This window comes from Pseudomonas sp. W15Feb34 (genome assembly GCF_023127765.1).
GTDB classification, from domain to species: Bacteria; Pseudomonadota; Gammaproteobacteria; order Pseudomonadales; family Pseudomonadaceae; genus Aquipseudomonas; species Aquipseudomonas synxantha_A.
This window is the reverse complement of the sequence record NZ_SPKN01000053.1, coordinates 152,413-264,704: the sequence shown is the minus strand read 5'-3', so window position 1 is coordinate 264,704 and position 112,292 is coordinate 152,413. Positions and strand designations below refer to the sequence as shown.

Below are 112,292 nucleotides of genomic sequence, written 5' to 3'. Positions count from 1 at the left end.
AAGCGCAGGCCCTGGACGTGGGCAGTTGCGATCCACAGGAAGTGCTGCCACGCCTGGCAGAAGCCAATATTCTGAAAATCGGTGTGCCCACCCAACTGGGCGGGCTGGGCGGTGATGTGGCGGGTGCCGTCGAGGCCATCGCCAATGTGGCCAGCCATTCCCTGGCGGCGGCATTTGTGTGCTGGGGCCAGCGCTCGTTTATCGAGTACTTGTTGCAGAGCCCCAATCAGCGCCTGCGCGAACACCTGATGCCGGACCTGCTCAGCGGCAAGTTGGCCGGAGCCACCGGGCTGTCGAATGCGATGAAGTTCATATCGGGTATCGAGTCGTTGCAGATCAGCGCCGAGCCCAACGAGCATGGCTGGACGCTCAACGGTCGTCTGCATTGGGTGACCAACCTGCGCAAGAATGGTTTTGTCGCCGCAGCTGCTATCGAACATGCGGGCGGTGGTACGCCGTTTATCCTGGCGATCCCGGATTCAGTGGCGGGCTTGCAGCGCTCCCGCGATCTGGAGCTGCTTGGGTTGCAATCGAGCAACACCGCTGCCCTTGGCCTGGAAGGCGTGGAGCTGAGCCGTGACTGGTTGCTGCACGAGGACGCGCGCAAGTTCCTGCCGGCAGTGCGCCCGGCGTTCCTTGGTTTGCAGTGCGGCATGTCGATTGGCCTGGCCCGCCGCTCCCTGGCCGAGGTGGCCAATCATCTGGGGGCCAGCCGTACGGTGTTGCGCGAAGAGCTGGAAGCCTTGCGGGCGACGCTGGACCATCTGGTCAGCGAGCTCAAGAGCGGGTTGCTGGCTGGGCGTTTTGCTGCCGAGTCGATCCCCTTGTTCAAGCTGCGCATTGCCCTGGCAGAAACCGCCGCCAGCGCCGTGCAGCTTGAACTGCAGGCCAGTGGCGGCAAAGCCTACCTCACCGCCCACGGTAGTGGCTTTGCGCGGCGCTGGCGCGAGTCGGCATTTGTGCCGATTGTGACGCCCAGCCTGGTGCAACTGCGCACTGAGTTGCAGCGCCAGGCCAACCTATGAGCCAGGCGGTCATGACGGCCCAGGGGATTTGCCTGGGGTATGCCAGCGGCCCGGTACTGCAAGGGTTTGACTTACAGTTGCAGGCGGGCGAAGTGGTGTCGATCCTGGGGCCCAGCGGCGTGGGCAAATCCAGCCTGCTGCGTGTGCTTGCCGGCTTGCAGCTACCCCAGGCCGGTCGTGTGCATGTGTTGGGCGAACCCTTGAGCGGTCCGCACCCACGGGTGGCGGTGGCCTTTCAAGACCCCAGCCTGTTGCCCTGGTTGAACCTGGAAAAAAACGTCGCCTTCGGCCTGGACTTCGCCCGCCAGCCGCACCTGAGTGTTGAAGAGCGCCGCCGTCGTGTCGACCACGCCATCGCGGCGGTAGGCCTGGAACATGCGCGCCAGCAGTTCCCGGCGCAACTGTCCGGCGGCATGGCCCAGCGCACCGCGCTGGCCCGCTGCCTGGCCCGCCAGCCTCAAGTGCTGCTGCTGGATGAGCCCTTCGGCGCGCTGGACGAAGTGACCCGCGCCGACATGCAGCACCTGCTGCTCAAGGTCAACCGTGAGCAAGGTTCGGCGGCGGTATTGATCACCCATGACATTGACGAAGCGCTACTGCTGTCCGACCGCATCCTGCTACTGGGTAACCGCCCGGCGCGGACGTTGGGTGAATGGCATATCGACTTGCCGCAACCTCGGGACGAACAGGTCGAGGCCATCGGCGCGCTGCGTATCGATATTCTGAAAACCTTACGGCAGGCGAGCCGCCCTCAACCCAACCCCCTTGAACAACAGGAGCTTAGCCATGTGTCTGGATGACCTGACCCACTCGCGCCGTGACTTTCTCAAACTCTCGGCGGTGCTCAGTGCCGCCGGCGCCTTGCCGCTGTTGAGCAGCCTGCAGGCGCGCGCCGCCAATGAGCCCGACGCGCCGGTGCGTATCGGTTATCTGCCGATCACCGACGCTACGCCGTTGCTGGTTGCCCACAACAACGGCCTGTTCGAAGCCGAAGGCATCAAGGCCGAACGTCCGGTGCTGTTGCGCAGTTGGGCTCAGGTGATCGAGGCGTTCATCTCAGGGCAGGTCAACGTGATTCATCTGCTGTCACCGATGACCGTGTGGGCGCGCTACGGCAGCAAGGTGCCGGCCAAAGTCGTGGCCTGGAACCATGTGGGTGGCTCGGGCCTGACCGTATCGCCAGGCATAACCGATGTGAAGCAACTGGGCGGCAAGTCGGTGGCGATTCCGTTCTGGTACTCGATCCATAACGTGGTGGTGCAGCAACTGTTCCGCGACAACGGCCTCACGCCGGTGACGCGTGCGACCGGCAGTTCGATTGCCGCCAATGAAGTCAACCTGATCGTATTACCGCCGTCGGACATGCCGCCCGCACTGGCCAGCAAGCGCATCGACGGCTATATCGTCGCCGAGCCGTTCAACGCGCTGGCCGAGAACCTCAAGGTCGGCCGCGTGCAGCGCTTTACCGGTGATGTATGGCGCAACCACGCGTGCTGCGTGGTGTTCATGCACGAGCACGACCTGACCAACCGCCCGGAGTGGTCGCAGAAGGTGGTGAACGCCATCGTCAAGGCCCAGGTGTGGACCCGCGACAACCGCGAAGAGGCGGTGAAACTCTTGTCCAAGGATGGCCCGAACCGTTACACGCCACACGCCGAGCCGGTGTTGAGCAAGGTCCTGGCTCCGGCTGCCAGCGACCGTGCCGGCTATGTGAAAGACGGCGCGATCCAGCACGCCAATTGGGACGAGCACCGCATCGACTTTCAGCCTTATCCCTTCCCCAGTTACACCGAAGAACTGGTGCGCCGCCTCAAAGACACGCTGATCGAAGGCGACAAGAAGTTTCTTGCCGATCTCGATCCGGCATTCGTCGCGAAGGACCTGGTGGACGACCGTTTCGTGCGTCAAGCGATCGAAGCGGTGGGCGGCATGAAAACCTTCGGCTTGCCGGACGGCTATGAGCGGCATGAGGAGATTGGCGTTTGAACAACGGTAGAATCCTGGGCTGGTCGCTGGGGTTGAGCGGCTTGGCAGGTTTGATGTTGCTGTGGTGGCTGGGTGTGAAAGTGTTCGGCGAGGCCGATGGCCTGTCGGCGCGCTTTTCGCTGGCGGCCACCGCAAGCAGCCTGTGGGAATTGCTTGGCCGCAGTGAGCTGTACCTGCACATCGCCGTGAGCCTCAAGCGTATCTTTGTCGGGCTGTTTCTTGCGCTGTTGATCGGGGTGCCACTGGGTCTGCTGGTGGGCAGTTCGCGCAATCTGGAGGCGGCGACTACGCCGGCCTTCCAGTTTCTGCGGATGATCTCGCCCCTGTCCTGGATGCCTATCGTGGTGATGCTGATGGGGGTAGGGGACCAGCCTATCTATTTCCTTCTGGCCTTCGCCGCGGTGTGGCCGATCATGCTCAACACTGCTGCCGGCGTGCGTCAACTCGACCCGCGTTGGTTGCAGTTGAGCAAGAGCCTGAGTGCCACGCGCTGGGAGACGTTGCGTCGAGTCATCATTCCTGGTGTGGTCGGGCATGTGCTGACCGGCGTACGCCTGGCCATCGGTATCCTATGGATCGTGCTGGTGCCGTGCGAGATGCTCGGGGTCAGTGCAGGGCTGGGCTATTACATCCTCGATACCCGTGATCGCCTGGCGTATTCGGAGTTGATGGCGATGGTGGTGGTGATCGGGCTGTTGGGGTTCGCGCTGGATGCGCTGGCACGTGGGCTGCACCAGCGCTGGGTGCAGCGGGGATAAACACGCACATTCGAGCGACACACTGTCGCTCGAAGCGCAGGGCAGGGTTAAACCTGAATAACCAGGTCCCCTGGCAAGTTATCGGCTGAGAGCGGGTTTTGCAGGTTGGGCGAGGGTTTGTCGAAGACCCCAATACTGATACTGCCTGTCATCTCGGCCAGGCCTGGAACACCCTCTGTGGTGTTCATGTGTGAATGGCCGACCAAGGCAAGCCATTTTTCCGTTCCAGAGTTGGCCTGGATCACTTCGGACGCGTAGTAATTGAACTCTTCGAGGCGTTGCCTGGAGCCGAACCCTGTCTCCGTACGGCCTAGTTTTGCGTCTTTATGCCGGGTCAAATAGTAGTGATCCAGCGGCAGTACTTCGATGCCGTGCAACTCGAACTTGGCTTTGAGCTCGTCAAAGGTCGGTTGGGTACGAGGGAGGTTAGGATTGGCAAGGTTGCCGATGCCATCATCCACAATACCCTTGGGCGGTAAGTCGATGACGCCTTCGAAATAGATCTTCTTCACCCCCTCCTGTTTGAATTTCTCAACGTTGTCGAAGAGCAACTTAAAGCTGGCCATCTCTTTATGGGACTCTCCGAACACGATGCCATTGGAAACTTTCAGTGCCTCTGTGATCACTTCGGCTGCGGGCGCGGTCTTGGAGATTTTCGGCGCCACTATGCGTGGTGGCAGGGCGCCCTCTTTGATGGCGTCATAGGTCTCGTACATTTCCTCGATGAATTTTTTCAGGGTTTCATCTTTGCCGTCACCGCGCAGGAAGTGCCCTGGCTCCAGTTTCCCTTTCATGCTTTCTACATAGCTGCCTTTGGGCAGCTCCTTTCTTGTGACTTTGCTGCTGATCCTGGGACGTGTAGGTCGACCTATCGGGTCGAATCGATGCGCTTGCGGATGACTCGGGGCGTATGCCACAGGCATGTAAGTATGCGTCGGAACGAACCCCTCGAGAGGCGGGCCGTAAGGCTCCCGGGTGCTCGCATCCACGGCGTACCATTTGCCCTCATGTAGAACGGCAGAGGCTTCCAGGTTTTTGTCACCACGCTTGAACAGGCCGATAGCGACATCATCGAAGGCCGCGCCTGCCTCGATCAGGTCGCTGCCCCTGGCCATGCCTCGCAGACGCTGTATGCCGTCACCGGCTGCGCCAGCACCTGCCAGAGCCAGCTTGCCGGCGCCCACCGCCGCATCGCCTAAACCACCCAGCGGATTGAAAGCGCTCAAGACGTCGGCGCCGATTATTCGGGTGGCGCGCGCCAGTTTGCTGATGGCGTTGCCGGTTTTATGCGCGCCCTTGAGCAGTTTTGACACGGTGCCCACGCCGGCAGTGAGAAAACCGAAGACGTCAAATGCCAGATCGACAGCCGCATCTTTATAGTTGCCGTTACGCCAATTGACGATGGCCGTTCTCAGCGGAATCAGATCGAGGATAAATTCGCCGATGGTATTGAGGGTGTCACGGTTCCTCTCCGTAGACGTCCTACCTTCTGCTTGCCGCCTGACGGCGTCACTGTCGATGCCCTGCGCGTTGACTATCATCTGGGCGATGTCGTGGATGCGTGGGTTTTTGAATGTATTGACAGGGGGTGCTTCTCGGGTCTTTTCGATACCCAGATTACTCAGGTTCTTGCTGAGTGGGAGCGCTTCGATCTTGGTGACTTCATTGGCTATGTATTCATCCGCTGCGATGCGTCCCGAAGAAGCTTTTTGGATAGTCGCGGTGACCGGGTCGAATTCGTAAACGTGTTTCTCGCCCTTGAGCTCTGCTTGCATCAAAATTCTTGGGCTGGTGTGGAACAGTTTGTTTGGCCAAAACGGAATAGGCGAGCTGCGGTAGGTGTTCTCTTGATAAAAACTAAGCTTTGCGTTGTTTAAAATGTCTCGATCTGCGACAGGCAACTGGGTAATGGCATTCATCCACGTGTAATGGTGGATTTTTTTACAATGGGTCGTTACTTCGGCGAATTGTTTATCAAATTCCTGGGGGACGTTGAAGTGTGGGCTGTGGGTGAAAAGAGCGACGGCACCCAGGTTGACGCCCTTGGTGTTATTGCGGATCACCCAGTCGTTGGTGTTGATTTTCAGCCCTTGCATGGTGAGCTCGCGCAGCGAGTAGAGAGGGCCGAAGCGTTGGCCCTTGAGCCCCATCTTGTGATAATTCAGACAAAAGAGTTTGTCATCCAGAGGAAAGTCATCACCCAAGTGCTGCTGGATTCGTTCTTGTGCCATTCTTTCTCGATTCGGCAAGGGCTTGTCGAGCAAAGCGGACGCCTCTTTCAACGCTTCATGTTGAGCATTGAAAGCTGTGCGGGCGTACTCGAAATCCTCCGCGGTGTAGTGTGCGTCGTCGAAGCGGTAAATCACGTCGTTGGCCACACACCAGTCAATCAGTGCATTTTTCTTTGCCGCTTCACTGGCTGGGTATTGCGACGGGGCTGCGCACATCACTTCGGCGAAGCTCATGTTCATCGTCCTGCCGGGCGTGTGGGCTTCGATACCGGCCACCGCGATACATAAGTTTGCCCACGCCTGGCTGTGGCAACGTACTGACGCTGGAATGTCTTTGATCAAAAACTGGGGGGCGACCCGCATCAGCAGCAACCGGGCTGCCAGCGCGGCGGTAGCAGGGGAGGTACGGCCAGTGCTGCTCAGGTGATTGGCAAGGGCCTCAACCACGGAGGCGGGCGATGAGTCCCTGTGGATTTCGACGCCCAAATCAAAGCCGGCCACTATGTTTCGATTGGATGTTTGATCCAGCGCTTCAGGGTCGAGGCTCAAATGGATGGTCGCCAGCACATAGTCATTGGCGCTGCTGCTTGTGGCAATCCCGCCCACACTGGCTTGAACCGCGGCGCCTAGCGCTGCGGCTCGCGGTGAGTCGAGCAGTTTCTCCAGCGCGGCAGCAGGGTCTTGCATCAGTTGTGGAGACAGGGTGACGGCGTTGGCAAGGTAGTCCAGGGCGCCGACGCCAGGCTTGGGCAGTGGCAAGCCTGGCAGATTCGCGCTATTCGACGCGATGACATTGTAGGCCGTGCGCTGATGTTCAATGCTCAATGGCAGCGTCCAGGCCAGAGCACCACTCAAGTTGCCCAATGGGTGCTTCTGGACGTGCTCGCAGAGGTTCTGGGCAAGCTCCTGCAGCTCTACTCGGGTCTTGGGATAGTAAGGGCTTGCTGCTTTGATGAGCGATTCGAGGCTGGCGGTGCGTGGGGACGCATCGGCGGACGCAAGCGTGAGATGGGTGGACAGGAAATACGCGGCCATGGCCTCTGGCGTTGCGTCTTCGGGCAGTTTCTCCAGCGCCGTATCGAGGGCCTTGGCAAGGTTATGCAGCTCCTGGCGGTCGCTTAATTTTTTTCTCAGTGTCTGGCGTCCATCCGGCAGCGCTGGCTCAGCGGTGGCGGTGGTATCGCCCACCTGAGCGTCAACATCTGGCGGTGTTTGAGGAAGGTCGGTAGATAGCGGCGAAAGTCGCAAATTACGAAGTGGGGCAGCATGTTGAATGTTCACAGTCACTCACCTTTCAGGCATGGAAACGTCAACGCTCCAAAAGGCTACATACCTGTAGCCTGAGCGCACTGATTCGTGTGCGCTCTGGGCATTACGGTTCCCGCATGGCTACCTGTGGTGTGTGAGAAATCAAGTCAGCAAGACGCGAGAAGATTGCCCTCTCAATGATTAAAACCGACGGCCCGTGTGAGCGCCGAACAAGCCAAAATTTTTGATCGCCTGTAACATGAGACGCAGCCGACCCGGTTCGTCCCGATTTTCGGGTATGTGCGGCGAAACACAGCGGATACATTCTTTAAGGTTCAGGAACTTCGTCATGACCCAAAAGCAACGCTTGAAATACTCGATTCTGATCGCCCTGGCCGTGCTGGCCTCGATGTTCGGCCTGTCCTACCTGCAGAACATTGGCGTGATCAGCGAAAAGACCTTCCAGTACCTGGCCATTGCGATTGCCGTGGTGGTAGTGGTGATCAACGGCATCATGCGTCGCAAGGTCAAGCCGCACTTCTGATCAGCGCGGCGTGACTCAGGCGCGACCTTCGAGCACTTTGGCAGCCTCTTCATGGAGGCTGTAGCTTTTATCGGCATTGAGGGTGATCACGCCCTCGCTGCACAGACGCTTGAGCACCTCACGCACACTGAGAAACGACAACGGGATGCCCAGCTCCAGCAAGTGGCTGTGCACGCCCCGCACCCCCAGGGTGCGCTGATTGTCGGCGGCGTTGAGGAGGGCGTCGATGACCTTCAGCCGAATCAGGCTGGTGCGCAGACCGAAACACTTGAGCAAATGGCGAATGCGCTGGTTGCCCTGCTGTTCGGGCGCCTTGCCAAAGCCTTGTGAACCGTTGCCATAGTTGGCCTCGGCTGTCGGTGAATGTCCATCCGTGGGCACTTGCGGGTTGTACATGCAAAAACTCCTTATCAGAGCCTGATCAGGAAAATGATGGTGCTCTTATTCAATAAGACGAACGAGAGAGCAAAATCATGAAGTGCCGAATGTAGAAAATTTGTCGGTATCAGGTTTGTCACACTGTCGCCGGCCTGGATAAGCCCCGTTCGTGGCTAAATTCTTCCCGGTTAATTGCGTCCTTACGGTGGGGTAGTTGTATCTACCGAGGGTATTCAATTTGACTGCGGGGTCTGCGTGATTATTTCCAACGGGTTGTTCAGGGGCTGCGTGGCAGGGGTGTTGCTGGGGCTGAGCTTTGCGGCCTCGGCGCGCGAGCATGTGGCTCAGGCGTCGGCCGATATTCGCCGTACCACTTACGGCGTGCCACATATCCGCGCCAATGACGAGCGCGGCCTGGGCTTTGGCATCGGTTACGCGTATGCCCAGGACAACCTGTGCCTGCTGGCCAATGAAGTGGTCACGGTGAACGGCGAGCGCGCGCGCTATTTCGGCCCCGAGCAGGCAACCCTGGAGGAACGCAACAACCTTGCCAGCGATGTGTTCTTTACCTGGCTCAATACACCCGGCGCGGTGCAGGCATTCTGGCGTGCGCAGACCCCGCAGATCCGCCAGCGTATCGAAGGCTACGTGGCCGGCTATAACCGCTATTTGAAGGAGCAGGGCGCGCCCGCACAATGCCAGGCGGCGTGGGTACGACCGCTGGTTAAAGAGGATCTGGTCAAACTGACGCGCCGGTTGCTGGTAGAAGGTGGCGTTGGCCAGTTCGCCGAAGCCTTGGTGGGCGCCACGCCGCCCCAAGCCATCGCCGGTGTGCAACCCGGCGCGCAGGCATTTGCACAGGCCGCCGCGCATCAGCAACGCTTCAGCCTCGACCGGGGCAGTAATGCCGTCGCGGTGGGGCGTGATCGTTCTTTCAATGGCCGTGGGATGTTGCTGGCCAACCCGCATTTCCCATGGGTGGGTGGCATGCGTTTCTACGAAATGCACCTGACCATCCCTGGCCAACTGGATGTAATGGGTGCCGCACTGCCAGGTTTACCCGTGGTGAATATCGGCTTCAACCAGCACGTGGCGTGGACGCATACAGTGGACACCTCCAAGCATTTCACCCTGTACCGACTGACCCTGGACCCCAAGGATTCCACGCGCTATATGCTTGACGGCAAGTCCGTTGCCCTGGATAAAACCACGCTGACCGTGCAGGTCAAACAGGCCGATGGCAGCCTCAAGGACGTTGCCCACACCGTCTACAGTTCGCAGTTCGGCCCCGTGGTGCAATGGCCCGGCAAGCTGGACTGGGACAACAAATACGCCTTCAGCCTGCGCGACGCGAACCTGGGCAACGACCGCGTACTGCAACAGTGGCATGCCATGAACCGTGCGGGCAGCATCACTGAGCTGCAAACTGCGGTGCACTCCCTTCAGGGCATCCCATGGGTCAACACCCTGGCTGCCGATGATCAGGGGCAGAGCCTGTACATGAACCTGTCGGTAGTACCCAACGTCAGCGCCGCCAAACTGGCGCAATGCAGCGACCCACGGGCCGGCCTGCAAATGATCATGCTCGACGGCAGCCGCAGCGCCTGCGCCTGGGACATCGACCCCAAGGCTGCGCAAGCAGGGATCTTCCCGGCGGCGCAGTTGCCGCAGTTGCAACGCACCGACTATGTACAGCACTCCAACGACTCTGCCTGGATGGCTAACCCCGAGGCGCCGCTGAGCGGGTTCTCGCCGGTGATCAGCCAGGACAATATTGGCCTGAGTCCACGCGCACGTTTCGCCCTGCAACGCCTGCAATCCCTGGACAAACAGCCGATCAGCGTCAGCGACCTGCAAAACATGGTCATGGACAACGAGGTGTACCTGGCGGGCCAAGTCATGCCGGACCTGCTCGATTTTTGCGCCAAGCAACTTGGCACCGACGCCGCCGCGCTCCAGCCACTGTGCACCAGCTTGAAAACCTGGGATCGGCGCGCCAACCTCGACAGCGGCATCGGCCTGGTGCACTTCATCAACCTGATGCAGCACCTGCAGCAAACTCCCGATGCCTGGCGTGTCGCCTTCGACCCGGCCCACCCCCTGACCACGCCCCGCGGCCTCGCCATCGATCGCGCGCCGGTGGCCGCCGCGCTGCGTGAAGCCATGCTGGCGTCCAGCGCAGACGTCAACCAACTCGGCCTGAGCCGTTGGGGTGAGATCCAGGTCAGCGGCCAAACCCCCATCCACGGCGGCCCGCAAGAACTGGGTGTCTACAACGCCATGCAAACCGTGCCCCGCGAAGATGGCAAACGCGAGGTCGTCAGCGGCACCAGTTACCTGCAAATCGTCACCTTTGATAACAACGGCCCCAACGCAGTCGGCGTGCTGGCGTTCTCCGAATCCAGCAACCCGGCGTCCCCTTACTCAAAGGACCAGACCCAGGCCTTCTCCGAGAAAAAACTGCGCCCGTTGCCGTTCACCGACGCTCAGATCAAGGCCGATCCGCAGTACCAACTCCACACCGTGAAGGAGTAGGGCAGGCCCGCAACCCCTTGATGCCAGAGCAGAATATTTTTTGAAATCAAGGGGTTGCAGGCATAGGCAAATGAGTACATAATGGCGCCCATCGAACGCAATGAAGCATTAAAAACTTCAATGTATTCAATGAGTTAGAGTATAGGCAAGCTTCACATAGCCCACTCAAGTTTGTATGCGGTGAATGTCAGCGACAAGGACATTGATCGTTTGAGGCCGAGTAGCAAAATGGTTATGCAGCGGATTGCAAATCCGCCTACGCCGGTTCGATTCCGACCTCGGCCTCCACTCTTAGAAACCCCGTAGATTAACGTCTACGGGGTTTTTTATTGCCTGTGATTTGAGAAGTGTTCCGCAACCCTACTCATTGTTGATCGCAATGAGGGGGCAGAACAATGCCAGGGGATGGTGTGGTTGGCCTTTTGCTCCAGCAGATTGATCCATGTCGAAAGCAGCCTCCAACTCCCCCCAGCCCTGCATACAACGGAGGGGAAAGAGAGAAAGTTCGGTTCTCATGCAGGCCAGCGCTTCGTTTGCTCAGATGGAACTCGACCGTAGTCTGAAGTTAGTCTGAGATGACCGCTGGCTGAGTTACGACAGGTCGGCGTCTTTCTGCCTCGTCGACGATCAGTGCGATGGTTTTTCTGGCGATGGGTGACAACGTGCGGCCGGCATGAAACACGATGGTTTCCGGGATATAGCGCAGATGTGTGGGGATCGCGGGCTGGATTTTTTGGATTAGATCAATCAGCACCCCACTCCCCAGATCAGGCGCTAGCCAAGATTGCCAAGTGAGCAGTAGGGCGTCGCTAGTCAGCGTGGCCTGACGCAGGCAGTTCAGCTCATTGCACACCAATGTCCACGGCAGCAGTGTCGTCGAGGGCATTCCGAACAGCGCCCGGGCGTGCACGTCGTCCGTGGTCACGGCAGCCCACGGGTAGGCGAGTAGCTGCTGATACGTCACTGGCTCGACCTGTCGAGCCAGTGGGTGCTCATGGCGACAGAAGATAGAGGCCGGTTGTGGCGGCAAACTCCGAACGTCAAAGCGTGGGTCCACCCCCTGTTCGACCCGCACGCTCGCTACGACAAACTCGATGTCTTCCCGTGCCAGTTGGTTGGCCAGGTGATGCCAGTAATTGACCTCAGGGGTCACCACCAGCTTGGGCGAACTCTTGCGCAAGGCCAGCAGCACGTTGGGAAGGGTGGTGTTGGCGGTCATCATGCCGACGCCGAAGTTGAGTTCACCTCCCTGCCCCCCGGCGATGTCGCTGGCCTCCGCGACCAGCTTGTCGGCGCACGCCAGCATCTCGCGTGCCCGAGCAATGAGCTGGTGACCGGCGAATGTCAGCGTCACTGAACGGGTGTCCCGATCAAACAGGCGTACCCTCAGGTCTTTTTCCAGCGACTGGATGCTACGGCTGAACGCCGTCTGCGAAAGATGGGCTCGCTCTGCGGCCCGGGAGAAGTGTAGTTCCTCTCCAAGCAAGACCAGGTGACGAATTCGCTTCAAGTCAATTAAGTCGCTCAATGCATCAATCACTCTTCATATTTGCATTGGACGGTTGTACCTCACTCCCAGAAACTTCGCCAGAGTTTGCGCTTGGTTGGCAGCCTGTCCGTTTGCGTTTCGATGTCCTGAAACGATGACGGCCGGCTCAACTTTAAAAAAGAGTGAGACCTTCTCGAAGATCTTCAAAGGCATTCACGATCTGCAATTGAGTACAGAGCTCCGTGGTGATCTTGCGGCCTTAGGCCTAATTGGTTGCCGTGAATGGAAAAGGCCTGCCGGCCACCCGATTGCGACGCAATCCGAGTAATCAAGCGTGCGAAGGAGACAAACATGCAAGTGAAAAAAGACGCTCTGCAAACCTTGCTGGGCAGCGCGACCCTGTCATGTTCCCAGGCTCAGGCTGACGTCCAGCCGCAGTTCCTCAGTGCCGACGCCAGCGATCCACAGGTCATAGGCTGGATGCAAGGTTCACCGCCGGCGCCGGAAAAGGTCGTGGGGTTCAGCAGCATCCTGCAGTTCCCGCAGACGCGCTGGTCGTTCTCGCATCTGCGCGAGCTGTTGCCAAGCGTGCAGGTCGCGCGTGGAAAGGGAGCAGCCAGCCCGTTACCTCGCGCCGAACGCGAAGACATCGACGCCCTGGTCTTCACTCCACTGGGCAGCGACCGCACTATGACCTGGGAACAGTCATTGAAGGCCAACTACACCGATGGGATCCTGGTACTGCACCGTGGGCAGGTGGTCTATGAACGCTACTTCGGCGCGTTGACTGATCAGGGCCAGCACATTGCGATGTCGGTCACCAAATCTTTTATCGGCACCTTGGGGGCGATGCTGGTCGAGGAAGGTAGTATCGACCCACAGGCGAAGGTCAGCCACTACGTTCTGGAGTTGAAGGACAGTGCATTTGGCGATGCCACGGTACGCCAGGTAATGGATATGACAGTCGGTGTTCGCTACTCGGAAGACTACGCCGACCCCAAAGCGGAAATCTGGGAGTACTTGCGAGCCGCCCATATGACGCCGCGGCCGGAGGGGTACGCCGGCGCTACCACGGTGACCGAATACCTGATGAAACTGCGCAAAGAGGGCGAGCACGGTCAGGCCTTTGCTTACAAGACGGTCAATACTGACGTTTTGTCTTGGGTGATCCAGCGCGCAACGGGGAAACCCATCGCGGTCAATCTACAAGAGCGCATCTGGAGCAAGCTGGGCGCCGAGCAGGACGCCTACTTGATCGTCGATGAAGTGGGTACCGCGTTTACCGGTGGCGGTTTCAACACCTCGTTGCGCGACTTGGCCCGTTTCAGCGAGATGATGCGCCTGGGCGGCAAGTTTAACGGCCAGCAGATCGTGCCCAAGAGCGTGATCGCGGATATTCGCGGGGGCGCCAGCCAGCAAGACTTCGCGAAGGCGGGCTATGAGCTACTGCCAAACTGGAGTTATCGCGACATGTGGTGGGTGTCCCACGACACTCATGGCGTCTACTCGGCGCGTGGGCTTCACGGACAAAGCATGTATATCGACCCCAAGGCGAAAATGGTCATTGTGCGTTATGCCTCGCATCCCCTGGCTCGCAGTTTGAACTTCGATCCGACTACCTTGCCCGCCTATCGAGCGGTGGCCAATCACTTGATGGCCAACTCACTATAGTGCGATGAAAAGCGGTAATAGCAGGCATTGGAGAGTGGGCGGCAGTGTTCCGCGATGTACCGTTCGCCAATGCTGACTCGTTGATCAGCGCAGGTCTGAACGATTACTTATTTAACTTTTATATTTATACTGGGTGATACTGTGGGCTCGCTAACTAATCCTCAAAAGCCTAGTTTTAGAAGTCGCGCACTGATAGCCTATCTTTTGTTGATCAGGCGAAAATCAGTTTATGGCTCCTTGGACAAAGTGCTCAAGAGTTTTCGAAAATCACGAGAGCAGGGTCCTGCAAGACCAACTATTAAAATGCACAAAAAAATCTCTATCGAACTCCAGATAGTTGATGGTATCGAAGTCTACAGGCTAGCCCCTAAAAATGACCAAGCAAACTCAAAACATATTTTCTATCTTCATGGTGGTGCTTACGTTTGGCCTATCACATTTTTGCACTGGCGCTTCCTTCAAACGTTAGTCGAAAGATATGGCTATATTATCATAGTGCCGCTTTATCCTCTTGCACCAGAGACTAAATGTAAAATCGTTATTTTTCGCATGTTGTCTATATATAAGCTTGCTTGCTTTAACGCTCGATGTCACGCAATGAATGTAATGGGCGATTCAGCTGGCGGCGGCCTTGCAGTTGCCCTCTGCTACGCGTTGACGGACATCGGATGTATTCAACCTACAAAACTAGTATTGATCTGCCCATGGATGGATGTCACTTTGAGTAACGAGTTGATATCAAGAACGGAGAAGTCAGATCCAATGCTCTGCGCGAGAGGTTTAAGAGCGGCCGGCATGATGTATGCGGGAGGTCTCGGCACGGACCACGACTACGTAAGCCCGATTAACGGAGATCCAGAAAATCTACCTCCGATCCTTATTTTCGCTGGCACGCGCGACATTGCTCACCACGATGCAATCAATTTCTCTGAGAAAACGTTGGCACTCGGAGGTGAGGTTCAGTTGCATATAGGGCGAGGAATGATTCACGTATGGCCAATCTTCCCGATACCTGAAGCGAAACAAGCCTTGGATAAAATAGCTTGTTTCCTTTAGCGTTAGTGCGAATGCCAACTGTCGGTTAAATTTGGCGTTCATGCAGGAGGTGGGAAAGTACACGTGAAAAAGTTCATTTTATCGCGGCGTGAGTTTGGCGCTTTAATGGCGCCCGTGTAGATCGGGTTTTCACCAATCGCTGTACAGCTTCCACATGGAATACCTTATAAGATGATGACTATTCATCGTGCATCGCCGGCACCAATTTGGCAGCAATCAAAGAACGCACAGGCATTGTTCGCGTTGCCGATAAGCTTGCCTTTGAGATGCAAAGAGTGAGCGCTTTTAATAAATATCCCCCTGGCTAAATAGCTTTATTTAGACACTAAGATCTCGCGGCTAACGACGGCATTGAAATTGCGATGCTGACTTCATGCTGCAGAGCGAACGGAGGGCGGTTCTTCGTAACGTAAAGCACGGTAATTGTAATATATGGTAGGTATCCCAAGCGCGGTAGGTTCGTCATGCGATTAGCGGCGGTGATGTTGTCGTGCTATGTCTGCGTGAGCGTTCTTTCACCATGCGCATCTGCGGACAATGTAATGCTGAAAAATGGTGACCATATCAGCGGAGACATTATTTTGATGGAGGGCGCAAATCTTGTTCTAAGTACGAGTTACGGAGGCGATATAACGATCAGTAAGGATCAGATTCAGACTTTGGAAAGCAAGCAGCCGCTCATGGTAAGGCAAGTGGGCCAGTTGCAAGGATCGGTTGAATCGATTCGGGCCGGTCCGCGAGGTAATGTGCAGCCTGCTGTAGGCGTTGGTTTGAATTTCGTCGACCTTAATAATATCGATCAGATTATGAAACCCCAACCCAACCTCAAGGCTGCAATCTGGAAGGGGAATATTGACCTTGCGCTTCATGCTGAAAAGGTTAAGACAGAGAAGGATAATGTTAACCTGGCAGCACAAACAAGTTTTGTCAGTGGCCCTTGGCGCCATAGCGCGATTGCTCACGTCCGCGAAGACGACGATGAGGTTGCAAGTACGGCAAACTGGAGTGCCGAGTACTCTGTGATTCGTTTCCTCACCGATAGATGGCTTTGGGAAGGCGGCTTGAGTTACAAAAAAGACCAGATCGAAAACCTACAAACTAGGCGAAAAATTGGCACCGGTCCCGGCTACCAATTCTGGGACGATCAATTAGGCAATCTTACCGTTGTTGCACTGCTAAATCGTATGCGATTCGGGTACTCAGGCGGTGGCAGTAATACGTTTTACTTCACATCTGCCCGCTGGGACTTCAAACGATATCTAGTCGGAAGAAAGTTTGAATTTTTCACATCGGGTGAGCTGGGAAGGCCGCTCAGTGATATAGCATACTATGCTTATGACTCTGAGCTAGGTTTGCGCTACAGCGTCACAGAATGGGCTTCCTTAAATTTGAAGTACGAACACGCGGTAGTCGCGGGTAAGTCCGATAATAGCAACTTGGACAGTGCTAGATATACAGCCGGTTTTGGTGTGAACTGGTGATGTATATTTTGGCTGCATCCACGATGCTGAGGCCGGGCGTACTATTTCCTAGCGGCTTAGATACAAAAATTTAGATCCGCCTATGCAGGCGAGCGATGCCTGTCCATTTCAATATCGGGAGATGAAGCGTGAGTCGTAGCAAAAAAATGTTGGGCTGTGCATTTGTTATTGCAGTGGTGGCAGGGGCGCTCTGGGGGGCATGGAAATTTTCATCACCCTCGGTTCAACCCTTTGCTTCGCTAAGACCGCAAGGCGGTCAAGGATCTCCGGACTTGACGGTGCGTTTTCTGGGGGCTGGCACATTGAGCTTCGATGATGGGGAGACAGCAATCATGGAGGACGGTTTTTTCTCACGGCCCAGTATTTTTTCGGTGCTACTGACGCCTATACAGCCTAATGAGCAGCGCATCGATGCGAGTTTGCGCAGCGCTGGCATTTCCAAGCTTGCAGCGATATTCGTCGCGCACTCGCATTACGACCATGTCCTGGACAGTGGCTTGGTGGCTCTCAAAACAGGCGCTACCGTATTGGGTACAAAATCGACTGCCAACGCCGTTCTGGGTGCCGGATTACCTCCTGAGCGTATCAAGGTGATCAAAGACGGAGATTCTTTTTTGTTTGGTCAATTTCAAATCAAAGCCTTCGAGACCCCGCATTCACCACATCCCACCTCCCCAGGCTTCATAGATCATCCGCTGCACACCCCTGTCCCGGAGGGGGATTTCAAAGTTGGCGAAAACTTCTCATACCTGATCACTCATGGCAGCCGCCGTCTTCTGGTGATCGCCAGTGGTAATTACAGTCCAGGCAAGTTCAAGGATGTCAGGGCAGATGTGGTGTTTCTCGGCATCGGAACTTTAGGTAAACAAACCCCGGAGTTTGTCGCTCAATATTGGCAAGAGACGGTTGTCCAGACGGGCGCTAAAATCGTGATCCCGATCCATTGGGATAATTTTTTTGAGCCCTTGGACCAACCGTTGACCGCTATGCCGCGCATACTGGACGCTTTCGATCAGAGCATGGCCATGTTGCTCCCCCTGGCACAACGGGACGCTGTGAAGGTGCAACTGCCTGTCGCTTTCGCCCCTATCGATCTAGATGCCCGGTAGACATCGAATAGGCCCGCCACACGGTTGGCCTACGGAAGCCACCGCCAAATTATGAGAACGCAAGGACCTAATTTTCCTGGAGAAATACGGGGGCGTCCAAAAAATAGCCCTATGTGCTCGCCCTTGTGTCGGTTGCAGGCAGCAGTAATCAGCCGATGCCGAGTTGTGGGAGAAACCCGGCGCCAGTCACCAGGATGTTGTTGCGTCCATGTTGGCGTGTGGTGAAAAGAATGGCTCCGGCGTTGATCCCAAGGCCAGCTTCCAAGAGATGGCCCAGCGATTTGTATGTATGAAGCGTGCGGGCTATACCCGGCGTGACGGTTTTGACATCTGTGCATTGCACCCCAAGGAGCCGTTGAAGGCCTGTGAGTCGGCGCAATGAGGCCACGGATTTTTATTGCCTGTGATTTGGCAGCGCTTCCAGCGCCCTTATTCAGTGCGTATGGTGGCAAGCGCAGGACTATGTCCGTACTTATCAAAGCTGACCGAGACAACCATGAAACAGAACATTCTTCTTGCAGCCGTTTGCGCTGCACTGATCCAGGGCTGTGCCTCCACCTCCCAAAGCCATGAGGATTCGCCCTCCATGCTCACGACTACCTCGGCTGCTGTAGCCCAGCCGGCTTTACCCGCCTATTACTGGAACCTGGTTTCGGCCAATGATGCCGCGGGTAAACCCCTCATCGCTCTGAGCAAAGGCATCGAGCGCAAGCTGCGCGTTTCCTTCGGTGACAAGAATCTGAATATCAGCGGTGGCTGCAACGGCCAGTTCGGCGGCTATCAGTATCAGGATGGGGTGTTGAAAGTGCAGTCACTGGCTTCAACGCTTATGGCTTGCGACAAGAGCCTGATGGACCTTGACGCAGAGGTCGCTCGACTGTTCAAGGGCGACCTGCGCGCCGTCATCACCGGCGACAACACGGCGCCGATGCTGCAACTGACTACCGCCAACGGCTCGGTGCTCAAGCTGCAGGGCGAGGCTACGCCGCAGACGCGTTACGGGAGCAAGGGTGAGGTCAAATTCCTGGAGGTGGCCGCCAAGACCGTCAAGTGCAGTCACCCGATGATTCCTGACTATCAGTGCCTTCAAGTGCGCGAGCGACGCTATGACGACGCCGGCCTGCAACTTGCGACCCAGGATGCGTGGCATCCGCTGTATCAGTCTATCGAAGGCTTCGAGCATCATGACGGCGTGCGCACTGTACTGCGGGTCAAGCAATACGAATGGAAGAATCCGCCCGCAGACGCGCCTTCGAAGGTCTACGTACTGGATATGGTGGTCGAGCAGGACGCTTCCGGGACTAGTCAGTAACCGAGACCTAAAGCCAGTGACGTTCGGGAAAATGGCCGGTTTTCGACGAGTGACAGGTCTAGATCAACGGTTCCAGCTCGGTTGGGGTTGTCACGTGTGTGTTTGCCAACTACCCTGAAAATGTTTGAATTATTACAAATAATTTCGGTTTGGCTTTTTTCGGTCAAACGACTTCAGGATGAGGGACGAAAAAATGTTTTCACACGAAGGCACCGCAATAGAGCTGTTGACCCTGGTTTTCGCCGTGACGGGCGTGCTGTTGATTGCCTGGTTTATTCACCATCAATACGAGCTCAGGTCACGCAAGCGTGTAAAAAAACAACAAGGTGGTAATCAGCAGCCTTCCGCTCAAAACCGCTGATTGAGCATAAATCCGGGCCAGCCATTCGCGCCGGTTTTAGTTCGATGCTCCGAGGCTCGGCGTCAGCCACTGGCCTCGGATCTATTGATTCTCTGGGCCTTGACTTCACTTGCGTAGGCTTCAAGCCTTTGCTGCTGAGCTGTGAGTAGCGCGCAGACTTTCGTTAACGTCGCTACGTTATTGGATGCGCCGCCAGCTGCCAATGCCGTCAGTTGCACCACCGACCAGCCGATAACCGCGCTGGCGTCTTCAAGGTCGTAGAACAGTTCCTGTTGCGCTGTCCTGGGGCCGTCGAGGTCGTCTATCAAAAGCGTGCACTCTGTGTGGGGTAAAAAGCTTAAGCGTGTACGACAGGGTAGTCATACCGGTACACAAGGGAAATTACAGACAAAGAAAAGCCCGCGATGGGGGGCGGGCTAAAGGGGATGTTTTCAGGAGCTGTAGGCACAATAGGCGCACGTCTGTGAAAGCTTTGTGAAACGCGCTCCTGAATTGAAATGCGTCTACACCGGCGAAATAGTCGCCAGCATCCCGATACCAATGGTCAGCACCAAAAAGCCGAACAGGAAAATTGCCATCTTGGTCATAAGGCCTCCGAAGGGAAGGGGGGACGACAGGAATGTCGGGATGGGGCTATTGTCCGCCTGGAGCGGTTTTCAATACAGGCGCAGATAGAAAAGAAAAAACCGTATCAGATTGCCCGTTAGCGCCTGCGCCGGGGCTTTTCAAGCCAACAGTTTTTATAAAGATCAGTGCCGCCCCCTGAGACAGCCACCGCATTTGCCCCTAAGATAGCGCCCACTGCATCAACAATAAGAGTGGGTCCACCCTCGATGGAAAGACGCCAGTTCAGCGGTGGCATGCAAGGCAAGAACCTGCGCTACCTCAACGATCCCTCCCGGCAAGCAGCGTTGGTGACCCGCGTCGGTTTCCTGCTACTTGAACACTTCTCTCTGCCCGCTTTCACCCAGACCCTGGACACGCTGGTGACCGCCAATCTGTTGCGCCCCGAGCTATTTGCTTCGCGCACCTTCGGTTGGGGCGAAGGCGACGTCATCAGTGACCTGGGCCTGGTCATCCGCCCCGATGCGAGCCTGGAACCTGCGGTCTTGCCGGACTTGGACCTGCTGGTCATCTGCGGGGGCTTTCGCACCGAACTCAAGGCCAGCGAACCCTTTATCCAGCTGTTGCGCAGCGCGGCCGAGGCGGGTGTCAGCCTGGCGGGTCTGTGGAACGGCTCGTGGTTTCTCGGTCGCGCCGGCCTGTTGCAGGGCTATCGTTGCGCCATTCACCCCGAGCACCGTCCGGCGCTGGCGGAAGTATCCAAAGGCGCCCAGGTCACCAGCGAGCCCTATGTGATCGACCGTGATCGCCTCACTGCGTCCAGCCCCTCCGGTGCTTTCCACATGGCGCTGGACTGGATCAAGAGCCTGCATGGCAAAGCATTGGTCGAAGGTATCGAAGATATCCTGGCGTTCGAAGAGTCGCGCTATCGCCGTATCAAACCCACCGAAAACGTCTGTGTCAGCGCACCGCTGCGTGAAGTGGTGAAGTTGATGGACGCCAACCTCGAAGAACCCCTGGAACTCGACCAACTCGCCGTCTATGCCGGTCGCTCCCGCCGCCAACTGGAGCGCCTGTTCAAGGAGCAACTGGGAACTACGCCACAACGCTACTACATGGAACTGCGTGTGACCGAAGCGCGGCGCCTGTTGCAGCATACGGAGCTGTCACAGGTGGATGTGCTGGTGGCTTGCGGGTTTGTCTCGCCGAGCCATTTCAGCAAGTGCTACAGCGCGTATTTCGGATATCGCCCCTCCAAGGAGAAGCGGTTGGTCAGGTAACGTGGCAGGAGTTGAAGCGCCTTCTGAAGGAATGTAAATGGTCATAACGCTTATGGATCGTTATCGCGGCAGCTTGCTTGGGCTGGCGTGCGGCGACGCAGTAGGAACCACGGTTGAATTCATGCCCCGCGGCAGCTTTTCTCCCGTCACAGATATGCTTGGAGGCGGGCCGTTCAATCTCAAGCCTGGCCAATGGACGGACGACACGTCCATGGCGCTGTGTCTGGCCGAAAGCTTGTTGCACAAGGGCGGCTTCGATGCGAACGACCAGATGGGACGTTATCTGAATTGGTGGAAGTGCGGGTATCTGAGCTCTACCGGTGAGTCTTTCGATATCGGGATGACGATTCGCGATGCGTTGGCGATGTTTCAGCAAACTGGCGACGGTTTTTCGGGCTCAACGAATCCCTATTCCGCCGGTAATGGATCAATGATGCGCCTTGCGCCTGTGGTGTTGTTCTATTTCCCAGACTTGGAGAACATCCGCCGTTTCACTGCGCAAAGCTCACGCACAACCCATGCTGCCCAGGAAGCCATCGAGTGTTGCCAACTGCTGGCAGAAGCCATCGGTAACGCACTGAGCGGTGTTTCGAAAGGTGAAGTGCTGAGCTTCTCAAACACCTCTTTGTCAGCTCCAAAGGTCACGGCTATCGCACGCGGCGAATACCGCGATAAAACGCACACCGAAATCGTCGGCTCAGGTTACGCGGTGGCTTCCCTGGAGGCCGCATTCTGGTGCTTCGATCACACTGCCAGTTTCGCTGAGGCTGTGCTTGCTGCCGCAAATCTGGGGGATGACGCTGACACCACCGCCGCAATCGTAGGTCAATTGGCAGGTGCATATTATGGTGTGCACGCTATCCCTATCGGTTGGCTGGACAAGCTATGGATGCACGATGAAATCCAAGACACCGCTGATGCCTTATACAGTGCCTCGCTCATGCAGCGACAAGGCTTAGAACCGCTCCAATCGATAGGGCCGTAACTCAGCCACCCGCTCTCCCGTCGCGAGTTGCCCAACCCTTTCGGCGGTCACCGCCGCCTGTGTCAGCCCCAAATGCTGGTGCCCGAACGCAAGCAGTACTTTGCCGTCGCACACCCGGTCGATGATCGGCAGCGAGTCGGGCAGGGACGGCCGAAACCCCATCCACGGCGTGGCGCCACGGTCGCTGAGGTCGTGACGAAACAGTCCTTTGCTCAAGCGATGCAGCTGCCAGGCCCGTTGCATATTGGCCGGGCGGTCGAGGCCGGCGAATTCGACTGTGCCGGCCAGGCGCAAACCGTCGGACAGGGGGGTCATGATGAACTTGCGCTCCAGCGAGGTGACGGCAAAGGGCAGGCGCTGATGCTCGTGGGGCAGCATCAGGTGATAACCGCGCTCGGTGTCCAGCGGCACCTGTTTGCCGGTCAGTGCGGTGGTGAGTTTGGCCGAGTGCGCACCGCAGGCGATGAGTACTTGGCGCGCTGTCAGTACACCTTGGTCGGTCATCAATGAAACGCCGTTGCCCTCCAGGCGTCCATCCAACACGCGCTGCTTCAGAAATTGCACACCCTCGGCCTTGGCCGCGTTTACCAGTTCGCCCACCACGGTGTACGGGTCGAGAAAGTGCCCGGTAGTGGGGAAGAACAATCCGCCTTGTATCGCGTCGCTCAGTTGTGGCGCGGCCTTGCGCACCGCATCGCCGCTCCAGAAGTTCACCGCTACGCCTTGCTGAGTCATGCGCTGCTGCAACGCATCGATGGCAGCGCGGGATTCGGCGCGCTCAAACACCAGCAGTGAACCGTCTTCACGCAACAAATGCGCTTGCCCAATGGAGTGCAGCAAGCGCTGCCACGCACCCAGGCTGCCTTCGTTCAATGCACGCAGGCCGGCCACGGTGCGCTGGTAGCTTGCCGGTCGCAGATTCAACAATAGGCGAATAAACCAGGGCAGGGCGCGGGGCAGGTAGGTCCAGTCCAGGCGCAGTGGGCCCATGGGGTCCAGCAGCATGGCCGGCAAGCGCTTGAGGATCGACAGGTCAGCAATGGGAAATACCTGCTCTGTCGCCAGGTGACCGGCATTGCCGTAGGAGGCGCCCATGCCCGGCGCCTGCGTGTCGACCACCAGCACTTGGCGGCCCTGGCGCGCCAGCTGCAAGGCACAGGCGACGCCGATGATGCCGGCGCCCACCACCACAATGTCTGCTTGATTGGGCTGGGCCATGGCTACGCCTCTCTCTGGCCGTCAAGCAGGCGCCGCAGCCCTAGCGGGTTGTCGTGCCCGAGCGCAGCGGGCAGCAGCGCATCCGGGAAATCCTGATAGCACACCGGCCGCAGGAACCTTTGGATCGCCGCCGTGCCCACCGAGGTGCTGCGCGCATCCGAGGTCGCCGGGAACGGCCCGCCATGCACCATCGCATCGCAGACTTCCACGCCGGTCGGCCAGCCGTTGACCAACAGGCGCCCGGCCTTGCGTTCCAGTACCGGCAGCAGTGCGCGGGCCTGGGGCAAATCCGGCTCATCCAAGTGCAAGGTCGCGGTGAGTTGACCTTCCAGGTGTTCGGATACCTGGCGCACTTGCTCGACATCGCGGCATTCCACCACCAGCGAGGCGGCGCCAAAGACCTCGGCTTGCAGATGTTCGTTGTTCAGGAATGCCCGGGCCTGAGTTACGAACAGATGGGCCTGGCCTTGGTTCGGCCCAGCTCCCGCCAGGCCCTTGGCGGCGACTTGGGCGTGCCGGGCCAATGCACTCACGCCGGTTTCGTAGGCGCTGAAAATGCCCGGTGTGAGCATGGTCTGCGCCGGGCAACGTGCAAGCAGATCACTGGCGACCTTGATAAATCGGTCCAGGGCGCTGCCTTTCACGGCGATTACCAAGCCAGGGTTGGTGCAGAACTGGCCGGCACCTTGGGTCAGTGACGCGACGAAACCTTCGGCCAATGCCTCGGCCCGTGCTTCAAGCGCGGCAGGAAACAGGTACACAGGGTTGATCGAACTCATTTCCGCATACACCGGGATCGGCTCCGGGCGTGCCTGGGCAGCCTGGCACAGCGCGACACCACCACTGCGCGAACCGGTAAAGCCTACGGCCTTGATGCGCGGGTCGGTCACCAGTGCGATACCCACCTCGTTACCCGCGCCATAGAGCAGTGAAAATACCCCTTCGGGCAAACCACACTGTTTGACCGCCTGGGCAACGGCGCGGCCCACCAGTTCGCTGGTGCCGGGGTGGGCGCTGTGGGCCTTGACCACCACCGGGCAACCGGCTGCCAGTGCCGATGCGGTATCGCCGCCCGCCACGGAGAAGGCCAGGGGAAAGTTGCTTGCCCCAAACACTGCGACCGGGCCCAGGGCGATATGTCGCTGGCGCAGGTCGGCGCGGGGCAGCGGTTGGCGCTGGGGTTGCGCGGTATCGACTCGTACGTCGAGCCATTCACCCAGGCGTACAGTGCGGGCAAAGGCGCGCAGTTGCCCGCAGGTACGACCGCGTTCACCTTGAATGCGTGCGCGGGGCAGGCCGGTTTCGGCGCTGGCGCGTTCGATCAATTCATCGCCCAGGGCTTCGATGTTATCGGCAATGGTTTCAAGAAACCCGGCGCGGTCTGCCAAGGTGGTTTCGCGGTAAGTATCGAACGCGGCCCATGCCAGTGCGCAGGCCTGCTCGACCTGCTCGCCATCGCCGCCGGCATAGGCGGGTTCCAGTGGCGTGTCGGTGGCGGGGTTGATAGCGCGGATCGCATCGCGATGGCCGCAAAGGGATTGCTGACCAATCAGCATCTTGCCTGTCAGAGTCATTGGGCATCCTGAAAAACAGAGGGGTGTTGTAGGAGCGAGCAAGCTCGCTCCTACAGAAAATCAAGCGACGTTCTGTTCCGCCGACCAGTTGGCATACCACTGGCGGAACAGCGCGTACTGCTGCTCGGCATAGCGGCGCTGGGCAGCGCTGAGCACATCGGTTTCGTTGAAGTGCAGGGCGTACTCCTGGTCACCGTTGAGCACCATCAGGTGCTTGTAATACAGCACCAGGTCGCAGCCTTCGTCGAACGACGACAGCACCGCCAGCGCGGCTTCCAGCTCGCGCGCCTGGCGACGGGCCTTGGCATCGCCCTTGGCGGCTTTTTTGCTCAGGGCCACCAGTTGCAGGACTTCCCGTGGCAGCGCGTTGCCGATGCCGGTGATCGCGCCGGTGGCGTTGCAGTTGACGAAACCGTGCACCACCTGGGTGTCGACACCGACCATCAGGGTCACGTCATCGTCCTGGGAGGTGATGTTTTCTGCGGCGTAGCGCAGGTCGGCAGCGCCGCCGAACTCCTTGAAGCCGATCAGGTTCGGGTGCTCGCGGCGCAGTTCGAAGAACAGATCGGCGCGGGTGGCGAAGCCGTAGTAGGGACTGTTGTAGATCACCGCCGGCAGGTTGGGCGCAGCGTTGAGGATCGCCGCGAAGTGGGCCTTTTGCGCGGTGACCGAAGCCCCACGGGACAGCACGCGGGGAATCACCATCAAGCCATGGGCGCCGACCTTGGCGGCATGGGCCGCGTGGGCCACCGCCTCACGGCTGTTCACCGCGCCGGTGCCGACGATGGTCGGCACGCCGGCCGCGACCAGACGCGCCACGCCTTCCTGACGCTGAGCCTCGGTGAGCAGCGGCCAATCGCCCATGGATCCGCAATACACCACCGCACTCATGCCGATATCAATCAGCTCGCGGCCTTTGGCGACCAGTGCGTCAAAGTCCGGTTGGCGCTCGGCGGTGCAGGGGGTCATCAGGGCGGGCATGCAGCCGGTGAAGATGTTGTCGCTCATGGTGCTAACTCCATTCAGGTTAATAAATAAAAGGCTCAGATGCCCCAGGCAAACGGGTCCTGCTCGTCGATCAGCAAGGTGCTGTCGGCAGTCATGTACGCGCGGCCGGTGATGAAGGGACGCACGCGTTCGCCGTCCCATTCATAGCGGCCCTGGAACTGACTGCCGGTGATGCTGGCTTGTACCCAGGTCTGCCCCGCAGCGAGTTTTCCATCGGCGGCCAGGCACGCGAGCTTGGCGCTGGTGCCGGTGCCGCAGGGGGAGCGGTCATAGGCTTTGCCGGGGCACATCACGAAGTTGCGGCTGTCGGCGTGGGCGTCGTCGGCGAACAGTTCGACATGGTCGATCAACGCGCCGTCTGCGCCGTGAATACCTTGGGCCTCAAGGGCCTTGAGCATCGCCCAGGTGTAGTCGGTCAAGACGTCAACGTTGCTCATCTGCAGGGCCTGGCCGTGGTCCGACACCAGAAAAAACCAATTGCCGCCCCAGGCAATGTCGCCCAGCACCACGCCATACCCAGGCACCTGCACCGGTACCTGCTGGCGGTAGCGGTAGGCGGGCACGTTGCGCAGGGTTACGCCACCGTCTTCGTGCAGCGTGGCTGCCACCGGGCCTACCGGGGTGTCGATGGTGTGGACACCTGGCGCGATAAGGCCGAGGTAATGCAGGGAGGCGACCAGGCCGATAGTGCCGTGGCCGCACATGCCGAGGTAGCCGGCATTGTTGAAGAAAATCACTCCACAGGTGGCGCCCGGCGTGACCGGCGCGCAGTACAGTGCACCGACCAGCACATCGTTGCCCCGTGGCTCCAGCAGGCAGGCGCGACGCCATTGATCGTGATGAGTGCGCAGATCTTCAAGCTGCTCGGCGACGGTGGTGCCCGCCAAAGCCGGGAAGCCGTTCATGATCAGGCGCGTGGGTTCGCCACCGGTGTGGGAATCGATTACATGCAGTCGCTTCATGGAAGGTTCCATCAGTGAGTGGCCGCCGGGAGGGGAGTGTCGTAGTGGCTGTCAGTGACCGCTTCGCTTTCATCGTCTTCGGTCTCCAGGCGTACCAGGTGGGCCGGCACACCGGTGGCGGCGCCCCAGTAGTAGATGCCCAGGGCGCAGGCCGCTACGACCAGCGTGTCAAACGGGTGGCTGATCACGCCGATACCGCCAAAGCTGCCGAGCTTGGAGAGCAAAATGGTCACGGCGTAGAAGCCGATCAACCAGGCCGAGGAGCGTACTTGCTGCTTGAGATTGAGGTGCGCGGTCGGTACCCAGCGTGCACACAGCAGGTACACCACAAACATCAGGATTTGCAGGCCCAACAGCCATGACACCGTGTTCCAGCCTGACCAGTACACGATCAGCGCGGCGATGATGAATGACAGCGGGCCCAATACCGCCATGCCCTTGACCCGGAACGGCCGCGCCATGTCCGGTGCATTGCGGCGCAGAGCGGCGACGGTCACCGGGGCCACGGCGTAGCTCAGGATCAACGCGGCGGATACCACGTTGATCAGCGCTTCCCAGGAAGGGAACGGCAGGGTCCAGAACACCGACAGGCCAAAGGTCAGCCACAGCGCCGGGCGCGGGATGCCGGACTTTTCATCGATGCGCGTGAAGATCTTGAAAAAGGTGCCGGTCTGCGCCCAGCCATACACCACGCGCGGGGTGGCATTCATGTAGATATTCCCGCATCCGCTGGGGGAGATCACCGCATCGGCCACCACCAGATAAGCCAGCCAACCTACACCCAGCGCCAGAGCGATATCGCGATACGGCAGGGCCAGCTCCTTGCTGATGCCGGCCCAGCCATTGGCGAGCATTTCGGTGGGCACACCGCCGAGGAACGCGGTTTGCAGCAGCACATAGATGGCAGTCGACAACAGTACGGAGAGGATCAACGCGATGGGAATGGTGCGCTGCGGGTTTTTGACTTCGCTGGCCACCGAAATGATCGGCGTCAGCCCCAGGTAAGCGAAGATCACCCCGCCTGCCGACACCGCCATCTCAATGCCCGAGAGGCCGAACGGTGCAAAACCATGCATCTGGAAGTTCGCCGGTTTGAAGAAGGTGAACAGCACGCCGATCACCAGCAACGGCACGATGAACTTGAACACGCTCACCAGGTTATTGGCGATGGCGAACGTCTTGACGCTGCGGTAGTTGAGGATAAAGAACAGGCATAGCAGCGCGAACTGCACCAGCCAGCCCAGGGTGGTCGGGTCGCTGGAACCAGCCTTGGTCAACTCCGGAAACCACGCTGCGGCGTATTGGCGCGAGGCAACCACTTCAATCGCCACCAGGCTGGAAAACGCGATCAGCGTAATAAAGCCCATCAGGTAGCCCAGCAACGGGCCATGGGAGTACACCGGGTAACGCACTACGCCACCGGCGCGGGGCAGGGCGGCGCCGAGTTCGCAATAGACAATGCCCAGCAACAGCACGGCGAACCCACCCAGCAACCAGGAAAAAATCCCCGCCGGGCCGGCGATGGCCGACACATGACTGGCGGCGAATAACCAACCCGAACCGAAGATGGCTCCCAGCCCGATAAAGGTGAGGTCCATCAGTGACAACTGTTTCTTGAACTTGCCTTGGCCTGACATAGCGGCGCCTTCTTGTGAGTTATTGGATAGGCATGCAGTGGCGCTATCGTGAACCCGCCAGCCCGGCGGCGATTGATGTTTTACGTGGGGATGAATGACGAATTCAGCACAATTTCCCGCACTCGACAGCGCCCGGCACATGGCGCAATCTGCTGGCCGTCGATCAATAAAAGGGCGGTGAAAGTCATGTTGCACAGCGCGTTTGCGAGCCTTCTCCACGGCAGCCGCCCCGACAGCATCGAGCAGCTATTGAACGGGGTAGAGCAGTTATTACCGATGTTCGACGTGCTGCCCAACGCCGCGATTTTTATCAAGGACATCGACGCCCGCTACGTGCTCGCCAACCGCACCCTGGTGCAGCGCTGCGGCCTGAGGCAGTTGCAACCGCTGCTGGGCAAGACCAGCGCCGAGGTGTTCCCTGCGCAACTGGGGCCGGGCTATACCGAGCAGGATCGGCGTGTGCTCGAACGGGGGCAGGTGTTGGAAGACCAGCTTGAATTACACCTCTACGGCACCCGCGAACCCGGCTGGTGCCTCACGCACAAATGGCCGCTGTACAACCGGCTCGGTGCAATCATTGGCTTGGCCGGGATTTCGGTAGACCTGCAATCGGCCAGCGAAACCCATCCGGCTTATCAACGCCTGGCGGCGGTGGATGAACACATCCGCACCCACTTCAACCGCCGCGTCACCTTGGGTGAGTTGACCCGTATCGCCGGGATTTCCGTGGCGCAGCTGGAGCGTTACTGCAAGCGTGTTTTCCACCTGACACCCCGGCAGATGATCCAGAAGGTACGCCTGGAACATGCCCGGCGGTTGTTGCATAGCGAGCTGCCGATTACCGAGGTGGCGCTGCAATGCGGGTACACCGACCACAGCGCGTTTACCCGCCAGTTCAAGGCATCGACCGGGTTCACCCCCAGGCAGTATCGGCAGACAACGCCAAGAGACAAGACAGACGAAAATCCAGTGTGGGAGGGGCGGTGCGACGATTCGACTTGCTCCCGATAGCTGTGGGTCAGATAAACATATGCTGACTGACACACCGCTATCCACATTTTAGATTGCTGCCGGCCCTGGCTCTATTTCAATGCAACGAATGGCGCGCAGGCCCCTCATATGCTTACGAGTAACCTTTAACGACCACAGGTACCGAGCTTATGACCGCGGCGAACAACGATCATGTGAACTGGCTGGTGCAACAATCGATGCTGCACGCGGCGCGGCAGCGAGCCAAGCTCTACTCCGGGCAAGGGCGCTTGTGGCAGCAGCCCTACGCGCATACCCGGCCGCGTGATGCGTCAGCCTTGTCGTCAGTGTGGTTCACCGCCTACCCGGCGTCGATTGTCACCCGCGAAGGCGGCACGGTGCTCGAAGCGCTGGGGGATGAAACCCTCTGGCATGCCTTGTCGAAAATTGGCATTCAAGGCATTCACAACGGCCCATTGAAAAAGTCCGGTGGCTTGGCTGGCACCGAACATACCCCGACCATCGACGGCAATTTCGACCGCATCAGCTTCGACATCGACCCGCAACTGGGCACCGAGGCGCAGTTGCAGGCGTTGACGCGCATGGCCGCCGCGCACAATGCGGTGATCATCGACGATGTAATCCCATCCCACACCGGCAAGGGCGCAGACTTTCGCCTCGCGGAGATGGCCTACGAGGACTACCCCGGGCTGTACCACATGGTGGAAATCCGTGAGGAAGATTGGCCGTTGCTGCCGGACGTGGTCGAGGGCCGTGATGCGCAGAACCTCAGCCCGGTGCAGGTGGACGCACTGCGCGACAAGCACTACATCGTTGGCCAGTTGCAGCGGGTGATCTTCTTCGAACCCGGGGTAAAGGAAACCGACTGGAGCGCCACGCCAGAGGTGGTCGGCGTGGATGGCAAACCACGGCGATGGGTGTACCTGCATTACTTCAAGGAAGGCCAGCCGTCGCTCAATTGGCTGGACCCCTCGTTCGCCGCGCAGCAGATGATCATCGGTGATGCGTTGCACGCCATTGATGTGATGGGCGCGAAGATCCTGCGCCTGGACGCCAACGGTTTTCTCGGCGTGGAGCGCAAGCTGGACGGTACGGCCTGGTCGGAAAGCCATCCGCTGTCGATCACCGGCAACCAGTTGCTCGGCGGCGCAATTCGCAAGGCCGGTGGTTTCAGCTTCCAGGAACTCAACCTGACTGTGGATGACATTGCCTCCATGTCCCACGGCGGCGCCGACCTGTCATACGACTTCATCACCCGGCCAGCCTACCAGCACGCGTTGCTGATGGGCGACACTGAATTCCTGCGCCTGATGCTGCGCCAGATGCACACATTGGGCATCGACCCGGGTTCGTTGATCCACGCGCTGCAGAACCACGACGAACTGACTCTGGAGTTGGTGCACTTCTGGACGCTGCACGCCCATGACACCTTCCTGTTCCAGGGCCAGACCTTTCCCGGCAACATCCTGCGCGAGCATATCCGCGAGCAGATGTACGAACGACTGACCGGTGAACATGCGCCGTACAACCTCAAGTTCGTCACCAATGGCGTGTCCTGCACCACGGTCAGCATCATCACTGCTGCCCTGGGCATTCGTGACCTTGAGGCGATTACCGCTGCGGATATCCAGCAGATTCGCCAGATCCATTTGCTGCTGGTGATGTATAACGCCATGCAGCCTGGGGTGTTCGCGTTATCCGGCTGGGACCTGGTGGGCGCGCTGCCGTTGGCGGCCGAAGACGTGGCGCACCTGATGGCCGATGGTGATACCCGCTGGATACATCGCGGCGCTTACGATCTGGTCGACCTGAATCCCGAGGCCGAGCTGTCGGCCGGGCAGATGCCGCGTTCCAAAAGCCTGTACGGCAGCCTGAACCACCAGTTGCAGGACCCGGACTCATTCGCTTCGCAATTGCAGAAAATCCTCAGCGTACGCCGCGCCTACGACATCGCCGCGAGCCGTCAGATCCTGATACCGGATGTCGAGCATCCGGGGTTGCTGGTCATGGTTCACGAACTGCCGGCGGGCAAGGGGACGCAGATTACTGCGCTGAACTTTGGTGCCACGCCGATCACCGAATCCCTGCACCTGCCTAACATCGCACCGGGGCCGGTGGTGGATATCATCAATGAGCGTGTAGAAGGGGACCTGACAGAGGAGGGCACGTTCACGATTACGCTGGATGCCTATGAAGGGCTGGCGTTGCGGGTAGTGAGCAGCACGCCGATGTAAATGGATATTGGCCCGACGTAGGAGCGAGCTTGCTCGCTCCTACACCTGGCATTATGGCAAGCCGATCAATGATGCTTATTCTTGTGCTTATGCTTGTTGCCTTTGTGCTTGGCGCCGCCTGAGCGATGATCGCTCTCGTCATCGGCCAGGTTATTACCCAGCGCGCCACCGGCTGCACCACCGACGCCTGCGCCGATGGTCGAACCGGTGGTGCCGCCCAGGCGATTGCCAATCACCGACCCGCCTGCCGAGCCCAAACCGCCGCCAATCGCCGCTTCGGTTTTATTGCCCTTTTGCGCGCCGACCGCGCCACCCGCTGCGCCACCCACACCTGCGCCGATGGCCGCACCGGTGGACCCGCCGAGCTGTTGGCCTACCACATTGCCCAACGCGCCGCCGACACCGCCGCCCAGTGCGGCAGTGCCATCTCCGGCGGCCAGGGCCCCTTGGGAAATCAAGATGCCCAATGCCAGGGCAGGGAATGTCATTTTCATTTTTTTGTACCTCAAGGGCTGTCTCAGGCGCTCACGGGTTAAAGCACGCCTGGCATTCAGATTAGAGCACATGCGGTATCACTGCGGTTTTTGCGATAGTCATTGGCGCAAGAAAAAATTTCTTGCAGCCCTCTTGAATTCCGTTTCCTCGTCCATAAATTTTTGATCACGCGATGCCGAATGCGGGTCGCGTACTAAATCACTTGGAGAAACTCAGGAGATTTTAAAATGGCTACTACCCTTTCGTTGGCCCCACTGTTCCGTCAATCGGTGGGCTTTGACCGCTTCAATGACCTGTTCGAGTCGGCGCTGCGTAGCGAGGCTCCGAATTCCTATCCGCCTCATAACGTGGAAAAGCACGGTGACGACGCGTACCGCATTGTCATCGCCGTCGCTGGCCTGACCGAGGAGGATCTGGATATCCAGGTCGAAAGGGGCGTCTTGACGGTTTCCGGCGGTAAACGCGAAACCGACGATAAGGTCGCTTACCTGCACCAAGGCATTGCTCAACGTGCCTTCCGGTTGTCGTTCCGCCTGGCGGACCACATCGAAGTGCGCGGCGCAGCCCTGACCAATGGTTTGCTGAGCATCGACCTGCAGCGCGAGGTGCCTGAAGAGGCCAAGCCCAAACGCATCACGATTGGTGGCGAAACCAAGCCTGAACTGCGTCAGGTAAGTGTGCAGTAACGCAAACGGCGGTAAAAAGGCGCTCTACGGAGCGCCTTTTTTGTGCGCGTCAGACCCCGGTCTTGGCCGCGAACAACTTCCTGGCTTCGGCAAAACACTTCTCGGCAATGGCCGAGCGTGGTTCGGTCTTGCGCATCACCATGCCCAGGGGCGCGAGGACGCTGGCGTCCGGCAGGTTGATGAACGCCAGGTTCTCGATCGGGCTTTCCAGGCCGCTGTCCAACGGCATGATCGCGCAGCAGAAGCCTTCGTGGATCGCCTGGAACAGTTGATAGGTGGAATCGCTTTCGAGGATGGGCTGCGGATCCAGGCCACGGCTGCGGAAACTCAGGTCGATGGATTTGCGGTAGTGCATGCCGTTGCTGATCATCCCCAATGGCAGTTCGGCGGCGTCTTCCCAGCTCATTTGGGTGCCTTCGAAGTGGAAGTGGCGGGTGTCGTAGAGCAGCCCGACACGGGTCTCGCCCATTTCGAAAAAATCCAGGTAGTTGGGGTTGACGTGGTCCAGGTAGCACACACCCAGGTCCAGCTGGTTGGTGCCCAGCGCTTCGATGATCCTGTCCGAACTCATGGATGTGAGGCTGAACTTCAGTTCCGGGAAGGTGTGGGACAAGTCCTGAATGAAACTGATCGGGTTGAAACCGCTCAGGGGCACCAGGCCCAGGCGCAGGTTACCGACCAGTTGGCCACGGCAAGCGGCGGCTTCGGCGAACAGGCCGTCGTGGGCGGCGAGCAGGGTCCGGGCCCAGGCCAGTACGCGCTCGCCGGCTTCGGTGAAGCCTTCAAAGCGCTGGCCGCGGGTGACCAGCTCCAGGCCCAGTTCATCTTCCAGGTTGCGCAGGCGCATCGACAGGGTCGGCTGGGTGATATGGCAGCGTGCGGCAGCCTGGCCGAAGTGCCGGGTCTGCTCCAGCGCGATCAGGAATTTGAGTTGCTTTATGTCCATTAATGCACCTGCCTGGGAATAAGTGAAAAGCCGTTCATGGCGCAAGGTGCTGGAACCCCGCGCAACCCGGCGAATGAATGAGCAGACGATCTCATTGTAACGGCAGGCACGTCCAATCACCTGTATTGACAGAGTGATTGATGCACTCGATAGCAGTCCAGGGCCGGCAGTAAAAGCCGTGATAGAAACGCTCGATAACCCGGTCAGTCGTAACGATTAGACAGCCATCGTTTCAGCGCTTTAGCCTCAGGCCATTGTTTTGATAATTGCCTGCCGGAGAATCACATGAGCGTCACGTCGGATGCATTGTTTGTACCCCTGAATATTGCCGTGTTGACGGTCAGCGATACCCGCGAATATGCCAATGACACCTCCGGGCAATTGCTGGTCAGTCGCCTGCTGGAAGCTGGGCACAGCCTGTTGGAGCGCAACCTGCTCAAGGATGACCTGTACAAAATTCGCGCCCAGGTGGCGGCCTGGATCGCCGATGAGCGCGTGCAGGTGGTGTTGATTACCGGCGGCACGGGGTTTACCGGCCGCGACAGCACCCCCGAGGCGGTGGGCTGTTTGCTGGATAAGCACATTGATGGTTTTGGTGAGCTGTTCCGTGCGATCTCGATTCTTGATATTGGTACGTCCACGGTGCAGAGCCGCGCCTTGGCCGGGTTGGCCAACGGCACGCTGGTGTGCTGCCTGCCGGGCTCGACGGGTGCTTGTCGTACTGCCTGGGAAGGTATTCTGGCCGAGCAGCTCGATGCGCGCCACCGACCATGTAACTTCGTGCCGCACCTCAAGCCGGTGGCTCTGTGCGGCACGCGAGGATGAGCCGCGCCGCGCTGATGTCGGTGGAGGAGGCCATTGCTGCGTTGTTGGCCCTGGCCGAGGAGCACCGCCTGCACGACAGCGAGCCGGTGCTGCTCAGCGATGCCCGGCAACGGGTGCTGGCCAATGACCTGGTGGCGAGCCTGGACCTGCCGCCCTGGCCCAACAGTGCCATGGACGGCTACGCCCTGAACCTCACAGACTGGCACGGCCAGCCACTGCCGGTGTCGCAGCAGATCTTCGCCGGTCAAGCGCCTGAACCGCTGCAGCCCGGTACCTGTGCGCGCATCTTCACCGGCGCACCGGTGCCGGACGGGGCCAACTGCATCGAAATGCAGGAGAACGCCGAGGTGCTGGACGATGCGCGTGTGCGCTTTACCCAGCCGCTGCGCGAGGGCCAGAATATCCGCACCCAAGGCCAGGAAAACCGCGCCGGTGAGGTATTACTGCAGGCCGGCAAGCGACTCGGCCCTTTCGAGCTGGCCATTGCGGCGGCCCAGGGCTGTACCCATGTGTCGGTGGTACGCCGGCCACGGGTGGCGCTGCTGTCCACCGGCGATGAACTGGCCGAGCCGGGCACACCGCTCAAGCCTGGCTGCATCTACAACAGCAATCGCACTTTGCTCAGCCATTGGCTGGGGGCACTGGGTTGTGAGGTCATCGACGGCGGCATTCTGCCCGACCAGTCGCAACTGACTCGGCTCAAGCTGGAGCAGCTGCAACAGGCGGCCGACCTGATTCTGACCACCGGCGGCGTGTCGGCCGGCGATGCCGATTGCCTCGGCCAGGTACTGCGTGAATGCGGCAAGCCATTGTTCTGGAAACTTGCGATCAAACCGGGCAAACCCCTGACCGTCGGTTCGTTTGGCCGAGTACCGGTGATTGGCCTGCCCGGTAACCCGGCCTCGGCACTGGTGACCTTCGGCTTGCTGGCCCGGGCTTATCTACTGCGTATCCAGGGCGTCGATGATGTCACGCCGATGAGCTTTGAGGTGAATGTGGGGTTTGACTGGCCCAAGGCCGGCAGTCGCCGCGAGTACCTGCGAGCCAGGATCGAGGCGGGCAGGGCGGTGCTGTATCCGAACCAGAGTTCCGGAGTGATGCTGGGGGCGTCGTGGGCGGATGGGTTGGTTGAAATTTGCGAGGGCAGCAGGTTGCAGATGGGTGATACGGCGCGGTTTATACCGTTCTCTGAGTTGTTCTGATTCGGGCACGCTAATGCCAGTTGTAGGAGCGAGCAAGCTCGCTCCTACACAGGGCGATGTACGCTTCCACATTCAGATCTAAAGCGCCCACCGCTCCTGCGCCAGTCGATCACTTTCCCGTCCTTCTACCCAACGCTCTCCAGCTGGCGTTTGCTCCCGCTTCCAGAACGGCGCCCGAGTCTTGAGGTAGTCCATCAGGAACGCGCAGGCCTCAAAGGCCGCCTGGCGATGTTGACTGGCGACGCCGACGAAGACGATGGCCTCACCCACTTGCAACGCGCCCACACGATGAACGATGCTTACCCGCTGCAACGGCCAGCGTTCGTGGGCTTGATCAACGATCAACTGCAGTGAGCGCTCGGTCATGCCCGGGTAGTGCTCAAGGAACAACGCGCTGACCTGATCGCCCTGGTTGATATCGCGTACGTAACCGACGAACGTGGCCACGGCGCCAACGCCGGGGTCTTCGGCGTGTACGCTGCGGGTCAGTTCACCCAGGTCCAACAGTTCGGTCTGCACCTGAACCGGCATGGGTCAGCCTCCGGTCACTTGGGGGAAGAACGCAATTTCGTCGAAGTCTTCGATCAGCGCTTGCGGTGTGCAGAGTTCCTGGTTCAGCGCGCACATCAGGCTGGTTTCACCCAGCACCTGCTGCCAGGTCTCACCGCGGGCGCATAGCAATTGCCTGACGTCTGCAATGGTGCGCAGGGACTCATCCAATACGAGCTTTTCACCGCCAACGCCCAGTTGTTCACGGTAGCGCGCAAAGTAGTTGATCAGAATCATTGGGCGTCTCCTGCAATGAAGGTGCCTGACTTGCCGCCGTGTTTTTTCAGCAGCTGGATTCGGTCGATGACCATGCCCCGATCCACGGCCTTGCACATGTCATAGATCGTCAAGGCTGCCACGCTGGCGGCGGTCAGGGCTTCGAGTTCGACGCCGGTCTGGCCGTTGAGCCGGCAGGTGCTGAGGATCTGCACTCTGTCAGGCTCGATGGCGCGCAGTTCGAGGTGGATCGAACTGAGCATCAGCGGATGGCACAGCGGAATAAGCTCATGGGTTTTCTTCGCGGCCATGATCCCGGCGATACGTGCCACGGCAAACACGTCGCCCTTGGGATGGCCGTTGGCCTGGATCAGTTGCAAGGTGGCCGGCAACATGTGCACCCAAGCCTGGGCCTGGGCTTCGCGGGTGGTGGCGGCTTTGTCGGTGACGTCGACCATGCTGGCTCGGCCTGCGGCGTCCAGATGGGTCAGGGTAGGCGAGTGTTTGTGCATGGGGTACCTCGGGTCAACTGAGTACAAAGAAAGAGAAGCCGGCCAGCTAGCCGCCGGTCATGTTCATGAAACGCACCACCTGCACGTCATCGTTGAGCTCGAAGTTGTGTCGGTACGGCTTGATCTTCATCGACTCGAGAATGGCGTGCTCCAGCCGTTGCGGTTCACCCGGGTAACGGCGCAGCACCTCCTTGAGGTCGACCGAATGCTCGTTGCCCAGGCACAGCAGCAAGCGGCCTTCAACGGTCAGCCGCACGCGGTTGCAGGTGCCGCAGAAGTTGTGGCTGTGGGGGGAAATAAAGCCCAGGCGAATATGCGGTGCTTCGGCCAGGCGCCAGTAGCGTGAAGGGCCCTGGGTCGATTCGGCCGAGTCGATCAGGGTGTAGCGTTCGGCGATGCGCTCGCGCACTTGCGCGCTGGAATAGAAAGCCTCGGCACGGCTGTGTTCGCTGATCACGCCCAGGGGCATTTCCTCGATAAAGCTGATATCCACGCCGCGCTCGATGGCGAACGCTACCAGGTCGTTGATCTCGTGATCGTTGCGGCCTTTCATCACCACGCAATTGAGTTTGGTGTGTTGAAAACCCGCAGCATTCGCAGCGTCAATACCGGCGATGACTTTGGCTAGGTCGCCGGTGCGCGTCAGTTCGCGAAAGCGCTGGGGATCAAGGCTGTCGAGGCTGATATTCAGGCGCTTGAGGCCGGCGTCGAACAAGGGGGCTGCGAGCTTGCCCAACTGCGAGCCGTTGGTGGTCATGCACAGCTCGCGCAGGCCGGGGAGGGCGGCGATGCGCTGGCACAGGTCAACCACACCTGGGCGAATCAGCGGCTCGCCGCCGGTCAGGCGAATTTTGCGAGTGCCCAGGGTGACGAAGCTTTCAGCCAGTTGATACAGCTCTTCCAGTGTGAGGATGCGTTGGCGCGGCAGGAACTGCATGTCCTCGGCCATGCAATACACACAACGGAAATCGCAGCGGTCGGTCACCGACATTCTGAGATAGTCGACCCGGCGAGAAAAACTATCCATCAGGATTTTATCGGTCATGGAAACCTCCGGCTGCGACTCAATAAGAGCGTAGCCATGGCGTTGTTTTTGAGCGCTCGACAGAGATGGGAGCCTTATTTGATTCAAGCCTAAAGTTGTTTTTCAAGGGCGTCTAATCACTATTAACAACTGAGTGATCGATGAAATCTATAACGATTTTATTGGGGCTTTACAGGTTCGTATCACTATGAAAAATAAAGATTTTAATCTTGATAGATGGTGTCGATGGCGTGGTCGTTATTTGTGATTAGACAGATGTTTTTGCAGGGCCTAGCCTGAATATGTAAACCGATTTCTAGACCGTGGAAAGATCGGTGCAAACACTGTTTGCGTTCTGCAATGCCTGAAAATAACCATCAATAAAGGCTTTAAGTTAGGCGCTGCCTATGCGTGAAGTCCTGGAGAAACATCATGAGCGAAGTTGAACGTTATAAACCGTACAAGGGGGCCGCCGCCGGTTGGGGCGCGCTGATCGCGGTGACGAAAAACTGGCTGGGCAGTGAAAACGCGCTCAAGAACATTCGTGCGATGCTCAAGACCAACCAGAACGGCGGTTTCGACTGCCCCGGTTGCGCCTGGGGCGAGTCGCCGGAAAGCGGCATGGTCAAGTTCTGCGAGAACGGCGCCAAGGCGGTCAACTGGGAAGCCACCGGGCGCCTGGTCAATCCGGCGTTCTTCAACAAATACACGGTGTCGTCGCTGGCAGCGCAAAGTGACTATTGGCTCGAATACCAGGGCCGCCTGACACACCCGATGCGCTATGACGACTCCCTGGACCGTTATGTCGAAATCACTTGGGATGATGCCTTTGCCCTGATCGCCAAGCACCTAAACGAACTGGAGTCGCCGGACCAGGCCGAGTTCTATACCTCGGGCCGCGCCAGTAACGAGGCGGCTTATTTGTATCAGCTGTTCGTTCGCGCCTACGGCACCAACAACTTTCCCGACTGTTCGAACATGTGCCACGAAGCCAGCGGCCTGGGCATGGACGACAGTGTTGGCGTGGGCAAAGGCACGGTGACCTTCGATGACCTGGAAGAAGCCGACGCGATTTTCGTCATCGGCCAGAACCCCGGCACCAACCACCCACGTATGCTCGAACCGCTGCGCGAGGCGGTAAAGCGCGGAGCCCAGGTGATCTGTTTCAACCCGCTCAAGGAGCGTGGGCTGGAGCGTTTCCAACACCCGCAGCATCCCCTGGAGATGCTCACCAACGGTTCCGAACCTACCTCGTCGGCGTACTTTCGCCCGGCCTTGGGCGGCGACATGGCGGCCTTTCGTGGTATCGCCAAGTTCCTGCTCAAATGGGAGCGTGAAGCCCTGGAGAACGATGGCGAGGCAGTCTTCGACCGCGCTTTCATTGCCCAGCACACCTCGGGCCTGGAGCACTATCTGGCGCAAGTGGACGCCACCTCATGGGAGCATATCGTCGCGCAATCGGGCCTGAGCCTTGAGGATATCGAGCTGGCCGCACGCATGTACCGACGCGCCAAGCGGGTGATCATGTGCTGGGCGATGGGCGTGACCCAGCACACACACTCGGTGCTGACCGTGCAGGAAATCATCAACGTGCAACTGTTGCGCGGCAATATCGGCCGGCCAGGGGCGGGGCTATCGCCCGTGCGTGGCCACAGCAACGTGCAGGGCGACCGCACCATGGGCATCAACGAACTGGCGCCGCCGGAATTGATCAACGCATTGGAAGCACGCTTTGACTTCAAGGTCCCGCGCCGCCATGGTCACAACACGGTCATGGCGATTGCGGCCATGGAAGAAGGGCGCGCCAAGGTCTTCATCGGCCTGGGCGGCAATTTTGCCCAAGCCACGCCGGACACCCCGCGCACCCACGCGGCACTGCGCAAGTGCGACCTCACCGTGCATATCGCCACCAAGCTCAACCGTAGCCATCTGGTGACGGGGCGCGAAGCCTTGATCCTGCCGTGCCTGGGCCGCACCGATATCGACATCCAGGAACAAGGCCCGCAAGGCGTGACCGTTGAAGACACCTTCAGCATGGTGCACATCTCCCACGGCCAGCTGAAACCCAAATCGCCGCTGATGCGTTCGGAACCGGCAATCATTGCCGGGATCGCCAATGCGACCCTGGGCAATCACCCGATTGACTGGCTGTGGACGGTGGCCGACTACGGCCGCATCCGCGACTTGATTGCCGACACCATTCCCGGCTTCAAGGACTTCAACACCAAACTGCTGCACCCGGGCGGCTTTCATCTGGGCAACGACGCAGCGCGACGCATCTGGAAAACCAACAGCGGCAAAGCCCAGTTTGTCTCCAGCGTGTTGCCGGCGCACCTGGTCAGCGAAGGCGTGCGCAACCTGGACGTCAAGCCGGAGCTGATCCTGCAGACCATGCGTTCCCACGACCAGTACAACACCACCCTGTACGGGCTCGATGACCGCTATCGCGGCGTCTATGGCATGCGCGATGTGGTGTTCGTCAATGAACAGGACATCCGCAAACTGGGCTACGAGCCGGGGCAGAAAGTCGACATGGTCTCGCTGTGGGGCGATGGCCGTGAGCGTCGGGTCAGCGGCTTCACCTTGATCGCCTATGACATTCCCGCCGGGCAGGCCGCCGCCTATTACCCCGAAACCAACCCGTTGGTGCCGCTGGAAAGCTATGGCGACCGCACCTTTACCCCGACGTCGAAGTTCATCGCCATCCGGCTTGAACCCGCGCCGGTCAGCAATCTGATCCAGTCCCACGGCGCTTGAGTCGTACCGGGGCGGCCAGTATGGCGCCCTGGGTTTCCCTGATCACTGCACATCCGTTTGCCCCAGGCCACCAGGCCTGAGGCACGCCGGTCTGGGTGCGCGTGCGCATCAAGTTTCCATAAGGGTATTGCCATGTTAAATATCGAGGCGCTGGACCTTGCGCGAATTCAATTCGCCTTCACGGTCTCGTTTCACATTATTTTCCCCGCTATCACCATCGGCCTGGCCAGTTTCCTGGCGGTGCTCGAAGGCTTGTGGCTGAGAACCAACAACGCGGTCTACAAGGACCTGTATCACTTCTGGTCGAAGATCTTCGCCGTCAACTTCGGCATGGGCGTGGTCTCGGGCCTGGTCATGGCGTACGAGTTCGGCACCAACTGGAGTCGCTTCTCGGACTTTGCCGGCAGCATCACCGGGCCGTTGCTCACCTATGAGGTGCTGACGGCGTTCTTCCTGGAAGCGGGTTTCCTTGGGGTCATGCTGTTTGGCTGGAACCGGGTGGGGCGGGGTTTGCACTTCTTTTCCACGGTGATGGTCGCCATCGGGACGTTGATCTCGACGTTCTGGATCCTGGCGTCCAACAGCTGGATGCAAACGCCCCAGGGCTTCTCCATCGTGGATGGCCGGGTGGTGCCGCTGGACTGGTTCGCCATCGTCTTCAACCCGTCGTTCCCGTTCCGCCTGGCGCATATGGCAATCGCTGCCTTTGTTGCCACGGCGTTCTTCGTCGGCTCATCGGCGGCCTGGCACTTGCTGCGTAAAAACGACACCCCGGCAGTGCGTAAAATGCTCTCGATGGCGTTGTGGATGGCGTTGATCGTGGCTCCGATCCAGGCGGTCGTCGGTGATGCCCATGGTTTGAACACTCTGGAGCACCAGCCGGCGAAAATTGCTGCGATTGAAGGGCATTGGGAAAACGTCGGTAACGGCGCGACGCCGCTGGTGCTGTTCGGTATCCCTGACATGGAGGCCGAAAAGACCCGCTACGCGATAGAAGTCCCGTACCTGGGCAGCCTGATCCTCACCCACAGCCTGGACAAACAGATCCCGGCGCTCAAGAGCTTCCCCAAGCAAGACCGGCCGAACTCGAGCATCATTTTCTTCAGTTTCCGGATCATGGCCGGGCTGGGGATGTTGATGATCCTCACTGGGATACTGGGCTTGGCGTTGCGCCGTAACGGCGCGCTGTATCGCAATCGGTTATTCCTGCGCCTGGTGCTGTTCATGGGGCCGACCGGGCTGATCGCCATGCTGGCCGGCTGGATCACCACTGAAGTAGGGCGCCAGCCGTGGGTGGTTTACGGGCTGATGCGTACCGCAGACGCGGCGTCCAATCACAGCGTCACGCAACTGAGCATCTCCCTGGCGTTGTTTGTGCTGATCTACTTCTCGGTATTTGCCGTGGGTATCGGCTACATGATGAAGCTGGTGCGCAAGGGCCCGCAGCCCCATCACGACCATCCGCCACAGGGCGGCCCCGGCCAGGAACGCACACCGCGCCGTCCTCTGTCCGCTGTCACCGAGACGCTCGCGTCCGGCGACCACACCAACTGATCAAAGGGATTGCACATGGGCATTGTAGGTATAGACCTGTCGTTGATCTGGGGCGTGATCATTGCCTTCGGGGTGATGATGTACGTGATCATGGATGGCTTCGATTTGGGCCTGGGCATCCTGTTTCCGCTGATCCCGGACGAGCAGGAGCGCGACGTGATGATGAACACCGTGGCGCCGGTATGGGACGGTAACGAGACGTGGTTGGTACTCGGCGGCGCGGCGTTGTATGGGGCGTTTCCGCTGGCGTACTCGGTGATCCTGGAGGCGTTGTACCTACCGCTGATTTTCATGCTGGCCGGGCTGATCTTTCGTGGCGTGGCGTTTGAATTCCGCTTCAAGGCCAGCCCGCAGAAGCGGCATATCTGGGACATGGCGTTTATCGGCGGCTCGTTCCTGGCGACCTTTTGCCAGGGCGTGGTGATCGGCACCTACATCGCCGGCATTGCGGTGGTCAATCGCCAGTTTGCCGGGGGCAGCCTCGACTGGCTCTCGCCATTCCCGCTGTTCTGCGGGGTTGGGTTGGTGGTGGCCTACGCGTTGCTGGGCAGCACCTGGTTGCTGGTCAAGACCGAAGGCATGCTCGAATCGCGCATGCGCCTGTTCAGCCGCTATCTGGCCTTCGCGCTGATGGCGGTGGTGGCGGTGCTGTGCGTGTGGACGCCGTGGCTGCACCCGGAAATCGCCGTGCGCTGGTTTGCCCAGGCGCACATTGTGGTGTTTGGCGGCCTGATGCTGCTGGGCGTACTGGCACTGGTGGGGCTGTTGAAAACGTTGCGCCAACACCACTCGCACTGGCCGTTCGTATTCACCCTGATGCTGGTGTTCCTGGGGTATATCGGGCTGGCCTTCAGCATCTGGCCGAACATTGTGCCGCCATCCATCAGCTTGTGGGACGCTGCGTCGCCGCCTTCGAGCCAGTTGTTCATCCTGATCGGCACGCTGTTCATCCTGCCGATCATCCTGATGTACACCTGCTGGAGCTACTACGTATTCCGCGGCAAAGTGAGGATTGGCGATGGCTACCACTAAGGGTGAAAAGCCGCGGCCTGCTGGCCGTTGGTACCAGCGGGTGTTCTGGCTGATCGCTATCTGGTTCGCCAGCGTGCTCGCCCTCGGCATCCTTGCGAGTGGCTTGCGCTGGATGATGCACATGGCTGGCATGACTAGCCATTGAGGCGAGCCTGATCCAATGTGGAAGGGGCGGCACATCGTTCCATTTTTGAGATGCAGCGGCCCGGTTCAGCCACTACCTAACCCTGAACCTGATGATTAAGGTGGCTCCATTGTTTTTTCGCAGGTGTCCTACAGGCGCAAGTCGTGGATACCGGTCGGAGCGTGTCTATACAGGAAGTGCAGACACTGCCGGGCACTGTTCCGGCACACCATTCCAGGGAGGTTTATCCAAGCAAAGAGGAAATGCAAATGACTGCATCAGGTAACGCTGCAAACTTCAATGGTCAAAAGCCGACGATTGATCCCGCCGACACGGCCATGTTGCTGATCGACCACCAGAGTGGCCTGTTCCAGATCGTCAAGGACATTGATGTTCCTCAACTGCGCGCTAACGCTATCGCGTTGGCCAAGGCCGCGACCCTGTTGAAAATCCCGGTCATCACTACCGCTTCGGTTCCACAAGGCCCCAATGGCCCGCTGATCCCGGAAATCCACGAGGCCGCGCCGCATGCCCAATACGTCGCCCGCCGTGGCGAAATCAACGCCTGGGACAACCCTGAGTTCCACGCCGCCGTCAAAGCCACCGGCAAGAAAACCCTGGTGATCGCCGGCACCCTGACCAGCGTATGCCTGGCGTTTCCGTCCATCGCGGCGGTGCATGAAGGCTACAAGGTGTTTGCGGTGGTCGACGCTTCGGGCAACCACTCCAAGCTCGCCACTGACCTGACCATCGCGCGCCTGGCCCAAGCCGGCGCAGTGCCGATCGACATCATGGGCACGCTGTCGGAGCTGCAAGGTTCCTGGAACCGCCCGGATGCCCAGGAGTGGGCGAATGTCTACACCCAGGCCATGCCGCACTACCAACTGCTGATCGAGAGCTACATCAAGGCTCAGGAAGTGGCAAACAATCACGAAGAACTAGACTCACAGCGCAAGTAAACACGCTGGGTTCTTTACCGGGCGCCCACTCGGGGCATCACCTTCATTTATCAGGAGTACCACCATGTCTACACCTTACGTTCGCTTGGACAAAGACAACGCCGCTGTGCTGTTGGTCGACCATCAGGCTGGCTTGCTGTCATTGGTCCGCGACATCGACCCGGACAAATTCAAGAACAACGTGCTGGCCCTGGCTGACCTGGCCAAGTACTTCAAGCTGCCGACCATCCTGACCACCAGTTTCGAAACCGGCCCGAACGGCCCGCTGGTACCCGAGCTCAAGGCGCTGTTCCCGGACGCCCCGTATATCGCCCGTCCTGGCCAGATCAATGCCTGGGACAACGAAGACTTCGTCAAGGCCATCAAGGCCACCGGCAAGAAGCAACTGATCATTGCCGGCGTGGTGACCGAAGTGTGCGTGGCATTCCCGGCGCTGTCGGCGCTGGCGGAAGGCTTTGAAGTGTTCGTGGTGACCGATGCCTCCGGCACCTTCAATGAGCTGACCCAGCAATCGGCCTGGGCCCGCATGTCGGCCAACGGCGCGCAACTGATGACCTGGTTTGGCCTGGCCTGTGAGCTGCACCGCGACTGGCGCAACGATATCGAAGGCTTGGGGACGTTGTTCTCCAACCACATCCCGGACTACCGCAACCTGTTCACCAGCTACAACGCGTTGACTGAAGGCAAGTAAGCCTGAGGGGGAGGCTGCCGGCTATCGGCAGCTTCTGCTCGTGCGTCCGGCAATAATCGAGTCGCAATTTGTTACTTATTGATTGTCAGAAAATTCGCCGCTGTAGTGGCAATTAGGGACAAATCCGCAGCCTGCCACTCAATTTTCATAAAAATGTAACAACCCTGCTGCACAGTTCGGGAGCCCGTCACCACAACGAGTTCTTTTAATGAAAAGCTTGATGAAGTCTGCAGCACTGGCCGTTACGGTTTCTCTTTGTGCCTCCTCCATGGCCTTCGCCGCCGAAAACGTGCGTCTCACCGGCTCCGGCGCCAGCTTCCCTGCACCGATCTACCTCACCTGGTTCAAGGACTTCAGCAAGAAGACCGCTGGCGTCACTGTGGATTATCAATCCAAGGGCAGCGGCGCAGGTGTGCAGGACTTCCTGAATAAAACCGTCGATTTCGCCGCCAGTGATTCGGCCATGAAAGATGAAGACATCGCCAAGGTGGCCGAAGGCGTGCAATTGCTGCCGATGACCGCGGGTGAAATCGTGCTGGCGTATAACCTGCCGGGCAACCCCAAGGGCCTCAAGCTGCCACGCGATGTGTATTCCAATATCTTCCTGGGCAAGATCACCAAGTGGAACGACCCACAGATAGTCGCCGCCAACCCGGACCTGAAACTGACCGACACACCGATCACCGTGGTAGTGCGTGCAGACTCCAGCGGCACCACGGCGGTGTTCACCAAGCATTTGGCGACCATCAATCCTGAATTCAAAACGGCGCTGGGGGAGGGCAACACGGTCAACTGGCCAGCCAGCGACAAATTCATCAAGTCGCCCAAGAACGATGGCGTGACCGCCACCGTACGCCAGACGCCAGGCGCGATTGGCTACATTGAGTACGGCTTCGCCAAGCTGGCCAAGGTCGACTTCGCCCAGTTGCAGAACAAGGCCGGCCAGTACGTGGTACCGAACGCCGAGAGCGGTGCCGAGGCCCTGGCAGCAGTGAAAATGCCGGAAAGCCTGGTGGCCTGGCTGCCGGATCCGGACGGTGCCAAGTCCTACCCGATCACGTCCTACACCTGGATGATCTTCCGCAAGGACAACGGTAATCCGGCCAAGGCCAAGGCCATGCGCGAAATGGTCGAGTACAGCTTGACCGAGGGGCAGAAAATCGCCGACTCGATGGGCTACATCCCGCTGCCGCAATCGGTGGTCGATCAGGTGCGCAAAGCTTCCGCCAACATCCAGTAACACCCGTGAGGTCGCGCTTGGCCTGGGCTGTCAGCCAGGCCGGGAGCGTTTCCCCCCTTGTTCCGGAATTCGCCCATGATCAAACCTTTCGTCGTTCCGGTTAACCCGGATTCTGCCTGCCAACCCCCCTCTGCAAAAGACTTCCTGGTCGATCGCACCTTCCGTGGGCTTGCGCGAATCGGGGTGGTACTGATTCTGGCGTTGGTCGCAGCCTTGGTATTCGAGGTGGGACGCAAGGCCCTTCCCGGCATGGAGAAGCATGGTTTCGACGTGCTTTTTGGCAGTGTCTGGGATGTCAACCAAGGCAAGTACGGGATCCTGCCGGCGATTTGGGGCACGCTCTATAGCGCCCTGATTGCGCTGCTGATTGCAGGGGTTTTCGGCGTCAGCATGGCGATTTTCCTGACTCAGGATTTCCTGCCGGCGAAGCTGGCGGCGGTGTTTCGCACCATCGTTGAGTTGCTCGCGGCCATCCCCAGCGTGGTGTATGGCCTGTGGGGCATCTACGTGGTGATCCCGGCGATCCGGCCACTGACCACCTGGTTGAATAGTGAACTGGGCTGGATCCCGTTTTTCGGCACCTCCTTGAGCGGGCCAGGGTTGCTGCCTGCGGCGCTGGTATTGGCGATCATGATTCTGCCGACGATTGCCGCCGTGTCCCAGGACGCCCTGACCAGCGTGCCGATGAAAACCAAGCAGGCTGCCTACGGTATGGGGACTACCCATTGGGAGGCGATTCTCAAGGTGATGGTGCCTTCTGCCGCCACTGGTATTTTCGGTTCGCTGGTGCTCGGCCTCGGCCGCGCGCTGGGTGAAACCATGGCGCTGGCAATGCTGGTGGGCAACGCCAACAACATCTCACTGTCGCTGTTTGCGCCGGCCAATACCTTGGCGGCCTTGTTGGCGCTGAACTTTCCCGAAGCCGGGCCGAATGAGATCGAGGTGTTGATGTACGCCGCGCTCGTGCTGATGTTTATCACGCTGCTGGTGAACGTCATCGGTTCCATGATCATGCTCTACGCCCAGCGCGGTACTAAACAATGACTGACCTCACGTCCCCAATCACCGCGGTGCCCAGCCTGCAGCGCAAGTTCGAAGGCCGCGCCCTGCGCAGCCTGGTGTTGACAACGCTGGTCTGGCTGGGCGCGCTGCTGGCCAGTGTGCCGCTGATTTCCGTGCTCTACATGCTGATCACCCGTGGTGGCGCACGCCTGAGCCTGGAAGTGTTTACCGAACTGCCGCCCACCGGCTTCGAAACCGGCGGCGGTTTCGGCAACGCCATGGCAGGCACCTTTGTGATGGTCGGCATTGCTGCTGCCATCGCGGTGCCGGTCGGCATCATGGCGGCGATCTTCCTGGCCGAACTGGGGCCGGATAGCAAATTGGCGAACACTGCGCGCTTTGCCGCCAAGATGCTCACGGGCCTGCCGTCGATCCTGGCCGGGGTGTTCGCCTACGCTCTGGTGGTCATGACCACCGGTACTTACTCGGCGCCGGCGGGCGGTGTAGCCCTGGCGGTACTGATGCTGCCGATCGTGGTGCTCACCGCCGAAGAGTCGATGCGCATGGTGCCCAAGATCATGAAGGACGCTGCCTACGGCATGGGCTGCACGCGCTCGCAGGTGATCTGGAAGATCATTTTGCCGACCGGCCTGCCGGCGATCCTCACCGGCGTGATGCTCGCCGTGGCCCGTGCTGCCGGTGAAACCGCGCCGCTGCTGTTTACCGCGCTGTTCAGCAACTACTGGATCTACCACGACGGCGACCTCGCGGTCATGAACCCCACGGCCTCGCTGGCGGTGCTGATCTACAACTTCTCCGGCATGCCGTTCGACAACCAGCTTGAGCTCGCCTGGGCGGCCTCGTTGGTGTTGGTGATGATTGTGCTGGTTGTCAATATTGTCAGCCGTATCTTCGGCAAGCCCAAGTATTAAGAACGGGAGCATCTGAATTTTGAACGTCTCAACTGCGCAAATAGCCGCTCCGTTTGTCACCCAGTCGCCTGTGGTCATGGACTGCAAGCTGGACAGGATTTTCTACGGCAACTTCATGGCGGTGCGTGACAGCCATGTGCCGATTGAAAAAAACAAGATCACCGGGTTTATCGGCCCGTCGGGCTGCGGCAAAAGTACTGTGCTGCGCAGCCTCAACCGCATGAACGATTTGGTGAAGGGCTTTCGCTTCGAGGGCCACGTGCATTTCCTCGGCCAGGACGTGTATGGCAAGGGCGTCGACCCGGTGGTGGTACGCCGCTATATCGGCATGGTGTTCCAGCAGCCCAACCCGTTTTCCATGAGCATCTTCGACAACGTCGCGTTCGGCCTGCGCCTGAACCGCTACAAAGGCGACCTGGGCGACCGCGTCAAGCACGCCCTGCAAGGCGCGGCGCTGTGGGATGAGGTCAAGGACAAGCTCAAGGTCAGTGGCTTGTCGCTCTCTGGTGGTCAGCAGCAGCGGTTGTGTATCGCCCGCGCCATCGCCACCGAGCCGGAAGTGCTGTTGCTCGATGAGCCGTGTTCGGCTCTCGACCCTATCGCGACCCGCCGGGTGGAGGAGCTGATGGTGGAATTGAAGAAGGACTACACCATCGCACTGGTGACCCACAACATGCAGCAGGCCATCCGGGTAGCAGACACCACGGCGTTTTTCTCGGTGGATATTTCCCAAGGCACGCGCACTGGCTACCTGGTGGAAATGGGCCCGACTGCGCAGATTTTCGGCAGCCCGCGTGAGCAGATGACCGAGGATTACATCAGCGGCAAGTTCAGCTGAGCCATCCATGTTCGATAACAGCCGCACCTGCGCCAACGTCTTCTCGGGAATGCCAATGCCTGTAACGCATCGTCTAGATTTGCCAGCGATTGAACGCGCCCTGCGTAAGGTGCAGAGCCGCTTTGCCCAGCTCAGCACGCAGTTTACCGAGCCGCGGGACCCGCTGACGGACGAGGTGTTGGAGAATGTGCTTGCAGGTTATGCGCTGGTTGACGACTACGTCGCCCAGGGCGTGGACCTGTTTGATCTGCACCACCTTGACCTGATGCTGGAGATCAACGCCACGGTGCTCTGTGGTCGAGATCCGGCACGCCGCCTGGAATACGCGCAACACCTGGCCGCAACCGAGGAGCACTTTTTCAACAACGTTGAGGGTGGCATCAAGGACTTGTTCAATTGGTACTGCGCCTACCGCAGTGAATCGGTGTGGAAGCGTGCAGCAGGTGTGTATGTACGCATCCTCAGCAAACCGCAATTGTTCATCGAAGGTAATAACCGCAGTGGCTCGCTGATCGTCAGCTACCTGCTGATGCGTGCAGGGTTGCCGCCGTTCGTGCTGACACTCGAAAACGCCGAAGGCTACTTCAACCCCTCCTCGGTGATCCGCAACTCGGCCAAACATGGGGTGAAGGCCCTGTATGAATTGCCCAAGATCAAGAAAAAGTACGCCGCGTTCCTGGAGGAACAAGCGCCTGATCCGGGTGTGTTTTTCTTGAGCGACGCACCGCAACCAATCTATCAGGGAGGCCAATGATGAGCAGGTATCAAACCTTTGCGGGCAAATGCCGAACGTCCGCCAACCTACTCGTTCAAGCCCTGTCCACGCGTCTGCTCACACGGCCACGCGTACGGATCTCGTTTGATATCGACGACACCCTGGCCTGCCAACTTGATCACTCGCCCGTGGAAAGCAGCTGGTTGCCGGCCTGCGTCCATCGCTGGTGGGGCGAGCCGCTGCGTGTCGGCACCCGCTCCCTGACCCGGGAGCTACGGCGCCAGGGGTGCAGCATCTGGGTTTACACCTCCTCAGGCCGGGCGCCTTCGTATATCAGGCGTTGGCTGATGCTGTACGGCATACGCGTCGATGGCGTGGTGAACAGCGTCGTGCATAACCAAGCCCTCAACGCGCGCGGGCTGTTGAACACGCCGTCGAAGCTTCCGTCGGCCTTCGATATCGATTTACACGTGGATGATTCCGAGGGCGTGCGCATAGAAGGTCATGAACATGGCTTTCGTGTGGTCGTGGTTGACCCGCAGGATGGGCAGTGGGCGCAGAGAGTACTTGAAGCTGTCGCGGGCGTGCAGGCGCAATTGGCCAGGCAGCAAGTGCCCCGATATCAAAAGCCGGCGCGACAAGGTGCTGAAGTTTTTTCTTCCTGAGGGCGAGTGTTATCTGCATCGCTATTTGATATTGGATCGTTATTGGGTTGAGTAAGTCATCCATAACGCGCGCGGCGGGTTTAATTAGTCCTGACCCATTAGTCACGTAAAAAACAAACGCCCACTTATTGTTTGTTAAATAGCGCTCCCGGCGCTTTTTTTGTATGGGCGCTTAATAACAGCTCCTTACAATCCGATAGTCGGTCGATGTACGGCAATGTTTCTACGCTAATGTTGACAAGCTTCCTTAATGGTCAAAGTCGATATTAAGAAAAGAAGCAGCCTGAACAGAATGCACAACAACAACTTCAATGCATATTGTTTAGCCCGACGTATCAGTTATTACCGTCGACTTCGGTGTTGATCGCTGGGCTCAAGGAGTACTGACATGGCTATATTCGATTACAAGGGTCAAGATGCCCGTGTGCTGATTTCAGATGCCTGGAACCTCGCCACTTACACCAGCGGTGTCGCGACCGTAGGCGCGCTCTACAACCTTCCAGGGGCGGTACTGGGGGAGGGCAACACCTTTGCATTGCCCAAAGGCTGGCGTGAAATCGGCGCCAATGAACTGAGCGTTGATAGCAGTCACACCGATATCACCGGAAGCTTCACCGGCGATGGCGTGTTCGGTTCCCAGGCCAGGGTGTTTGGTCAATACGATGACAGTGGTCAATTGCTGAAAATGGGGTTTTCCATTGCCGGCACCAACTCCCTGACTGATCTGCTGGGCTGGCCGGCCATGATCGATAACTCGTATATCAACGGCTATGAGTACCTGCTCAATTCAATCAAGGATTACGCGATAGGCCACAACCTGAGCGGCAAGGATGTGCTGGTAACCGGCTACAGCCAGGGTGGCTCAGTCACTAACAGTATGTATATCGGCAAAGACACGCTGGCAGACGGTTTCTTCAAGGATTCGGGCTACTTTGGCATGGAGTCACCCAAGTCCAGCAACAGCGACGGAATCTACAACTTCGGTTTTGAAAACGATGTGGTGCACCGCCTCACCGGTCAGGAAACCAACGTGGGAAGCGCCATCATCGACGCTCTTCAGGGGAGTGACGCCAGTTACACCTCGACGACCGACAATATCGTGCTGTTCGATACGATCTACGCCCTGCCAACCTGGCCCAACGGTCCGTTTTCCATCGCCAACTTGTCAGGATGGGCCGCGCACCTCGAAGGTATTTTCATCAACCCCATCCAGCGCATCGCCCAGTCGACGTTCTACGATTACATCGAGCGCGATAGCACCATCGTGATCAGCAACCTCGACGCGATCAGCCGCAGCTTCACCTGGGTCAGCGACAAACAGACCGCCACCTCCAACCATTACGGTACACCGGCCTTCCTGCTGGGCACCGACAGTGCAGACAAGCTGCAGGATGGTCGCAGCGATGACTTCCTCGACGGGTTCAGTGGTAACGACAGTTTCCGGGTCAGTACCGGTACCGATATCGTTGCTGGCGGTGCAGGCGATGACAAAGTCTTTCTCAAAGGTACGGCGTCCGCCTACGAAGCCGTGAAACTGAGCGACGGTACGTTGTTTTTGAACGATAGCAGCGGCCAATACGGCCTTAAAGAACTGCATGGCGTAGAGCATGTCGAGTTCGAAACGGGCCTTGCCAACACGCTCGGTCAACTGCCTGTTATCGGTGGCATCTTCAGCGGTATCGGGCAGACGCTGACGCCGTCTTATACGGTCACCAACGGCAAGCTGGATTTCGATGGCCTGTTCGGCGCCGACAAGGCTTACGCCAGATCCATTGAGGGTAGCCAACTGGCCGACACCCTGAAAGGCACTGCAGCACGCGACCTGATATTCGGCCAGAACGGCAATGATCGGCTCGACGGTGGCGCCGGCAATGACCTGCTGCACGGCGGTGACGGCAACGACACGTTGCTGGGCGGCATGGGTAACGACTCGCTGTATGGCGCCAGCGGTAATGATGTTTTGATCGGCGGGCAGGGCAATGACCAGCTCAGTGGTGGCGTGGGCAGCGACTTGTTTGTGTTCGATCAGCGCGGGTTCGGCCACGACGTGATCAGCGACTTCAACATCCATCAGAACGGGCATGATCTGCTGGTGTTCGCCAAGTCGCTGTTTGCGAGCGCCGATGCTGTAATCGGGTCCACCACCCAGAACGGCAGTGACAGCGTGATTCTGGCGGGGGACAGCAGTGTCACCCTGGTGGGGTTCAATGCGGCACAGCTGAGCGCAGAGATGATCAGCGTGGTTTGATGCGGCATCGGTACAGTTGGCGGTAAAACCTCACAGGATCGCTGATGCTGTGGGGTTTTTTCTTGCTTATCGTTTTATAGCAATCTATATCCCGCAGTATCGCGTTTTCCTCACTTGCCGGTAGCCATCATGTGCTTGCTTCGCATGACTACGGCTCGATCAGGCCTTGATCGCTCAGCGCTGCGCGGGCAATCCAATCCCGGTGCGATGCCAGTACGAAGGCTTTCTTCAAGGGTTTGTTGCAGCATCAACAACTCCTCACGCTGCACTTTTAGTGTGGCTTCGATTTGCTGTATCTCCTCCAGACGTACATTGATCTGTTCCAGAGTGAGCGATTTGGAGCAGCTCCCGTCATGAAGGAAAAGGCCACGAATGGTGTCGAGGGAAAACCCCAGCCTTTGCGCGTGGATCACGACTTCCAGGCGTTTAATGGTGGACTCGCTGTAATAGCGATAGTTGTTCATGTCGCGCGTGGGGGCGTCCAGCAGGCCTTGCTCCTCGTAGTAGCGTATTGCTGAAGCAGCAAGGCCGGTACGTCGCGCAATCTCGCCTATCTTCATTTTTTGCTTGACCTTCAAGTTGACTTTAATCCGCAGTATAAGCCGCAGCGTAATCCGGAAGGTAATCGGATTGGGCTGGATAAACACCGTTGACCTACGTGGAATGTGAAGAATGAGCAAAATAACCGAGTTGCTGAATTGGCGTTATGCGACGAAAAGTTACGATTCGTCCAAGACAATACCTGCTGAAAAGCTGGAGCGAATCCTGGAGGCGGTACGACTGACGGCGACGTCGAGCGGGCTCCAGCCATTTGAATTGCTGGTGGTGACCAATCCGCAAATTCGCGAAAAGATTAAGGCGGTCAGCTGGAATCAGTCTCAGGTGACCGACTGCTCTCATTTACTGGTGTTCGCCGCCTGGGATGACATCACGCCTGAGCGTGTCAACATGATGTTCGACCTGACCAATACGGTACGAGCTACCGTCAACCAGGGTTGGGAAGATTACCGTCAAATGCTCCTCGGTATAGTCGCCGAGCGTGGGCAGGAGGCCAACTATCAAGCGGCTGCGCGCCAAGCCTATATCGGCCTCGGCTCGGCTTTAATCGCCGCGGCATCCGAGCAAGTCGATGCGACGCCCATGGAAGGTTTCGACCCATCGGCTGTCGATGAGATTCTGGGACTGGGAGCCAGGCATCTGCGCAGTGTGGTGCTCCTGCCTTTGGGGTATCGGGCAGCAGAGTCTGACTGGCTGGTAAACCTGAAAAAAGTACGGCGCTCTCGCGAAAATTTCGTAACCGAAATCAACTAGGGAGAAGTGCAGCCGCTCCACATTGCAGCAATAGTGGGGCGCAGCTGCATGGGTAGAATCGAGTATTTGATCGTGAGTTCCTTGCCAATCATTGAGCGCGGCGCGCGAAGCGCCGCGCTTTGTATCACGCCACGATGTCGCTGACGGCTGCCTGGCCGACGGTGGTGACGAGGAAATCCGCCACACCGTGTCCGGAGAAGTCCACAGCCAAGGTGCCCAGGTTGGTACCCGAGGCATAGTTCAGCACAGCATCGCCGGCATGGCCGGTAAATGCATTGACGAAGCTCAAGCCCGCACCTTTGGTAATGCCCGACAGGTCGATCTTGTCGGAGCCCGAGGTGAAGTCAAAGATCTTGTCCGCAGCGCGTGGCGTGGAATCGGAACTGGCACCGTACACGAACGTGTCGTTGCCGGCGCCGCCCCACAATTGGTCTGCGCCGCCACCTCCGTAGATGAGGTCGTTACCGGCCCCGCCTTTGATGAGGTTGGCGACCTGGTTACCAATGATCAGGTCGTTGCCCGAACCGCCGAATGCGTTCTCGATGGTGACGCCCTTGGCGATCGACACGTTGCCCACCAGGCCGCCCACATCAGAAAACGAGGTGGCAGTAAGGTTGATCTTCTGGTTTTGAGTGAAACCGGAGAAGTCCAGAGTGTCTTTGCCGCCGCCGTCCCATACCGAAAACACCAGCTTGTCGGCATCGGATGTGGCAGTGAGGAAATCGCGCCCGGTATTGGAGTTGAACCCGTAGGTCGTGTCACCGGCGCGAGTGCTGTAGTTGGCACCGTAGAGCTTCTGGATCGCGGCGATGTCGTCGATCAGCGGGCCGGCAGCATAGGCTTCGACACCACCTTTACTGAAGTTCTGGTTGGTGTTGCTCTCGCTCCAGTAACTCATCACGGAGTAAGCATGTGTATCTTCGGCATATTTCGCATCCGAATACGACGGTTGACCCACACTGGCGTCGTACGAACCTGGGTGCTGCAGTCCAAGCGTGTGACCAATTTCATGGGTCAAGGTTTGACGACCGTAATTGCCGTTTGCCGGTGTTAAATTTTCTTGATAGTTTTGATTGGTATAAAACAACGCATCGCTATTTCCGCTGTTATTGGGGTAGAAGGCGAAAGCTGATCTGGCACCACCATGCTGCAGGTCATTACTATAATTGCCCAGTGATATATGTGCGTCACCTCCGCTTCTGGATTCGATGAATGAAATGTTGGCGACGTCCGACCAGGATTGGAACGAAAGGGCTGCTTGGGATCTCTGTTGAGCGTTGAATGCGCTGAATCCAGACACGTTCTCGGAGGCGTATGCTTGACTTTCTGAAGTCAGAAAGCTGTAGGTGAAGTTGTATTTCCCATTGTGGTCGTTGTCACCCCAATAGTAACCTCCTCGAGTTATTTCATCCGCGGCCTGCGCAATAGTGTAAGACGGCTTGCCCTGTGAGGAATTAAATCCTCCTCGATCATAGGTGTGTGAAAAATTATAGAGTGCCTGGTAATCGTCACTTGTTCGCAGCTGCGCCGAAGTGGTGAGTGGGCTAACAAGATTTTTCGCCAAGATAGTCATACGAGTACATTCCTTCGTGTCCATTGATTTGAAGTGTTATATGCTTATCACGTTTTCGTTGCCTTCTTGTTGTGGTAGTCATTTATAAAGGACTTATGGGTTTAGTGTTATTTAAAAATTAAATATGTTATATAACTTGTTGATATATTCTTAAAAATTATTAAGGTACCTTGGGTTGGTGAGTCAATTGACTGATTTTATTGCGGGGCGGTAATTCACGGTTCTCAAGGTGCATCCAAGAGGCGGTTAAGTAGTGTGGCGGCCTATTGATGGCTCGCCCTCAATATATTGATCACGGCCAGATCACTTCTCATGCTGACTCGGCCAATTAGCCGGTCAGTATGTAGAGATCGGTCGTGCAGCTGTCTTCTGCCTGGCATTGCTCTCGCTTCGAGATAACAACGAAAGCGAACGATTTGATCTCACTCGCCCGTAGATTGCTCTTGCAAAAAACCTTGGCCTCCACTCTTAAAAACTCCGTAGATTGACATCTACGGAGTTTTTTGCAGATGGGGGAACTATAGAAGCACCAAAATACTGAAGAGGACGTGCCAATACTTACTAATGTGTCGGGTTGGCAACTCCGGCCCGGGCATGAATTTTCTCGGCCGTCTCCTGTTTTGAGTGACCTCTACATGCGTTTACCGACACACATCAGGCATTGACAGACGTTAGTGGACTAATAGATTGGCCGTGATCTTTGACACGGTCATCCTCGATAACGATTTTGCTGCTGGAGGAAATGTAGTACTCGTTTGTCTTTGCTAGACCTTGGACGACCATTAAATAGCCTCTTGAATCGCTGCGCGTCCACGTGTCGCTATTACCTTGCTCTATTGGGTAGTAGTCCTCACTGGGGTTTGTATCAGTATGCCATGCACTTACTGCAATTTTGACAATTCTGCTTGCGCCGTTTGTGATTGTGATAGCCATATTTGCATTCCTTTTGGATTTTAAATTCCATGAGTTGGCTCCCTATTTAAAATAAAGCTGCAGACTTGCCACTGCTACAGAAAAGCCGTAGTTAGGTTAACTCGCTGGCGCCATATTCAATTGATACTGGAGTCCAGCTCGATGCTGGACTCCAAGTAAAATGTAATTTGTTGCATGTATATTGTTCTACCTGCTTCCGCAGTCAAGCCTACAGGCGGGAAAATGCAAGGTGTCATTACCTTGCCAACGCGTCGATTCCGACGAATGGTTAAATAAGATTTTGAAATAGTTGTTATTCACTCGAGTTCTTTCGCATAGGCCCATTGCCTAGTATTCAATCTGGAGTAAATAAGCACTTTAGCCCTCGCTGCTTCCACCCGGCTCGGCAACTCAATGATGGAAGTTTCTAGAGCCAGTTGGTTTTCGTAGAGCTTAGAGAGAATTGCGGAGCAGAAAAGATAAGGGCCTGCTCAGGTTTCCCTGGCAAGCCCTTGATATCTATGGTGCCCGAACCCGGAATCGAACCGGGACGCCCTTACGAGCGGGGGATTTTAAGTCCCATGCGTCTACCAGTTTCGCCATTCGGGCGGTAGCGCGGTGTAGCAGGGTTGGGAATATATAGATCCTGTCGCTTCGGCGCAACCTCGAAGCGCGCTTTCCTGCATAAAGATACCGATGAAAAAGCGTGGCAGATCAGTGATCTACAGGGCCTTGGGGTTAAGTCCTGATGAATGCTTGCGCCGCAGGAACACGCCTCATAAATGACAGTCATAGCGACATGCCATCCCGGCAAATCGCAAAGGAGTCAGTTGATGCTCAGTGTCCGTAGGCGTTCTTGGATGATGGCTGCAGGCGTGGTGGGGCTGTTGGGTGCGGCGATAGCTGGCCCGGCGCAGGCGGCGAGTGCGGTGCGGTGGGGAGAGTTCAGTGCATCGTCGACAGACAGATTGACGGGCGCCTCGGTAGAGGCGGGCAATACCTATGTGTTGAAGTCGTCGAGTATTTCCGTCGGCGATATCGAGGCGTTGCAAGCGGCGCAAAAGCGTAGCGAAAGCGAGCTGCAAAGCCTGAAAACCAAAATGGATGATCAGGATCGTGCATTTGACGAGTTCAAGCGTAAAGACGGGTCGAGTTCCAGCAGCAGTGATAGCCAGTTGTCGAGTCTCAAGCGCACGGTGGATGAGCAGAAAAATACGATAGATCGGCAGAAAGACGAAATCGCCGGCCTCAAGCGCGGCCTGGATGATTTGAAGCGCAGTGTGGAAACGTTGAGCAGCAAGGTGAAGTAAAGGAGAGGGCTTGCTCGGGAAAGCGGTGCTTCAGTAACTGGCTCAGTGCCTGACGTACCGCATTCGCGAGCAAGATTTGTGTAATGTGCTGTGCCCGCGTTCAGTCAATCAGTGCCAGCAGGTCGGTAGTACCCACGTCCACGCCAGCCTGGGTCAGCAGTGTTGTCACCTGGCCCCGGTGGTGGGTCTGGTGGTTGAAAAAGTGCACCAGCAGGCCGAAGAACGGCTTCTCGCCCGCCACGCCGCGCATGTTGTGGTAGCACAGGCGCTGGTCCAGATCAGACTCCTGCAGCGTGTTGGCCCAATCAATGATCAATTGATCCAGCCAGGCGCGATGGGCTGACAGTTCACTCAAGTTGGCAAAGGCCAATTGCTTGAGATCCATCGGTGTAGGGATGTCACTCAACGGTGCCAACGCGCGAAAGCCCGCCGGATGTTCGGCAAAGCGCTTGAGCCAGACTGTGTCGCCCAGCGTCAGGTGGTTCAAGGTGCCGAGGATCGAGCCGAAAAACGCCTGGCGATCCACCCTCAACTCCGTTTCGGTCAAGGTGCCGGCGGCGGCGTAGACCTTGCGGTTAATCCATTGATTGTAATGGGCCATCAACCCAATATGCTCGATGCGGTTCACCGCGGTTCTCCCTTGACGGCATGGTGGCGACATCATAAAGCTTGCCCGCCCGGCGGTCATGGTGTTCCATCGCAGGCGAACTATGTTTGATAAACGCCACTACTGCGCCCCGGGAGGGCGACACCATGAATACCAGCGATCTACTGGAACAACTGTTGCGAGCAGGGCAGCAAGGCGGCGGCGCTTCGGGCGGCGGCCTGGGCGGATTGCTTGGAGGTTTGTTGAAAGGCACAAGTACCGGCAATGCATCAGCCGGTGGCGGCTTGGGTGGTTTACTGGGTGGCCTGGGTGGCTTGTTGGGCGGCGCTCCGGCAGGTGGCACGACCCAGACGCGTAGCAGCGGCGGAATGAATTACGCGGCGCTGGCATCTCTCGGCATGGCCGCCTTCCAGGCGTATCAAGCGTGGCAACGTCAGCAGGCGACTGCGCCCCAGCAAGCCATCCAGACCGTTGACCAGCTTGAAGGGCCTGAAGCCGAAGCCCATAGCCACGGCGTATTGCGTGCATTGATCGCAGCAGCCAAGGCGGACGGCAACATCGATGAACAAGAGCAGCAGATGATCTCTACCGAGATCGGCCGTCATACCGACGATCCACAACTGCAGCAGTGGCTCGACGCCGAAGTCGCCAAGCCACTGGATGCCGCAGATTTCGCTGAATATGCCAAGGACCCAGCAATCGCTTCGGAGATTTACCTGGCCAGCGTCCTGCTGGTCAATGATCAGCAGGACGCCGAGCGCAACTACCTGGACGATCTGGCCGGGCAGCTGCAAATCGACCCGCAGTTGCAGGTCCACCTGGAGCAACAGGCCAAGGCCTAGAACCTGAAAGTAGCCCCAGTGGTCAGCCACTGGGCACGGTCCCCAGTCAAACTGCGCCCGACCACCAGGTCCACGTCGACAAACTTGCCGACGTGGAATCTCGGCCCCGCCTGCCATGCTTGTTCACCGCCTTCCTGGCCATAGCGTTCGCCAATCAACGTCAACACCTGCGCAAGCTGGTATTCGAAACCCATGCCCCAGGTCAGGCGGTGCTGTTGCGCGCCGTCGTTATAGGCATGGTTCCAGCCGGCATTCAGGTTCAGGCGCAATGCATCCATGGCCTGCCACGTTAACGGCAGGTTGAAGTCAGCGCCGTCGAATGCGTGCTGACGATCGAGAGCAATGTGCGCCCCAGCGGCGACTGCCAACTCCAGCCCCAGGTCTTCTCGTGACAACAGCTGCGCCTTCACCTGTGGGCTGACTTGCGTTTCGCCCTTTCCCGCGTCAGTGGCCCGCGATAACGCCGCGCCCCACTGCACCCATGGCATACCACTGAACGTGCAGGCCGGGGACAAGGTTTCGTTGTGCGTACTGCCTGCGTGCCGATTGGCGGTGTGCCAGGCATCGATGTTGCATTCGCCAGGCGCATTGATCGCGCCATCATCCACCACGTAGGCGCCGCCGGCAGCATTCGCCTTGGAAACCAGGGCGAGGATCAACAGCGTGCCCAGCGTCACGCCGATAAAGATCAGGTTGCGCTGCAGGGCGCGGCGCTTGGCCGGTGGCAAGAGCAGCAGGGTGGGACGCGCCCTGCGCAAATGGCGCGCGCGATATTTGGCAAACCCGTCCGGGTGCTTCGGGTTGTGTGGGTTGTGCATGATGCACCTCGCTTGAATTCAGCTTTCTACGGTCAGCACCGAAATGCCGCTGGCTTTGGCCTGGCAGACCAACTCCGAGGTATCGTCACCGCCGGGCAGGGCGATGATCAGGTCGGGGCGGCTGTCGGCCAGCATGAAGTGGTTGCGTTGGCGTTCCGCCTGTTTGCCGTGGCGCTGCCAATTGGGTGGGTAGCGCACCACGTCGATACCGATTTCCCGCGCCCATTCCTCGATCTCGCTGCCGAGGAACTGGTTGCCGCCGTGGATCAACACCTGCACTGGGTGCAGGCGGTGGTAAGCGTCCAGCACGTGGCGGGACTTTTTGGTGTCGGCGTAATGACGACCTGCACAGATCAAGACGCGCATAGGGAGCATCCTTGTATTGCACGGTGGCGGCCGGGCGACCACCACCGTTTGAATGGCGGGGGATCAGTACCACTGCTTGAAGCGGCGGATGTAGATCGTTTTCATCAGTTGAGCGACGCAGCAGTAAGCCAGCAGGGTGCCTACCAGCCATGGGAAGTACGCCATCGGCAGCGGTTGCAGACCCACCAGGGTGCCTAGCGGCGAGAACGGCACGTAGATGCCCAAGGCGATCACAATGCAGGTCATCATCAACACCGGCCATGCGGCCGTGCTCTGGAAGAACGGAATCTTGCGGGTGCGCAGCATATGCACCACCAGGGTTTGCGAAAGCAGCCCTTCGATAAACCAGCCGGACTGGAACAGCGTCTGCATTTCCACACTGTTGGCCGAGAACACGTACCACATCAGGGCAAAGGTGGTGATGTCGAAGATTGATGAGGTCGGCCCGATCCAGATCATGAAGCGGCCGATATTTTTTGCATCCCACTTGCGCGGTTTGGCCAGGTATTCCTTGTCCATCTTGTCCCACGGCAGAGCCAATTGGGAGATGTCGTACATCAGGTTCTGCAGCAGCAGGTGGATCGCCAGCATCGGCATGAACGGAATGAACGCACTGGCTACCAGCACCGAGAACACGTTGCCGAAGTTGGAGCTGGCGGTCATGTTCAGGTACTTCATGATATTGCCGAAGGTTTCGCGGCCCTTGAGCACGCCTTCTTCCAGCACCATCAGGCTCTTTTCCAGCAGGATGATGTCGGCCGACTCCTTGGCGATATCCGTGCCGCTGTCCACCGAAATACCCACGTCGGCATCCCGTAGCGCCGGTGCATCGTTGATGCCGTCGCCGAGAAAGCCCACCGTATGGCCGTTGGCTTGCAGCGCCTTGAGCACACGGGATTTTTGCAGCGGTGTCAGCTTGGCGAACACCGTGCGTTCTTCCACGCGGCGCAGCAGGGTGGCGTCGTCCATGGCTTCGATTTCCACGCCCAGCAGCGGCTGGCCGGGTTCGAGGCCAACCTGGCGGCAGATCTTGCTGGTGACCACCGCGTTGTCGCCGGTCAACACTTTGACCGCCACGCCAATCTGTTGCAGCGCGGCAATTGCCGGGCCCGCGGTTTCCTTCGGCGGGTCGAGGAAGGTCAGGAAGCCCTGGATCACCAGGTTGCGTTCATCGGCAGTGGTGTATTGCTGACGCGCCAATGCCTTGGGGATATGGCGGGTTGCGACCACCAGTACCCGGAAACCGTCTTCGTTGTAGTCGTTGGCAATCGCCAGCAGTGCCTCGCGACGGCGATCGTCCAGGGGTACGGCGGCGCCGTCTTCCAGGGTGTGGGTTGAAATGCTCAGCATCTCTTCCACGGCCCCTTTGCACACCAGCAACTGGTCACCGGCGGCATCCTTGACCACGATCGACAGGCGACGGCGTACAAAGTCGAAGGGCAATTCATCGACCTTGCTGTAGGCAAATGGCACCTGGAACTTGGGGTTTTGCGCCGAGAACTGCACCACGGCCTGGTCCATCAGGTTCTTCATGCCGCTCTGGTGAAAGCTGTTGAGCCAGGCCAGGGACAGCACCGCGTCGTCGCGCTGGCCGAAGGCGTTGACGTGATGCTCAAGGATGATCTTGTCCTGGGTCAGGGTGCCGGTCTTGTCGGTGCACAGCACATCCATTGAACCGAAGTTCTGGATCGCGTTGAGGCGCTTGACCACCACTTTGCGCTTGGCCATGGCTGTAGCGCCTTTGGCCAGGTTGGCACTGACGATCATCGGCAGCATTTCCGGGGTCAGGCCGACGGCCACCGCCAGGGCAAACAGGAAGGCATCGCCCCAGTCCCCCTTGGAGAAGCCATTGAGGAAGAACACGATCGGCACCATCACCAACATGAAGCGGATCAGCAGCCAACTGACACTGTTCACGCCACGGTCGAAGGCGGTTTGCACCCGCGAGCCGACAATCGCCTTGGCCAGGGAGCCGAAGTAAGTGCGCGGTCCGGTAGCCACCACCACCGCCTTGGCGCGGCCGCTCACCACGTTGGTGCCCATGAAGCAGATGTTCGGTAGGTCCAGTAGATTGCCTTGGTCGGCGGCGAGGTTGGAGGCGGATTTTTGCGTGACATCGCCCAGGGTGTCGTACTTCTCCACCGGCAAGGCTTCACCGGTCAGCACGGCCTGGCTGATAAATAGGTCGCGTGACTCGATCAGGCGGATGTCGGCGGGGATCATGTCGCCGGCCGACAACTGCACGATGTCGCCGGCCACCAGATCGCGCATCGGCACTTCGCGCAAAGTGGGCTGGGCGCCGACCTGTTCGCGACGTAGCACGGTGGCGGTGGTGCGTACCATCGCCTTCAGGGCCTCGGCGGATTTGGCCGAGCGGTGTTCCTGCCAGAAGCGCAGCAGGCTGCTGAGCAACACCATGGTCATGATGATGATGACTTTGGTCAGATCGACTTCTTCACCCGCCTGCAGTGGCAACCAATAGTCGGTGACAAAGCTGATGCCGCCCAGGGTCAACAGCACGTAGATGAACGGGTTGTTCAGTGCCTGCAGGAACTGGACGATGGCGTGTGGCGGCTTGTCATGGGCGACTTCGTTATAGCCTTCCCGTTGCAGGCGGGCCGAGGCGTCCAGTTCGGTCAGGCCGTCCTGGGTGGCTCGTACATTGGCGAGGGTGGCCGCCAGGCCATTCTGGGCTTCACGGGCGGCGCGCATCGACAGCTTGGTGTCGGCAGCGGTGCCATTTTTCTTGTGCAGAGGCGTGTTTTTTACGGCGCTCATTGTCTGTACTCCTGTCGCCAATTCTCGACAAAACATACCCGGTACTTACCTGCATACAGGCGAGCGAAAGCATGCCGAGCCGCGGACTTCGCGATCGGTTTAAATAAAGTGTTCAGGTAACTTCTACAATGCCCGCTAACAGCGCATTAATTAACTTGCGCGCAGCGGGCTCCTACTGGACTTGTTCATAAAGAACTCCAGGGCATCAATAAGAAAGTTGTTGTTTCCAGCCAGGTCAGGCGGCGCGAGCGCTCACGTAAAGACCGAGCATCAAGCTGGCTTGCGCCAGGCTGGAAACCTTGGGTCTCTGTGGGTCTTGAGGGTCGGCGTGATCCCAGTGCTGCACCAGTTGGCCGCTGTCAGGGCAGATACGCCAGTGCGCCAGCGGCGGTACCGGGCGTACTTGGGAGGAGGGTGCAGCAAAGGCCGGGCGGGTTGGCCTGAAGCCCACGGGCTCGCGGCACAGCTTGGCGCGCAAGGCTGCGGCCAGTGTAGGTACATCGGGTAAAGCAATGAGTTGGAAGGTCATAACACACCTCGGGACCGGACACGCGACCGGTGAGGCAGTTACGGTGGAGCATCGAGCTCTAGCGCAGCTTACCGGACCTGGAAGGCGAGTCCTGTCATATTCTGGGTTTGGCGCCCGATGCCCGCAGAGGCGGTGCTCGGACAGCGACTAGATACTGTGTCCATTGGCTTCTTTTGTGAGGTTTAAAAAAGGCCCCAGTTGCGGGCACGGGCAATCTACTCAGAGCGTTACAGAATGTCAACGCATGATTAACTAAATTAGTCCGCGTTCAGAGTTTGTTCAGACAAGAGGCATGTGCAAGTTACTGACCGATAACTTTATATACCTTGCGCGGCGAGTATCGCCAGATAGATCAATACTAAACCGCACGCCGCATAACTCACGCGTTGCCAGGTCGGTGATGCGTTCTTGCGCAACAGGTTCACCAACGCGGCGGTGAGAAAACACGAGAGCACCGAAGCCAGCATGAATCCGGCGAAAAACATCAGGGTCTGCCCCTGGCTGGGGGTTGCGCCGACGATGCCCGACAGGGCGCTGCCCAGGGCGCCCCAGTAGACAATATTCTTCGGGTTGGCCAGGGAGATCGCCGCGCCTACGGCCAACGCATTTTTGCCTGAGCTGGCAGGGACGTTGTCGGTTGCGGGTAACTGCCACGCATCAATCAGGCTGCGGATGCCCAGCCAGGCCAGGTACAGCGCGCAGAAGATCGTCAGTGGCACTCGCACCGCATCATGCTGAATCAGCAGTGCGATACCGGTGAGGCCGATCACTGCCCAGACCGCATCGCCTACGAGGGAACCAAACTGCACCATCAGGGCCGGTGTGAAACCATGCAGCAAGCCGCGACGCAGGGTCTCTGCCAGCACCGCGCCAGGAGACAGGCAAAACACAAAACCGAATACCAGCGCATAGACAAAGATCGACAGCATGCCCGTGTCCTTTCAGGAAAGTGCGAAAGCATACGTCAGCGCAGGGTTAAGAAACCATTCAGATTTGAATGGTCCACGATCCAAATGTGGGAGGGGCTTGCCCCCGATAGCAGTGTGTCAGTCAGCTCATCTGTAGCTGACCCTCCGCTATCGGGAGCAAGCCCCCTCCCACATTGAGGCTATACGCTCAAGTTCAACCTTCAATTCATCCGCGCCGAGGCTGGCAAATGGCAGCGCAAAAAACGCCTCGCAGCGAGCGGCAATAATGTCGAGGGTGGCCTTGAATGCAGCGTCTACCTGGGCTTCATCACCCTGCACGTGGGAAGGGTCCTGCAACCCCCAATGCGCCTTCACCGCCGCACCGAAATACACAGGGCAAGCTTCCCCGGCCGCGTTGTCGCACACCGTGATGACCACATCCGGCGGGCTGCCTTCAAAGGCGTCATTGCCCTTGCTGTACAAACCTTCGGTGCTGATGCCGGCTGCCTGCAGCGTGCTCAGGCTGCGGGGCAAAACCTGGCCTTTGGGGAAACTACCGGAGCTGATCGCTTCGAAGCCCTCAGGCGCCATATGATTGAATATGGCTTCGGACAAAATACTGCGACAACTGTTAGCGGTACACATGAAAAGCACTTTCATTGCAGGCTCCTTTAAACGCTCAGGCGCAAGGCGAGGGCAGCGAGGGTGATCAACAGCACGGGCAAAGTCAGCACGATCCCGACCTTGAAGTAGTAACCCCAAGTGATAGTGATGCCTTTGCGTGCCAGGATATGCAGCCACAGCAAGGTGGCCAAACTGCCTATGGGGGTGATTTTAGGGCCCAGGTCGCTGCCGATCACATTGGCGTAGATCATCGCGTCCTTGACCACGCCCACAGCATGGCTGGACTCGATGGAGAGTGCGCCGATCAGCACCGTCGGCAGGTTATTCATCGCCGATGAGAGCAGTGCCGTCAGCACCCCTGTGCCCATAGCCGCGCCCCACACACCATAGGTGGCGAAAGTGTCGAGCCAGGTGGCCAGGTAGTCGGTCAGGCCGGCGTTACGCAGCCCATACACCACCAGGTACATGCCCAGGGAAAAGATCACGATCTGCCAGGGCGCTTCCTTGAGGACTTTACGCGTGGAAATCTTATGGCCCTTGGCGGCAATCACCAGCAGCAGTACGGCGCAGGCGGCGGAAATCGCACTGATGGGAATGCCCAGAGGTTCCAGGGCGAAACAGCCGATGAGCAGAATACCCAGTACCCACCAACCGGCGCGGAACGTCGCGGGGTCGTGGATGGCACTGGCGGGGTCTTCCAGGTCGGCCGGGTCGTAGGTCTGGGGAATGTCCCGGCGGAAAAACCACAGCAGCACTGCCAGGGTCGCGGCCACGCTGACCAGGTTCACCGGCACCATCACGGCGGCATATTCGTTGAAGCCGATCTTGAAATAATCAGCCGAGACGATGTTTACCAGGTTCGATACCACCAATGGCAGGCTCGCCGTATCGGCGATAAACCCCGCGCCCATGACGAATGCCAGGGTCGCTGCCGGTGAAAAACGCAGGGCCAGCAGCATCGACATCACGATGGGCGTGAGAATCAACGCCGCACCGTCATTGGCGAACAGCGCCGACACCAGCGCACCCAGCAGCACCATATAGGCAAACAACCGCCGTCCGCGGCCACGCCCCCAACGCGCCACATGCAGGGCTGTCCAGGCAAAGAAGCCGGCTTCGTCCAGCAACAGGCTGATGATGATCAGTGCGACGAAGGTACCGGTGGCATTCCAGATGATGTGCCACACCACCGGGATGTCCGCCAGGCTGATCACCCCGCAACCCAGGGCCAGGATCGCGCCCAGGCTGGCACTCCAGCCCACGCCAAGGCCCTTGGGCTGCCAGATGACCAGTACGATGGTGACGAGGAAAATCGCAATTGCGACAAGCATGAATAAACGCTCCGATGGCTCAGCAGCAGGTGCTGGCCCGTTGTGGTCTGTCGCCCATTGCATCCAGACGCAGCGCGTCGTTCTGCAACCATGGCTGGTTGGCTTGCAGGGTGGTGTCCAGCACCTGTGTGACCCAGGCGGGCAGTGCCGGGTTGATGCGGTAGTAGATCCATTGCCCTTGACGGCGGTCCAGCAGCAGCCCGCAACTGCGCAGTTGCGCCAGATGACGGGAGATCTTCGGTTGGCTATCGTCCAAGGCATGGATCAGTTCGCATACGCAAAGTTCGCCTTCGCGCAGGATCAATAGGGTCATCCGAGCGCGGGTGGCATCAGCCAGGCACTTGAACAGGGTGGGAGGAGAGAGGAGATCCGACATGATCAGGGTATCCATATATGGTTATTCGAATATACGTATTTCCATATGTTACGGTCAAATCCTGTTTCAGTTGATGTGGATCAAATGCCCGTGAAACAGCCACAACTGTTTGAAATTAAAATGAAACACAAAGGTCCTACAGTGCCTGCTCATTGCTGATGAAGGAAGAACCCGCGTGACCCGTGCCACTCGCAACCTGCGCAAGACCCTGGATTCCGTCGCGGAAAATAACGAAACCGCGGCGTTCGACCTGATGCGCGCCGTGGAAAAACTCGGTGACGAAGTGCTGCGCCAGCGCCTGCTCAACACCATCCACCGGCTGAACCAGGACGCGTACGAACTGCGTGAAGCGCGGGATTCGGTGGAGCAGGTTTCGGTGAGGCTCGCCTGAGCAAGATCGTTCAAGACAAGCCCCTGATTGCACTGGCATGCTTGTCGACTGTCCGTCGATGAGCCGTTTCCATGCCCACTGCATTACCTCATTACGCCTTCACTCGCGGCGCCATCGCCGTTATTCCCTTGTCTCTTGCCTGCGCCCCGTGGGGGTTGCTCGCCGGCTCCATGGCCATCGATGCGCAATTTACCCCGCTGCAAGCCCAAGGCTTGTCTGCCATCGTGTTTGCCGGTGCGGCGCAGTTGGTGGCCATCGGCATGGTCAAGAGCGGTGCCAGCCTGATATCCATCGTACTCACCACTTTGTTACTGACCTCCCAGCATCTGCTCTATGGCATGCACATGCGTCCCACGCTGTCGTCGCTCAATGTCCGGTGGCGCATGAGCCTGGGTTTCCTGCTGACCGATGAATTCTTTGCCCTGGTCAACCACTATGACCGCCAGACCTTCAATCGCTGGTACGCATTGGGCGTCGGCCTGACGTTTTACATCATCTGGAACCTCTTCACCCTGGCCGGCATTGTGTTGGGCAAAAGCATTCCGGGCCTTGATCAGCTGGGGCTGGAGTTTTCCATTGCCGCAACCTTTATCGCCCTGATCACTCCGGTGGTGCGTGATGTGCCGACCGTGGTGTGTGTCGCGGTCTCGCTGCTGTGTTCGGTGTGGTTGAGTTATTTGCACTGGGAGTCGGCGGTAGTGGTCTCGGGTGTACTGGGGATGAGCGCAGGTTTTGCCTGCAAGCGATTGGGAGTTGGGCAGCCATGATTTACCTGATGATTGTGGCCATGGGTCTTGTGGTGTTTTTCAACCGCTACCTGTTTATCGAGCCACGTTTGCCGGTGAGGCTTAATCGTGGCGCCCGTGAGTTCCTGGGTTTTGCCGTGCCGGGGATGCTTACGGCGATCTGCGGGCCGATTATTTTCCTGGCAGATCACCGGCTCAACTTGAGCCCAAGCAACCCTTACTTGCTCGCAGGTATCTGCGCCGTGGCCTTGATGTTCTGGACGCGCAGTGTGCTGATCACTGTGCTGTTGAGCATGGCGCTGTTCTATCTGTTTCGCTGGTGGTTCTGACGCCAGGGCAAAAAAAAGCCCGCGGGAGGGCGGGCAGAAGGGAGACTTCCAAAAAATGAGCTTGGCCACTATAGACGGCGGGTTGGCCCGTCACAGTGAAACAAAGTTCATGGGCGCGTCAGTTGGCCGCGGCACAGTGGTAGAGTCACGGTTTTTCCAAGGAAGCACAGGCATGTTCAAGATGGTAATCGGCGCATTGGTACTGGCCGCACTGGCCGGTTGCGCGGGCTCGAAGATGAAAGAGGCGCGTGCAGGCAGCCCCTATAAAACCCTGGCATCGGACAAGGCCACCCTGGTGGTCGCCCAGTGCATTCAGTTCGGCTGGCAGGATGAGCGCGTGTTCGGCGTGGATGCCGGCGGTTTCAAGGAGCCCACCGAGGCAGGTGGCTACACCGTCTACACCACGGCCGGCGACTACTTTGTTGACATACAAAGCACAGGAGCGGGTTCTACCGTCAAATACTATGCCGTGGAGGACAACATGCCAGCCAAACGTCGCCTGGCAGCGCTTGCCACTTGTCTGTAATACCTTGCCTTAACCCGATTCCGAAACGCCTGGCGGGACAGCCGCCGGGCATTGCCTTATGATTCAATCGCTCGCTCGACGTGATGGCTCTTTACCGGTACACGGATGTCGAGGCTTAAACGTCGAGCGAGCACCTCTTTGTTCAGCCTCAACGCGGCATAAAACCCAAGTGCCAGCGCCGCGGAATCATCAATGTCACCAGCCCCAATAACCCCGCCAATGCACCACTGACCCACAGTGCGCGCAGTCCCATTTGCTGCTCCAGCAGTGCGCCGATCACGGCACCGACAAACATTCCGGCCCACGGAATCAATTGCACGCGCCAACCATTGCGACGCTCGCCCATTACCCAGCGCCCCAGCCCGCGACCAAAGCGTGAGAGCGCCCCGGTGACGTAAGTGAGCCCCACGGGTAATCCGTTCACTTCTTCGACCGCCGCGTTGAGCATGCCCATGGCAATAATTGCCGCGAGCAACGCGGGCAAGGTGTCGGTCGCCGGCAACAGCGCCGCGCCGCAGAGCAAGGCGCCGATGCACAGCAACAACGGCAGTGCGTGGCGCTTGCTGAAACGGCTGACCACCACACCCAAGGCATTACCGACCACAAAGGTGGCAACCAGCAACACCAGACGCCCGGTGAGCCCCAGGTCACCCGCGCTGATGGCCACCGCCAGGCGCGTGGTGTTGCCGCTCATGAACGAGACGAAATCGCCGCTGGCCATAAAGCCAATGGCATCGGTCATGCCCGCCAGCACCGACAGGCAGGCCACCAGCATCAAGCCCACGCGGCCACGCCAGCGCTGGCGATGGGCGAGCGTGGCATTGGTATAAGGCTTGCGGGACGAAGGCAGCATGGGGCTGGGTTCCACGATGAGATTATTCGGCCACTACCGTAGGACGCTTTGCGTGTATGCGCAATGACTTCAGGCACGTTCCAGTTGCCAGCCTGTGGGGTGCCAGGTCAGATGATGAGTCGGCGCGATCGCCTGCAAGAATGCAGGGTCGTGTGACACGGCCAGCATCGCGCCGGTAAATCCCTTCAAGGCCTGCTCAAAGGCAAGCACCGACTCCAGGTCCAAGTGGTTGGTGGGTTCATCCAGGAGCAACAATTGCGCTGGTGTATCACGCCACAAGGCAACGGCCATGGCGGCTTTCAAGCGCTCGCCACCGCTGAGTTGCCCGGTCGGCCGCGTGACCCGCGAAGCATCCAGATGCAGCAGCGCCAGGCGCGTGCGCAGTTCGGCTTCGGCCAACGGCGTGTCGAGCAGGTTGAGCTGCTCGACAACGCTGCACCGGTCATCCAGCAACACCAGCTGCTGATCGATATAAGCGCTGGGCACCGCAACTGTGCACCCGCCACTGATCGCCTGCCACTGGCCTGCGAGTAATTTGAGCAGGGTGGATTTACCGCAACCGTTCGGCCCGCGTACGGCAACGCGTGCGGCCCCCGACAGGCTGATCGTCAGGTAGGTGCCCGACGCCTTGGGGTCGAGCCAGGGCAATTGCGCACGTTCCAGAGTCAGGACCTGCCGGCCGTTGGGTACTGCCGAGCCTGGCAAGGCGAGCAGGGTCGGCGTCTCATCCACTACGCGCGCGTAGGCTTGGCGCACCTGGGCGTCGAGTTGGTGTTTGTGATCGTGGTGGGCACTGCGCACCGTGCTGACGACTTCCTTGGCAGCGCTTTTCCAGCGGGACTTGGTAAAACGGTCGACGTTGGCGGTCTCGGCCTGCTTGCGTGAGCGCGCAGCATGGCGCTGGAGGCTGTCATGGTCTTTTTGCAAGCGCCGACGCTCACGGCTACGTTCCTGGCGCGCATGTTCCCATGCGGCGATAGCGGCGTGCTGTTGGGTATCGCGTTGCTGTCGATAGGCAGCGTAGTTGCCGCCATACACCTGAACGCCAAGGGGCGATAATTCGATGATGCGCGCCATGGTGTCGAGTAATTGGCGGTCATGGCTGACCACCACCAGGCCGCCGCGCCAATCAGCCAGTTCGCGCAACAGCCACTCGCGCCCGGCGCTATCGAGGTGGTTGCTGGGTTCGTCCAGAATCAACAACTGCGGCGCCGCCAACAGCGCTCCGATCAGCGCGACCCTGGCCAGTTGGCCGCCGCTGAGTCGGTCGGCCTGGGTGTCGGCGGTGAGTGTTGGCAAGCCTGCGGCATCCAATGCCAGGCGTAGGCGCTCTGCGAGGTCCCAGCGATCATCGATCAGTTCCAGATCGCCCTGGCGGCCGTCGCCGCGTGCCATACGCACCAGGGCGGCCAGGGCAGGGGCGGTGCCGGTGATATGGGCGACCGTTTCTCCCGCTTGAATCGACAACGCCTGGGGCACATAGATCAGGCTGAGTGGTCTTTTCAATGTGCCTGAGGACGGTTGCAGGATGCCGGCCATCAACTTCGCCAGGATACTTTTGCCACGGCCATTGCGCCCGACGATGCCGGTGTGGGTGCGATCAATGGACAGGTTCACGTCCTCCAGCAAGGTTTCGCCATTGGCGAACTGGAAAGACACATGTTGCAGGGAAACAAGAACGGGCAGCCGGTTGACGTCAGTCATCAGCACCTCCAAAAAAATGTCGAACAGGCCAACAAGCGCGCCAGGCGGCTCGTTGCGGATACATTCTGGAAGGCTTAGTTGTTCACGTCGGCGCTCGTCCCGTAAATCAGAAGGGGCGCAAAGGCTAACCCACCTTGGCTTTGTGCGGCAAGTCTTCGGCCAGCTTCTCCAGGAACATCGCCAGGGCGACTTCCTCGGCTTTCAGACCCTTGCGCACTCGTGGCTTGGGCAGTTTCGACAGTTCGCCGAGGCTGAAATGTTCAAGCACCGCGGGGTGGATGTAGCACTTGCGGCACACGGCGGGCGTGTTGCCCAACTGCCTGGCCACGTCCTTGACCATTCCTACCACGTGCCGCTTGGCGTCTGACTCCGGCTGCCACGCCAACTCGCGCAACACCGCCAATGCCATCGCCGTGCCCGCCCAGGTGCGGTAGTCCTTGGCGGTGAAGTCTTCGCCGGTGAGTTCGTGCAGGTAAGCGTTGACGTCATGGGAACTGACGGTGTGGCGTTCACCGTCTTCGTCCAGGTACTGGAACAGGTTCTGCCCGGGCAATTCCATGCAGCGCTTGACCACGCGGGCCAGGCGTCGGTCCTTGACGCTCACTTGGTGCTCGACACCGCTTTTGCCGCGAAACTGAAACTGGATTTCGCTGCCCTTGATGTCCACATGGCGATTGCGCAGGGTGGTCAGGCCGTAGGATTTATTCTCGCGGGCGTATTGGGTATTGCCGACGCGGATCAGCGTGGCGTCCAGCAACGTCACCACCGTGGCCAGCACCTTTTCGCGGGTAAAGCCGGGCTCGGCGATTTGGGCTTCCAGCTGTTTGCGCAATTTTGGCAAGGCGCTGCCGAATGCCTGCAACCGCGAATACTTGTCGCTGTCACGCACTTCGCGCCAGCGTGGGTGGTAACGGTATTGCTTGCGGCCACGGGCGTCGCGGCCGGTGGCTTGCAGATGGCCGCGCGGGTCGGCGCAGATCCACACATCGGTGTAGGCGGGCGGTACCGCCAGCGCGTTCAGACGTTTTATTTCATCAGCATCGGTAATGCGCTGGCCTTTTGCGTCCAGATATTGAAACTTGCCCCGCAGCTTTTTACGGCGGATTCCAGGCTGGGTGTCATCCACATAATGCAGGTCACGGGGCAGGTCGGCGGGCAACGAAGAGTCGGGCATGGTGCGGGTTCCTTGGCAACAAATCAGGCCGGTATGTCTGATTGACCGCAGCGTTTTGCGGTCGTGCCAATTGCTTAAGCCAGCACCGCCACTGCCTTGATTTGCGCCCATAGCACCTGGCCCGGATGCAGTTGCAGCTGGTCGCGGGAGAAACGCGTGATACGTGCCAGCAAGGGTGTGCCGCCGGCATCCAGGCGTACCAGGACATGGGCGCTGTTATCCGCCCCCATGTCCTGGATGACCGTCACGGGCAAACGATTGAGGATGCTGCTGTGTTCGTCCGCTTGCAGGTTGAGGCTCACATCCCGTGCCTGGATCTTGACCCGCAACGGTTTACCCACCGCCACCGGCGCATGGGCCACGCGAATCTGCAATCGGCAGTCAGGCAGTTGCAGGGTGAGCAACTGATAGTGCGCGTCGTAGGCAATGACGCTGCCGGCGATCACCACGCCGGCATCGTCGCCCAGGGCCAGGGGCAAATCGAGACGCGCCAGGGTTTCGCCGATGGGGCCGCTGGCCAGGGCCTTGCCGTCGCTGAGCAGGACGATATGGTCGGCCAGGCGCGCGACTTCATCCTGGGCATGGCTGACGTAGAGCACCGGGATATCCAGCTCGTCGTGCAGGCGCTCCAGGTACGGCAGGATCTCGTTTTTGCGTTTGCTGTCCAAGGCGGCCAGCGGTTCATCCATCAGTAACAGCCTGGGGCTGGTGAGCAAGGCCCTGGCGATACCGATGCGCTGACGCTCGCCCCCGGACAGGTGTTGTGGGTGACGCTCAAGCAGGTGACCGATGCCCAGCAGCTCGGTGGCCTGGGCCATATCCACACGCCGTTGCGCGCGCGGGATGCGCTTGAGGCCGAACTCCAGATTGGCCCGTACCGACAGGTGAGCAAACAGGCTTGCCTCTTGGAATACATACCCCAAGGCGCGTTTATGCGGTGGTACGAACAGCCCGTTGCGGCTGTCTTGCCAGACCTCATCATTGATCTGTACAAAACCCTCCTCGGTGCGCTCCAAGCCGGCGATACAACGCAGGCAGGTGGTCTTGCCGGAGCCGGACTGCCCATATAACGCGGTCACCCCGCGCCCAGGCAATTGCAGGTCCACGTCCAGCGCAAAGGCGGAATATTTCAAGTTCAGGCGTATATCAATCATCGCGATCAGCTCCAGCCCATCCCGGTTTTGCGGCTGGAGTACAACGCCAGCAATACGAGGAACGCGAACACCACCATGGCGCCGGCCAACCAATGGGCCTGGGCATATTCCATGGCTTCGACGTGGTCGTATATTTGCACCGAGACTACTCGGGTCTTGTCCGGGATATTGCCGCCGATCATCAACACCACGCCGAACTCGCCGACGGTATGGGCAAAGCCGAGGATCGACGCGGTGATAAAACCCGGGCGTGCCAGGGGCAGGATCACTGTAAAAAACGTGTCCCACGGATTGGCGCGCAAGGTCGCGGCTACTTCCAATGGGCGTGTGCCGATGGCGGAAAAGGCGTTCTGCAACGGCTGCACCACGAACGGCATGGAATAGATCACCGAGCCGATCACCAGCCCGGCAAAACTGAATGTAAGCGTGCCCAGGCCCAGCCATTGGGTGAACTGGCCGAAGTAACCGTTGGGGCCCATGGTCAACAGCAAGTAGAAACCGATGACCGTTGGCGGCAGCACCAACGGTAATGCGACTACTGCACCGACGGGGCCGCGCCACCATGAGGTGGTGCGCGACAGCCACAGGGCTATCGGAGTGCCGATGATCAACAGGATCACAGTCGTCAGTGACGCCAGTTTGATGGTCAACCAGATCGCGGAAAAGTCAGCACTCGACAGGGGCATTTACAGCTCGTAGCCGTAGGATTTGATGATGGCAGCGGCTTTCGGGCCTTTCAGGTACTCAACCAGCGCCTTGGCAGCGGCGCTGTCCTTGCCTTTGTTGAGGATCACGGCGTCCTGTTTGATCGGGTCATGCATCGATGCCGGAACAATCCACGCCGAACCGCTGGTGACTTTGCCGTCTTTATAGATCTGCGACAAGGCGACAAAGCCCAGCTCGGCATTCCCGGTGGACACGAACTGATAGGCCTGGGTGATGTTCTGGCCTTCGACGAGCTTGTCCTTGACCTGCGCGGTCAAACCTTGCTTGGCCAGTACCTGGGTGGCGGCCAGGCCATAGGGCGCGGCTTTGGGGTTGGCGATGGACAGGTGCTTGAATTGATTGTGCTTGAGCACTTCACCTTTGGCGTCCACGTAGCCTGCTGTTGCCGACCACAGCGCAAGGGTGCCGACGGCGTAGGTAAAGCGCGACCCCTTGACCGTCTGGCCTTCGCTTTCGAGCTTCTGCGGGGTAGTGTCATCGGCGCTGAGGAACACCTCGAACGGCGCGCCGTTCTTGATCTGGGTATAGAACTGCCCGGTAGCACCGTAAGCCGCGACCAGTTTATGACCAGTGTCTTTCTCGAAGTCGACGGCAATTGCCTGGATCGGCGCGGTGAAGTTGGCGGCCACGGCCACCTGCACTTCATCGGCATGGGCCGAACCCAGCACGAACACGGCAAGCAGGGGGGCCAGGCGCGAGATACGGTTCATCGTGAAGCGACTCCTTGGGCTGTACGGGGCGTTCAGGTAGAAGGCTCTACCGCTATGTATGGGAATATATAGCGGTTGGCCATTGCCGGTACAGTGCAAAGTTGCCGCTGATGTCAGTGGCGCGCGAGTCCGGTCAACGCCTGCTCGGACAATTGAAGCGTCAGGTCATAAGTGGACAGGTCTTTGCCAAGCCCCAGTGCCTGGCCCGCCCACAGGTTGCTGAAACCTGCTTCATCCTTGGCCTTGAGCGGCATTAACGCACCTCCGGCTTTGGGGAATGCCGGGGCGCTCGGGTTGATCGGGCCGAGCTCCCGCATCACGCGGTTGACGATGCCCCGCGCCGGGCGGCCGGTGAAGAGGTTGGTCAGTGCCGTCTCACTGGCCTGGGCATGGCGCAGCGCGTGGTGGTGCGAGGCGGTGATGCCGGCTTCGGGCGTGAACAGGTACGCCGTGCCGATCTGGACTGCCGAGGCGCCCAGGGCAAGGGCCGCGACGATGCCACGCGCATCACCGATGCCGCCTGCGGCAATCACCGGCACGCTGACTGCGTCGACCACTTGCGGCACCAGTGCCATCAACCCGATCTGGCTGTTCAGGTCATCGCTGAGGAATAGGCCACGGTGCCCACCGGCTTCAATGCCCATGGCAATAATTGCGTCGCAGCCGTGTTTTTCCAGCCAGATTGCTTCCTCAACGGTGGTGGCCGATGACAGCACTTTGGCGCCCGTGGCTTTTACCCGATCGAGCAAGGACTTTTCCGGCAGGCCAAAATGAAAGCTCACGACTTCCGGGCGCAGTTGTTCCACCAACTGGCACGCCGCGTCGTTGAACGGTGCGCGATTGGACACTGGGGTGGGCGCATCAAAATCGGCACCAAGTTCGTGATAGTAGGGTTGCAGCACATCCTTCCAATGGCGGTCACGCTCTTCATCGGCTACAGGCGGCTGATGGCAGAAGAAGTTCAGATTCAACGGCCGTGTACTGGCCTGGCGGATGACAGTGACCGCTTCACGCAGTTGCTCGATACTCAGCGCTGCGGCAGGCATGGAACCCAGCGCCCCCGCGCGTTGGGCAGCGATGACCATGGCGGTGGTCGTCGCGCCGGCCATTGGCGCCTGGATGATCGGCACGTCGATGCCCAGCAGGTCGAAAATACGGGTGTCTGGCCAGGTGCTCATGGGATGCGTCTCCAGCGTTAGTAGGGCATTTCGCTGTTTTAGCAGGGCCGTTGGCGCCGGGCCACTCTGTTTTATTCACTGGACGAGAATGGCATTTTATGAGGAGGGGGTTTCGCGCTTCAGCAGCTCACGTTTGCGCTCCACCCCCCAGCGGTACCCCGACAGTTCGCCATTGCTGCGTACCACACGATGACAGGGAATCGCCACCGCCAGGTGGTTGGCACCACAGGCCTGGGCCACGGCGCGAAAGGCGGTGGGCGCACCGATGTGCTCGGCTATCTGGGCATAGCTGGCGGTACTTCCTACCGGGATTTCGCGCAATGCCTGCCATACCCGTTCCTGAAAGGCAGTGCCGCGCAGGTCCAGAGGCAGATCCAGGCCCAGGGCAGGGGCTTCGACAAAGCCCACCACCTGGGCGACCAGTTGTTCGAAATCCTGATCCGCGCCAACCAACTCTGCCTTGGGAAACTGATCTTGCAGGTCGCGCACCAGTTTATCCGGATCATCCCCGAGCAAAATCGCACACACGCCACGCTGACTCTGCGCCACTAGAATTGCGCCCAGCGAGCATTGGCCGACGGCAAAGCGAATGGTGTTATTGACGCCGCCGCCTTTGTAGTCCTTAGGTTTCATGCCGAGTAGCTGGTCAGCCGCTTCATAAAAACGGCTGTTGGCGTTAAAGCCTGCGTCATACAGGGCGTCTGTCACCGACTGCTGCCCCTTGAGGCCACCGCGGACCTTGCGTGAGCGCAGGGCGCTGGCGTAGCGCTTGGGGGTCAAGCCAGTGCCGGCTTTGAACACACGGTGGAAGTGGAACGTGCTCAACCCGGCCTGGCCAGCCAGTACATCCAGGCTCGGGGGCGTTTCAGCCTGTTCGATCAGCCGGCAGGCGTCGGCGACTAACTGCGCATGGTAAGCCGCCAGTTGAGTCTGATCGCCCGCAGCGCGTTTGCTGGCACGATAACCCGCGGCTTCGGCCTGGGCCGGTGTGTCGAAGAACTCGATATTCTCAGGGCGTGGCAAACGCGAAGCACTGCTGGGGCGGCAATACACGCCCGTGGTTTTCACGCCGTAGACAAACAGGGCATCTGCCTTGGCATCGCGGGCAATGATGGCGGCCCAGCGCGGATCGTGTTCGTTGTTCATGGCCTGCACTCCAGACGGTTCAGGGGCAGATTAAGCGGGTCGCCCACCGGTAAAACTCCGAAGCTTGCGGTCAAATTAGCCGGCGGTGCGAAAGGTCAGGTTGATGCGTTGCGCGCCCATGACCGGATGCTCGCCGGCCTTGATCGGCATCACCCCATGAAAGCGCAGGCGATCAACCCCGCCCCACACCACCACATCGCCATGGAACAGCGAGACTTTTTGCGTTTTGTCACTGCGCTCATGGCCACCGAACAGGAAAATCGCCGGTAGGCCGAGGGACACCGAGACCACCGGCGCGCTGTAGCTGCGCTCGTTCTTGTCCTGGTGCAGAGACATCTTTGCCCCTGGCACGTAACGGTTGATCAGGCAGGCGTCAGGCAGGAAGTCGCGGAAGCCGGCCTCGGTTGCCGCCGCCATGGCCAGTTGGCGCAACGCATCCGGCATGGCGGGCCAGGGTTGCTGGTTGCGCGGGTCCAGTGGGCTGTAGCGATAGCCGCGGGTATCGGTGGTCCAGCCCAGTTCGCCGCAACTGCTCAGCGCTGCCGACATGGTAAAGCCACCGGGCGTGACCATTTGCCGAAAGGGGGACTGGGCCAGCACACGCCGCAACTCAGGTAGCAACCGCTCAATCCAGGGCAGGGCATAGCCCCTTAGAACGTAGGATTCTTCACCGATCTGCTCGCGCCCGGCAGGTTGTTGCAGGGCATCATCGGCGAACAAATCGGCAGTAGGGCCCGGCATGACTTACAGCGCCTTGCTCACGGTGATGTCGGTAATTACGTCGCTGGCATCGTGAATTTTCGCCAGGGCTTGCTTGGCTTCTTCGACGCTGTTGGCGGTCAACTGGGCAAATTCGAAGCGGCGTTCGCCGTTGAGCTTGTACTTGATGACGTATTTGGTCGTATGGGTCACTGCTTTTTTCCTGTCAGTTGCTGGTTCAGCTCAGCTTGGTGCTGGTGCGACGAACGATGCGGATCTTGTGGGACAGCGCTGGCTTGCGGGTCACGCTGATGGCGCGACGAGTGACCACATCAAGGGTGATGTTCCAGAAGCCGGTGCTGGGTGCAGTGATCTTGGCCGGGAATTTATCGAATGCACCGCCGTGGTAGGTATGGCGCCCGCCATTTTTGAAGCTGCGAAAGTTCGCATCGCTCATCAAGCGGATGTTGCAGGTCTGTGAACATTCGATAACGACAATGTCTCCCTCGTTGAGGTGCTCACGCTGGTGAATGAATTTCATGCGGGTGTCTCCAGAAGGGCTTTTTCTGAAAAATCAGAACGATACGTAGGTTAAGATGGAGTTTATCAGCCCCAGCGCGTTTATTATCGGGCCGTCGTCGACGACTTCGACAATTAAAAACAGTTATTTACCGTGTTATCAGAGATAAATCCTACGTTGCTGGGAGAAATTTACCATCCCCGCTGTCGTAGGGTCTTTATCGGAGGTTTTAGTATGAAGTGGAGTGTGTTGGTGCTGGCCTTGGCAATTGCTGGGTGTGCTTCGGTTGCAGATATCAAGCAGACCCCGCCAACGTTGGTGGTCATCTCAGGGAAGAAACCGCAGGAATATGCGGCGTGTGTTGTGCGCAAACTGGAGGCGACCCGTCGGCCGCCACAGATCGAACCCCATAAAGACGGTATCCAGGTCATCGTGCCGCAGAAGTTTTCGGCGGACCCTTCTGCGATCTTCGAAATCGAAGACCGCTCCAGTGGTAGCAGCATCAAGCTCTATGAAAGCATGTCCAACGTGCCGATCCGGCCGGGCGACGTGAAGAAAGCCGGGGAAGAGTGCATTTCCGGCTGAGGCCGAGGCTCATCCTGAGCTACGAACCCGATAAAAAATCCAACACCGCGCAGGCGCGGTATGCATCCAGGGCTGGGCATCCGTTAAACTGCCGGGCATTCACTACAAAGATGCCGCTCAAACCTTGGGATTGAGCGGCATTTGTTCTTTCTGGAAAGCCTGTTATGAAACGAGAAATCGTCAAAGCCCGCCACGCCGAAGGTCAGATTGCAGCGACCCATGTCATCCAGAACCCCGCCGACTTGGGCGAGTGGATCGTGTTCTTCAAAAAAAGCGGCGGTCGCAGCTACTTCCTGGTAGACGATCAGGATGAGGTCGAGTCATTCCCGCGGCTGGATGACCTGATTGAAATATTGCGTGGCCTGGGGATCAAGTTCGCCGAAGTGCATCTATAGCGCAACGGCTTACTTGCACACGACCACCACACTGCGACCTTTAAAGTTGCCCACGTCCTGGCCCAGGGTCTTGTCGCTGTCCTTGAGGGCTGGGGTGCCATTGGTGCCGACGATGCGGTAACCGGTGCCGGCACAGGAGGCATCAGCTTTCTCGTAGCAACTGGCCCATGAGTTGGCCTCGCCCGAGCAGTCGATGGTCAAGCCTTGCTCGCCATTTTTCAGCAGGGTGTCTGAAGTGGTGGTGCAACCGGCCAGTGCCAGTACTGCGGTCAGTGCCAGGATTTTGTTCATAAAGTCATCATCGAGAAGAAGTGGAGGGCGCTGACACTGTCGTGGGGCGTTGGCGCGGATTATAGCGAACTGCCACCTGGTGCGCAGTCCCAGATACAAGATCTTCGACTGCTCACTCCAAAGTGCCTCAGCCTCGCATCTGTGTCATGGCACGCCCATCACGAGCACTCCGCTGCCGCTTGTGGCCCCGGGGGTGGGGAGGGAACCCGCGCGCCGAGCCAGGGAAAACGTCACTTCATCGCCGCCCACGCTGTTGGTAATTTGGGTCCGGAACGAAGCGTTGACCGGCACCGCGGCCCCTGCACGAACAAGTGCAGTTCCCACGTTCGAATTGCTCATCCGTAGCAGGCGGCTGTCAAACGAAGACGGTATGCCTTTGTAGGTAATGGTGATGGGCGTTGTAATCCCGCCATCCGGGCATGAGTAGGTAAGTCTACGGTTGACGCGGATGGGGGTAGTCAGGGGGTCACTGCCCAACGCCCGTTGGTTGACGTCGCCAAAGTTGATCTCGATGGGGTTGTTATTGTTGATCGTGCATGTCGACGGCGAGACGGTGAAGTTGTTGGCGGCGGTATAAGTAACGGTGAGCTGCGGTCGAGTGCCGTCGTAATTGTTCGAACTGGTGAGGCGTAACAGGCCCAGGTTGTCGCCTATCCGAACGTCAAACGGGTTCGACGGGTAATTACGCAGCAGAATATAGGGGGTGACGTTGACAGGGTAAAAGACGCCGTTGTTAGGCACCGTGACTATCCCTATACCCGCCGGAACCGGGGTGTTATAGAACGAGCCATTGATGCGCAAGCCTGTGCGCTCGCCGGAAAACTTCGGGCCAGGCGTCCAAGGCGTACCTGAGGCATTGCCTGATGCCCAGTAGTCTGCATGCCAAGCCGGCCCGCCACTGTAGGTAAATCGACATTCCAGCCTTGCACCTTCCAGCATGAGCCGCGTGCGGTCCGCACTGAGGGTGACCATGACAGGCACTTGCAGGTTGGGGTTGCCGTTCTGCCAGGAACCTCCATTGACCCGGCAATCGACGGCTTGCGCAGTCGTTGCCATGCCACCGAGGGCCAGAAGCACAAGGGCACCATGTAGTCGTTTCATTCTTTTCTCTCGTTGTTCCAGAATCTGCATTTGCGCCTCTTTCACCTTTTTCATGGCACACCCATCACGAGTACGCCGCTCCCGCTGATAGCCCCGGCCGTGGGAAGAGAGCCCGCACGCCGGACCAGGGAAAACGTCACATCATCGCCCCCCACGCTATTGGTAATCCGGGTCAGGAACGAACCGTTGACTGGCACTGCGGCTCCCGCACGCACAAGGGCTGTACCCACATTCGCGTTGGTCATCATCATCAGCCGATTATCGAAAGACGATGGAACGCCTTTGTAGGTAATGGTGATTGGGGTGGTGATGCCGCCATCCGGGCATGAGTAGGTGAGCCTGCGGTTGGTGCGGATGGAGGTTGTTAAAGGATCAGTGCCTATCGCACGCTGATTGACGTCGCCGAAGTTGATTTCAATGGGATTGTTATTGTTGATGGTGCAGGTTGACGGCGATATGGAGAAGTTGTTGGCGGCAGTGTAGGCGAGGACGAGCGCTGTCCTGCCGGCGTCGTAGTTGTTTGTCTGGTTAAGTCGCAATACACCCAGGGTGTCGCCTATCCGCACGTCAATAGGGTTTGTCGGATTGTTGCGAATCAAAATATAGGGTGTGACTGCCAGGGGGTAGCCGATGCCGTTATTAGGAATGGTGAGTATCTGGATACCATCCGGGACAGGCGTATTGAAGAACCCTCCGTTTATCCGTAGACCGGTGCCCTGATTGCTGAATTTCGGGCCAGGCGTCCAGGCAGGACCCGCTTGTGCCGAGGTGGCCCAGTAGTCTTGTAACCACGGGGGGCCACCAAAAGAAGTGAATTTGCACTCTATGTTCGCCCCTTCAAGAAGAATGCGGGTAGGGTCGGCACCCAGCTGGACATACACCGGGATTTGCAGGCTTATCGTCCCACCAGGGTTCACCGTTTGCCACGCTCCACCATTCACACGGCAATCGGCAGCGTTTGCGATTGATGTGACGCCAACCAGGAGAAGAAGCGCCATGGCTCCAGAAAGTGGTCTGATCTGCATTTCTCGGTACTCCTCTAACTGAACGTTGCCCACATGCATCCGGCCTGTGCTGAAGTCGCCCGGAAAAGATTCCTGGTTCGCAGAGACTGTGTTCAATTCGTGAATGATCTATGGATAGTCCAGCGTGAACGTGGACGTCACTGTGTAGGCACCATGTCCGATGGTCTGGTCCTGGATAGCCCGCGGCTCGCCCTGCACATAGGCCTTGAGCTCGATCACATTATTGCCATCGCTCAACACCTGCCTGTCGCTGACAGTATTGAGTGGCAGGGGCTGGTTACCCGGCGTCTCCAGGCCTACTCCAATGCCGGAGGCGCCGCTACCGCCATCGAGCGCGAGCAATCCGGGGAGCTCGGGGTTTTCCCTGCCGCCGAACGTGATCGTGACTGTGTTGCCAACCGTGGTGTCGCAGTCCTCCAGGTGCAGCTTGAAAACCTTTCCGAGTGAGCGGGTGTTGAGGTAGAGGTACTTGCTGGTCAGGTCCCAGAGTTCCAGGGTAATGGCTTCGTCGCCGGGACGAATCGTGCAGGCTTCTTCAACCAGGTTGCCTCTGAAACTCAGGTTGTCCGCTGCGTTACCTTCGGCGATCAAGCCCAGGCTCAGTACCAGCGCGGCACAGGGCCACACCGGGTGGATGCGTTTATATCCCATGGACTCAACTCCTACTGGTATTCGGCCAACAACGTGGCCACCGCGGTAAAGCGGGCGGGTGTCAGGGTTGCGCCAGGTTGTTTGACCGGAACCACTTCCAATACCGGTGGCGACGACAGGCTGATTTCCAAGGGGGAATTCAGGACAAATGGCTGGCTGTTCTGGAAAACCCGAATACCCAGTGCTGGTACGCTGGTCTGTACCGCCGAACTGTCAAACGTTGTCGCGGTACCGTTGACGCTCAACTTAAGCTCCCAAGGCAGCGTGTCGGTGCCACAGTTGATGGTGTAGCCGACGCTCTGGCGGTATTTCACCCCATCGACGCGCTTTACGCCGACATCGCCAAAATCCACTTCAATGGTATTGCCGGCATCGATGGTGCAGGGCGGGGGCTCGTTCAGTGTTCCGCTGAAGGTCAGGTTGGCCGACACGCCGCTGCAAAAGCTGATGGCGCACAAGGCGAGCAATGCTTTCTGCGGCCAAAAGGTCATGGATCGTTTCTCTTCATGGGTAATCGACTTCATTGGTAATCCACCACCAGAGTGGCGATCGCATCGAAGGCCCCGCCTGTCAACTTACTGCCGACGCGCTTGACCGGTACAGCCTGAACCACCGGGAAATTGGGATAGGTAAAGTTCACCGCCGTGTTCAAAGGCCAGTCAGTGCCATTGACGAACAGCTTCACCCCAAGGTCTGGCTTGCGGGTCACGAGCACGCGACTGTCAAACGCAGCCCCGGTGCCCTTGAGTTCCAGTGTCAGCGCGTTGCTGTACGGCGCATCACAGGTAACGGTGTAGGGCACACCACGGCGGTAGTTGATTCCGTCGATCCTTGAGGTCAGCAGGTCATTGCCGAATGGCACATCGAGCGTACTGCCGCTGTTGATGACGCACGGCGGCGGCGCAATGATCACCGCACGGATGGTCAGGCTGGTCTCGGCCTGCGTCGCCTGGCTGACGGCCCACATCAGGCCGCCTATAAACACGGCCCACAAGCCGTTTGAGTTCGCCATTTTTCTGCCCTTACTCATAATTGAGCCTGAAGTCCACCACTGCCCGGAATGCCCCGCTGGTCAACGGTGCGGAGGTGCGTGTGGGCCGAACGTTCCAGGTCTGGGTGGCGCCACCCAGGGGCAGGAACAAAGGTTCCCCCCGCTGACCCAGGTTTACATCCCGGCCAAGCACATCAGTTAATTGAAGGCCCATCCCGCTGATGCCTTGCACTTTGACCAGGCGTGAATCATCGGCATCGGCCGGTGCGAGGAACGCTACCGACAGCACCGGTTGAAAGGCACTCCACGTCAGATTGCCTGTGCGTTCACTGCGGATGCTGCCGGCGGTGCGGTGGCAATCGGTGAAGCGCAACTGGAATGCCACTGACCTTGCCTGATCGCCAGGACGACGCAATTGGCTGGTGGAGACATCGCCCAAATCAATGGTTTGATGCACCGACGTCATCTCCAGGTTGCAGGGGGTTTCATGCATTGATCCGGAGATATTCAGTCGTCCGCTCATGCCTTCTATATCGTCTTCATCCTGGGCCTGCGCGCTCCCGACAAGGGCCAGTAGCAGGCCGCCCAAGACCTTCACATAGTGCGATTTCATGGCTGACTCCGGTCGGTATTACGGTGTGAGCGGGGCTGCTTGCAGGTTCACCTTGCAAGTCTCGCCACTGCAGGTGAACGCCAGCAGCGGACGTCCGCCGTAGTCATTCACGTAGGCCAGATAAGGCGAGGTGCCGAGGGCCTTGGCGGTCGGGCCCAGGGTCAGCGAGCCTTTGGGTGGCACCATCAGCGGTTCGAAACCCGGCACGGTCTTGCCATCCTTGGTGCTGCGTGCATCCACCAGGGTCACGAAGTACGGCGTTGGGTTGTTCACCTGGTAATGTTCGCCCTGCCGTGAAAGGGTCAGCTTTTCTTGCCAGGGGTTGGACAGATCTTGCTGGGTCGGTGTGATGGCTTGCGGTCGATAGAACAATTTGATCCGGGTTTGCAGCGCGATTTGCAGCGTGTTGGCCTTGTCGCTGCGCGGCGGAATTTCCCGCAGATTAAAGTAGTAGACCGTCTCCCGATCCTGTGGCAAGGATTTGGCCGCGGGCAGTGCCTGGACCTTTACCTGGCTTTGTTTGCCAGGCTCCACACGCTGCACCGGTGGCAGCACGATCAAGGGTGCGGTGATTTTCTGACCCTGTTCATCCTCAATCCATCCTTGGGCCAGGTACGGCAACTGGGTGTTGTTGTTGGTGATATTCACGCTGGTGGCGTCCTTGCTTCCGTCAAAGATCACGCGTGTACGGTCCAAGGCAATCGCAGCGTGGGCGCTTTGGCTCAGGCTGAAGGCCAGCATTGCGATGGACGAGAGGGTGAGGCGTGTATTGAGCATCATGAGGATGTGTTCTCCGTGGCGGTGTGCTGGCCGGTCAGCTTGGACGGCGCGGGCGAGGTTTGATCAGTGGCTACCATTGGGCAATCCAGTTGCAGGGCATGGGTCAAGCCATCAGCCGGCAAATCCAAAGGCAGCGTAAGAATGCAGCGCGAATTTTCTCCCCAGGTGACGAACATCTGCTCACCTGCCTGGATACCGCTGAGGTACACACTGCCGCCATCATTCACAATGCCGGTGTCCTGTTGCTTAGCGTTCTTAACCATTGCTCCGAAGGGCGGCGTACTGCCATCCGGCAGGCGCAGTACCGCCATGGCTTTCTCACCGGAAATCACCTCCAGGGATCGGTAGCCGATGGCACCTTCGGTGAGGGTCACTTGCGTGACAGATTGCGTGGCTTCGACGTTTTTCGGCAGGCGCTCCAGATCCACGCTGGCCGCCGTACGCTGGTAACTGCTCAAATCGGAAATCACTGCTTTACCAAAGGCGTTGCTGCGCGTCGGCGTGCCGTAACCGCGCACTGGCACATCGGCTACACCGCCGGTATCGACCATCAGACGCGTGCCGCCCATGCTGCTGGTTCGATGCAGTGCTGCGCCGTGGGGCGTGAGGGTGCCGCCACCGCGGGCCGACATGCTCAGGCTGGTGTTGCCCTGTTGACGGCTGGCGGCCAGCGTCAAGTCAGCCTGATCGCCCATGTGGCTCAGGTAACCGCTGGCGGAATTGTCACTTGCACTGAGCTGGTAGCTGTTGCGTTCATCCAGGCGATCGCTGTAGCGCGTTGAAAAGCCGCTCTTGCCTGCTGTTCTGTTCGCGTCCAGCGATAACGTGCCACTGCGTCCCAGCGGCAGGCTGACCGTCAGCGCCATGCCGTTATCCTTATAGCTGTAGTCCTGGGTGCGATAGACATTCAGGGACAGGCTCAGATTCTTGACGGTGCCGACATTGAAGTAGCGAGATACCGACAAGTTCCAACGCTGGCTGGAGGGCCGCGACCAGTAAGTTTGTTTGTTGTAACTGGCGTACACCGTGGCACCCAAGTCGCGAAACTGTTTGTTGATCGTGGCGGTATACAGCGCCTTACTGCCCCCTATAGGTTTGAATTCGCCAGCGTATTGACCGAACTCGTCGTATTTTCCGCGCCCTGCGAGTTCGCCGTTCATTCCATAATGACGAGCATCCAGGTATTCGCTCATGCTTAAGAAGTTCTTATCGGAAAACCGATAACCTGCGAAGGTTACTTGGCTGTCGTATTGTTCGAAGTTCTTGGAGTATTGCAGGCGATAGGATTTGCCCGAGAGGGTCTGATTCCACACGTTCGCATGGGACTGGGTGACATCCAGGGATAATGCTCCTAACACCAGCAAGTCACGACCTGCACCGACAGTGGCCGCATGGTAGTTGTTATCGGTAATGGCGCCGCCGAACAATGACCAGCCGTTGCTGACCCCCCAGGAGAATTCGCCGGTGCCGAAAAAGTTACCGTCAGCCCCGTATTGAAGATCGGAAGGCCGTCCGGTCGCGAGTTTGTAGCGGAGTTGCCCGGGGCGCGTCAGGTAAGGAACACCGGCAGTGTTGAGCTTGAAGGTTTGCACCGAGCCGTCCTGCTCTTCCACGCGCACATCCAGCGTACCCGTGACGGCGTCATTGAGGTCCTGAATGCGAAAGGGGCCGGCCGCCACCAGGGCTTCATACAGCACGCGGCCTTGCTGGCTGACGACGACCCTGGCGTTTGTCTTGGCAACCCCGACAACCTCCGGCGCATAGCCGCGCAAGTTCGGTGGCAGTTGGCTTTCGTCCGAATTCAGCGCGGCACCGGTAAAACGGAAGCTGTCGAACAGGTCCGAGTACAGGTAGTTCTCGCCCACCACCAATCGCGCCTTCAGCGAAGGAATGGCGCGGTAAGCGTAGTAGCGGCTCCACTCCAGCTTCTGCTCCCCGGCGGATCGGTCCCTCGCGCTGTCGACGCGTCCCTGCCAATCGGCACGCAGGCGCCAGGCCCCGGCATTGGCCCCCAGGGTTCCATTGCCGCTCAGGTGATTGCGTGTATTTTGGTTTTTCTGGGCGTTGGACTGTGCCGTCAGGTTGTAGTCAACCAGTAATCCCGGCACTCCCTCATCCCAGCGCGCGGGTGGATCCCAGTTGAGGGCGCTGTATTCAAGGTAGGCATGGGGCAGGTTGATGTTCAGCGTGGAGGTGGCCAGGTCAGCGCTCACCTCTGTACCTGGCAGGCCTTGGGTATCCAGGCACTCGCCGTTTTTCCACGCGGTGAGCTTGGTGGCATCCGACGCCTTCAGCCCCAACAGTTCCACCAGGCCAGGGGACAAGCATGCCTGGCTGCCCTTGGGATCATGCTCGGGAGGGTAGAAGGCCACCGCTTGCTCGGAAACAGGCTGGCCATTGATCTGCACAAGCATCGTGTAGGTCCCGGGCAGAATGAAACCGCTACGGGCGAAGCGGGACAAATCAATATTGGTGCGATCATTCAAATCAAGCACGTCGGTATTGAATTCGATATCCCCGGCGCCCAACGCGGTTCCGGCCAGCGACATCAGCCCGCCTACCAGGCTGGGGCGAAGCGTATTTTTGATCTTCGACGCATTCAGCATGAAAGCAACCCATCAATGTTCAAAAGTATTCCAACTTGAACCGCACTGCGACCCGGTGAGCCCCCGGTGCCAGTGGCAGCCCGTTGCCGACCAGTCGAAGCGTGTAGTGCAGTGTCATGTCACCTTCAGCCAGGGGGTGCGGAGCCATCGGCTCGCCCGGCACACTCTCTTGGCCAGCCGAATCCCAGATATGGAAGGCAACCCCCTGTGAGTCTCCAAAGGCGGCAAAGGAGCGGCCGTCCCTGTCGCGAGGCCCGTCGAAGGTCACCCGCAGATGCTCCCAATCAGGCAGCGTGGCCCCAGGCCGCGACGGGTCCGGGCGCGTCAAGGAGCAATTGACCAGGCGTAATTCGAAGGGGTGTGGCTCGCCCAATGCATTGCGCAATAGCCTGCCTATAGGCTCGGGGGTCATCTCGATGGACTGATCGGCACTGATCAGTTCCAGCCCGCATGCGGAGTCGACGATCACGCCACCCAGCGTGACAACGCCTTCGCCCTGGGCAGGTGGCTGGGCGAAACTCCAGGGACTGATGAACATCGTCAACGAGGAGGTGACTGCGAGATTTAAGAATGTTTTCACCGGTATCTCCCACCCGTCCCCCCGCCACCCTCAGGTGGCGGGGGGAACAACTTACTGATAGGCCAAGGTGAAGTTGGTGACGGCGCTGAAATCACCGGGGACGATGTCGCCGGTAGCCGCGCCTTGAACGTAGGCACCGAATTCCAGGGTGTTATCACCCGTGGAAATGGCTTGCGGGGTTGTAGCGACGCCCAGCTCAACGGGTTTGCCGCCGTGGGTCATCATGATGCCAATGCGGCCTGCACCACCGACGGTACCGATTGCACCTGGAACATCGTTTGAGGGGGCGGCGGTGAAGGTAGTGGTTACCGTGTTATCGGTAAGGTCCGTCAGGTCGCAGCCCTCCAGTTCGATTTTCACGCTTCGGGCTTCCGACTTGCCGCCGGCCTGCAATTGATGCTTTGCGATGGCGCCGAGGTTAACGGTCTGGTCGATGGATTCAGGCTTGATGGAGCAAGCACCCGAGTGGACCGATCCGAGGAAGGTGACTGTTCCATCTGCGGCATGAGCTCCTGAGATCGAGCCGGCGAACAGCCCAAGGGTAAACAGCGCAGTTTTAAACTTAGTTTTCATTTGCAGACGCCCACATAAAAATGTCATTGAAAAGTCCCGCCGCTATTGGGTCTGGGACTGACGGTTTCACCGCAAAAGTGGCGCCCGGTAAATCCCGAAGTCGTCAGCCGAGTCGGCTTTCTAATAATCAGGTTTTCCAATTAATTGCATTGCAATCCGGCGGCACGTTTGAGGCGGAAATGATTGTGTGGCTTTGCACTGTGGAAGTAAGTCGGCGCATTCGTTTAGTGGTGTAGCCGTAACGTATAGCGATATATAGGAAGGATATGGCAATTTGCCAAAAATTTTATTTTGACTGTAAGAATTGAACTACATGCAGCTAAATGAGAATGTTTTAGTTAGGGTTTTGGATGTAAGAATGGGATTACGCGAATTGAAAAACAATAGTCGTTTACCAAGCGAAACAACTAAGTGTCGGGGGGCGCAGAGGTCGCAGGGCGCCGACAAATACAGGCGTCCACAAAAAAGCCCCGTCGACCGGGGCTTTTTTGTGGCGGTGTGGCGAGGCTTACTTGTTTTTCGGGCGTTTGCTCGACGCGTGGCCTGCTTCATCCACAAACACTTCAGCTACGGCAATCGCCTGGCTCTCGGTCGCAAATGTTCCGGCAACGCTGTCGCCGTGAAAATTGATCAAGTGCCAGCCGTCTGCACGCTGCGTGATCAGGTAGCCGTTTACACCTTTGGGTTCTGACATCTATTGGCAATCTCGTGGTCTGATTCAAGGCGGCCATGATACCGCCAAACGGCTGAGGGGGGGCGCGAGTTGTTGCAGGTCAGTGCCAGGCGGCGAAAAGCGTGCTAAAACCATTGCAGCCCTTTTAAATAAAGGGGGGGGCGGGTGTGTTTCGTCTGATCGTGGGCAACCCCTTTGCAAGATCAGCGGAACTTACGCCGACATTTTTTCTCTATGATGACATCGCAACGCCAGCAGGACCCATTGTAAGGTGACTGCGGCCTGATTAGACTGCGCCGAATTCCGTACGCACAGCCCTTTGTAAGGACTCATATGATCAAGAAATGCTTGTTCCCAGCAGCCGGTTACGGCACTCGCTTCTTGCCAGCGACCAAAGCCATGCCCAAAGAGATGCTGCCGGTGGTGAACAAGCCACTGATTCAGTACGGCGTGGAAGAAGCCCTGGATGCCGGCCTGAACGAGATCTCCATCGTTACCGGCCGCGGCAAACGCGCCCTGGAAGACCACTTCGACATCAGCTATGAGCTGGAAAACCAGATCAAAGGCACCGACAAGGAAAAATACCTGGTCGGTATCCGTAAATTGCTCGACGAGTGCTCGTTCTCCTACACCCGTCAGACTCAAATGAAAGGCCTCGGCCACGCTATCCTTACCGGTCGCCCGCTGATCGGTGACGAACCGTTTGCCGTGGTCCTGGCGGATGACCTGTGTGTGAACCTGGAAGGTGATGGTGTGCTGACCCAGATGGTCAAGCTCTACCAGAAATACCGCTGCACCATCGTTGCGGTCATGGAAGTCAACCCAACCGAAACCAACAAGTACGGTGTTATCGCCGGCGACGATATTGGCGATGGCTTGATCCGCGTGCGTGACATGGTCGAGAAGCCAGCGCCGGAAGATGCTCCGTCGAACCTGGCGATCATCGGTCGTTACATCCTCACCCCGGACATCTTCAAACTGATCGAAGAAACCGAGCCGGGCAAGGGTGGCGAAATCCAGATCACCGATGCGCTGTTGAAGCAAGCCAAAGACGGTTGCGTAATTGCCTACAAGTTCAAAGGGCAGCGTTTTGACTGCGGTGGCGCCGAAGGCTACATCGAAGCAACCAACTTCTGCTACGAGCACTTCTACAAGACTGGCAAAGCCTACTGATTCACGCTTGCCGCACTGTTTCAAGAGAAAGCCACCTTCGGGTGGCTTTTTCGTTTTTCAGCCCCATGTAAGTCGGTATGCTGGTGTTCTGCCGAGGAGAGTGAAATGGCCTACGATTTTGACCTGTATGTAATTGGCGCCGGTTCCGGCGGTGTTCGTGCGGCGCGCTTTGCCGCAGGCTTCGGTGCCAAGGTGGCCGTTGCGGAAAGCCGCTATCTGGGCGGCACCTGTGTGAACGTCGGCTGCGTGCCGAAAAAGCTGTTGGTGTACGGCGCGCATTTTGCCGAAGACTTCGAGCAAGCCAGTGGTTTCGGTTGGTCATTGGGCGAAGCGAACTTTGACTGGGCAACCCTGATTGCCAACAAGGATCGCGAGATCAACCGTCTTAATGGCATCTATCGCAACCTGCTGGTCAACAGCGGGGTGACCCTGCATGAAGGCCATGCGCGTCTGGTAGATGCGCATCAGGTAGAGATCAACGGCGAGCGCTTTACTGCCAGGCATATCCTGATCGCTACCGGCGGCTGGCCGCAGATCCCGGAAATTCCAGGGCGTGAACACGCGATCGGTTCCAATGAGGCGTTCTTTCTCAAAGAGCTACCCAAGCGTGTACTGGTGGTGGGTGGTGGCTACATTGCAGTGGAATTCGCCGGAATTTTCCATGGTTTGGGTGCCAACACCACATTGCTGTATCGCGGCGACCTGTTCTTGCGCGGCTTCGACGGTTCGGTGCGCACCCACCTGAAGGAAGAACTGACCAAGCGCGGGTTGGACCTGCAGTTCAATGCCGACATCGAGCGCATCGACAAGCAAGCCGACGGTAGCCTCAAGGCCACCTTGAAGGATGGCCGCGTGCTGGAAGCCGACTGTGTGTTCTATGCCACCGGCCGCCGCCCGATGCTCGACAACCTGGGGCTGGAAAATACCGGTGTGAAGTTGGACGAGCGCGGCTTCGTTGAGGTGGACGATCTTTACCAGACCGCCGAACCATCGATCCTGGCCATTGGCGATGTGATTGGTCGGGTGCAACTGACGCCGGTCGCCCTGGCTGAAGGCATGGCCGTGGCGCGGCGCCTGTTCAAGCCTGAGCAGTACCGTGCGGTGGATTACGCCAACATCGCAACGGCGGTGTTCAGCCTGCCGAATATCGGCACCGTCGGGCTGACGGAAGAAGACGCGCGCAAGCAAGGCCACAAGGTGCAGATCTTTGAAAGCCGTTTCCGGCCTATGAAGCTGACCTTGACCGACTGCCAGGAAAAGACCCTGATGAAACTGGTGGTCGATGCCGACACCGACAAGGTCTTGGGCTGCCATATGGTCGGTCCGGATGCAGGCGAAATCGTGCAGGGGCTGGCGATCGCGCTCAAGGCGGGCGCGACCAAACAGCATTTCGACGAGACCATCGGCGTGCACCCGACGGCGGCCGAAGAGTTCGTCACCATGCGCACGCCTGTGGCCGATTGATCAGGATGGTTGTGCTGTCTCTGGCGCCGTTGCAACGGCGGCGGCCAGGCGCAGCGCGTCGATGCTGGCCTGGGCCTTGATCAGGTCCAGTTCCAGTGCCTTGTTGCGCTGCTGATTTTCAAGTAGCGCCTCCTGGCGTGCCTGACTGTCCAGTGCTGCAACCCGCAGGCGCTCCTGAAGCAGGGCGCGCTCGCTGTCGATCTTGCTCAGATGCTCGTTGAGCTTGAGTTGTGCGGCCTGATCCTTGCGGGTCTGATCCTGCAATGCGTTCAGTTCCTTGGTGGTCACTCGCTGCTCAATCAGCAGGCGTTCATTATCGCGATGCAGTTGGGTGATTTCATCCTGGCGTACGAGTGCGCTTTGCTGAGCCTGGCGCAATTCGGCTTGAACCTGCTGCAGCTGGCCTTCATGGCGACGCTGCTCTTGCTCGCGCTGTTCCTTTATCGCGTTGCGGTAATGCTCAAGCGCGTCGCGTGCGTGCAGGTGTTTCTCTTCCAGTGAGCGAATCTGTTCGTCCTTGTCGTTGATCCGCAACTCGTAATCACTGCACGCCTGGCTCAACCCGGCGTTACGGGTTTGCTCGGTTTGCAGGCTGGTGCTGACGGTTTGCAGCGCAGCGCTTTCTTCCGCCAGGGCTGCGGCCTGGATATCAAATTGCTGCTTGAGCTGAGTGTGTGCCTCTTCAAGCGCCTCAACCTGGGCGAGCAGGGCGGTTTTCTGCTGTTCGAATTGCGCCAGCGCCAAGTCAATCGGCTCCTGAGCCTTCTCTTTCAGGCGCTGGGCCAGACGTGCAACCAGCTCGCCTAGCTCGTCGTCAATCGGCGCCTCGGTAATGGTCAGCCGGGTTTCACTTTCGTCCAGCTCCTTCAAATAGCGATGAATAGTGGTTTTGGAACCGGTATTACCCATCTCGATCCGTACTGCGTCGATGCTGGGGTTTTCTCCGCGGGCAAGGATTGCCAAGCGTGCCGTTTGAACTACTGCTTTGTTTATGCCGCCGCGAGCCATGGAGTCTCCGTCGATTTAGTACTGTGGTACATGGTATGTATATACATACTTTAACACGTATAAAAAATCGTTGAAATTCATGATTTAACAGATGGGATATTGGCGTATTATCCCGTGTCATAACGGTTTTAACCGCCATTTCCCCTGACGGCAGTACGAAACGACACCCATGAGCGAGCTGGATCGATATCTCAACGCTGCGACCCGCGACAACACGCGCCGCAGCTACCGTGCGGCGATCGAGCACTTCGAAGTGAGTTGGGGAGGGTTTCTGCCGGCCACCAGCGACAGCGTGGCGCGTTATCTGGTGGCGCACGCCGGAGTGTTGGCGGTGAACACCTTGAAACTGCGGCTTTCGGCACTGGCGCAGTGGCATACCAGCCAGGGCTTTGCCGATCCGACGAAAGCGCCCGTGGTGCGCAAGGTGCTCAAGGGGATTCGTGCCGTGCATCCAGCGCGCGAGCGGCAGGCAGAGCCTTTGCAGCTACAGCATCTTGAGCAGGTCGTCACTTCACTGGCGCTTGAAGCAAGCCAGGCCAGCGAAAACCAGGACCAGCCCCGATTGCTGCGCGCCAAGCGTGACACTGCGCTGGTCCTGCTGGGCTTTTGGCGGGGGTTTCGCAGTGATGAGCTGGTCCGATTAAGCATTGAGCACGTCCAGGCTGTGCCCGGCGCCGGGATCAGCCTGTACCTACCGCGTAGCAAAGGCGATCGGGAAAACCTGGGCAAGACATACCAGACGCCAGCGCTGCTGCGCCTGTGCCCGGTGCAAGCTTACAGCGACTGGCTCAGCGCCTCGGCGCTGGTTCGCGGCCCGGTCTTTCGTGGCATCGACCGTTGGGGCAACCTGGGCGAGGAGGGGCTGCATCCCAATAGTGTCATCCCATTATTGCGCCAGGCCCTGGAACGCGCAGGCATCCCCGCCGAGCAATACACCAGCCACTCCCTGCGGCGCGGTTTTGCCACCTGGGCCCATCGCAGTGGCTGGGACTTGAAGTCGCTGATGAGTTACGTCGGGTGGAACGACATGAAATCCGCCATGCGCTATGTTGAAGCGACGCCGTTTCTCGGCATGACCCTGACCACCCAGCCGCTGATTTGAAATTTCTTCTATTAATACCGCCACTTGATAGAGAAAGCCAATCATCAGCATCAGGTTTGCCAATGGGCCATCGACCGAAAGAGTCGGTAGGATTCATCTCATCAACTTCTTAACCCCTGACGGAGAGTCAACGATGCCTATCATCAACAGCCAAGTAAAACCGTTTAAAGCCACCGCTTTCAAAAACGGCAGCTTCCTGGATGTGACCGACGCTGACCTGAAAGGCAAGTGGTCGGTAGTGTTCTTCTACCCAGCCGACTTTACCTTCGTTTGCCCAACCGAACTGGAAGACCTGGCTGACAACTACGCCGAATTCCAGAAACTGGGCGTCGAAATCTACAGCGTATCCACCGACACCCATTTTGCCCACGCTGCCTGGCACAACACTTCGCCAGCCATCGGCAAAATCCAGTACACCATGATCGGTGACCCAACCCTGACCATCTCCCGCAACTTTGACGTGCTGATCGAAGAAGCCGGCTTGGCTGACCGCGGTACTTTCGTGATCAACCCGGAAGGTCAGATCAAGATCGTCGAACTGAACGACGGTGGTGTTGGCCGTGATGCTTCCGAGCTGCTGCGCAAGATCAAGGCTGCTCAATACGTCGCTGCCCACCCAGGCGAAGTGTGCCCAGCCAAGTGGAAAGAAGGCGAGGCCACTCTGGCTCCGTCCCTGGACCTGGTCGGCAAGATCTAAGTCTGTGAAGACGTATCAAGGGCGGGAATCCGCACTTAAGTAAGCTGCATCCGCCCTCAAAACGCCCGGGCGAGATTCGCTCGGGCGTTTTTTTGTCTGCAATAAACCGAATGAACAGGAAATCGCCCGTATGTTGGACGCCAATCTTAAAGCTCAGTTGAAGTCATACCTGGAACGGGTCACCCAGCCGATCGAGATCGTCGCCTCCCTCGACGACGGCGCGAAATCCCAGGAAATGCTTGCTCTTTTACAGGACGTCATCAGCCTCACCACGCTGATTACCCTGAAAACCGATGGCGATGATGCGCGCCGGCCATCGTTCTCCATCAACCGCCCGGGTGCCGATATCAGCCTGCGCTTCGCCGGCATCCCCATGGGCCATGAATTCACTTCGCTGGTGCTGGCTCTGTTGCAAGTCGGTGGCCACCCGTCGAAGGCCAGTGTCGAAGTGATTGAACAGATCCGCGCCCTTAAAGGTGAGTTCAGCTTCGAGACATACTTTTCGCTGTCGTGCCAGAACTGCCCGGACGTGGTCCAGGCCCTGAACCTGATGGCGGTGCTGAACCCCAATATCCGTCATGTGGCCATCGACGGCGCGCTGTTCCAGGCCGAAGTCGACGAACGCCAGATCATGGCGGTGCCCAGTGTCTACTTGAATGGAGTGAACTTCGGCCAGGGCCGCATGGGCCTGGAAGAAATTCTTGCCAAGCTCGACACTAGCGGCCTCGAAAAAGCCGCCGAGAAAATCAGTGCCAAAGAGGCGTTCGATGTATTGGTTGTCGGCGGCGGCCCAGCCGGTTCCTCGGCGGCCATCTACGCAGCCCGTAAAGGTATCCGTACCGGTGTAGCGGCGGAACGTTTTGGTGGCCAGGTGCTGGACACCATGTCCATCGAGAACTTTATCTCGGTACAGGAAACCGAAGGGCCGAAACTGGCCAGTGCGTTGGAAGCGCATGTGCGTCAGTACGACGTGGACATCATGAACCTGCAGCGCGCCAGCAGCCTGGTGCCGGCGAAAAATGCCGGTGAGTTGCATGAGATTCGCTTCGAAAGCGGTGCGACCCTCAAGTCCAAGACCGTTATCCTGGCCACTGGCGCCCGCTGGAGAGAGATGGGTGTGCCGGGCGAGCAGGAATACAAGGCCAAGGGCGTGTGCTTCTGCCCGCACTGCGATGGGCCGCTGTTCAAGGGCAAGCGCGTTGCGGTGATCGGCGGCGGTAACTCCGGTGTGGAAGCGGCTATTGATCTGGCCGGGATCGTCAACCATGTCACGTTGCTTGAGTTTGACAGCAAGTTGCGCGCCGATGCGGTGCTGCAACGCAAGCTTTACAGCTTGCCGAACGTGGATGTGATTACCAGCGCGCTGACCAGCGAAGTCAAAGGCGATGGTCAGAAAGTCACCGGCCTTGCCTACAAGGATCGCGACAGTGGTGAGTTCAAGACTATCGACCTGGAAGGTATCTTCGTGCAGATCGGTTTGTTGCCCAACACCGACTGGCTCAAAGGCACGGTGGAGCTGACGCCTCGCGGCGAGATCATCGTGGATGCTCGTGGCGAGACTTCACTGCCGGGTGTATTTGCGGCCGGTGACGTCACTACCGTGCCCTACAAGCAGATCGTCATTGCGGTGGGCGAGGGTGCCAAGGCCTCCCTGAGTGCATTCGATCACTTGATTCGCACATCAGCCCCGGCATAAGTGACACGCGAAAAACCAAAAAAGCCCCATGAGCAATCATGGGGCTTTTTTATTCCTGCGTACTGCGCGAGACGCGCCGCGTGTTACATCGGCGCCGGCTGGATGATCTCGACCCAGTAACCATCCGGGTCCTTGATGAAGGCCAGGCTCTTCATGCGGCCATCCGTCAGGCGCTTCTGGAAATCGCAGCCCAGCGCTTCGAAACGCTCGCACGCAGCGACGATATCCGGTACCGAAATACAGATATGGCCAAAGCCACGCGGGTCGGTATTGCCGTTGTGATAGGCAAAGTCGGCGTCGTTTTCGGTGCCGTGGTTATGGGTCAGCTCAAGGATGCCCGGAATCGATTTCATCCACTGGGTGCGCTCGGCGGCGTCGGCCGGGATTTGGGCCTTGTCCACCAGGGCGAGGAAATACAGGCTGAATTCGGCTTCCGGGAAGTCGCGTTTTTCAACCAGGGAGAAACCCAGCACGCGGGTGTAGAAGTCCAGCGATTTGGTGATGTCCTTGACCCGCAACATGGTGTGGTTAAACACAAAATTTGCAGTGGCGGTGTCAGGTTGGGCAGTGACGCCCGGGAAGGTGTTCAGTTCGTGCAGGCTCATGGGCCCTCCAGAAAAAATGGGGCAAAGCGGTCCCTTGGCGTGCGGCAAGCATCCGTGCTGCCGGCTCATGATACGCAAGGGCTACCTGCCGCGCCAAATGAAAAAACGCACGCGGCCCTTGCGAGCGGCGGGTCCGGGGCCGCAAACTTTGCGGCTTGAACCCTGGGCGTTTTTCATAATGATCGAGTTTCGTAAATCGCTGTTGAGTACGTTGTGCCTGATGCTGGGGAGCCCGTTCGTATTGGCGGCCGACCCGGAGATTCATTGGCCCAGCGGCTGGCAGGTCGAAGAAGTCATACCTGACGACGAAGTCCCCGCGAAGGCTCAAACAGTGTCTCGCCAGCGCGCGATCAAAAATGATGAAAACGGCGCAACCCTGATGGTCATGGAGTTGACCGGCACGCCAATTGAAACCGGACATAAAGTTAATCTTCCAGGCGTGTTACTGGAAATGCGCAAATCGATTCAGAAAGATTTCGCCCAGGGCGGTTATCAAAGCGTGTGCAGCAAGATGCATCCTACGACACTGAGTCGCCTTGAAGCGTTGGAGACTACTTGCGTGATAACCGAAAATGGACGGCACGTGTTGTCACAAACATTAGTCGGCGCAGTGGATACAGATAAGGCCTATGTATTTTCTTACGCGGGCCAGGCGCAAGCCTACGAGGCGAGCAAAGACGAAGTCAGTTCGGTGCGTAACAGCCTGAAACTTTGAATCGACCCTTTTTAGTGGTTTTGAACAAAATGAACGGCTGGTTAAGTTCGCTTTCGAACCGTCAACTGCAAAAAAGCCCCGCATGTGCGGGGCTTTTTTAGTGCGGGATGATTAGCCGCGCAGCCAGGAATCTACCGTGGCAGCGCCGTACTCTTCTTTCCACGCTTTCAGGCCGCGGTGGTTGCCGCCTTTGGTCTCGATCAGCTCACCGGTATGCGGGTTGTGGTAAACCTTGACGACCCGTGCACGGCGCTGCTTTGGCGCTGCGGCGATGGTTGCACCCGCCTTGCGCGGGGCTGGATCAAGAATGGCGATGACATCGCGCAGACTTTTGCCGTAGCTGTCCATCAGCTTTTTGAGCTTTTCTTCGAATTCGATTTCTTTCTTCAAGCCTGCGTCATTCTTCAAGGATTCCAGCTGGGCCAGCTGCTCTTGAAGGGCTTTTTCTGCTGCGCGAAATTCGGCGAGTCTGGACAAAATCTGTACTCCAATAGTGTAGTGGCTGATATCAACTGCAGACAAAGCTATAAGCCAGAAACGTTAACACGACGTCAACGAAGAAGACCCTTCTGCGAGTTCTGCACAGGCAGAAAAATTGTAGTAGTTAATCCCTCTGGAGTAAATCATGTCTTCTGTCCAAATAACAATCTTTCATCGGTTGCCTAACGATTTAATGAACTCATCGCAGGGTAGCGGCTTGCCGAACAGGTAACCTTGTAAGAAATCCACACCTTGGGCGACGAGGTATTCACACTGTTCTGCTGTTTCCACGCCTTCGGCAACAATGCCAAGGTCAAGCTTGGCTGACAGTTCTATGATGCTGTCCAGAATATGCCGTGACAGTGCATCCACACCGATCATGGCGACAAAGCTCTGATCAATCTTCAAGTAGTCGACATTGAAGTTGCGCAAGTAACCGAGGCTGGAATGGCCGGTGCCGAAGTCATCGATCGCGATCATCACCCCCAACTGATGCAGGGCGTCAAACAGGCTGCGGGTGGTTTCGGTGGGCTCGATCAGTTCGCGTTCGGTCAGCTCCAGTACCAAGGTGACCTGGCCGGGCGGGAAGGCTGCGAGAAACTCCTGGCAATCGTTCACCAGTTCGAGGTCCTGGCAATGCCGCGCGGTAATGTTCACGCCAATATGAAAACCGGGGTTGAAGCGTTCGGCATGGGGCGCCAGTTGCGCGGCGGTCTGGCGCAGCAGGGCGCGGGTCATCGGCACGATGAGGCCGGAGTCTTCGGCCAGGGGAATAAACAAATCTGGCCGCACCAGGCCCTCTTTAGGATGTTTCCAGCGCATCAGCACTTCGCAACCGGCCCACTGACGCGTATCACCGCGCACCACGGGTTGGAAGTACGGGATAAATTCGTTGGCGCTTAATGCACGTTGCAGTTCGTGGGTGGGTGCCGACGAGCGTTTTTGCAGCCAATGGGCGAGGATGCCAGCCAGCAAACCAAAGAACGCCACCAGGCTGAACACCGCCGGATAGCGGGCCTGCATATAACGCCAGGTTTCCCCGGCAGGCATCCCGGCCTCGACGCTGTAGTGATAGCGCGCCGACGCCAGGTGATGATGCGCCACGACGAACACGGGCACTGCGTCGTTATGCACTTTGCCGTCGGCATCCAGCCAATTGGGCCCGACTTGCAGCACCAAATAGGCGTAACGACTGATCAGGCGCAAGGCATTGGTGAGGTGGTAGCTGTCGATCGAGGCAAACGCGCCTTGCTCACCCTCCACCAGGCGGTAAACCAGTAACGCAGTATCTGGCGTGACAGGGTTGCCATTCATCAACCACAACCGGCCATCCACATAGTCGTCCGGGTTGACCGGCGATTGGTAGTCGCCGCCAAACAGTGAGCTGCAATAAATGTTTTTCTGCCAGGACAACGTGGTGGCGCGTACGAACGGCCGGCGCGTGACCTGTTCGCGCAGCGCCAGTTTCGCCGCGTTATCGCACGGCTTGCCTGCCAATGGCAGCAAATCCCGGGCGGCGAGGGCGGTATTGTCGAGCATCAAATCGAACTGGCGCACTGCTTCCTGAGCCGTTTGTGTGGTGCTTTGTTCAAGTGTGCGTTCAGCTTGCCAGTAAAGAATCGCGACCCCCAGCAGAATCGGGAGCAGTCCACAGGTTGCGCTGATGACGTAACGTGTGGCTCGGCCTCGTGGGCCTTTGGAGGTCAGGGGCATAGGGACAGTCAGTCGCTGAAAAAAGAAGGGTATGTGCCGATGATAGATGGCATTGCCCAAGTACGCTCGCTACCTATTGTTGATTCTGGGCTGTGGGCCCATTCACGCGTGTCCCGGGTGCTTAACCAGCCGGCGCGCTTGCTACAAACCTCTTGCACGAAGCAGGGCAATGGGGATTTGATAAGAGTACGGACAAATCTGTTTACGCTGTGTAGAATCGGTTTACGCATACAAGAATATGGACTTGCGCTCACGCAAGCCTCGGCCGTCAGAGACTGATGACACCATGAAGCTACTCGGCTCCCCCCTCATCTTTGGTGACTTCCTCGCCCGCAGCGTGCGGGGTCTTTCCTGTGCGCCACCCTCGAACCTCATCCTTGCTCGCAACTGATCAATTGCTACCTACAAGAATGATGAGGCATCGAAATGACCGACCAATATGAAAACCCGATGGGCCTGATGGGCTTTGAATTTATCGAATTCGCATCGCCGACGCCTGGCACGCTGGAGCCGATCTTCGAGATCATGGGCTTCACCAAGGTGGCGACCCACCGTTCCAAGGACGTGCACCTGTATCGCCAGGGCGAGATCAACCTGATCCTCAACAACGAACCCGGCAGTCTCGCCGCCTACTTCGCGGCCGAACATGGGCCGTCGGTGTGCGGCATGGCATTCCGCGTCAAGGACTCGCAAAAAGCCTACAACCGGGCCCTGGAACTGGGCGCCCAGCCGATTCATATTGAAACCGGGCCGATGGAACTGAACCTGCCGGCGATCAAGGGTATCGGCGGTTCGCCGCTGTACCTGATCGACCGCTTCGGCGAAGGTAACTCGATCTATGACATCGATTTCGTCTATCTCGAAGGCGTTGACCGCAATCCGGTAGGCGCCGGCCTCAAGGTCATCGACCACCTGACCCATAACGTCTATCGCGGACGCATGATCTACTGGGCCAACTTCTACGAAAAACTGTTCAACTTCCGCGAAGCGCGCTATTTCGACATCAAGGGCGAATACACTGGCCTGACCTCCAAAGCCATGAGCGCACCGGATGGCAAGATCCGCATCCCGTTGAACGAAGAATCATCCAAGGGCGCCGGGCAGATCGAAGAGTTCCTGATGCAGTTCAACGGCGAGGGCATCCAGCACGTGGCGTTCCTCACCGACGACCTGGTCAAAACCTGGGACGCGTTGAAGAAGATCGGCATGCGTTTTATGACCGCACCGCCAGACACTTACTACGAAATGCTGGAAGGCCGCCTGCCGAACCACGGCGAGCCGGTAGACCAGTTGCAATCGCGTGGCATCCTGCTGGATGGTTCCTCGATTGCAGGCGATAAGCGCCTGCTTTTGCAGATCTTCTCGGAAACCCTGATGGGGCCGGTGTTCTTCGAGTTCATTCAGCGCAAGGGCGACGATGGATTTGGCGAAGGCAATTTCAAGGCACTGTTCGAGTCGATTGAGCGCGACCAGGTGCGTCGTGGCGTACTGACTGCCGAGTAATTCAATGGATAACGAAAAAACCCGGTTTTTACCGGGTTTTTTTGTGTCGGTTATATCGGGTTGTAATTGCCGGGCGGTGAAATAGGAACAAATGGTTTTTCAAATATCACACAGAGGCGAGGAGCGCAGAAAAACCTGCGCTTCCATTCCGAAGAGGTCCGCTTATGAATGTGAATTGTCCTACCCCTCAACGCCCGATCGAGCCCAGCCTACCAGCGGAACAGACCGAGCCAGTTCGCTATGTGCGTTCATCCGATGATGCAGACCTGGTCAATCAGGCGCGTAAGAAGTTTCTGGATGATGGCGAAACCGAGTTCCTGGGCGACACCCTCAGTGCCGAGGGTTATCAGTTGGTGAAGGCTGTGGTCTCACGCAACAAACCGGGTGCGCCCGGAGTGCAGGTCTCGACATTCGCGGTTGATGGCGCCCAGTCCAATGACATGATGGTGATCAAGCGGGTGCCGCCTACAGAAGATGGGCCTAATCTCGTCCTGTATATGCCGGAAGATGACGTGACCTCGTTTCATGAGTTCAAGGATGCAGAGGAAATGACGGCCTGGCTCAAGGACGTAGCCAATGACCCGACTGAGCGAAAGCGATTTACCCAGCATTTTTCCAATCCTGAAGCACCCAAACAGCAGGAACGGGTCAACAAGCAGTTCGGCGAGTTCGCGGCTGGCGATATTAATGCGGTCGTGGGTAGTTTCGGCCATGAGCGGGGGGATATTTTCGAGCGGTTGAACAAAGACGCCTCGGTCCCACCCGCTCAGGTCGACGGGCTGGTGCGAACGCAGCTCTATAAACTGGAACCAGATGGAAAGGCGTTTTATGTCGGGTATCGGCCAGATGGAGAAGCCATCGTCTATAGCTACGACGCTTATGGAAACTTGCAAGGCGGCGGCCAAAAAAAGGACGCCAAGGCGAGGAGATTTTATTTCGTCCAAAACGGGTTGAACCAAAACAAACCGCTTGAACCCATGACCTTCAACGAGTTCCGCAAGAAAATAACCAGTGTCTCCCTGGACAACGTGCGCGCTAGTGACCTAATGGGTCTTTACGACGAGTTCCTGAAGCAACTCAGAAGTCCTGGGCATGGCCTCGCCACCGCGTTGAAAGCGCTGGGTCTTTCTGACAACGTGGCGAATTCCATCGAAACCATCCTGAAAGACCCCATCAAAGGAACGCTGCTTGAATTGAATCACGACAATCGTGTCGGCAAGGTGTTTGGTGTTGATAAGGCAGAGATGGATGCCAACTTGGAAAGGGTGGGCAGTCAAATCCAGAGCAACATCCCCCATTACGGTAAGTGGAGGAAAAGGTTGGAGAACACAGCCGACGTCATTGAACAAAGCGTAGGTACGCCTGAATTACCGACGACCGAAGTCAGGACCTGACTCGACAGAGGGGAATGGATACCCCACGCCATTGCGCCACTTCCATCCAGCCACTCAAGCTCGGTGTTGACGCACTAGATGTTTGAACCCTTCATACACCAGGACCATCACCGCCAGCCAGATCGGGATATAGGTCAGCCATTGCCCGCCTTGGATGCCTTCGCCCAACAGCAGTGCCACCGCCAGCAGCAGCACCGGTTCTACGTAGCTCAGCAGCCCGAACAGGCTGAAGGCCAGCAAGCGACTGGCAATGATGTAGCTCACCAGCGCCGAAGCGCTGATCAAGCCCAGCATCGGAATCAACCCGTATAGCTTGGGATGCACATCGAGCACCGCAAAACCCTGTTCGCCGCTCTGCACAAACCACCAGGCCACCGGCAGCATCAGCGCCATATCCAGCCACAGCCCGCCCAAATGATCGGTGGTCAGGTATTTGCGCACCACGAAATACACCGGGTAGCCTATGATCACCACCAGCGTTGCCCAGGAAAAACCACCAGCCTGATACAACTCGTTCAGTACGCCCAGCGCGGCAAACACCACGGCGATCTGTTGCAACCGTGACAACCGCTCGCCATAGACCAGGCGCCCGGTGAGCACCATGGTCAGCGGCAGCAGGAAGTACCCCACGGACACGTCCAGGCTGCGCCCATTCAGCGGCGCCCACATAAACAGCCACAACTGCACGCCGAGCAAGGCAGAAGACACCAGCACCCCGGCGATCAGGCGCGGCTTGGCCGCCAACATCCGCAACAGTTCCCACACCCGCCGCCACTCGCCGCTGACGATCATGAACACCGTCATGCACGGTACTGTAAGCAACATGCGCCAGCCGAAAATCTCCAGACCACTCAACGGTGTGAGCAGTGACGTGAAGTAATACATCACGGCAAACAACACCGAGGCCAAGACCGATAACACCACACCTTTAGACACACTGTCCTCGCGAAAGCCGATTCATATCCAGTTCCAGGAGGGGAGTATGGCGTTTTTTGCGAGAAATAGAATGCGGGCGGGAGTTTGCTTCCACCCACATTTCAATCTCCATGCTATCAGGCAGATTTCAGTCCGCTCGCAACGCCACGCGGCCGGAAACAAAATGGCCCAGGTCGTTGAACCCCGGAGTGGACGAGTGCCCGGGCGTGACCAGCGAATCAATGAAGGCCTCATCCTCAGGCGTGATGTTTACGTTCAGCGCGTGAGTGTAGGCATCCCACTGCGCCTCGGTACGCGGCCCCACAATCGCCGAACTCACTGCCGCGTTGTTCAGCACCCAGGCAATTGCGAACTCTACAATCCCCACGCCACGTCCCTGGGTGTATTGCTGGATCAGCTGGGCGATGCGTAGCGACTCCACCCGCCATTCGGTTTCCAGGATGCGCTTGTCCTGGCGCGCGGCACGGCTGCCTGGCTCGGGTGTAACGTCAGGTGCGTACTTGCCACTGAGCACCCCACGTGCCAGCGGGCTGTAAGGCACTACACCCAAACCATAGGCTGCCGCCGCTGTGATTTGCTCGACCTCGGCCTGGCGGTTGACGATGTTATACAGCGGCTGGCTGATAATGGGTTTATCTACCCCCAGGCGCTCGGCCACGCGAATCACTTCAGCGATGCGCCAACCGCGATAATTGGACAGGCCCCAGTAGCGGATCTTGCCTTGGCGGATCAGGTCGCCAATGGCCGACACGGTTACCTCCAAAGGCGTGTCGTGATCTTCACGGTGCAGATAGTAGATGTCCAGGTAATCGGTATCCAGGCGCGCAAGGCTGGCTTCCAACGCATTGAAGATGCGCTTGCGGTTCAACCCGCTGCGGTTGGGCAAACCATCGGCGGGGCCGAAGCCGACCTTGGTGGCCAGCACCCAATCCTGGCGATTGCGCGCAATGGCTTCGCCGACGATCTCTTCGGAGCGCCCGCCGGTGTAGACGTCGGCGGTGTCGATAAAATTGATACCCTGGTCCCAGGCCTTGTCGATGATACGCAGCGAGTCTTCGGTGCTGGTTTGTTCGCCAAACATCATGGTGCCGAGCGTCAGTGCGCTGACTTTCAACCCGGACTGGCCCAATGTGCGGTAAATCATGCAAAGCTCCTCATTGCAGGCAAATGTGAGTCATGCAATACCAGACCCGACGGCTCTGGAACAAGCCCTGGGCGCATTTCTTCATCCGCGCAGCAATGTCTGGCAGCGGGCCTGTAAAAAACGATGCAGCACTTTCACCCGCTCCGATACTTGCAGACGGTGAGGGCACATCAGGTTGAACGGCGTGGGTTCGCCTTGCCAGTCGGGAAGCAGCGGCACCAGCCGCCCGGCCTGGATGTCTCGGGCCACATCCAGGTTGGCTTTATAGGCAATGCCATGGCCGGCCAGCGCCCAGCGCCGAACGATTTCGCCGTCATCGCTGAGGTAGCCGCCGCTGACTTCGACCTCCTGCAGCAGTGTGCCCTGGCGGAAATACCAGGTGCTATTGGCCTGCCCGCGGCGCATGTAGCGCAGCGTACTGTGCTGCGCCAAATCTGCAGGCACCTGCGGTGCACCGTAGCGCGCCAGGTAGTCGGGGCTGGCGCAGACGATGCGCTGGTGGCCGGGCACCACCGGCAGCGCCACCAGGCTGGAATTCCTCGGCACGCCAAAGCGCAGGGCGATATCGACGGTGTCGCGAAACAAATCGGCATTGCTGTCGTTGAGTAACAATTGCAGGCGGATGTTCGGATGCTCGAGCTTGAACTCATCCAGCCAGCCCAGCAGCACATTGCGGCCAAAGTCCGAGGGAGCGGCCAATTGCAATAAACCACTGAGGCTTTGGCCTTGTTGCTTGATGGCATGTTCGCCTTCGGACAGGGCTTCCAGCGCCACTCGCACACTGTCCAGATAACGCCGGCCTTCTTCGGTCAGGCGCATGCTGCGGGTGGAGCGGGCAAGCAGGCGGATGCCGAGCCGGGTTTCAAGACGCTTGAGGGCAATACTGGCCGCTGCTGGGGTAAGGCCGAGGCTACGGGCGGCAGCGGTCAGGCTACCGGTGTCGGCGCTGCGCACAAAGACTTCAAGGTCGAGAATCGAGCCCATTGATAAAAATCCTTTAAAGATCTTGTCGTTTTACCCGGATTTTTCACCGATTGCCAAGCTGTGAAGATGAAGGCTCACTTTCTTATCCAGGTAGTTTTCACATGGTCTCTTCTCTGAGCGGTAAAACCGTCATCGTTATTGGCGGCAGCAGCGGTATCGGCGCGGCAGTGGCCCAGGCGGCCATCGCTCGCGGCGCGCACGTGGTGCTGGCCGGGCGTCGCTTGACCTCCGGCATCGAGAACGGCGTACGCAGCGAACCGGTGGACGTCACCGATAGCGCGTCGTTGCAGCGATTGTTCGAAACGGTGGGGCATTTTGACCACCTGGTCTACACCTCGGGCCCTTCGGTGCGGGCCAAGCCCCTGATCGAAACCGACCTTGACGAAGCCCAGGAAAATTTCGATGTGAAACTCTGGGGCGCGCTGCGTGCGATTCAACAGGCGCTGCCGTTCCTGAATGAACACGGCAGCATCAGCCTGACTTCCGGTCAGTTGGGGCGCAAGCTGGCACCGGGGCAGTTCATCAAGACCGGCATCAACGCTGCGACCGAAGCATTGGGCAAGCAACTGGCCAAGGAACTGGCGCCACGTCGAGTCAATGTCATCAGCCCGGGCGTGATTGACACCCCGGCCTATGCCGGGTTGGCGCAAGAGCAGCGCGTGGCGATGTTTGCCAACGCAGGCGGGGCATTGCCGGTTGGCCGGGTAGGGCAGGCTGAAGACGTGGCGGCGGGGTATGTGCTGGCCATGGAGAACAGCTTTATAACGGGAAGCATCATCGACATCGACGGCGGCGGGCAGCTGTAACCGCCCACCGCCGGTGCCCTTTGGTTAATGACGGGCCTTGTCCAGTGTAAACGTCCCTATGGCAGTAAACTCAGGCCCGTCATTTCTTCGAAAGGAACAGGCAAACTCACCCGAGCCATGCTCGTCAGTGACTTCTTCGTTCAGTTTCAGCACCCCAGCATGGGCTGTCACCGTCCCATAAGTGTCGAGTCGTTGAAACTGAACGCGGACGTCATTATTGCCGGCCAGGTCATGGATCAATCCCTTCGCGTCGTTATAGACCACGATGGCAAAAATATTCCGAGTCCGCGGCAAGCCGTCATCGTAATAGTCGCCCATGAAGATTCGGCGATCCGGGCGGTGGCCCCCGAAGTCGGAGCTATCAATCCGCAGGTCGGTTTTGAACGAGTAAGAACCCGGTAGCGGCCCACCCTCGAAAGTCAGGTCCAGTTCACCCTTGGCCGGATACTGGGCGCTGTGAACCATTGACACGCCTGTCAGGTCGACATCACCTTTTGTCAGCGTTATTTGTTTATCGCTACCAAACTGCGCTTTACCCGAGAAAGACGCCTGCATCCGTTCACCGTCGAATGACACTGTTATCTCCCCAGCAGTTGCCCAATAGGGAGAAATGCCCGAGTTTTCATACGCAGAAAAGAGCAACCTGGCGTGCCCATCGGCAAAGCTATAGCTGTGTTCGGTCCCGTCACTCGGTAGCTCAGCGGGAAGATAAATATCAATGCCATAAAAATGGTTGGGCTCTGGAGAGAGACGTTTTGTCGCCACCAAATGCCATATTCCATTTGGCTCCTGGTACATATCCATTTTATCCGCGTCACCTTGGAAGGTCAGGTTGTGCGCGCCTGCTACTGTGACTGTTAACTTACCTTGGGTGCCCTGTGCTGTTTTACTGATCATCTCGATAGCCCTTCAAGAAGTGAAATGAATTCACAGTGAAGGCTAAATGCGATCCAAAAATTTGAATACTGTCAAAAGTGACAGGTATAAAAAGCAAGCCTTTAATTCCATTCAAGGCAGCGTGTGCCGACGCAAACACCCTCACGCCTTCCAAGAGCATCTGCGCCGTCCCATGGAGGTTAAACCTTGAGCGCACGCGTCATCCGCAAAGCCAACATACTCCCACCCACAATCACCGCCGCCAGCAGGTACAACGCCACATCGGTTGAACCAGTGGCATCTTTCACAAAACCGACGATATACGGGCTGAGAAACCCCGCCATCTGCCCCATGGAGTTGATCAACGCCAAGCCACCCGCTGCGGCACCGGCACTGAGCATGGCGGTGGGCACCGGCCAGAACATTGGCAGGCCGGTAAGTGCACCCATGGTGGCGATGGTCAAGCCAAGGATGGCGATGGCCGGGGTGGTGGCGAAGTTAACCGCAATCACCAGGCCGATGGCGCCCATCAGCATCGGCACTACCAAGTGCCAGCGGCGTTCCTTGCGCAAGTCAGCGGAGCGGCCCACCAGCAGCATGAACACCGCCGCCAGCAAATAGGGGATCGCGCTGAGCCAGCCAATCACCAGGTTGTCGCTGAACCCCAGGTTCTTGATGATCGAAGGCAGCCAGAAGTTGATCGCATACACGCCGCTCTGGATGCAGAAGTAGATCAGGCCGAACGCCCAGATCGCCGGGTTCTTGAAGACTTCGGCCAGCGAATCGCTGGTGGTTGCGGGCTTGTTCGCCAGGTCCGTGGCCTGGTCGGCTTCCAACACTGCGCGCTCATGGGGCTTGAGCCACTTGGTATTGGCGAAGCTGTCACTGAGCAGAAAGTAGGCGAGGGCGCCGAGGATCACAGTCGGGATGCCCTGCAGCAGGAACATCCACTGCCAGCCCGCCAGGCCACCTTGGCCGGCTGCGAAGTGGTTGAGGATCCACCCAGAGAACGGGCTGCCGAGCAAGCCGGACACCGGGATTGCCGACATGAACAGCGCCATGATCCGCCCACGGCGGAAGGTCGGGAACCACTGCGAGAGGTACAGCACCACGCCGGGGAAGAAGCCGGCTTCAGCGGCACCGGTAAACAGGCGTAAGGTGTAGAAATGCGTCGGCGTGGTCACAAACAGCAAGCAGGTAGACAGCGTCCCCCACACGATCATCATCAACGCGATCCAGCGCCGTGGGCCGAACCGGGTGAGTGCCAGGTTGCTCGGCACGCCGCACAGCACGTAGCCGATAAAGAAAATCCCGGCGCCCAGGCCGTACACGGTTTCGCTGAACTTCAACGCATCGAGCATCTGCAGCTTGGCAAAGCCAACGTTTACCCGGTCGAGGTAATTGAACAGGTAGCAGATAAAGATGAAGGGGATCAGGCGCAGGGTGATGCGCTTGTAGATGGCGTTTTTATCGTCATCGCTGGCCAGTGCTGCAGTGGCGCTCTGTGGCATGGGATTCTCTCTTTATTATGATTTTTCGCGGCGCGAGGGTAACGTTGACCGCCCCAACAGTCTCGGCGACGTAATGGGCGACTGTCTTTGTGCCGGCGCACAGCGAAGCCGCCTTTGCGCTGTGCCGGTGAACAACCCGTCTTTTCAGGAAATTAGCCCCATGTTCGAGTTGGATCATGACTTGGCGCAGGAGATTGTCGATCGCACCATGGCAATCCTGCCGTATAACGTCAACGTCATGGACAGCCAGGGCCTGATCCTCGGCAGCGGTGAGCCGGAGCGTATCAATACTCGTCACGAAGGGGCGCAGTTGGTCCTGGCCAATGGCCGGGTGGTGGAAATCGACGGGCAGACCGCCAAGCATCTCAAGGGCGTGCAACCGGGCATTAACCTGCCGCTTATGCACGATCAGCGGCTGATCGGCGTGCTGGGCATTACCGGCGAACCCGATGGCCTGCGCACCTATGCCGAACTGGTGCGTATGACGGCTGAAATGTTGGTCAGCCACCGCCATCAGCAAGCTGAGCAGCAATGGCGACGCCAGCGTTGCGATGATTTGCTGGCCTTGCTGCTGGCCGACAATGGCGACTCCCCCCGCCTGGTGGACGAAGCCCGGCAACTGGGCCTCAAACCGCATCTGGCGCGCACGCCATACCTGTTCGAACTGGGCCCGGGCCAATCGGCAGAAGCCTTGAGTGCCTGGCTTACCAGCCGCTATCCCGACAGTTGGTGCGTCAGCCCTGCGCAGTTCTCCCTGCTGTGGTGCCGGCCTGCCGCTATGCAGGTCGATAATCCGCGTTTGCTGGAAAAGCTCGACGGCCTGGGTTGGAATATCCTGCGTGTTGCGGTTGGCGGGCAAGCGGATGGCTTGCCAGGGCTGCGCCGCTGTTACCGCAGGGTCAGTGATCTACTTGCCTATGGCCGCGATCTCCTGCCGCAAACACGCCTATTGACCCTCACCCGTTATCGTCTGCCGGTCATGCTCTGGCGTCATCGCAACGACGACGCGCTGGACGAGTTGCTCAACCCATTGCGCAAGGTGCTGGCCAAGGATAGCAATGGGCAACTGCTGGCGACCTTGCGCAGTTGGTGCGAGCACGACGGGCAAAGCCAGGCGTGTGCCGATGCCTTGGGCATCCACCGCAACAGCTTGCGTTACCGCATGGAGCGTATTGCCGAACTCAGCGGCGTCGACCCGCTGACCCTCGACGGTATGCTTACCTTATACCTGGGCGTGCAGTTGTTGCCTCAGCCTCTGGAGGCGCAGGCTTTGTAGAAATGACCAACAAACCCCACCTGCACTTGTGCATCGGACCGGCGTCATTGCCCAGGCCAACTGGCAGCATGGGCATTATAAAAACCGGAGAAAGCCCATCATGAAGATCATCATCGCCCCCGACTCGTTCAAGGACAGCCTCAGTGCCGCAGGCACGGCCCAGGCCATTGCCGAAGGGTTGGCCCAGGTCTGGCCGGATGCGCAGTTGGTCGAATGCCCGATGGCCGATGGCGGTGAGGGCACGGTGGATGCGGTACTTGCCGCGTGCAATGGCCAGTTGCGCCGGCAAACCGTGCGAGGCCCACTGGGAGACGAAGTCGAGGCGCGTTGGGGCTGGTTGGCCGACAGCCATACCGCAATTATCGAGATGGCCGAGGCCAGTGGTTTGCAACTGGTCGCGCCCGGCCAGCGCGACGCGTGTTCGACGACAACATATGGCACCGGGGAGTTGATCTGCGCCGCCCTGGATGCGGGGGCGCAGCGTATTATCCTGGCGATTGGCGGCAGTGCTACCAACGATGGCGGGGCTGGTGCGATGCAGGCCCTGGGTGTGCAACTTTTTGACGCAGAAAGTCAGCCGCTGTCCCCAGGTGGGCTGGCGTTGGCGCGCCTGGCGCGTATTAGCCTTGAAACGCTCGACCCGCGTTTGGCGCAGGTGCGTTTTGAGATCGCTGCTGACGTCAATAACCCCCTGTGCGGTCCTCACGGTGCCTCAGCGATTTTCGGCCCGCAGAAAGGTGCGAGTCCCGAGCAGGTGGCACAACTGGACGCCGCCCTTGACCATTTCGCCCACCACTGCGCCCAGGTGCTGCCCAAGGATGTGCGCGACGAACCCGGCAGTGGTGCTGCCGGTGGTCTGGGCTTCGCCGCCAAGGCATTCCTCGGTGCGCAATTTCGTCCGGGCGTGGAGGTGGTCGCCGAACTGGTCGGCCTCGAAGACGCCGTACGCGGCGCCGACCTGGTCATCACCGGCGAAGGCCGCTTCGACGCTCAGACCCTGCGCGGCAAGACCCCGTTCGGGGTTGCGCGCATCGCCAGCCAGCACGGCGTACCGGTCATTGTGATCGCAGGCACCTTGGGCGACGGTTACGAGCAGATGTATGCCCACGGTGTGGATGCAGCATTTGCCCTACCGTCGGGACCAATGAGCCTGGAACAAGCCTGCAGCGAGGCGCCACGCCTGTTGCGCGAGCGCGCCGCGGATATTGCGCGGGTGTGGCGCCTTGCTGCTAATCGCTGACCCCCTGCGCCAACCGCTCCACCCACTGCTCCTGAAACGCTTGCAGCGCCGCACCGGGTTGCTGCAATTGCACAAACTCCAGCATTGGGTCTTGCACCGCGGTGCGCACGCCGCTT

General features: G+C 58.6%; 112 protein-coding genes and 2 tRNA genes (2 of these 114 only partly in view). 53 read left to right on the top strand and 61 right to left on the bottom strand.

The window, feature by feature from the left end; translation table 11 throughout:
• The 4 genes in view from E4O97_RS27465 to E4O97_RS27450 are tightly spaced (at most 53 nt apart) and all read left to right on the top strand, a layout consistent with a single transcriptional unit that may run on beyond the window.
• Positions 1-1,025, top strand: the 3' portion of a protein-coding gene (locus E4O97_RS27465) for an acyl-CoA dehydrogenase family protein (protein WP_248132193.1). The gene continues 37 nt to the left of window position 1, outside the view; the window shows 1,025 of its 1,062 coding nt (coding positions 38-1,062); its start codon lies beyond the left edge, outside the window; it ends in the stop codon at positions 1,023-1,025.
• A complete protein-coding gene (locus tag E4O97_RS27460) occupies positions 1,022-1,825 on the top strand; it encodes an ABC transporter ATP-binding protein (protein ID WP_005788050.1) in 804 nt (267 codons plus the stop codon). Before E4O97_RS27465 ends, E4O97_RS27460 begins: the two co-directional genes overlap by 4 nt.
• Positions 1,812-3,011, top strand: coding sequence for an ABC transporter substrate-binding protein (locus E4O97_RS27455; RefSeq protein ID WP_078821286.1), 1,200 nt, complete (start codon positions 1,812-1,814; stop codon positions 3,009-3,011). The genes E4O97_RS27460 and E4O97_RS27455 overlap by 14 nt, the downstream gene beginning before the upstream one ends.
• 53 nt (positions 3,012-3,064) lie before the next feature.
• On the top strand, positions 3,065-3,769 hold the full coding sequence (locus E4O97_RS27450) for an ABC transporter permease (protein WP_248132272.1): 705 nt from the start codon (positions 3,065-3,067) through the stop codon (positions 3,767-3,769).
• 47 nt (positions 3,770-3,816) lie between these two features.
• Here the strand turns inward: E4O97_RS27450 and E4O97_RS27445 are convergent, their stop codons facing one another.
• A complete protein-coding gene (locus tag E4O97_RS27445) occupies positions 3,817-7,281 on the bottom strand; it encodes a membrane-targeted effector domain-containing toxin (RefSeq protein ID WP_248162815.1) in 3,465 nt (1,154 codons plus the stop codon).
• Positions 7,282-7,597: 316 nt separating this feature from the next.
• Here E4O97_RS27445 and E4O97_RS27440 point away from each other — a divergent pair, with 316 nt between their 5' ends.
• Positions 7,598-7,792 carry a hypothetical protein gene (locus E4O97_RS27440; protein WP_005788056.1) on the top strand — a complete coding sequence of 65 codons (195 nt, stop codon included), beginning with the start codon at positions 7,598-7,600 and terminating at the stop codon, positions 7,790-7,792.
• A gap of 15 nt (positions 7,793-7,807) precedes the next feature.
• Here the strand turns inward: E4O97_RS27440 and E4O97_RS27435 are convergent, their stop codons facing one another.
• A complete protein-coding gene (locus tag E4O97_RS27435) occupies positions 7,808-8,188 on the bottom strand; it encodes a fe2+ zn2+ uptake regulation protein (RefSeq protein ID WP_032875618.1) in 381 nt (126 codons plus the stop codon).
• Positions 8,189-8,425: 237 nt separating this feature from the next.
• Here E4O97_RS27435 and E4O97_RS27430 point away from each other — a divergent pair, with 237 nt between their 5' ends.
• Together E4O97_RS27430 and E4O97_RS27425 are read left to right on the top strand one after the other, a co-directional pair.
• On the top strand, positions 8,426-10,705 hold the full coding sequence (locus E4O97_RS27430) for an acylase (RefSeq protein ID WP_248162807.1): 2,280 nt from the start codon (positions 8,426-8,428) through the stop codon (positions 10,703-10,705).
• 214 nt (positions 10,706-10,919) lie between these two features.
• Positions 10,920-10,993, top strand: a tRNA-Cys gene (locus E4O97_RS27425).
• A gap of 277 nt (positions 10,994-11,270) precedes the next feature.
• On the opposite strand, the gene E4O97_RS27420 is transcribed toward E4O97_RS27425, so the two are convergent.
• Positions 11,271-12,233, bottom strand: a complete 963-nt coding sequence (locus E4O97_RS27420) for a LysR family transcriptional regulator (RefSeq protein WP_005788061.1) — start codon at positions 12,231-12,233, stop codon at positions 11,271-11,273.
• Positions 12,234-12,545: 312 nt separating this feature from the next.
• Here E4O97_RS27420 and E4O97_RS27415 point away from each other — a divergent pair, with 312 nt between their 5' ends.
• The 6 genes from E4O97_RS27415 (at position 12,546) to E4O97_RS27390 (ending at position 19,184) form a co-directional block, all read left to right on the top strand.
• On the top strand, positions 12,546-13,865 hold the full coding sequence (locus E4O97_RS27415; protein WP_216091440.1) for a serine hydrolase: 1,320 nt from the start codon (positions 12,546-12,548) through the stop codon (positions 13,863-13,865).
• A 303-nt stretch (positions 13,866-14,168) separates the two neighbouring features.
• Entirely contained in the window at positions 14,169-14,921 is a 753-nt protein-coding gene (locus tag E4O97_RS27410) for an alpha/beta hydrolase (protein ID WP_248162805.1), read from the top strand.
• 542 nt (positions 14,922-15,463) lie between these two features.
• Positions 15,464-16,402 carry a DUF481 domain-containing protein gene (locus E4O97_RS27405; RefSeq protein WP_248130129.1) on the top strand — a complete coding sequence of 313 codons (939 nt, stop codon included), beginning with the start codon at positions 15,464-15,466 and terminating at the stop codon, positions 16,400-16,402.
• Between the two features lie 128 nt (positions 16,403-16,530).
• Positions 16,531-17,511, top strand: a complete 981-nt coding sequence (locus E4O97_RS27400; protein WP_216091438.1) for an MBL fold metallo-hydrolase — start codon at positions 16,531-16,533, stop codon at positions 17,509-17,511.
• Between the two features lie 586 nt (positions 17,512-18,097).
• Positions 18,098-18,823, top strand: a complete 726-nt coding sequence (locus E4O97_RS27395) for an META and DUF4377 domain-containing protein (protein WP_248162803.1) — start codon at positions 18,098-18,100, stop codon at positions 18,821-18,823.
• Positions 18,824-19,001: 178 nt separating this feature from the next.
• Positions 19,002-19,184, top strand: a complete 183-nt coding sequence (locus E4O97_RS27390; protein WP_143508449.1) for a hypothetical protein — start codon at positions 19,002-19,004, stop codon at positions 19,182-19,184.
• A gap of 62 nt (positions 19,185-19,246) precedes the next feature.
• Here the strand turns inward: E4O97_RS27390 and E4O97_RS27385 are convergent, their stop codons facing one another.
• Positions 19,247-19,492 (bottom strand): hypothetical protein, encoded by a 246-nt coding sequence (locus E4O97_RS27385; RefSeq protein WP_032875609.1) that lies wholly within the window; start codon positions 19,490-19,492, stop codon positions 19,247-19,249.
• A 552-nt stretch (positions 19,493-20,044) separates the two neighbouring features.
• Between E4O97_RS27385 and E4O97_RS27380 the strand changes: the two genes are divergently transcribed.
• Positions 20,045-21,028 carry a GlxA family transcriptional regulator gene (locus E4O97_RS27380; RefSeq protein ID WP_248162830.1) on the top strand — a complete coding sequence of 328 codons (984 nt, stop codon included), beginning with the start codon at positions 20,045-20,047 and terminating at the stop codon, positions 21,026-21,028.
• A gap of 37 nt (positions 21,029-21,065) precedes the next feature.
• Positions 21,066-22,013, top strand: coding sequence for an ADP-ribosylglycohydrolase family protein (locus E4O97_RS27375; protein ID WP_248162801.1), 948 nt, complete (start codon positions 21,066-21,068; stop codon positions 22,011-22,013).
• Here the strand turns inward: E4O97_RS27375 and E4O97_RS27370 are convergent.
• The 5 genes from E4O97_RS27370 to E4O97_RS27350 are packed head-to-tail and all read right to left on the bottom strand — an operon-like array spanning position 21,984 to position 28,412.
• Positions 21,984-23,231 (bottom strand): FAD-dependent oxidoreductase, encoded by a 1,248-nt coding sequence (locus tag E4O97_RS27370; protein WP_248162799.1) that lies wholly within the window; start codon positions 23,229-23,231, stop codon positions 21,984-21,986. The genes E4O97_RS27375 and E4O97_RS27370 overlap by 30 nt on opposite strands.
• Positions 23,232-23,233: 2 nt before the next feature.
• A complete protein-coding gene (locus E4O97_RS27365) occupies positions 23,234-24,805 on the bottom strand; it encodes an aldehyde dehydrogenase (NADP(+)) (protein WP_248162797.1) in 1,572 nt (523 codons plus the stop codon).
• Positions 24,806-24,865: 60 nt separating this feature from the next.
• Positions 24,866-25,813, bottom strand: coding sequence for a dihydrodipicolinate synthase family protein (locus E4O97_RS27360; protein WP_032875598.1), 948 nt, complete (start codon positions 25,811-25,813; stop codon positions 24,866-24,868).
• Positions 25,814-25,848: 35 nt separating this feature from the next.
• A complete protein-coding gene (locus tag E4O97_RS27355) occupies positions 25,849-26,775 on the bottom strand; it encodes a 4-hydroxyproline epimerase (RefSeq protein WP_078821296.1) in 927 nt (308 codons plus the stop codon).
• A gap of 11 nt (positions 26,776-26,786) precedes the next feature.
• Positions 26,787-28,412, bottom strand: a complete 1,626-nt coding sequence (locus E4O97_RS27350; RefSeq protein ID WP_248162795.1) for an APC family permease — start codon at positions 28,410-28,412, stop codon at positions 26,787-26,789.
• Between the two features lie 186 nt (positions 28,413-28,598).
• Between E4O97_RS27350 and E4O97_RS27345 the strand changes: the two genes are divergently transcribed.
• Positions 28,599-29,423 carry an AraC family transcriptional regulator gene (locus E4O97_RS27345; protein WP_216091433.1) on the top strand — a complete coding sequence of 275 codons (825 nt, stop codon included), beginning with the start codon at positions 28,599-28,601 and terminating at the stop codon, positions 29,421-29,423.
• 149 nt (positions 29,424-29,572) lie between these two features.
• Entirely contained in the window at positions 29,573-31,636 is a 2,064-nt protein-coding gene (gene treS / locus E4O97_RS27340) for a maltose alpha-D-glucosyltransferase (protein ID WP_216091432.1), read from the top strand.
• Between the two features lie 65 nt (positions 31,637-31,701).
• On the opposite strand, the gene E4O97_RS27335 is transcribed toward treS, so the two are convergent.
• A complete protein-coding gene (locus E4O97_RS27335; protein WP_248132203.1) occupies positions 31,702-32,130 on the bottom strand; it encodes a glycine zipper domain-containing protein in 429 nt (142 codons plus the stop codon).
• Positions 32,131-32,358: 228 nt separating this feature from the next.
• On the opposite strand from E4O97_RS27335, the gene E4O97_RS27330 reads away from it, so the two are divergent.
• Positions 32,359-32,817: an Hsp20 family protein gene (locus tag E4O97_RS27330; protein ID WP_103734430.1), complete on the top strand. Its 459-nt coding sequence runs from the start codon at positions 32,359-32,361 to the stop codon at positions 32,815-32,817.
• Positions 32,818-32,866: 49 nt separating this feature from the next.
• Here E4O97_RS27330 and E4O97_RS27325 read toward each other — a convergent pair whose 3' ends face one another.
• The gene (locus E4O97_RS27325; protein ID WP_248162794.1) at positions 32,867-33,763 is read right to left on the bottom strand and encodes a LysR family transcriptional regulator; all 897 of its coding nucleotides are present in this window, start codon (positions 33,761-33,763) and stop codon (positions 32,867-32,869) included.
• Between the two features lie 285 nt (positions 33,764-34,048).
• Here E4O97_RS27325 and moaB point away from each other — a divergent pair, with 285 nt between their 5' ends.
• Both moaB and glp read left to right on the top strand, forming a co-directional pair.
• Entirely contained in the window at positions 34,049-34,588 is a 540-nt protein-coding gene (gene moaB / locus E4O97_RS27320) for a molybdenum cofactor biosynthesis protein B (protein WP_005788101.1), read from the top strand.
• Positions 34,585-35,790: a gephyrin-like molybdotransferase Glp gene (glp, locus tag E4O97_RS27315; RefSeq protein ID WP_216091431.1), complete on the top strand. Its 1,206-nt coding sequence runs from the start codon at positions 34,585-34,587 to the stop codon at positions 35,788-35,790. The genes moaB and glp overlap by 4 nt, the downstream gene beginning before the upstream one ends.
• Before the next feature lie 78 nt (positions 35,791-35,868).
• Here the strand turns inward: glp and moaE are convergent, their stop codons facing one another.
• The 4 genes from moaE to moaA are packed head-to-tail and all read right to left on the bottom strand — an operon-like array spanning position 35,869 to position 38,112.
• Positions 35,869-36,321 carry a molybdopterin synthase catalytic subunit MoaE gene (moaE, locus tag E4O97_RS27310; RefSeq protein ID WP_078821300.1) on the bottom strand — a complete coding sequence of 151 codons (453 nt, stop codon included), beginning with the start codon at positions 36,319-36,321 and terminating at the stop codon, positions 35,869-35,871.
• A gap of 3 nt (positions 36,322-36,324) precedes the next feature.
• Positions 36,325-36,576: a molybdopterin converting factor subunit 1 gene (moaD, locus tag E4O97_RS27305; RefSeq protein WP_078821301.1), complete on the bottom strand. Its 252-nt coding sequence runs from the start codon at positions 36,574-36,576 to the stop codon at positions 36,325-36,327.
• Positions 36,573-37,067, bottom strand: a complete 495-nt coding sequence (gene moaC / locus E4O97_RS27300) for a cyclic pyranopterin monophosphate synthase MoaC (RefSeq protein ID WP_103734433.1) — start codon at positions 37,065-37,067, stop codon at positions 36,573-36,575. The genes moaD and moaC overlap by 4 nt, the downstream gene beginning before the upstream one ends.
• A 46-nt stretch (positions 37,068-37,113) precedes the next feature.
• Positions 37,114-38,112 (bottom strand): GTP 3',8-cyclase MoaA, encoded by a 999-nt coding sequence (gene moaA / locus E4O97_RS27295; RefSeq protein ID WP_078821303.1) that lies wholly within the window; start codon positions 38,110-38,112, stop codon positions 37,114-37,116.
• 411 nt (positions 38,113-38,523) lie between these two features.
• On the opposite strand from moaA, the gene E4O97_RS27290 reads away from it, so the two are divergent.
• From E4O97_RS27290 to E4O97_RS27230, 13 genes are all read left to right on the top strand, one after another.
• Positions 38,524-40,848, top strand: coding sequence for an FdhF/YdeP family oxidoreductase (locus tag E4O97_RS27290; protein WP_032875563.1), 2,325 nt, complete (start codon positions 38,524-38,526; stop codon positions 40,846-40,848).
• A gap of 132 nt (positions 40,849-40,980) precedes the next feature.
• The gene (locus E4O97_RS27285) at positions 40,981-42,402 is read left to right on the top strand and encodes a cytochrome ubiquinol oxidase subunit I (protein ID WP_148854333.1); all 1,422 of its coding nucleotides are present in this window, start codon (positions 40,981-40,983) and stop codon (positions 42,400-42,402) included.
• Between the two features lie 15 nt (positions 42,403-42,417).
• A complete protein-coding gene (cydB, locus tag E4O97_RS27280; RefSeq protein WP_078821305.1) occupies positions 42,418-43,434 on the top strand; it encodes a cytochrome d ubiquinol oxidase subunit II in 1,017 nt (338 codons plus the stop codon).
• On the top strand, positions 43,421-43,579 hold the full coding sequence (locus E4O97_RS27275; RefSeq protein WP_103734436.1) for a DUF2474 domain-containing protein: 159 nt from the start codon (positions 43,421-43,423) through the stop codon (positions 43,577-43,579). The genes cydB and E4O97_RS27275 overlap by 14 nt, the downstream gene beginning before the upstream one ends.
• Before the next feature lie 248 nt (positions 43,580-43,827).
• On the top strand, positions 43,828-44,517 hold the full coding sequence (locus E4O97_RS27270; protein WP_032875555.1) for an isochorismatase family protein: 690 nt from the start codon (positions 43,828-43,830) through the stop codon (positions 44,515-44,517).
• A gap of 64 nt (positions 44,518-44,581) precedes the next feature.
• Positions 44,582-45,208, top strand: coding sequence for an isochorismate family cysteine hydrolase YcaC (gene ycaC / locus E4O97_RS27265; protein ID WP_003191542.1), 627 nt, complete (start codon positions 44,582-44,584; stop codon positions 45,206-45,208).
• Positions 45,209-45,416: 208 nt separating this feature from the next.
• Positions 45,417-46,448, top strand: a complete 1,032-nt coding sequence (gene pstS, locus E4O97_RS27260) for a phosphate ABC transporter substrate-binding protein PstS (protein ID WP_078821307.1) — start codon at positions 45,417-45,419, stop codon at positions 46,446-46,448.
• A gap of 75 nt (positions 46,449-46,523) precedes the next feature.
• Entirely contained in the window at positions 46,524-47,492 is a 969-nt protein-coding gene (gene pstC / locus E4O97_RS27255) for a phosphate ABC transporter permease subunit PstC (protein ID WP_005788132.1), read from the top strand.
• Positions 47,489-48,382: a phosphate ABC transporter permease PstA gene (gene pstA / locus E4O97_RS27250; protein WP_005788134.1), complete on the top strand. Its 894-nt coding sequence runs from the start codon at positions 47,489-47,491 to the stop codon at positions 48,380-48,382. The genes pstC and pstA overlap by 4 nt, the downstream gene beginning before the upstream one ends.
• A 76-nt stretch (positions 48,383-48,458) precedes the next feature.
• Positions 48,459-49,220, top strand: a complete 762-nt coding sequence (pstB, locus tag E4O97_RS27245; protein ID WP_019817112.1) for a phosphate ABC transporter ATP-binding protein PstB — start codon at positions 48,459-48,461, stop codon at positions 49,218-49,220.
• Positions 49,221-49,275: 55 nt separating this feature from the next.
• The gene (locus E4O97_RS27240) at positions 49,276-49,974 is read left to right on the top strand and encodes a hypothetical protein (protein WP_032880962.1); all 699 of its coding nucleotides are present in this window, start codon (positions 49,276-49,278) and stop codon (positions 49,972-49,974) included.
• Positions 49,974-50,600 (top strand): hypothetical protein, encoded by a 627-nt coding sequence (locus E4O97_RS27235; RefSeq protein WP_032875543.1) that lies wholly within the window; start codon positions 49,974-49,976, stop codon positions 50,598-50,600. The genes E4O97_RS27240 and E4O97_RS27235 overlap by 1 nt, the downstream gene beginning before the upstream one ends.
• Positions 50,601-50,988: 388 nt before the next feature.
• Positions 50,989-52,848, top strand: a complete 1,860-nt coding sequence (locus tag E4O97_RS27230) for a calcium-binding protein (RefSeq protein WP_078821308.1) — start codon at positions 50,989-50,991, stop codon at positions 52,846-52,848.
• A 110-nt stretch (positions 52,849-52,958) separates the two neighbouring features.
• On the opposite strand, the gene E4O97_RS27225 is transcribed toward E4O97_RS27230, so the two are convergent.
• On the bottom strand, positions 52,959-53,426 hold the full coding sequence (locus E4O97_RS27225) for a MerR family transcriptional regulator (protein ID WP_228308393.1): 468 nt from the start codon (positions 53,424-53,426) through the stop codon (positions 52,959-52,961).
• A 94-nt stretch (positions 53,427-53,520) separates the two neighbouring features.
• Between E4O97_RS27225 and E4O97_RS27220 the strand changes: the two genes are divergently transcribed.
• Positions 53,521-54,159 carry an NAD(P)H-dependent oxidoreductase gene (locus E4O97_RS27220; protein ID WP_078821309.1) on the top strand — a complete coding sequence of 213 codons (639 nt, stop codon included), beginning with the start codon at positions 53,521-53,523 and terminating at the stop codon, positions 54,157-54,159.
• 124 nt (positions 54,160-54,283) lie between these two features.
• Here E4O97_RS27220 and E4O97_RS27215 read toward each other — a convergent pair whose 3' ends face one another.
• From E4O97_RS27215 to E4O97_RS27205, 3 genes are all read right to left on the bottom strand, one after another.
• Positions 54,284-55,732 (bottom strand): serralysin family metalloprotease, encoded by a 1,449-nt coding sequence (locus tag E4O97_RS27215; protein WP_187432819.1) that lies wholly within the window; start codon positions 55,730-55,732, stop codon positions 54,284-54,286.
• Positions 55,733-56,386: 654 nt separating this feature from the next.
• On the bottom strand, positions 56,387-56,665 hold the full coding sequence (locus E4O97_RS27210) for a hypothetical protein (protein WP_032875536.1): 279 nt from the start codon (positions 56,663-56,665) through the stop codon (positions 56,387-56,389).
• A 501-nt stretch (positions 56,666-57,166) separates the two neighbouring features.
• Positions 57,167-57,253 (bottom strand) — tRNA-Leu (locus E4O97_RS27205).
• Positions 57,254-57,477: 224 nt separating this feature from the next.
• On the opposite strand from E4O97_RS27205, the gene E4O97_RS27200 reads away from it, so the two are divergent.
• Complete coding sequence (locus E4O97_RS27200) at positions 57,478-57,954, top strand: hypothetical protein (RefSeq protein WP_228308390.1); 477 nt, start codon at positions 57,478-57,480, stop codon at positions 57,952-57,954.
• Between the two features lie 100 nt (positions 57,955-58,054).
• Here the strand turns inward: E4O97_RS27200 and E4O97_RS27195 are convergent, their stop codons facing one another.
• Positions 58,055-58,582: a DinB family protein gene (locus E4O97_RS27195; protein ID WP_248162793.1), complete on the bottom strand. Its 528-nt coding sequence runs from the start codon at positions 58,580-58,582 to the stop codon at positions 58,055-58,057.
• Between the two features lie 125 nt (positions 58,583-58,707).
• Between E4O97_RS27195 and E4O97_RS27190 the strand changes: the two genes are divergently transcribed.
• The gene (locus E4O97_RS27190) at positions 58,708-59,403 is read left to right on the top strand and encodes a tellurite resistance TerB family protein (RefSeq protein ID WP_248162792.1); all 696 of its coding nucleotides are present in this window, start codon (positions 58,708-58,710) and stop codon (positions 59,401-59,403) included.
• Here E4O97_RS27190 and E4O97_RS27185 read toward each other — a convergent pair.
• From E4O97_RS27185 to E4O97_RS27150, 8 genes are all read right to left on the bottom strand, one after another.
• Entirely contained in the window at positions 59,400-60,221 is an 822-nt protein-coding gene (locus E4O97_RS27185) for a hypothetical protein (RefSeq protein WP_103735129.1), read from the bottom strand. The genes E4O97_RS27190 and E4O97_RS27185 overlap by 4 nt on opposite strands.
• 18 nt (positions 60,222-60,239) lie before the next feature.
• Positions 60,240-60,587 carry a DUF2493 domain-containing protein gene (locus tag E4O97_RS27180; RefSeq protein WP_005788155.1) on the bottom strand — a complete coding sequence of 116 codons (348 nt, stop codon included), beginning with the start codon at positions 60,585-60,587 and terminating at the stop codon, positions 60,240-60,242.
• A gap of 63 nt (positions 60,588-60,650) precedes the next feature.
• Complete coding sequence (gene mgtA / locus E4O97_RS27175; RefSeq protein ID WP_032875522.1) at positions 60,651-63,365, bottom strand: magnesium-translocating P-type ATPase; 2,715 nt, start codon at positions 63,363-63,365, stop codon at positions 60,651-60,653.
• Between the two features lie 235 nt (positions 63,366-63,600).
• The gene (locus E4O97_RS27170; protein WP_078821317.1) at positions 63,601-63,894 is read right to left on the bottom strand and encodes a hypothetical protein; all 294 of its coding nucleotides are present in this window, start codon (positions 63,892-63,894) and stop codon (positions 63,601-63,603) included.
• 317 nt (positions 63,895-64,211) lie between these two features.
• A complete protein-coding gene (locus E4O97_RS27165; RefSeq protein WP_103735132.1) occupies positions 64,212-64,823 on the bottom strand; it encodes a LysE family transporter in 612 nt (203 codons plus the stop codon).
• A gap of 147 nt (positions 64,824-64,970) precedes the next feature.
• Positions 64,971-65,462, bottom strand: a complete 492-nt coding sequence (locus E4O97_RS27160; protein WP_248162790.1) for an arsenate reductase ArsC — start codon at positions 65,460-65,462, stop codon at positions 64,971-64,973.
• A gap of 11 nt (positions 65,463-65,473) precedes the next feature.
• Positions 65,474-66,757 (bottom strand): arsenic transporter, encoded by a 1,284-nt coding sequence (locus tag E4O97_RS27155; protein ID WP_078821319.1) that lies wholly within the window; start codon positions 66,755-66,757, stop codon positions 65,474-65,476.
• Positions 66,758-66,776: 19 nt separating this feature from the next.
• The gene (locus E4O97_RS27150) at positions 66,777-67,133 is read right to left on the bottom strand and encodes a metalloregulator ArsR/SmtB family transcription factor (RefSeq protein ID WP_078821421.1); all 357 of its coding nucleotides are present in this window, start codon (positions 67,131-67,133) and stop codon (positions 66,777-66,779) included.
• 175 nt (positions 67,134-67,308) lie between these two features.
• Between E4O97_RS27150 and E4O97_RS27145 the strand changes: the two genes are divergently transcribed.
• The 4 genes from E4O97_RS27145 (at position 67,309) to E4O97_RS27130 (ending at position 69,125) form a co-directional block, all read left to right on the top strand.
• The gene (locus tag E4O97_RS27145) at positions 67,309-67,524 is read left to right on the top strand and encodes a hypothetical protein (RefSeq protein WP_005788169.1); all 216 of its coding nucleotides are present in this window, start codon (positions 67,309-67,311) and stop codon (positions 67,522-67,524) included.
• A 71-nt stretch (positions 67,525-67,595) separates the two neighbouring features.
• A complete protein-coding gene (locus E4O97_RS27140; RefSeq protein WP_248162788.1) occupies positions 67,596-68,291 on the top strand; it encodes an AzlC family ABC transporter permease in 696 nt (231 codons plus the stop codon).
• Positions 68,288-68,599 (top strand): AzlD domain-containing protein, encoded by a 312-nt coding sequence (locus E4O97_RS27135; RefSeq protein ID WP_005788173.1) that lies wholly within the window; start codon positions 68,288-68,290, stop codon positions 68,597-68,599. Before E4O97_RS27140 ends, E4O97_RS27135 begins: the two co-directional genes overlap by 4 nt.
• 172 nt (positions 68,600-68,771) lie before the next feature.
• A complete protein-coding gene (locus tag E4O97_RS27130; protein WP_005788175.1) occupies positions 68,772-69,125 on the top strand; it encodes a hypothetical protein in 354 nt (117 codons plus the stop codon).
• Between the two features lie 148 nt (positions 69,126-69,273).
• On the opposite strand, the gene E4O97_RS27125 is transcribed toward E4O97_RS27130, so the two are convergent.
• The 11 genes from E4O97_RS27125 to E4O97_RS27075 all read right to left on the bottom strand — a co-directional run bounded on the left by E4O97_RS27125 (position 69,274) and on the right by E4O97_RS27075 (position 79,010).
• On the bottom strand, positions 69,274-69,978 hold the full coding sequence (locus E4O97_RS27125; protein ID WP_032875504.1) for a YoaK family protein: 705 nt from the start codon (positions 69,976-69,978) through the stop codon (positions 69,274-69,276).
• A gap of 69 nt (positions 69,979-70,047) precedes the next feature.
• The gene (locus E4O97_RS27120; RefSeq protein WP_248162786.1) at positions 70,048-71,682 is read right to left on the bottom strand and encodes an ABC-F family ATP-binding cassette domain-containing protein; all 1,635 of its coding nucleotides are present in this window, start codon (positions 71,680-71,682) and stop codon (positions 70,048-70,050) included.
• 124 nt (positions 71,683-71,806) lie between these two features.
• On the bottom strand, positions 71,807-72,856 hold the full coding sequence (locus E4O97_RS27115) for a DNA topoisomerase IB (RefSeq protein WP_005788182.1): 1,050 nt from the start codon (positions 72,854-72,856) through the stop codon (positions 71,807-71,809).
• A gap of 74 nt (positions 72,857-72,930) precedes the next feature.
• Positions 72,931-74,010 (bottom strand): molybdenum ABC transporter ATP-binding protein, encoded by a 1,080-nt coding sequence (gene modC / locus E4O97_RS27110; RefSeq protein ID WP_248162785.1) that lies wholly within the window; start codon positions 74,008-74,010, stop codon positions 72,931-72,933.
• 5 nt (positions 74,011-74,015) lie between these two features.
• On the bottom strand, positions 74,016-74,696 hold the full coding sequence (gene modB / locus E4O97_RS27105; protein ID WP_078821322.1) for a molybdate ABC transporter permease subunit: 681 nt from the start codon (positions 74,694-74,696) through the stop codon (positions 74,016-74,018).
• Positions 74,697-75,446 carry a molybdate ABC transporter substrate-binding protein gene (gene modA / locus E4O97_RS27100; protein ID WP_032875495.1) on the bottom strand — a complete coding sequence of 250 codons (750 nt, stop codon included), beginning with the start codon at positions 75,444-75,446 and terminating at the stop codon, positions 74,697-74,699.
• Between the two features lie 113 nt (positions 75,447-75,559).
• A complete protein-coding gene (locus tag E4O97_RS27095; RefSeq protein WP_248162784.1) occupies positions 75,560-76,624 on the bottom strand; it encodes a nitronate monooxygenase in 1,065 nt (354 codons plus the stop codon).
• Positions 76,625-76,720: 96 nt separating this feature from the next.
• Entirely contained in the window at positions 76,721-77,770 is a 1,050-nt protein-coding gene (gene ada, locus E4O97_RS27090) for a bifunctional DNA-binding transcriptional regulator/O6-methylguanine-DNA methyltransferase Ada (protein WP_248162783.1), read from the bottom strand.
• Positions 77,771-77,845: 75 nt separating this feature from the next.
• Positions 77,846-78,511, bottom strand: a complete 666-nt coding sequence (gene alkB, locus E4O97_RS27085) for a DNA oxidative demethylase AlkB (RefSeq protein WP_032875491.1) — start codon at positions 78,509-78,511, stop codon at positions 77,846-77,848.
• 3 nt (positions 78,512-78,514) lie between these two features.
• Positions 78,515-78,682: a hypothetical protein gene (locus E4O97_RS27080; protein WP_177464515.1), complete on the bottom strand. Its 168-nt coding sequence runs from the start codon at positions 78,680-78,682 to the stop codon at positions 78,515-78,517.
• Between the two features lie 25 nt (positions 78,683-78,707).
• Entirely contained in the window at positions 78,708-79,010 is a 303-nt protein-coding gene (locus tag E4O97_RS27075) for a DUF1883 domain-containing protein (RefSeq protein ID WP_003173824.1), read from the bottom strand.
• 213 nt (positions 79,011-79,223) lie between these two features.
• Between E4O97_RS27075 and E4O97_RS27070 the strand changes: the two genes are divergently transcribed.
• Positions 79,224-79,574, top strand: coding sequence for a hypothetical protein (locus E4O97_RS27070; RefSeq protein WP_005788197.1), 351 nt, complete (start codon positions 79,224-79,226; stop codon positions 79,572-79,574).
• Between the two features lie 164 nt (positions 79,575-79,738).
• Positions 79,739-79,969, top strand: coding sequence for a hypothetical protein (locus tag E4O97_RS27065; RefSeq protein ID WP_005788199.1), 231 nt, complete (start codon positions 79,739-79,741; stop codon positions 79,967-79,969).
• Positions 79,970-79,978: 9 nt separating this feature from the next.
• On the opposite strand, the gene E4O97_RS27060 is transcribed toward E4O97_RS27065, so the two are convergent.
• From E4O97_RS27060 to E4O97_RS27005, 12 genes are all read right to left on the bottom strand, one after another.
• Positions 79,979-80,260 carry a hypothetical protein gene (locus tag E4O97_RS27060; protein WP_078821328.1) on the bottom strand — a complete coding sequence of 94 codons (282 nt, stop codon included), beginning with the start codon at positions 80,258-80,260 and terminating at the stop codon, positions 79,979-79,981.
• Positions 80,261-80,404: 144 nt separating this feature from the next.
• The gene (locus E4O97_RS27055; protein ID WP_078821422.1) at positions 80,405-81,361 is read right to left on the bottom strand and encodes a fimbrial protein; all 957 of its coding nucleotides are present in this window, start codon (positions 81,359-81,361) and stop codon (positions 80,405-80,407) included.
• 50 nt (positions 81,362-81,411) lie between these two features.
• Positions 81,412-82,386: a fimbrial protein gene (locus tag E4O97_RS27050; protein WP_248162781.1), complete on the bottom strand. Its 975-nt coding sequence runs from the start codon at positions 82,384-82,386 to the stop codon at positions 81,412-81,414.
• 108 nt (positions 82,387-82,494) lie between these two features.
• Positions 82,495-83,037: a fimbrial protein gene (locus tag E4O97_RS27045; RefSeq protein WP_248162780.1), complete on the bottom strand. Its 543-nt coding sequence runs from the start codon at positions 83,035-83,037 to the stop codon at positions 82,495-82,497.
• 11 nt (positions 83,038-83,048) lie between these two features.
• On the bottom strand, positions 83,049-83,528 hold the full coding sequence (locus tag E4O97_RS27040; RefSeq protein WP_078821424.1) for a fimbrial protein: 480 nt from the start codon (positions 83,526-83,528) through the stop codon (positions 83,049-83,051).
• 29 nt (positions 83,529-83,557) lie between these two features.
• Complete coding sequence (locus E4O97_RS27035; RefSeq protein WP_216091412.1) at positions 83,558-84,049, bottom strand: fimbrial protein; 492 nt, start codon at positions 84,047-84,049, stop codon at positions 83,558-83,560.
• A gap of 10 nt (positions 84,050-84,059) precedes the next feature.
• Entirely contained in the window at positions 84,060-84,641 is a 582-nt protein-coding gene (locus E4O97_RS27030; RefSeq protein WP_078821331.1) for a fimbrial protein, read from the bottom strand.
• Positions 84,642-84,659: 18 nt separating this feature from the next.
• Positions 84,660-85,421: a fimbria/pilus periplasmic chaperone gene (locus E4O97_RS27025; protein WP_248132230.1), complete on the bottom strand. Its 762-nt coding sequence runs from the start codon at positions 85,419-85,421 to the stop codon at positions 84,660-84,662.
• Positions 85,418-88,027, bottom strand: coding sequence for an outer membrane usher protein (locus tag E4O97_RS27020; protein ID WP_248162779.1), 2,610 nt, complete (start codon positions 88,025-88,027; stop codon positions 85,418-85,420). The genes E4O97_RS27025 and E4O97_RS27020 overlap by 4 nt, the downstream gene beginning before the upstream one ends.
• A gap of 19 nt (positions 88,028-88,046) precedes the next feature.
• Positions 88,047-88,607 carry a fimbrial protein gene (locus tag E4O97_RS27015; protein WP_078821333.1) on the bottom strand — a complete coding sequence of 187 codons (561 nt, stop codon included), beginning with the start codon at positions 88,605-88,607 and terminating at the stop codon, positions 88,047-88,049.
• 51 nt (positions 88,608-88,658) lie between these two features.
• Complete coding sequence (locus E4O97_RS27010; RefSeq protein ID WP_078821334.1) at positions 88,659-89,180, bottom strand: fimbrial protein; 522 nt, start codon at positions 89,178-89,180, stop codon at positions 88,659-88,661.
• 508 nt (positions 89,181-89,688) lie between these two features.
• Positions 89,689-89,874 carry a hypothetical protein gene (locus E4O97_RS27005; RefSeq protein ID WP_032875460.1) on the bottom strand — a complete coding sequence of 62 codons (186 nt, stop codon included), beginning with the start codon at positions 89,872-89,874 and terminating at the stop codon, positions 89,689-89,691.
• 312 nt (positions 89,875-90,186) lie between these two features.
• Here E4O97_RS27005 and galU point away from each other — a divergent pair, with 312 nt between their 5' ends.
• Entirely contained in the window at positions 90,187-91,026 is an 840-nt protein-coding gene (gene galU / locus E4O97_RS27000) for a UTP--glucose-1-phosphate uridylyltransferase GalU (protein ID WP_003173830.1), read from the top strand.
• Positions 91,027-91,131: 105 nt separating this feature from the next.
• Positions 91,132-92,490 carry a glutathione-disulfide reductase gene (gene gorA, locus E4O97_RS26995; protein WP_078821335.1) on the top strand — a complete coding sequence of 453 codons (1,359 nt, stop codon included), beginning with the start codon at positions 91,132-91,134 and terminating at the stop codon, positions 92,488-92,490.
• Here the strand turns inward: gorA and E4O97_RS26990 are convergent, their stop codons facing one another.
• Positions 92,491-93,498 (bottom strand): DNA-binding protein, encoded by a 1,008-nt coding sequence (locus E4O97_RS26990; protein WP_032875454.1) that lies wholly within the window; start codon positions 93,496-93,498, stop codon positions 92,491-92,493.
• Between the two features lie 169 nt (positions 93,499-93,667).
• Between E4O97_RS26990 and E4O97_RS26985 the strand changes: the two genes are divergently transcribed.
• From E4O97_RS26985 to ahpF, 3 genes are all read left to right on the top strand, one after another.
• Complete coding sequence (locus E4O97_RS26985; protein ID WP_248162778.1) at positions 93,668-94,600, top strand: site-specific integrase; 933 nt, start codon at positions 93,668-93,670, stop codon at positions 94,598-94,600.
• A gap of 133 nt (positions 94,601-94,733) precedes the next feature.
• Positions 94,734-95,297 (top strand): alkyl hydroperoxide reductase subunit C, encoded by a 564-nt coding sequence (ahpC, locus tag E4O97_RS26980; RefSeq protein ID WP_005788226.1) that lies wholly within the window; start codon positions 94,734-94,736, stop codon positions 95,295-95,297.
• A 130-nt stretch (positions 95,298-95,427) separates the two neighbouring features.
• Entirely contained in the window at positions 95,428-96,993 is a 1,566-nt protein-coding gene (gene ahpF / locus E4O97_RS26975; RefSeq protein ID WP_032875448.1) for an alkyl hydroperoxide reductase subunit F, read from the top strand.
• A gap of 83 nt (positions 96,994-97,076) precedes the next feature.
• Here the strand turns inward: ahpF and gloA are convergent, their stop codons facing one another.
• Complete coding sequence (gloA, locus tag E4O97_RS26970) at positions 97,077-97,598, bottom strand: lactoylglutathione lyase (protein ID WP_005788230.1); 522 nt, start codon at positions 97,596-97,598, stop codon at positions 97,077-97,079.
• Between the two features lie 178 nt (positions 97,599-97,776).
• Here gloA and E4O97_RS26965 point away from each other — a divergent pair, with 178 nt between their 5' ends.
• The gene (locus E4O97_RS26965; RefSeq protein WP_078821338.1) at positions 97,777-98,313 is read left to right on the top strand and encodes a DUF4946 domain-containing protein; all 537 of its coding nucleotides are present in this window, start codon (positions 97,777-97,779) and stop codon (positions 98,311-98,313) included.
• A gap of 111 nt (positions 98,314-98,424) precedes the next feature.
• Here E4O97_RS26965 and E4O97_RS26960 read toward each other — a convergent pair whose 3' ends face one another.
• Together E4O97_RS26960 and E4O97_RS26955 are read right to left on the bottom strand one after the other, a co-directional pair.
• On the bottom strand, positions 98,425-98,790 hold the full coding sequence (locus tag E4O97_RS26960) for a histone-like nucleoid-structuring protein, MvaT/MvaU family (protein WP_032875443.1): 366 nt from the start codon (positions 98,788-98,790) through the stop codon (positions 98,425-98,427).
• A 174-nt stretch (positions 98,791-98,964) separates the two neighbouring features.
• Positions 98,965-100,506, bottom strand: coding sequence for an EAL domain-containing protein (locus tag E4O97_RS26955; protein WP_216091408.1), 1,542 nt, complete (start codon positions 100,504-100,506; stop codon positions 98,965-98,967).
• A 426-nt stretch (positions 100,507-100,932) separates the two neighbouring features.
• Between E4O97_RS26955 and hppD the strand changes: the two genes are divergently transcribed.
• Positions 100,933-102,009, top strand: a complete 1,077-nt coding sequence (hppD, locus tag E4O97_RS26950) for a 4-hydroxyphenylpyruvate dioxygenase (protein WP_032875438.1) — start codon at positions 100,933-100,935, stop codon at positions 102,007-102,009.
• Positions 102,010-102,173: 164 nt separating this feature from the next.
• Positions 102,174-103,403, top strand: a complete 1,230-nt coding sequence (locus tag E4O97_RS26945) for a DUF6543 domain-containing protein (RefSeq protein ID WP_248162777.1) — start codon at positions 102,174-102,176, stop codon at positions 103,401-103,403.
• 54 nt (positions 103,404-103,457) lie between these two features.
• Here E4O97_RS26945 and rarD read toward each other — a convergent pair whose 3' ends face one another.
• The 3 genes from rarD to E4O97_RS26930 all read right to left on the bottom strand — a co-directional run bounded on the left by rarD (position 103,458) and on the right by E4O97_RS26930 (position 106,467).
• A complete protein-coding gene (gene rarD / locus E4O97_RS26940) occupies positions 103,458-104,339 on the bottom strand; it encodes an EamA family transporter RarD (RefSeq protein ID WP_032875435.1) in 882 nt (293 codons plus the stop codon).
• A 127-nt stretch (positions 104,340-104,466) separates the two neighbouring features.
• Complete coding sequence (locus E4O97_RS26935; protein WP_032875432.1) at positions 104,467-105,483, bottom strand: aldo/keto reductase; 1,017 nt, start codon at positions 105,481-105,483, stop codon at positions 104,467-104,469.
• Between the two features lie 81 nt (positions 105,484-105,564).
• Positions 105,565-106,467: a LysR family transcriptional regulator gene (locus tag E4O97_RS26930; RefSeq protein ID WP_248162776.1), complete on the bottom strand. Its 903-nt coding sequence runs from the start codon at positions 106,465-106,467 to the stop codon at positions 105,565-105,567.
• Between the two features lie 101 nt (positions 106,468-106,568).
• Between E4O97_RS26930 and E4O97_RS26925 the strand changes: the two genes are divergently transcribed.
• Positions 106,569-107,273, top strand: coding sequence for an SDR family oxidoreductase (locus E4O97_RS26925; protein ID WP_216091405.1), 705 nt, complete (start codon positions 106,569-106,571; stop codon positions 107,271-107,273).
• 24 nt (positions 107,274-107,297) lie between these two features.
• On the opposite strand, the gene E4O97_RS26920 is transcribed toward E4O97_RS26925, so the two are convergent.
• Both E4O97_RS26920 and E4O97_RS26915 read right to left on the bottom strand, forming a co-directional pair.
• A complete protein-coding gene (locus E4O97_RS26920) occupies positions 107,298-108,170 on the bottom strand; it encodes a hypothetical protein (RefSeq protein ID WP_032875424.1) in 873 nt (290 codons plus the stop codon).
• Positions 108,171-108,349: 179 nt separating this feature from the next.
• Positions 108,350-109,660 (bottom strand): MFS transporter, encoded by a 1,311-nt coding sequence (locus E4O97_RS26915; RefSeq protein ID WP_248132235.1) that lies wholly within the window; start codon positions 109,658-109,660, stop codon positions 108,350-108,352.
• Between the two features lie 160 nt (positions 109,661-109,820).
• Here E4O97_RS26915 and E4O97_RS26910 point away from each other — a divergent pair, with 160 nt between their 5' ends.
• Complete coding sequence (locus tag E4O97_RS26910; RefSeq protein WP_078821344.1) at positions 109,821-110,936, top strand: sugar diacid recognition domain-containing protein; 1,116 nt, start codon at positions 109,821-109,823, stop codon at positions 110,934-110,936.
• 100 nt (positions 110,937-111,036) lie between these two features.
• Complete coding sequence (locus E4O97_RS26905; RefSeq protein WP_032875415.1) at positions 111,037-112,176, top strand: glycerate kinase; 1,140 nt, start codon at positions 111,037-111,039, stop codon at positions 112,174-112,176.
• Here the strand turns inward: E4O97_RS26905 and E4O97_RS26900 are convergent.
• On the bottom strand, positions 112,166-112,292 hold the final stretch of the coding sequence (locus E4O97_RS26900; RefSeq protein WP_216091400.1) for a class II histone deacetylase. The gene runs 986 nt beyond the window's last position; only the last 127 of its 1,113 coding nucleotides appear in the window; its start codon lies beyond the right edge, outside the window; it ends in the stop codon at positions 112,166-112,168. The genes E4O97_RS26905 and E4O97_RS26900 overlap by 11 nt on opposite strands.

What these genes read in the sequence shown, in the direction of transcription:
- E4O97_RS27460 (WP_005788050.1), top strand. Translation starts at nt 1,022, where the DNA reads ATGAGCCAGGCGGTCATGACGGCCCAGGGGATTTGCCTGGGGTATGCC.
- E4O97_RS27455 (WP_078821286.1), top strand. Translation starts at nt 1,812, where the DNA reads ATGTGTCTGGATGACCTGACCCACTCGCGCCGTGACTTTCTCAAACTC.
- E4O97_RS27450 (WP_248132272.1), top strand. Translation starts at nt 3,065, where the DNA reads ATGTTGCTGTGGTGGCTGGGTGTGAAAGTGTTCGGCGAGGCCGATGGC.
- E4O97_RS27440 (WP_005788056.1), top strand. Translation starts at nt 7,598, where the DNA reads ATGACCCAAAAGCAACGCTTGAAATACTCGATTCTGATCGCCCTGGCC.
- E4O97_RS27435 (WP_032875618.1), bottom strand. Translation starts at nt 8,188, where the DNA reads ATGTACAACCCGCAAGTGCCCACGGATGGACATTCACCGACAGCCGAG.
- E4O97_RS27415 (WP_216091440.1), top strand. Translation starts at nt 12,546, where the DNA reads ATGCAAGTGAAAAAAGACGCTCTGCAAACCTTGCTGGGCAGCGCGACC.
- E4O97_RS27410 (WP_248162805.1), top strand. Translation starts at nt 14,169, where the DNA reads ATGCACAAAAAAATCTCTATCGAACTCCAGATAGTTGATGGTATCGAA.
- E4O97_RS27405 (WP_248130129.1), top strand. Translation starts at nt 15,464, where the DNA reads ATGCTGAAAAATGGTGACCATATCAGCGGAGACATTATTTTGATGGAG.
- E4O97_RS27395 (WP_248162803.1), top strand. Translation starts at nt 18,098, where the DNA reads ATGCTCACGACTACCTCGGCTGCTGTAGCCCAGCCGGCTTTACCCGCC.
- E4O97_RS27390 (WP_143508449.1), top strand. Translation starts at nt 19,002, where the DNA reads ATGAGGGACGAAAAAATGTTTTCACACGAAGGCACCGCAATAGAGCTG.
- E4O97_RS27380 (WP_248162830.1), top strand. Translation starts at nt 20,045, where the DNA reads ATGCAAGGCAAGAACCTGCGCTACCTCAACGATCCCTCCCGGCAAGCA.
- E4O97_RS27375 (WP_248162801.1), top strand. Translation starts at nt 21,066, where the DNA reads ATGGTCATAACGCTTATGGATCGTTATCGCGGCAGCTTGCTTGGGCTG.
- E4O97_RS27370 (WP_248162799.1), bottom strand. Translation starts at nt 23,231, where the DNA reads ATGGCCCAGCCCAATCAAGCAGACATTGTGGTGGTGGGCGCCGGCATC.
- E4O97_RS27365 (WP_248162797.1), bottom strand. Translation starts at nt 24,805, where the DNA reads ATGACTCTGACAGGCAAGATGCTGATTGGTCAGCAATCCCTTTGCGGC.
- E4O97_RS27360 (WP_032875598.1), bottom strand. Translation starts at nt 25,813, where the DNA reads ATGAGCGACAACATCTTCACCGGCTGCATGCCCGCCCTGATGACCCCC.
- E4O97_RS27355 (WP_078821296.1), bottom strand. Translation starts at nt 26,775, where the DNA reads ATGAAGCGACTGCATGTAATCGATTCCCACACCGGTGGCGAACCCACG.
- E4O97_RS27350 (WP_248162795.1), bottom strand. Translation starts at nt 28,412, where the DNA reads ATGTCAGGCCAAGGCAAGTTCAAGAAACAGTTGTCACTGATGGACCTC.
- E4O97_RS27345 (WP_216091433.1), top strand. Translation starts at nt 28,599, where the DNA reads ATGTTGCACAGCGCGTTTGCGAGCCTTCTCCACGGCAGCCGCCCCGAC.
- treS (WP_216091432.1), top strand. Translation starts at nt 29,573, where the DNA reads ATGACCGCGGCGAACAACGATCATGTGAACTGGCTGGTGCAACAATCG.
- E4O97_RS27335 (WP_248132203.1), bottom strand. Translation starts at nt 32,130, where the DNA reads ATGAAAATGACATTCCCTGCCCTGGCATTGGGCATCTTGATTTCCCAA.
- E4O97_RS27330 (WP_103734430.1), top strand. Translation starts at nt 32,359, where the DNA reads ATGGCTACTACCCTTTCGTTGGCCCCACTGTTCCGTCAATCGGTGGGC.
- E4O97_RS27325 (WP_248162794.1), bottom strand. Translation starts at nt 33,763, where the DNA reads ATGGACATAAAGCAACTCAAATTCCTGATCGCGCTGGAGCAGACCCGG.
- moaB (WP_005788101.1), top strand. Translation starts at nt 34,049, where the DNA reads ATGAGCGTCACGTCGGATGCATTGTTTGTACCCCTGAATATTGCCGTG.
- glp (WP_216091431.1), top strand. Translation starts at nt 34,585, where the DNA reads ATGAGCCGCGCCGCGCTGATGTCGGTGGAGGAGGCCATTGCTGCGTTG.
- moaE (WP_078821300.1), bottom strand. Translation starts at nt 36,321, where the DNA reads ATGCCGGTTCAGGTGCAGACCGAACTGTTGGACCTGGGTGAACTGACC.
- moaD (WP_078821301.1), bottom strand. Translation starts at nt 36,576, where the DNA reads ATGATTCTGATCAACTACTTTGCGCGCTACCGTGAACAACTGGGCGTT.
- moaC (WP_103734433.1), bottom strand. Translation starts at nt 37,067, where the DNA reads ATGCACAAACACTCGCCTACCCTGACCCATCTGGACGCCGCAGGCCGA.
- moaA (WP_078821303.1), bottom strand. Translation starts at nt 38,112, where the DNA reads ATGACCGATAAAATCCTGATGGATAGTTTTTCTCGCCGGGTCGACTAT.
- E4O97_RS27290 (WP_032875563.1), top strand. Translation starts at nt 38,524, where the DNA reads ATGAGCGAAGTTGAACGTTATAAACCGTACAAGGGGGCCGCCGCCGGT.
- E4O97_RS27285 (WP_148854333.1), top strand. Translation starts at nt 40,981, where the DNA reads ATGTTAAATATCGAGGCGCTGGACCTTGCGCGAATTCAATTCGCCTTC.
- cydB (WP_078821305.1), top strand. Translation starts at nt 42,418, where the DNA reads ATGGGCATTGTAGGTATAGACCTGTCGTTGATCTGGGGCGTGATCATT.
- E4O97_RS27275 (WP_103734436.1), top strand. Translation starts at nt 43,421, where the DNA reads ATGGCTACCACTAAGGGTGAAAAGCCGCGGCCTGCTGGCCGTTGGTAC.
- E4O97_RS27270 (WP_032875555.1), top strand. Translation starts at nt 43,828, where the DNA reads ATGACTGCATCAGGTAACGCTGCAAACTTCAATGGTCAAAAGCCGACG.
- ycaC (WP_003191542.1), top strand. Translation starts at nt 44,582, where the DNA reads ATGTCTACACCTTACGTTCGCTTGGACAAAGACAACGCCGCTGTGCTG.
- pstS (WP_078821307.1), top strand. Translation starts at nt 45,417, where the DNA reads ATGAAAAGCTTGATGAAGTCTGCAGCACTGGCCGTTACGGTTTCTCTT.
- pstC (WP_005788132.1), top strand. Translation starts at nt 46,524, where the DNA reads ATGATCAAACCTTTCGTCGTTCCGGTTAACCCGGATTCTGCCTGCCAA.
- pstA (WP_005788134.1), top strand. Translation starts at nt 47,489, where the DNA reads ATGACTGACCTCACGTCCCCAATCACCGCGGTGCCCAGCCTGCAGCGC.
- pstB (WP_019817112.1), top strand. Translation starts at nt 48,459, where the DNA reads ATGGACTGCAAGCTGGACAGGATTTTCTACGGCAACTTCATGGCGGTG.
- E4O97_RS27240 (WP_032880962.1), top strand. Translation starts at nt 49,276, where the DNA reads ATGCCTGTAACGCATCGTCTAGATTTGCCAGCGATTGAACGCGCCCTG.
- E4O97_RS27235 (WP_032875543.1), top strand. Translation starts at nt 49,974, where the DNA reads ATGAGCAGGTATCAAACCTTTGCGGGCAAATGCCGAACGTCCGCCAAC.
- E4O97_RS27230 (WP_078821308.1), top strand. Translation starts at nt 50,989, where the DNA reads ATGGCTATATTCGATTACAAGGGTCAAGATGCCCGTGTGCTGATTTCA.
- E4O97_RS27220 (WP_078821309.1), top strand. Translation starts at nt 53,521, where the DNA reads ATGAGCAAAATAACCGAGTTGCTGAATTGGCGTTATGCGACGAAAAGT.
- E4O97_RS27215 (WP_187432819.1), bottom strand. Translation starts at nt 55,732, where the DNA reads ATGACTATCTTGGCGAAAAATCTTGTTAGCCCACTCACCACTTCGGCG.
- E4O97_RS27210 (WP_032875536.1), bottom strand. Translation starts at nt 56,665, where the DNA reads ATGGCTATCACAATCACAAACGGCGCAAGCAGAATTGTCAAAATTGCA.
- E4O97_RS27200 (WP_228308390.1), top strand. Translation starts at nt 57,478, where the DNA reads ATGCTCAGTGTCCGTAGGCGTTCTTGGATGATGGCTGCAGGCGTGGTG.
- E4O97_RS27190 (WP_248162792.1), top strand. Translation starts at nt 58,708, where the DNA reads ATGAATACCAGCGATCTACTGGAACAACTGTTGCGAGCAGGGCAGCAA.
- E4O97_RS27185 (WP_103735129.1), bottom strand. Translation starts at nt 60,221, where the DNA reads ATGCACAACCCACACAACCCGAAGCACCCGGACGGGTTTGCCAAATAT.
- E4O97_RS27180 (WP_005788155.1), bottom strand. Translation starts at nt 60,587, where the DNA reads ATGCGCGTCTTGATCTGTGCAGGTCGTCATTACGCCGACACCAAAAAG.
- mgtA (WP_032875522.1), bottom strand. Translation starts at nt 63,365, where the DNA reads ATGAGCGCCGTAAAAAACACGCCTCTGCACAAGAAAAATGGCACCGCT.
- E4O97_RS27170 (WP_078821317.1), bottom strand. Translation starts at nt 63,894, where the DNA reads ATGACCTTCCAACTCATTGCTTTACCCGATGTACCTACACTGGCCGCA.
- E4O97_RS27165 (WP_103735132.1), bottom strand. Translation starts at nt 64,823, where the DNA reads ATGCTGTCGATCTTTGTCTATGCGCTGGTATTCGGTTTTGTGTTTTGC.
- E4O97_RS27160 (WP_248162790.1), bottom strand. Translation starts at nt 65,462, where the DNA reads ATGAAAGTGCTTTTCATGTGTACCGCTAACAGTTGTCGCAGTATTTTG.
- E4O97_RS27155 (WP_078821319.1), bottom strand. Translation starts at nt 66,757, where the DNA reads ATGCTTGTCGCAATTGCGATTTTCCTCGTCACCATCGTACTGGTCATC.
- E4O97_RS27150 (WP_078821421.1), bottom strand. Translation starts at nt 67,133, where the DNA reads ATGTCGGATCTCCTCTCTCCTCCCACCCTGTTCAAGTGCCTGGCTGAT.
- E4O97_RS27140 (WP_248162788.1), top strand. Translation starts at nt 67,596, where the DNA reads ATGCCCACTGCATTACCTCATTACGCCTTCACTCGCGGCGCCATCGCC.
- E4O97_RS27135 (WP_005788173.1), top strand. Translation starts at nt 68,288, where the DNA reads ATGATTTACCTGATGATTGTGGCCATGGGTCTTGTGGTGTTTTTCAAC.
- E4O97_RS27130 (WP_005788175.1), top strand. Translation starts at nt 68,772, where the DNA reads ATGTTCAAGATGGTAATCGGCGCATTGGTACTGGCCGCACTGGCCGGT.
- E4O97_RS27125 (WP_032875504.1), bottom strand. Translation starts at nt 69,978, where the DNA reads ATGCTGCCTTCGTCCCGCAAGCCTTATACCAATGCCACGCTCGCCCAT.
- E4O97_RS27120 (WP_248162786.1), bottom strand. Translation starts at nt 71,682, where the DNA reads ATGACTGACGTCAACCGGCTGCCCGTTCTTGTTTCCCTGCAACATGTG.
- E4O97_RS27115 (WP_005788182.1), bottom strand. Translation starts at nt 72,856, where the DNA reads ATGCCCGACTCTTCGTTGCCCGCCGACCTGCCCCGTGACCTGCATTAT.
- modC (WP_248162785.1), bottom strand. Translation starts at nt 74,010, where the DNA reads ATGATTGATATACGCCTGAACTTGAAATATTCCGCCTTTGCGCTGGAC.
- modB (WP_078821322.1), bottom strand. Translation starts at nt 74,696, where the DNA reads ATGCCCCTGTCGAGTGCTGACTTTTCCGCGATCTGGTTGACCATCAAA.
- modA (WP_032875495.1), bottom strand. Translation starts at nt 75,446, where the DNA reads ATGAACCGTATCTCGCGCCTGGCCCCCCTGCTTGCCGTGTTCGTGCTG.
- E4O97_RS27095 (WP_248162784.1), bottom strand. Translation starts at nt 76,624, where the DNA reads ATGAGCACCTGGCCAGACACCCGTATTTTCGACCTGCTGGGCATCGAC.
- ada (WP_248162783.1), bottom strand. Translation starts at nt 77,770, where the DNA reads ATGAACAACGAACACGATCCGCGCTGGGCCGCCATCATTGCCCGCGAT.
- alkB (WP_032875491.1), bottom strand. Translation starts at nt 78,511, where the DNA reads ATGCCGGGCCCTACTGCCGATTTGTTCGCCGATGATGCCCTGCAACAA.
- E4O97_RS27075 (WP_003173824.1), bottom strand. Translation starts at nt 79,010, where the DNA reads ATGAAATTCATTCACCAGCGTGAGCACCTCAACGAGGGAGACATTGTC.
- E4O97_RS27070 (WP_005788197.1), top strand. Translation starts at nt 79,224, where the DNA reads ATGAAGTGGAGTGTGTTGGTGCTGGCCTTGGCAATTGCTGGGTGTGCT.
- E4O97_RS27065 (WP_005788199.1), top strand. Translation starts at nt 79,739, where the DNA reads ATGAAACGAGAAATCGTCAAAGCCCGCCACGCCGAAGGTCAGATTGCA.
- E4O97_RS27060 (WP_078821328.1), bottom strand. Translation starts at nt 80,260, where the DNA reads ATGAACAAAATCCTGGCACTGACCGCAGTACTGGCACTGGCCGGTTGC.
- E4O97_RS27055 (WP_078821422.1), bottom strand. Translation starts at nt 81,361, where the DNA reads ATGAAACGACTACATGGTGCCCTTGTGCTTCTGGCCCTCGGTGGCATG.
- E4O97_RS27050 (WP_248162781.1), bottom strand. Translation starts at nt 82,386, where the DNA reads ATGCAGATCAGACCACTTTCTGGAGCCATGGCGCTTCTTCTCCTGGTT.
- E4O97_RS27045 (WP_248162780.1), bottom strand. Translation starts at nt 83,037, where the DNA reads ATGGGATATAAACGCATCCACCCGGTGTGGCCCTGTGCCGCGCTGGTA.
- E4O97_RS27040 (WP_078821424.1), bottom strand. Translation starts at nt 83,528, where the DNA reads ATGACCTTTTGGCCGCAGAAAGCATTGCTCGCCTTGTGCGCCATCAGC.
- E4O97_RS27035 (WP_216091412.1), bottom strand. Translation starts at nt 84,049, where the DNA reads ATGGCGAACTCAAACGGCTTGTGGGCCGTGTTTATAGGCGGCCTGATG.
- E4O97_RS27030 (WP_078821331.1), bottom strand. Translation starts at nt 84,641, where the DNA reads ATGAAATCGCACTATGTGAAGGTCTTGGGCGGCCTGCTACTGGCCCTT.
- E4O97_RS27025 (WP_248132230.1), bottom strand. Translation starts at nt 85,421, where the DNA reads ATGATGCTCAATACACGCCTCACCCTCTCGTCCATCGCAATGCTGGCC.
- E4O97_RS27020 (WP_248162779.1), bottom strand. Translation starts at nt 88,027, where the DNA reads ATGCTGAATGCGTCGAAGATCAAAAATACGCTTCGCCCCAGCCTGGTA.
- E4O97_RS27010 (WP_078821334.1), bottom strand. Translation starts at nt 89,180, where the DNA reads ATGAAAACTAAGTTTAAAACTGCGCTGTTTACCCTTGGGCTGTTCGCC.
- E4O97_RS27005 (WP_032875460.1), bottom strand. Translation starts at nt 89,874, where the DNA reads ATGTCAGAACCCAAAGGTGTAAACGGCTACCTGATCACGCAGCGTGCA.
- galU (WP_003173830.1), top strand. Translation starts at nt 90,187, where the DNA reads ATGATCAAGAAATGCTTGTTCCCAGCAGCCGGTTACGGCACTCGCTTC.
- gorA (WP_078821335.1), top strand. Translation starts at nt 91,132, where the DNA reads ATGGCCTACGATTTTGACCTGTATGTAATTGGCGCCGGTTCCGGCGGT.
- E4O97_RS26990 (WP_032875454.1), bottom strand. Translation starts at nt 93,498, where the DNA reads ATGGCTCGCGGCGGCATAAACAAAGCAGTAGTTCAAACGGCACGCTTG.
- E4O97_RS26985 (WP_248162778.1), top strand. Translation starts at nt 93,668, where the DNA reads ATGAGCGAGCTGGATCGATATCTCAACGCTGCGACCCGCGACAACACG.
- ahpC (WP_005788226.1), top strand. Translation starts at nt 94,734, where the DNA reads ATGCCTATCATCAACAGCCAAGTAAAACCGTTTAAAGCCACCGCTTTC.
- ahpF (WP_032875448.1), top strand. Translation starts at nt 95,428, where the DNA reads ATGTTGGACGCCAATCTTAAAGCTCAGTTGAAGTCATACCTGGAACGG.
- gloA (WP_005788230.1), bottom strand. Translation starts at nt 97,598, where the DNA reads ATGAGCCTGCACGAACTGAACACCTTCCCGGGCGTCACTGCCCAACCT.
- E4O97_RS26965 (WP_078821338.1), top strand. Translation starts at nt 97,777, where the DNA reads ATGATCGAGTTTCGTAAATCGCTGTTGAGTACGTTGTGCCTGATGCTG.
- E4O97_RS26955 (WP_216091408.1), bottom strand. Translation starts at nt 100,506, where the DNA reads ATGCCCCTGACCTCCAAAGGCCCACGAGGCCGAGCCACACGTTACGTC.
- hppD (WP_032875438.1), top strand. Translation starts at nt 100,933, where the DNA reads ATGACCGACCAATATGAAAACCCGATGGGCCTGATGGGCTTTGAATTT.
- E4O97_RS26945 (WP_248162777.1), top strand. Translation starts at nt 102,174, where the DNA reads ATGAATGTGAATTGTCCTACCCCTCAACGCCCGATCGAGCCCAGCCTA.
- E4O97_RS26935 (WP_032875432.1), bottom strand. Translation starts at nt 105,483, where the DNA reads ATGATTTACCGCACATTGGGCCAGTCCGGGTTGAAAGTCAGCGCACTG.
- E4O97_RS26930 (WP_248162776.1), bottom strand. Translation starts at nt 106,467, where the DNA reads ATGGGCTCGATTCTCGACCTTGAAGTCTTTGTGCGCAGCGCCGACACC.
- E4O97_RS26925 (WP_216091405.1), top strand. Translation starts at nt 106,569, where the DNA reads ATGGTCTCTTCTCTGAGCGGTAAAACCGTCATCGTTATTGGCGGCAGC.
- E4O97_RS26920 (WP_032875424.1), bottom strand. Translation starts at nt 108,170, where the DNA reads ATGATCAGTAAAACAGCACAGGGCACCCAAGGTAAGTTAACAGTCACA.
- E4O97_RS26915 (WP_248132235.1), bottom strand. Translation starts at nt 109,660, where the DNA reads ATGCCACAGAGCGCCACTGCAGCACTGGCCAGCGATGACGATAAAAAC.
- E4O97_RS26910 (WP_078821344.1), top strand. Translation starts at nt 109,821, where the DNA reads ATGTTCGAGTTGGATCATGACTTGGCGCAGGAGATTGTCGATCGCACC.
- E4O97_RS26905 (WP_032875415.1), top strand. Translation starts at nt 111,037, where the DNA reads ATGAAGATCATCATCGCCCCCGACTCGTTCAAGGACAGCCTCAGTGCC.